Origin of the sequence: Nonomuraea bangladeshensis (genome assembly GCF_039529455.1) — a bacterium.
Lineage (GTDB): Bacteria > Actinomycetota > Actinomycetes > Streptosporangiales > Streptosporangiaceae > Nonomuraea > Nonomuraea bangladeshensis.
The window spans coordinates 328,197-440,620 of sequence record NZ_BAAAMV010000005.1; the positions used below are offsets into that span (position 1 = coordinate 328,197).

The 112,424-nt window shown below is 70.1% G+C and carries 109 protein-coding genes, 1 tRNA gene and 1 pseudogene (2 of these 111 cut by a window edge); 52 read left to right on the plus strand and 59 right to left on the minus strand.

Features of this window, described 5'->3' with window-relative positions; all coding sequences use genetic code 11:
* Positions 1-61 carry the beginning of a proline dehydrogenase family protein gene (locus ABD292_RS17440; RefSeq protein WP_344208304.1) on the minus strand. 821 nt of this gene lie to the left of the window's left edge, so the window shows 61 of its 882 coding nt (coding positions 1-61); it begins with the start codon at positions 59-61; its stop codon lies beyond the left edge, outside the window.
* A 70-nt stretch (positions 62-131) separates the two neighbouring features.
* Here ABD292_RS17440 and ABD292_RS17445 point away from each other — a divergent pair, with 70 nt between their 5' ends.
* The 8 genes and pseudogenes from ABD292_RS17445 to ABD292_RS17480 all read left to right on the plus strand — a co-directional run bounded on the left by ABD292_RS17445 (position 132) and on the right by ABD292_RS17480 (position 12,203).
* A complete protein-coding gene (locus ABD292_RS17445; RefSeq protein ID WP_344208305.1) occupies positions 132-602 on the plus strand; it encodes a hypothetical protein in 471 nt (156 codons plus the stop codon).
* Positions 603-732: 130 nt separating this feature from the next.
* Positions 733-4,542, plus strand: coding sequence for a LamG-like jellyroll fold domain-containing protein (locus ABD292_RS17450; protein ID WP_344208307.1), 3,810 nt, complete (start codon positions 733-735; stop codon positions 4,540-4,542).
* A gap of 160 nt (positions 4,543-4,702) precedes the next feature.
* Complete coding sequence (dnaK, locus tag ABD292_RS17455) at positions 4,703-6,571, plus strand: molecular chaperone DnaK (RefSeq protein WP_344208309.1); 1,869 nt, start codon at positions 4,703-4,705, stop codon at positions 6,569-6,571.
* Positions 6,571-7,197, plus strand: a complete 627-nt coding sequence (gene grpE / locus ABD292_RS17460) for a nucleotide exchange factor GrpE (protein ID WP_344208311.1) — start codon at positions 6,571-6,573, stop codon at positions 7,195-7,197. The genes dnaK and grpE overlap by 1 nt, the downstream gene beginning before the upstream one ends.
* A gap of 19 nt (positions 7,198-7,216) precedes the next feature.
* On the plus strand, positions 7,217-8,395 hold the full coding sequence (dnaJ, locus tag ABD292_RS17465) for a molecular chaperone DnaJ (RefSeq protein WP_344208313.1): 1,179 nt from the start codon (positions 7,217-7,219) through the stop codon (positions 8,393-8,395).
* Positions 8,396-8,399: 4 nt separating this feature from the next.
* A pseudogene (locus ABD292_RS17470) lies at positions 8,400-8,723 on the plus strand (heat shock protein transcriptional repressor HspR); the annotation flags it as partial.
* A 34-nt stretch (positions 8,724-8,757) separates the two neighbouring features.
* Complete coding sequence (gene clpB, locus ABD292_RS17475; protein ID WP_344208315.1) at positions 8,758-11,331, plus strand: ATP-dependent chaperone ClpB; 2,574 nt, start codon at positions 8,758-8,760, stop codon at positions 11,329-11,331.
* A gap of 206 nt (positions 11,332-11,537) precedes the next feature.
* Positions 11,538-12,203 carry a hypothetical protein gene (locus tag ABD292_RS17480; RefSeq protein WP_344208317.1) on the plus strand — a complete coding sequence of 222 codons (666 nt, stop codon included), beginning with the start codon at positions 11,538-11,540 and terminating at the stop codon, positions 12,201-12,203.
* Positions 12,204-12,295: 92 nt separating this feature from the next.
* On the opposite strand, the gene ABD292_RS17485 is transcribed toward ABD292_RS17480, so the two are convergent.
* Entirely contained in the window at positions 12,296-12,826 is a 531-nt protein-coding gene (locus tag ABD292_RS17485; RefSeq protein ID WP_245775283.1) for a tetratricopeptide repeat protein, read from the minus strand.
* A 173-nt stretch (positions 12,827-12,999) separates the two neighbouring features.
* Here ABD292_RS17485 and ABD292_RS17490 point away from each other — a divergent pair, with 173 nt between their 5' ends.
* Complete coding sequence (locus ABD292_RS17490; protein ID WP_344208320.1) at positions 13,000-13,344, plus strand: hypothetical protein; 345 nt, start codon at positions 13,000-13,002, stop codon at positions 13,342-13,344.
* Between the two features lie 7 nt (positions 13,345-13,351).
* Here ABD292_RS17490 and ABD292_RS17495 read toward each other — a convergent pair whose 3' ends face one another.
* The 3 genes from ABD292_RS17495 to ABD292_RS17505 all read right to left on the minus strand — a co-directional run bounded on the left by ABD292_RS17495 (position 13,352) and on the right by ABD292_RS17505 (position 16,595).
* On the minus strand, positions 13,352-13,918 hold the full coding sequence (locus ABD292_RS17495) for a TetR/AcrR family transcriptional regulator (RefSeq protein WP_371251029.1): 567 nt from the start codon (positions 13,916-13,918) through the stop codon (positions 13,352-13,354).
* A gap of 212 nt (positions 13,919-14,130) precedes the next feature.
* A complete protein-coding gene (locus ABD292_RS17500; protein ID WP_344208324.1) occupies positions 14,131-15,468 on the minus strand; it encodes an alpha/beta fold hydrolase in 1,338 nt (445 codons plus the stop codon).
* 41 nt (positions 15,469-15,509) lie between these two features.
* A complete protein-coding gene (locus ABD292_RS17505; protein WP_344208326.1) occupies positions 15,510-16,595 on the minus strand; it encodes a CapA family protein in 1,086 nt (361 codons plus the stop codon).
* A 218-nt stretch (positions 16,596-16,813) separates the two neighbouring features.
* Between ABD292_RS17505 and ABD292_RS17510 the strand changes: the two genes are divergently transcribed.
* On the plus strand, positions 16,814-17,539 hold the full coding sequence (locus ABD292_RS17510; protein ID WP_344208328.1) for a DUF6082 family protein: 726 nt from the start codon (positions 16,814-16,816) through the stop codon (positions 17,537-17,539).
* A gap of 23 nt (positions 17,540-17,562) precedes the next feature.
* Here the strand turns inward: ABD292_RS17510 and ABD292_RS17515 are convergent, their stop codons facing one another.
* Together ABD292_RS17515 and ABD292_RS17520 are read right to left on the minus strand one after the other, a co-directional pair.
* Entirely contained in the window at positions 17,563-17,934 is a 372-nt protein-coding gene (locus ABD292_RS17515) for a DUF397 domain-containing protein (RefSeq protein WP_344208331.1), read from the minus strand.
* Entirely contained in the window at positions 17,840-18,703 is an 864-nt protein-coding gene (locus tag ABD292_RS17520) for a helix-turn-helix domain-containing protein (protein ID WP_344208334.1), read from the minus strand. The genes ABD292_RS17515 and ABD292_RS17520 overlap by 95 nt, the downstream gene beginning before the upstream one ends.
* 606 nt (positions 18,704-19,309) lie before the next feature.
* Here ABD292_RS17520 and ABD292_RS17525 point away from each other — a divergent pair.
* From ABD292_RS17525 to ABD292_RS17550, 6 genes are all read left to right on the plus strand, one after another.
* Positions 19,310-19,468: a hypothetical protein gene (locus ABD292_RS17525; RefSeq protein ID WP_344208337.1), complete on the plus strand. Its 159-nt coding sequence runs from the start codon at positions 19,310-19,312 to the stop codon at positions 19,466-19,468.
* A 1-nt stretch (position 19,469) separates the two neighbouring features.
* On the plus strand, positions 19,470-20,120 hold the full coding sequence (locus tag ABD292_RS17530) for a hypothetical protein (protein WP_344208341.1): 651 nt from the start codon (positions 19,470-19,472) through the stop codon (positions 20,118-20,120).
* A gap of 124 nt (positions 20,121-20,244) precedes the next feature.
* A complete protein-coding gene (locus tag ABD292_RS17535; RefSeq protein WP_344208344.1) occupies positions 20,245-22,428 on the plus strand; it encodes a molybdopterin-dependent oxidoreductase in 2,184 nt (727 codons plus the stop codon).
* Position 22,429: 1 nt separating this feature from the next.
* Positions 22,430-23,044 (plus strand): HD domain-containing protein, encoded by a 615-nt coding sequence (locus ABD292_RS17540; RefSeq protein WP_344208346.1) that lies wholly within the window; start codon positions 22,430-22,432, stop codon positions 23,042-23,044.
* 120 nt (positions 23,045-23,164) lie between these two features.
* Entirely contained in the window at positions 23,165-23,983 is an 819-nt protein-coding gene (locus ABD292_RS17545; protein WP_344208348.1) for a Rieske 2Fe-2S domain-containing protein, read from the plus strand.
* A gap of 44 nt (positions 23,984-24,027) precedes the next feature.
* Positions 24,028-24,846: an NAD(P)H-binding protein gene (locus ABD292_RS17550; RefSeq protein WP_344208350.1), complete on the plus strand. Its 819-nt coding sequence runs from the start codon at positions 24,028-24,030 to the stop codon at positions 24,844-24,846.
* Here ABD292_RS17550 and ABD292_RS17555 read toward each other — a convergent pair.
* From ABD292_RS17555 to ABD292_RS17570, 4 genes are read right to left on the minus strand one after another with little or no spacing between them, the layout of a single operon-like run.
* Complete coding sequence (locus ABD292_RS17555; RefSeq protein ID WP_344208352.1) at positions 24,843-25,082, minus strand: hypothetical protein; 240 nt, start codon at positions 25,080-25,082, stop codon at positions 24,843-24,845. The genes ABD292_RS17550 and ABD292_RS17555 overlap by 4 nt on opposite strands.
* Before the next feature lie 23 nt (positions 25,083-25,105).
* Positions 25,106-25,861 (minus strand): sulfite exporter TauE/SafE family protein, encoded by a 756-nt coding sequence (locus ABD292_RS17560; RefSeq protein ID WP_344208354.1) that lies wholly within the window; start codon positions 25,859-25,861, stop codon positions 25,106-25,108.
* Between the two features lie 9 nt (positions 25,862-25,870).
* The gene (locus ABD292_RS17565) at positions 25,871-26,689 is read right to left on the minus strand and encodes an SPFH domain-containing protein (RefSeq protein WP_425565114.1); all 819 of its coding nucleotides are present in this window, start codon (positions 26,687-26,689) and stop codon (positions 25,871-25,873) included.
* Positions 26,690-26,704: 15 nt separating this feature from the next.
* Positions 26,705-27,493, minus strand: coding sequence for an ABC transporter ATP-binding protein (locus ABD292_RS17570; RefSeq protein WP_344208356.1), 789 nt, complete (start codon positions 27,491-27,493; stop codon positions 26,705-26,707).
* A 69-nt stretch (positions 27,494-27,562) separates the two neighbouring features.
* On the opposite strand from ABD292_RS17570, the gene ABD292_RS17575 reads away from it, so the two are divergent.
* Positions 27,563-28,279: a hypothetical protein gene (locus ABD292_RS17575; RefSeq protein WP_344208358.1), complete on the plus strand. Its 717-nt coding sequence runs from the start codon at positions 27,563-27,565 to the stop codon at positions 28,277-28,279.
* A gap of 9 nt (positions 28,280-28,288) precedes the next feature.
* Here the strand turns inward: ABD292_RS17575 and ABD292_RS17580 are convergent, their stop codons facing one another.
* The 3 genes from ABD292_RS17580 to ABD292_RS17590 all read right to left on the minus strand — a co-directional run bounded on the left by ABD292_RS17580 (position 28,289) and on the right by ABD292_RS17590 (position 30,703).
* Complete coding sequence (locus ABD292_RS17580) at positions 28,289-28,915, minus strand: response regulator (protein WP_344208360.1); 627 nt, start codon at positions 28,913-28,915, stop codon at positions 28,289-28,291.
* Positions 28,912-30,030, minus strand: coding sequence for a GAF domain-containing sensor histidine kinase (locus ABD292_RS17585; RefSeq protein WP_344208361.1), 1,119 nt, complete (start codon positions 30,028-30,030; stop codon positions 28,912-28,914). The genes ABD292_RS17580 and ABD292_RS17585 overlap by 4 nt, the downstream gene beginning before the upstream one ends.
* Positions 30,031-30,112: 82 nt before the next feature.
* Positions 30,113-30,703, minus strand: a complete 591-nt coding sequence (locus tag ABD292_RS17590) for a helix-turn-helix domain-containing protein (protein ID WP_344208363.1) — start codon at positions 30,701-30,703, stop codon at positions 30,113-30,115.
* A gap of 83 nt (positions 30,704-30,786) precedes the next feature.
* On the opposite strand from ABD292_RS17590, the gene ABD292_RS17595 reads away from it, so the two are divergent.
* Both ABD292_RS17595 and ABD292_RS17600 read left to right on the plus strand, forming a co-directional pair.
* Positions 30,787-32,355, plus strand: a complete 1,569-nt coding sequence (locus ABD292_RS17595; RefSeq protein WP_344208365.1) for an MFS transporter — start codon at positions 30,787-30,789, stop codon at positions 32,353-32,355.
* Between the two features lie 103 nt (positions 32,356-32,458).
* Entirely contained in the window at positions 32,459-33,235 is a 777-nt protein-coding gene (locus ABD292_RS17600; RefSeq protein ID WP_344208367.1) for an SDR family oxidoreductase, read from the plus strand.
* 24 nt (positions 33,236-33,259) lie between these two features.
* Here ABD292_RS17600 and ABD292_RS17605 read toward each other — a convergent pair whose 3' ends face one another.
* Positions 33,260-34,126, minus strand: a complete 867-nt coding sequence (locus tag ABD292_RS17605; protein WP_344208369.1) for a LysR family transcriptional regulator — start codon at positions 34,124-34,126, stop codon at positions 33,260-33,262.
* A gap of 96 nt (positions 34,127-34,222) precedes the next feature.
* Here ABD292_RS17605 and ABD292_RS17610 point away from each other — a divergent pair, with 96 nt between their 5' ends.
* The 5 genes from ABD292_RS17610 (at position 34,223) to serB (ending at position 38,846) form a co-directional block, all read left to right on the plus strand.
* A complete protein-coding gene (locus ABD292_RS17610) occupies positions 34,223-35,056 on the plus strand; it encodes a TIGR03620 family F420-dependent LLM class oxidoreductase (RefSeq protein ID WP_344208371.1) in 834 nt (277 codons plus the stop codon).
* Positions 35,057-35,163: 107 nt separating this feature from the next.
* On the plus strand, positions 35,164-35,841 hold the full coding sequence (locus ABD292_RS17615; RefSeq protein WP_344208373.1) for an SDR family NAD(P)-dependent oxidoreductase: 678 nt from the start codon (positions 35,164-35,166) through the stop codon (positions 35,839-35,841).
* Positions 35,838-36,848, plus strand: a complete 1,011-nt coding sequence (locus ABD292_RS17620) for an S-adenosylmethionine:tRNA ribosyltransferase-isomerase (protein ID WP_344208375.1) — start codon at positions 35,838-35,840, stop codon at positions 36,846-36,848. The genes ABD292_RS17615 and ABD292_RS17620 overlap by 4 nt, the downstream gene beginning before the upstream one ends.
* A 103-nt stretch (positions 36,849-36,951) precedes the next feature.
* A complete protein-coding gene (locus tag ABD292_RS17625; RefSeq protein ID WP_344208377.1) occupies positions 36,952-37,536 on the plus strand; it encodes a hypothetical protein in 585 nt (194 codons plus the stop codon).
* A gap of 89 nt (positions 37,537-37,625) precedes the next feature.
* Positions 37,626-38,846: a phosphoserine phosphatase SerB gene (gene serB / locus ABD292_RS17630; protein ID WP_344208379.1), complete on the plus strand. Its 1,221-nt coding sequence runs from the start codon at positions 37,626-37,628 to the stop codon at positions 38,844-38,846.
* On the opposite strand, the gene ABD292_RS17635 is transcribed toward serB, so the two are convergent.
* The 4 genes from ABD292_RS17635 to ABD292_RS17650 form a co-directional block, all read right to left on the minus strand.
* Positions 38,843-39,313 (minus strand): SixA phosphatase family protein, encoded by a 471-nt coding sequence (locus ABD292_RS17635; RefSeq protein WP_344208381.1) that lies wholly within the window; start codon positions 39,311-39,313, stop codon positions 38,843-38,845. The two genes, serB and ABD292_RS17635, sit on opposite strands and share 4 nt — an antisense overlap.
* A gap of 354 nt (positions 39,314-39,667) precedes the next feature.
* On the minus strand, positions 39,668-41,989 hold the full coding sequence (locus ABD292_RS17640) for a sodium-translocating pyrophosphatase (RefSeq protein WP_344208383.1): 2,322 nt from the start codon (positions 41,987-41,989) through the stop codon (positions 39,668-39,670).
* 1,105 nt (positions 41,990-43,094) lie between these two features.
* The gene (locus ABD292_RS17645) at positions 43,095-43,523 is read right to left on the minus strand and encodes an ATP-binding protein (RefSeq protein WP_344208385.1); all 429 of its coding nucleotides are present in this window, start codon (positions 43,521-43,523) and stop codon (positions 43,095-43,097) included.
* A 1-nt stretch (position 43,524) separates the two neighbouring features.
* Entirely contained in the window at positions 43,525-43,875 is a 351-nt protein-coding gene (locus ABD292_RS17650; protein WP_020542579.1) for an STAS domain-containing protein, read from the minus strand.
* A 409-nt stretch (positions 43,876-44,284) separates the two neighbouring features.
* Between ABD292_RS17650 and ABD292_RS17655 the strand changes: the two genes are divergently transcribed.
* Together ABD292_RS17655 and ABD292_RS17660 are read left to right on the plus strand one after the other, a co-directional pair.
* Entirely contained in the window at positions 44,285-46,729 is a 2,445-nt protein-coding gene (locus tag ABD292_RS17655; RefSeq protein WP_344209093.1) for a DEAD/DEAH box helicase, read from the plus strand.
* A 1,934-nt stretch (positions 46,730-48,663) separates the two neighbouring features.
* Positions 48,664-49,020 carry a hypothetical protein gene (locus tag ABD292_RS17660; RefSeq protein WP_344208388.1) on the plus strand — a complete coding sequence of 119 codons (357 nt, stop codon included), beginning with the start codon at positions 48,664-48,666 and terminating at the stop codon, positions 49,018-49,020.
* A gap of 620 nt (positions 49,021-49,640) precedes the next feature.
* Here ABD292_RS17660 and ABD292_RS17665 read toward each other — a convergent pair.
* From ABD292_RS17665 to ABD292_RS17710, 11 genes are all read right to left on the minus strand, one after another.
* Positions 49,641-50,807, minus strand: a complete 1,167-nt coding sequence (locus tag ABD292_RS17665; protein WP_344208390.1) for an FAD-dependent monooxygenase — start codon at positions 50,805-50,807, stop codon at positions 49,641-49,643.
* A complete protein-coding gene (locus ABD292_RS17670; protein WP_344208392.1) occupies positions 50,797-51,270 on the minus strand; it encodes a GbsR/MarR family transcriptional regulator in 474 nt (157 codons plus the stop codon). The genes ABD292_RS17665 and ABD292_RS17670 overlap by 11 nt, the downstream gene beginning before the upstream one ends.
* 211 nt (positions 51,271-51,481) lie before the next feature.
* Positions 51,482-52,189, minus strand: coding sequence for a class I SAM-dependent methyltransferase (locus ABD292_RS48990; RefSeq protein WP_425565115.1), 708 nt, complete (start codon positions 52,187-52,189; stop codon positions 51,482-51,484).
* 18 nt (positions 52,190-52,207) lie between these two features.
* Positions 52,208-52,651 carry an Rv3654c family TadE-like protein gene (locus tag ABD292_RS17675; RefSeq protein ID WP_344208394.1) on the minus strand — a complete coding sequence of 148 codons (444 nt, stop codon included), beginning with the start codon at positions 52,649-52,651 and terminating at the stop codon, positions 52,208-52,210.
* A gap of 235 nt (positions 52,652-52,886) precedes the next feature.
* On the minus strand, positions 52,887-53,261 hold the full coding sequence (locus tag ABD292_RS17680; protein WP_344208396.1) for a TadE family type IV pilus minor pilin: 375 nt from the start codon (positions 53,259-53,261) through the stop codon (positions 52,887-52,889).
* Complete coding sequence (locus ABD292_RS17685) at positions 53,258-53,767, minus strand: DUF4244 domain-containing protein (RefSeq protein ID WP_344208398.1); 510 nt, start codon at positions 53,765-53,767, stop codon at positions 53,258-53,260. Before ABD292_RS17685 ends, ABD292_RS17680 begins: the two co-directional genes overlap by 4 nt.
* A 646-nt stretch (positions 53,768-54,413) precedes the next feature.
* The gene (locus tag ABD292_RS17690) at positions 54,414-55,280 is read right to left on the minus strand and encodes a type II secretion system F family protein (protein ID WP_344208400.1); all 867 of its coding nucleotides are present in this window, start codon (positions 55,278-55,280) and stop codon (positions 54,414-54,416) included.
* Between the two features lie 236 nt (positions 55,281-55,516).
* On the minus strand, positions 55,517-56,230 hold the full coding sequence (locus tag ABD292_RS17695) for a type II secretion system F family protein (RefSeq protein WP_344208402.1): 714 nt from the start codon (positions 56,228-56,230) through the stop codon (positions 55,517-55,519).
* A 38-nt stretch (positions 56,231-56,268) separates the two neighbouring features.
* Positions 56,269-57,504: a TadA family conjugal transfer-associated ATPase gene (locus tag ABD292_RS17700; protein ID WP_344208404.1), complete on the minus strand. Its 1,236-nt coding sequence runs from the start codon at positions 57,502-57,504 to the stop codon at positions 56,269-56,271.
* Positions 57,505-57,596: 92 nt separating this feature from the next.
* Entirely contained in the window at positions 57,597-58,676 is a 1,080-nt protein-coding gene (gene ssd / locus ABD292_RS17705) for a septum site-determining protein Ssd (RefSeq protein WP_344208406.1), read from the minus strand.
* Positions 58,677-59,576: 900 nt separating this feature from the next.
* Positions 59,577-60,356, minus strand: a complete 780-nt coding sequence (locus tag ABD292_RS17710) for a Fic family protein (RefSeq protein ID WP_344208408.1) — start codon at positions 60,354-60,356, stop codon at positions 59,577-59,579.
* Between the two features lie 512 nt (positions 60,357-60,868).
* Between ABD292_RS17710 and acs the strand changes: the two genes are divergently transcribed.
* From acs to ABD292_RS17730, 4 genes are all read left to right on the plus strand, one after another.
* Positions 60,869-62,842 (plus strand): acetate--CoA ligase, encoded by a 1,974-nt coding sequence (gene acs, locus ABD292_RS17715; RefSeq protein WP_344208410.1) that lies wholly within the window; start codon positions 60,869-60,871, stop codon positions 62,840-62,842.
* Positions 62,843-63,025: 183 nt separating this feature from the next.
* The gene (locus tag ABD292_RS17720; protein ID WP_344208412.1) at positions 63,026-63,487 is read left to right on the plus strand and encodes a phage holin family protein; all 462 of its coding nucleotides are present in this window, start codon (positions 63,026-63,028) and stop codon (positions 63,485-63,487) included.
* Positions 63,477-64,397, plus strand: coding sequence for an alpha/beta fold hydrolase (locus ABD292_RS17725; protein WP_344208414.1), 921 nt, complete (start codon positions 63,477-63,479; stop codon positions 64,395-64,397). Before ABD292_RS17720 ends, ABD292_RS17725 begins: the two co-directional genes overlap by 11 nt.
* A gap of 26 nt (positions 64,398-64,423) precedes the next feature.
* Positions 64,424-64,867: a DUF309 domain-containing protein gene (locus ABD292_RS17730; RefSeq protein ID WP_329587120.1), complete on the plus strand. Its 444-nt coding sequence runs from the start codon at positions 64,424-64,426 to the stop codon at positions 64,865-64,867.
* A gap of 4 nt (positions 64,868-64,871) precedes the next feature.
* Here ABD292_RS17730 and ABD292_RS17735 read toward each other — a convergent pair whose 3' ends face one another.
* Positions 64,872-66,062: a MarP family serine protease gene (locus ABD292_RS17735; RefSeq protein ID WP_344208417.1), complete on the minus strand. Its 1,191-nt coding sequence runs from the start codon at positions 66,060-66,062 to the stop codon at positions 64,872-64,874.
* Positions 66,063-66,143: 81 nt separating this feature from the next.
* Between ABD292_RS17735 and ABD292_RS17740 the strand changes: the two genes are divergently transcribed.
* Positions 66,144-66,656: a HEAT repeat domain-containing protein gene (locus ABD292_RS17740; protein WP_344208419.1), complete on the plus strand. Its 513-nt coding sequence runs from the start codon at positions 66,144-66,146 to the stop codon at positions 66,654-66,656.
* Here the strand turns inward: ABD292_RS17740 and ABD292_RS17745 are convergent.
* Positions 66,653-67,297: an NUDIX hydrolase gene (locus ABD292_RS17745; RefSeq protein ID WP_344208421.1), complete on the minus strand. Its 645-nt coding sequence runs from the start codon at positions 67,295-67,297 to the stop codon at positions 66,653-66,655. The genes ABD292_RS17740 and ABD292_RS17745 overlap by 4 nt on opposite strands.
* Before the next feature lie 45 nt (positions 67,298-67,342).
* The gene (gene nth, locus ABD292_RS17750; RefSeq protein ID WP_344208423.1) at positions 67,343-68,065 is read right to left on the minus strand and encodes an endonuclease III; all 723 of its coding nucleotides are present in this window, start codon (positions 68,063-68,065) and stop codon (positions 67,343-67,345) included.
* An 88-nt stretch (positions 68,066-68,153) separates the two neighbouring features.
* Here nth and ABD292_RS17755 point away from each other — a divergent pair, with 88 nt between their 5' ends.
* Together ABD292_RS17755 and ABD292_RS17760 are read left to right on the plus strand one after the other, a co-directional pair.
* A complete protein-coding gene (locus ABD292_RS17755; RefSeq protein WP_344208425.1) occupies positions 68,154-68,600 on the plus strand; it encodes a hypothetical protein in 447 nt (148 codons plus the stop codon).
* 128 nt (positions 68,601-68,728) lie between these two features.
* Positions 68,729-69,409, plus strand: a complete 681-nt coding sequence (locus ABD292_RS17760) for a Crp/Fnr family transcriptional regulator (protein ID WP_329587137.1) — start codon at positions 68,729-68,731, stop codon at positions 69,407-69,409.
* Here the strand turns inward: ABD292_RS17760 and ABD292_RS17765 are convergent.
* The 4 genes from ABD292_RS17765 to sp36 are packed head-to-tail and all read right to left on the minus strand — an operon-like array spanning position 69,391 to position 71,655.
* Positions 69,391-70,185 (minus strand): MBL fold metallo-hydrolase, encoded by a 795-nt coding sequence (locus tag ABD292_RS17765; protein ID WP_344208427.1) that lies wholly within the window; start codon positions 70,183-70,185, stop codon positions 69,391-69,393. The genes ABD292_RS17760 and ABD292_RS17765 overlap by 19 nt on opposite strands.
* Positions 70,182-70,985 carry an NUDIX hydrolase gene (locus tag ABD292_RS17770; RefSeq protein ID WP_344209095.1) on the minus strand — a complete coding sequence of 268 codons (804 nt, stop codon included), beginning with the start codon at positions 70,983-70,985 and terminating at the stop codon, positions 70,182-70,184. Before ABD292_RS17770 ends, ABD292_RS17765 begins: the two co-directional genes overlap by 4 nt.
* 55 nt (positions 70,986-71,040) lie before the next feature.
* Positions 71,041-71,499 carry a RidA family protein gene (locus tag ABD292_RS17775; protein ID WP_344208429.1) on the minus strand — a complete coding sequence of 153 codons (459 nt, stop codon included), beginning with the start codon at positions 71,497-71,499 and terminating at the stop codon, positions 71,041-71,043.
* A complete protein-coding gene (gene sp36, locus ABD292_RS17780) occupies positions 71,500-71,655 on the minus strand; it encodes a Sp36 family protein (protein ID WP_185069889.1) in 156 nt (51 codons plus the stop codon).
* Between the two features lie 77 nt (positions 71,656-71,732).
* Here sp36 and bagA point away from each other — a divergent pair, with 77 nt between their 5' ends.
* A complete protein-coding gene (bagA, locus tag ABD292_RS17785) occupies positions 71,733-72,734 on the plus strand; it encodes an ATPase BagA (RefSeq protein ID WP_344208435.1) in 1,002 nt (333 codons plus the stop codon).
* Complete coding sequence (gene bagB, locus ABD292_RS17790; protein WP_344208437.1) at positions 72,731-73,858, plus strand: ATPase BagB; 1,128 nt, start codon at positions 72,731-72,733, stop codon at positions 73,856-73,858. The genes bagA and bagB overlap by 4 nt, the downstream gene beginning before the upstream one ends.
* 95 nt (positions 73,859-73,953) lie before the next feature.
* Here the strand turns inward: bagB and ABD292_RS17795 are convergent, their stop codons facing one another.
* Positions 73,954-74,250, minus strand: coding sequence for a WhiB family transcriptional regulator (locus ABD292_RS17795; protein WP_020542548.1), 297 nt, complete (start codon positions 74,248-74,250; stop codon positions 73,954-73,956).
* Positions 74,251-74,494: 244 nt separating this feature from the next.
* On the opposite strand from ABD292_RS17795, the gene ABD292_RS17800 reads away from it, so the two are divergent.
* Positions 74,495-76,768: a transglycosylase domain-containing protein gene (locus tag ABD292_RS17800; protein WP_344208439.1), complete on the plus strand. Its 2,274-nt coding sequence runs from the start codon at positions 74,495-74,497 to the stop codon at positions 76,766-76,768.
* Positions 76,769-76,914: 146 nt separating this feature from the next.
* Here the strand turns inward: ABD292_RS17800 and ABD292_RS17805 are convergent, their stop codons facing one another.
* Positions 76,915-77,373 carry a GatB/YqeY domain-containing protein gene (locus tag ABD292_RS17805; RefSeq protein WP_344208441.1) on the minus strand — a complete coding sequence of 153 codons (459 nt, stop codon included), beginning with the start codon at positions 77,371-77,373 and terminating at the stop codon, positions 76,915-76,917.
* Positions 77,374-77,462: 89 nt separating this feature from the next.
* On the opposite strand from ABD292_RS17805, the gene ABD292_RS17810 reads away from it, so the two are divergent.
* The 4 genes from ABD292_RS17810 to ABD292_RS17825 all read left to right on the plus strand — a co-directional run bounded on the left by ABD292_RS17810 (position 77,463) and on the right by ABD292_RS17825 (position 81,159).
* Positions 77,463-78,329, plus strand: a complete 867-nt coding sequence (locus ABD292_RS17810; protein ID WP_344209097.1) for a metallophosphoesterase — start codon at positions 77,463-77,465, stop codon at positions 78,327-78,329.
* A 65-nt stretch (positions 78,330-78,394) separates the two neighbouring features.
* Positions 78,395-78,468: transfer RNA gene (locus ABD292_RS17815), tRNA-Pro, on the plus strand.
* Positions 78,469-78,706: 238 nt separating this feature from the next.
* The gene (locus ABD292_RS17820; RefSeq protein WP_344208443.1) at positions 78,707-79,885 is read left to right on the plus strand and encodes a hypothetical protein; all 1,179 of its coding nucleotides are present in this window, start codon (positions 78,707-78,709) and stop codon (positions 79,883-79,885) included.
* Positions 79,882-81,159, plus strand: coding sequence for a hypothetical protein (locus ABD292_RS17825; RefSeq protein ID WP_344208445.1), 1,278 nt, complete (start codon positions 79,882-79,884; stop codon positions 81,157-81,159). The genes ABD292_RS17820 and ABD292_RS17825 overlap by 4 nt, the downstream gene beginning before the upstream one ends.
* Before the next feature lie 349 nt (positions 81,160-81,508).
* Here the strand turns inward: ABD292_RS17825 and ABD292_RS17830 are convergent, their stop codons facing one another.
* The 10 genes from ABD292_RS17830 to ABD292_RS17875 form a co-directional block, all read right to left on the minus strand.
* Positions 81,509-82,657 (minus strand): tyrosine-type recombinase/integrase, encoded by a 1,149-nt coding sequence (locus ABD292_RS17830; RefSeq protein WP_344208447.1) that lies wholly within the window; start codon positions 82,655-82,657, stop codon positions 81,509-81,511.
* Positions 82,657-82,878, minus strand: coding sequence for a helix-turn-helix domain-containing protein (locus ABD292_RS17835; protein WP_176903345.1), 222 nt, complete (start codon positions 82,876-82,878; stop codon positions 82,657-82,659). The genes ABD292_RS17830 and ABD292_RS17835 overlap by 1 nt, the downstream gene beginning before the upstream one ends.
* A complete protein-coding gene (locus ABD292_RS17840) occupies positions 82,875-84,005 on the minus strand; it encodes an AAA family ATPase (RefSeq protein ID WP_344208450.1) in 1,131 nt (376 codons plus the stop codon). Before ABD292_RS17840 ends, ABD292_RS17835 begins: the two co-directional genes overlap by 4 nt.
* The gene (locus ABD292_RS17845) at positions 84,002-84,889 is read right to left on the minus strand and encodes a bifunctional DNA primase/polymerase (RefSeq protein ID WP_344208452.1); all 888 of its coding nucleotides are present in this window, start codon (positions 84,887-84,889) and stop codon (positions 84,002-84,004) included. Before ABD292_RS17845 ends, ABD292_RS17840 begins: the two co-directional genes overlap by 4 nt.
* An 18-nt stretch (positions 84,890-84,907) precedes the next feature.
* The gene (locus ABD292_RS17850) at positions 84,908-85,159 is read right to left on the minus strand and encodes a hypothetical protein (protein ID WP_344208454.1); all 252 of its coding nucleotides are present in this window, start codon (positions 85,157-85,159) and stop codon (positions 84,908-84,910) included.
* 142 nt (positions 85,160-85,301) lie between these two features.
* A complete protein-coding gene (locus tag ABD292_RS17855; RefSeq protein WP_344208456.1) occupies positions 85,302-87,491 on the minus strand; it encodes a cell division protein FtsK in 2,190 nt (729 codons plus the stop codon).
* A 217-nt stretch (positions 87,492-87,708) separates the two neighbouring features.
* Positions 87,709-88,695 carry a DUF2637 domain-containing protein gene (locus tag ABD292_RS17860; RefSeq protein ID WP_344208458.1) on the minus strand — a complete coding sequence of 329 codons (987 nt, stop codon included), beginning with the start codon at positions 88,693-88,695 and terminating at the stop codon, positions 87,709-87,711.
* Positions 88,696-88,730: 35 nt separating this feature from the next.
* Complete coding sequence (locus ABD292_RS17865; protein WP_344208460.1) at positions 88,731-88,955, minus strand: hypothetical protein; 225 nt, start codon at positions 88,953-88,955, stop codon at positions 88,731-88,733.
* Between the two features lie 175 nt (positions 88,956-89,130).
* On the minus strand, positions 89,131-89,454 hold the full coding sequence (locus tag ABD292_RS17870; protein ID WP_344208462.1) for a WhiB family transcriptional regulator: 324 nt from the start codon (positions 89,452-89,454) through the stop codon (positions 89,131-89,133).
* On the minus strand, positions 89,451-89,639 hold the full coding sequence (locus ABD292_RS17875) for a hypothetical protein (RefSeq protein WP_344208464.1): 189 nt from the start codon (positions 89,637-89,639) through the stop codon (positions 89,451-89,453). Before ABD292_RS17875 ends, ABD292_RS17870 begins: the two co-directional genes overlap by 4 nt.
* Positions 89,640-89,851: 212 nt before the next feature.
* Here ABD292_RS17875 and ABD292_RS17880 point away from each other — a divergent pair, with 212 nt between their 5' ends.
* On the plus strand, positions 89,852-90,613 hold the full coding sequence (locus tag ABD292_RS17880) for a GntR family transcriptional regulator (protein WP_344208466.1): 762 nt from the start codon (positions 89,852-89,854) through the stop codon (positions 90,611-90,613).
* Positions 90,610-91,398 carry a hypothetical protein gene (locus tag ABD292_RS17885; protein WP_344208468.1) on the plus strand — a complete coding sequence of 263 codons (789 nt, stop codon included), beginning with the start codon at positions 90,610-90,612 and terminating at the stop codon, positions 91,396-91,398. Before ABD292_RS17880 ends, ABD292_RS17885 begins: the two co-directional genes overlap by 4 nt.
* 221 nt (positions 91,399-91,619) lie before the next feature.
* Here the strand turns inward: ABD292_RS17885 and ABD292_RS17890 are convergent, their stop codons facing one another.
* Positions 91,620-91,877 (minus strand): hypothetical protein, encoded by a 258-nt coding sequence (locus tag ABD292_RS17890; protein ID WP_344208470.1) that lies wholly within the window; start codon positions 91,875-91,877, stop codon positions 91,620-91,622.
* Positions 91,878-91,981: 104 nt separating this feature from the next.
* Between ABD292_RS17890 and ABD292_RS17895 the strand changes: the two genes are divergently transcribed.
* Positions 91,982-93,205, plus strand: a complete 1,224-nt coding sequence (locus tag ABD292_RS17895) for an NsdA family TPR-like regulatory protein (protein ID WP_344208472.1) — start codon at positions 91,982-91,984, stop codon at positions 93,203-93,205.
* Positions 93,206-93,478: 273 nt separating this feature from the next.
* On the opposite strand, the gene ABD292_RS17900 is transcribed toward ABD292_RS17895, so the two are convergent.
* A complete protein-coding gene (locus tag ABD292_RS17900) occupies positions 93,479-94,510 on the minus strand; it encodes a Shedu anti-phage system protein SduA domain-containing protein (RefSeq protein WP_344208474.1) in 1,032 nt (343 codons plus the stop codon).
* Positions 94,511-94,739: 229 nt separating this feature from the next.
* Between ABD292_RS17900 and ABD292_RS17905 the strand changes: the two genes are divergently transcribed.
* Complete coding sequence (locus ABD292_RS17905; protein WP_344208476.1) at positions 94,740-95,759, plus strand: DUF2726 domain-containing protein; 1,020 nt, start codon at positions 94,740-94,742, stop codon at positions 95,757-95,759.
* A 493-nt stretch (positions 95,760-96,252) separates the two neighbouring features.
* Here ABD292_RS17905 and ABD292_RS17910 read toward each other — a convergent pair whose 3' ends face one another.
* From ABD292_RS17910 to ABD292_RS17925, 4 genes are all read right to left on the minus strand, one after another.
* The gene (locus ABD292_RS17910) at positions 96,253-97,404 is read right to left on the minus strand and encodes a serine hydrolase domain-containing protein (protein WP_344208478.1); all 1,152 of its coding nucleotides are present in this window, start codon (positions 97,402-97,404) and stop codon (positions 96,253-96,255) included.
* A gap of 103 nt (positions 97,405-97,507) precedes the next feature.
* A complete protein-coding gene (locus ABD292_RS17915; protein WP_344208480.1) occupies positions 97,508-98,950 on the minus strand; it encodes a sensor histidine kinase in 1,443 nt (480 codons plus the stop codon).
* A complete protein-coding gene (locus ABD292_RS17920; protein ID WP_344208482.1) occupies positions 98,947-99,639 on the minus strand; it encodes a response regulator transcription factor in 693 nt (230 codons plus the stop codon). The genes ABD292_RS17915 and ABD292_RS17920 overlap by 4 nt, the downstream gene beginning before the upstream one ends.
* Before the next feature lie 143 nt (positions 99,640-99,782).
* Positions 99,783-100,184: a hypothetical protein gene (locus ABD292_RS17925; RefSeq protein ID WP_344208484.1), complete on the minus strand. Its 402-nt coding sequence runs from the start codon at positions 100,182-100,184 to the stop codon at positions 99,783-99,785.
* 122 nt (positions 100,185-100,306) lie between these two features.
* Between ABD292_RS17925 and ABD292_RS17930 the strand changes: the two genes are divergently transcribed.
* Complete coding sequence (locus tag ABD292_RS17930; RefSeq protein WP_344208487.1) at positions 100,307-101,143, plus strand: phosphotransferase enzyme family protein; 837 nt, start codon at positions 100,307-100,309, stop codon at positions 101,141-101,143.
* Here ABD292_RS17930 and ABD292_RS17935 read toward each other — a convergent pair.
* A complete protein-coding gene (locus ABD292_RS17935) occupies positions 101,130-101,768 on the minus strand; it encodes an endonuclease/exonuclease/phosphatase family protein (protein WP_344209099.1) in 639 nt (212 codons plus the stop codon). The genes ABD292_RS17930 and ABD292_RS17935 overlap by 14 nt on opposite strands.
* Positions 101,769-101,900: 132 nt before the next feature.
* Between ABD292_RS17935 and ABD292_RS17940 the strand changes: the two genes are divergently transcribed.
* The 4 genes from ABD292_RS17940 to ABD292_RS17955 all read left to right on the plus strand — a co-directional run bounded on the left by ABD292_RS17940 (position 101,901) and on the right by ABD292_RS17955 (position 107,741).
* Entirely contained in the window at positions 101,901-102,362 is a 462-nt protein-coding gene (locus ABD292_RS17940) for an iron chaperone (RefSeq protein WP_344208489.1), read from the plus strand.
* Positions 102,363-102,383: 21 nt separating this feature from the next.
* The gene (locus ABD292_RS17945) at positions 102,384-102,881 is read left to right on the plus strand and encodes a tetratricopeptide repeat protein (protein WP_344208491.1); all 498 of its coding nucleotides are present in this window, start codon (positions 102,384-102,386) and stop codon (positions 102,879-102,881) included.
* 119 nt (positions 102,882-103,000) lie between these two features.
* Positions 103,001-104,377 carry a PQQ-dependent sugar dehydrogenase gene (locus ABD292_RS17950; protein WP_344208493.1) on the plus strand — a complete coding sequence of 459 codons (1,377 nt, stop codon included), beginning with the start codon at positions 103,001-103,003 and terminating at the stop codon, positions 104,375-104,377.
* A gap of 46 nt (positions 104,378-104,423) precedes the next feature.
* Positions 104,424-107,741: an ATP-binding protein gene (locus ABD292_RS17955; RefSeq protein ID WP_344208495.1), complete on the plus strand. Its 3,318-nt coding sequence runs from the start codon at positions 104,424-104,426 to the stop codon at positions 107,739-107,741.
* On the opposite strand, the gene ABD292_RS17960 is transcribed toward ABD292_RS17955, so the two are convergent.
* The 3 genes from ABD292_RS17960 to ABD292_RS17970 all read right to left on the minus strand — a co-directional run bounded on the left by ABD292_RS17960 (position 107,722) and on the right by ABD292_RS17970 (position 110,007).
* Positions 107,722-108,357: a hemerythrin domain-containing protein gene (locus ABD292_RS17960; protein ID WP_344208497.1), complete on the minus strand. Its 636-nt coding sequence runs from the start codon at positions 108,355-108,357 to the stop codon at positions 107,722-107,724. The genes ABD292_RS17955 and ABD292_RS17960 overlap by 20 nt on opposite strands.
* 79 nt (positions 108,358-108,436) lie before the next feature.
* Positions 108,437-108,868, minus strand: a complete 432-nt coding sequence (locus ABD292_RS17965; RefSeq protein WP_344208499.1) for a GNAT family N-acetyltransferase — start codon at positions 108,866-108,868, stop codon at positions 108,437-108,439.
* A gap of 23 nt (positions 108,869-108,891) precedes the next feature.
* A complete protein-coding gene (locus ABD292_RS17970) occupies positions 108,892-110,007 on the minus strand; it encodes an ROK family protein (RefSeq protein ID WP_344208501.1) in 1,116 nt (371 codons plus the stop codon).
* A 90-nt stretch (positions 110,008-110,097) separates the two neighbouring features.
* Here ABD292_RS17970 and xylA point away from each other — a divergent pair, with 90 nt between their 5' ends.
* The 3 genes in view from xylA to ABD292_RS17985 are tightly spaced (each overlapping or abutting the next) and all read left to right on the plus strand, a layout consistent with a single transcriptional unit that may run on beyond the window.
* Positions 110,098-111,249 (plus strand): xylose isomerase, encoded by a 1,152-nt coding sequence (gene xylA, locus ABD292_RS17975; RefSeq protein ID WP_344208503.1) that lies wholly within the window; start codon positions 110,098-110,100, stop codon positions 111,247-111,249.
* A complete protein-coding gene (locus tag ABD292_RS17980) occupies positions 111,246-111,989 on the plus strand; it encodes a sugar phosphate isomerase/epimerase family protein (RefSeq protein WP_344208505.1) in 744 nt (247 codons plus the stop codon). Before xylA ends, ABD292_RS17980 begins: the two co-directional genes overlap by 4 nt.
* Positions 111,986-112,424 carry the beginning of a Gfo/Idh/MocA family protein gene (locus ABD292_RS17985; protein WP_344208507.1) on the plus strand. The gene runs 665 nt beyond the window's last position, so 439 of the gene's 1,104 nt are visible here — the first part of the coding sequence; it begins with the start codon at positions 111,986-111,988; its stop codon lies off the right edge, out of view. Before ABD292_RS17980 ends, ABD292_RS17985 begins: the two co-directional genes overlap by 4 nt.

Sequence of the window (112,424 nt, forward strand, 5' to 3'; positions counted from 1 at the left end):
AGGAGATGACGCGCTCGGCGCGTTCGCTTCGGGAGACTGCGAGCATGGCCTGACGGAGCACGGGGACCACACTAACCCCGCAGGGCGCTGAACCGCGGGCCGCCGGGATCCGTCGTAGGGGTATGCGCACAATGACGAAAGCGACTCTTCTGGCCGGGTCCCTGGTTCTCGCGACGAGTTGTGCCACCGCGCCGGCCACGCGACCGGCCGCGTCGTCCTCCTCCCGCACCCCTGCCCCGCCGCCGGCGGTCGAGGTGACCCCCGTCACCACCGCTCCGACGGCGCCGTCGGAAGGCCCCCAGCCGGTCAAGCCGACCGGGAACGCGATCAACGTCCACAAGGTCCGCTGGACCAAGGCCAAACCGGTCTCCAAGGGCAAGAAAGTGCAGCTCACCTGGTGGTCGGGCGTCGCGCCGTGCACGGTGCTGGACCGCGTCAAGGTCAAGGAGACGTCGAAGAAGGTCACGATCACCCTGTACGAGGGCACCTCGCCCAAGGCGAAGAACACCTCCTGCATCATGATCGCCATCCAGAAGACCACCACCGTCAAGCTCAAGAAGGCCCTGGGCAAGCGCCTGCTCGTGGACGGCGCCAAGCGCTGAGCCGCGAACGGTTTCCGTGTCCAACAGCGGACACCCCTGCTGACAACTGATCGGTTACTTGCGATACATCGATCAGGCACCGAAGGCGTGGGGGCGTCGAGGGTGACGTCGCTCAGCCCAGGGGGTTCCCGTGAGACGACTCGGCCGCGCGCTCGCCGCACTCCTGCTCCTCCCCGCCGGCTGGCTCGCGCTGTCGAGCCCGCCCGCGCGGGCGCTGCCGCCGGCGTTCCAGCGGCAGACCGTGCTCAGCGGGCTCACCCGGCCGACGAACGTGGAGTTCGCGCCGGACGGGCGGGTGTTCGTGGCGGAGAAGAGCGGGCTGATCAAGGTCTTCGACTCGCTGTCCGACACGACGCCCACGGTCTACGCCGACCTGCGCACGCAGGTGCACAACTTCTGGGACCGCGGCCTGCTCGGCATGGCCCTGCATCCGGATTTTCCCGCCGACCCGCGTCTGTACGTCCTCTACAGCCGCGACGCCGTGCCCGGCGGGACCGCGCCGCGCTGGGGGACCGCGGGCGCGACCGACGACCCGTGCCCGACCCCGCCGGGCGCGACCGGTGACGGCTGCCTGGTCACCGGCCGCCTGTCGGTCATCTCCCCCACGGGGGCCGAGACCCCGCTGATCACCGACTGGTGCCAGCAGCATCCCAGCCACTCGGTCGGCGACCTGCGCTTCGGCCCGGACGGCGCGCTGTACGCCTCGGCCGGCGACGGCGCCAGCTTCAACTTCGCCGACTACGGCCAGGACAACCTGACCGGTTCCGACGTCACGCCGGACAACCCGTGCGGCGACCCGCCCTCGCCGGTCGGCACGGCCCTGTCGCCGCCGTCGGCGGAGGGCGGGGCGCTGCGCTCGCAGGACGTGCGGACGAACGGCGACCCGGCCGGCCTCGACGGCTCACTGATCCGGATAAATCCGGATACGGGGGCGGCGGCCGCCGGCAACCCCAGCGCCGCGAGCCCCGACCCCAACGCCGCCCGCATCGTCGCCCACGGCCTGCGCAACCCGTTCCGCATCACCGTGCGCCCCGGCACCTCGGAGATCTGGCTCGGCGAGGTCGGCTGGAACACCGTCGAGGAGATCAACCGGGTCGTCAGCCCCACCGCCGGCGTCATCAACTTCGGCTGGCCCTGCTACGAGGGCCCCGGCCGCCAGGGCGGCTACGACAACCTCGACCTGACGCTCTGCGAGAACCTGTACGCCGCCGGCGCCTCCGCCCACACCGCGCCGTACTTCGCCTGGAACCACAACGCCCGCCCCGCCCCCAACGACCCCTGCCCGTCGGGCGGCTCCTCGGCCAGCGGCGTCGCCTTCCACACCGGCGGCGGCTACCCGGCCGCCTACGACGGCGCGCTGTTCTTCTCCGACTACAGCCGCCAGTGCGTCTGGGTGATGACCAAGGGCGCGAACGGCCTGCCCGACCCGGCCACGATCCAGACCTTCGACTCCGGCATGCCCACGGTCGAGCTGGAGACGGGCCCCGGCGGCGACCTGTTCGCCGTGGACTACGACCACGGGACGCTGGTCCGCTACCTCTACGCCAACACCCCGCCCACGGCGGTGATCGGCGCGAGCGCCACCTCCGGCGCCGCGCCGCTGGCCGTGACGTTCTCCGGGGCCTCCTCCAGCGACGCCGACGGCGACCCGCTCACCTACGCCTGGGACCTCGACGGCGACGGCGACCTCGACGACTCGACCGCCGCCGCGCCGTCGTTCACGTACGCCCAGCCGGGCTCGTACACCGTGCGCCTGCGCGTCCACGACGGCAGGGGCGGCCAGGGCGACGCCTCGGTCACCGTCAACGTGGACAACACCGCGCCCACGGCGACCATCGCCGCGCCGACGGCCACCACCACCTGGGCCGTCGGCCAGACGATCGCCTTCTCCGGCAGCGGCACCGACGCCCAGGACGGCACGGTCCCCGGCTCGCGCATGCACTGGGCGCTGATCCTGCACCACTGCCCGAGCACCTGCCACGAGCACGAGATCACCGCGTTCACCGGCGCGAGCGGGTCCTTCCAGGCCCCCGACCACGACTACCCGTCCCACCTGGAGCTGCGGCTCACGGTGACCGACGCCCAGGGGCTGAGCGACACCAAGAGCGTGCTGCTCCAGCCGCGCACGGTGAACCTGACCTTCCAGTCGTCGCCGCCCGGCCTGCGGCTCGGCTTCAACAGCGAGCAGACGATCACCCCGTTCACCAGGACCGTGATCGTCGGCTCCGGCAACTCGGTCTCCGCGCCCTCGCCGCAGACCGCGGGCGGCGGCAGCCACACCTTCGCGTCGTGGTCGGACGGGGGCGCGGCGACCCACCAGGTCGTGGCTCCGGCGACCGCGACGACCTATACGGCGACGTACGAGCCGACGGCGGTGGTGCCGGGGCTGGTGGCGGCGTACGCGATGGACGAGGGCTCGGGCTCCGCGGTCGGGGACGCCTCGGGCGGAGGCCACACCGGCACCCTCACCTCGACGGCGTGGACCACCTCCGGCCGCTACGGCAGCGCGCTCTCCTTCAACGGCACCTCAAGCTGGGTCACCATCCCGGACGCCGCGAGCCTCCGCCTGACCACCGGCATGACCGTGGAGGCGTGGGTCCGTCCCACCTCGGTGACCGGCTGGCGGACCGTCGTCATGAAGCAACACGCCAGCGGCGAGGCCTACACGTTGACCGCCGGCAGCGACACCAACCGCCCCCACACGGCGATCTTCACCACCACCCCCGCCGACATCGGCGCCCCCAGCCAACTCCCCCTCAACACCTGGACCCACCTCACCGCCACCTACGACGCAACGACCCTGCGCCTCTACGTCAACGGCACCCAGGTCGCCCAGACCCCCAAGACCGGCGCCATCCGCACCGACAACGGCGTCCTGCGCATCGGCGGCAACAGCCTGTGGGGCGAGTACTTCGCCGGCCTCATCGACGAAGTCCGCCTCTACAACCGCGCCCTCACCCCCACCGAGATCCAGACCGACCTGAACACCCCGGTGGGACAGCCGCTGCCACCCGACACGCAGGCCCCCACCGCCCCCGGCGGGCTCACGGCGGCGGGCGGACCGGGCTCGGCGCAGCTCTCCTGGTCGGCCGCCACGGACAACGTGGGCGTGACGGGCTACCTGGTCCACCGCTCGGCCACGCCCGGGTTCACCCCGTCGGGGGCCAACCAGGTGGGCTCGGCTGACGGCACGTCGTTCACGGACTCCGGGCTCGCGGCGGGCACGTACTACTACCGGGTGCGGGCCTTCGACGGCGCGAACAACGTCGGCCCCGCCTCGGCCGAGGTCTCGGCGACGGTCACGCAGCCGCCGTCCGTGCCGGGGCTGGTGGCGGCGTACGGGATGAACGAGGGCACCGGCTCGACGGTCGCCGACACCTCCGGCGGAGGCCACACCGGCACCCTCACCTCCACCACCTGGACCACCTCCGGCCGCTACGGCAGCGCGCTCTCCTTCAACGGCACCTCAAGCTGGATCACCATCCCCGACGCGCCCAGTCTTCGCCTCACGACCGGCATGACCGTGGAGGCGTGGGTCCGCCCCACCTCGGTGACCGGCTGGCGGACCGTCGTCATGAAGCAGCACGCCAGCGGCGAGGCCTACACCCTGACCGCAGGCAGCGACACCAACCGCCCCCACACGGCGATCTTCACCACCACCCCAGCCGACATCGGCGGGCCCAGCCAACTCCCCCTCAACACCTGGACCCACCTCACCGCGACCTACGACGCAACGACCCTGCGCCTCTACATCAACGGCACCCAGGTCGCCCAAACCGCCGAGACCGGAGCCATCCGCACCGACAACGGCGTCCTGCGCATCGGCGGCAACAGCCTGTGGGGCGAGTACTTCGCCGGCCTCATCGACGAGGTCCGCCTCTACAACCGCGCCCTCACCCCCGCCGAGATCCAGACCGACCTGAACACCCCGGTCAGCTGATCTCCCGCGTCCGCGCCATCCTGCAGAATTCTGGGGCAGGATCGGGAATGCGGGCGCGCTCACAAGGGTTGAGTCGAGTAGGCTCAAGTCGTTTGACAAACACGACCGTCATCCGTAGCTTGAGTCCGACCGACTCAACTTTCACCACAAGGACGTACTCATGGCACGTGCGGTAGGTATCGACCTTGGGACGACCAACTCCGTCGTCTCGATCCTCGAGGGCGGTGAGCCCACCGTCATCGCCAACGCGCAGGGCTCGCGGACCACGCCGTCCGTGGTCGCCTTCGCGAAGAACGGCGAAGTCCTGGTCGGTGAGGTCGCCAAGCGGCAGGCCGTCACCAACGTGGACCGCACCATCCGCTCCGTCAAGCGCGAGATGGGCACCAACTGGTCCCAGGAGATCGACGGCAAGAAGTTCTCCCCGCAGCAGATCAGCGCCTTCGTGCTGCAGAAGCTCAAGCAGGACGCCGAGGCCTACCTGGGCGAGAAGATCACCGACGCGGTGATCACCGTCCCGGCCTACTTCAACGACGCCCAGCGGCAGGCCACCAAGGAGGCCGGCACGATCGCGGGCCTCAACGTGCTCCGCATCATCAACGAGCCGACCGCCGCGGCCCTCGCCTACGGCCTCGACAAGGAGCAGGACCAGACCATCCTGGTCTTCGACCTCGGTGGCGGCACCTTCGACGTGTCGCTGCTCGACGTCGGCTCCGAGGACGGCCACGGCTTCGTCGAGGTCAAGGCCACCTCCGGTGACAACCACCTGGGCGGCGACGACTGGGACCAGCGTGTCGTCGACGAGCTCGTCAAGCGTTTCCAGAACGCCCACGGCGTCGACCTGTCCAAGGACAAGATGGCTCTGCAGCGCCTGCGCGAGGCCGCGGAGAAGGCCAAGATCGAGCTGTCCAGCCAGTCCGAGACCAGCATCAACCTGCCCTACATCACGGCCTCCTCCGAGGGCCCGCTGCACCTCGACGAGAAGCTCACGCGCTCGGAGTTCCAGCGGCTGACGGCCGACCTGCTCGAGCGGACCAAGGGCCCGTTCCACCAGGTCATCAAGGACGCCGGCATCAAGGTCTCCGACATCAGCCACGTGGTGCTGGTCGGCGGCTCGACCCGGATGCCCGCCGTGACCGACCTGGTCAAGGAGCTGACCGGCGGCAAGGAGCCCAACAAGGGCGTCAACCCCGACGAGGTCGTCGCCATCGGCGCCGCCCTGCAGGCCGGCGTGCTCAAGGGTGAGGTCAAGGACGTCCTGCTGCTCGACGTGACCCCGCTGTCGCTGGGCATCGAGACCAAGGGCGGCATCTTCACCAAGATCATCGAGCGCAACACGACGATCCCGACCAAGCGCTCCGAGGTCTTCACCACGGCCGAGGACAACCAGCCGTCGGTGCAGATCCAGGTCTTCCAGGGCGAGCGCGAGATCGCGGCCTACAACAAGAAGCTCGCGACCTTCGAGCTCACCGGCATCGCGCCGGCCCCGCGCGGCATCCCGCAGATCGAGGTCACCTTCGACATCGACGCCAACGGCATCGTCAACGTCTCCGCCAAGGACCTGGGCACGGGCAAGGAGCAGTCGATGACCATCACCGGCGGCTCGGCGCTGCCCAAGGACGACATCGAGCGCATGATGCGCGAGGCCGAGTCCTACGCCGAGGAGGACAAGAAGCGCCGCGAGGAGGCCGAGGTCCGCAACAACGCCGACGGGCTCGCCTACCAGACGGAGAAGTTCCTCCGCGAGAACGACGACAAGGTCCCCGGCGACATCAAGACCGAGGTCAACGACGCCCTGGCCGAGCTGAAGAAGGCTCTGGAGGGCACCGACACCGACGTCATCCGCAACTCTGCGGAGAAGCTCGCCACGGTCAGCCAGAAGATGGGCTCGGCGATCTACGCCGCCGGCCAGGGTCAGCAGGGCGGCCCCGAGGGCGCCCCGCAGGACGCCGCGGCCGGTGCGGGCCAGAAGGCCGACGAGGACGTGGTCGAGGCCGAGATCGTCGACGACGAGCCGAAGAAGGACAAGTGATGCCGCCGCGTGACAACGGGCACGAGGAGCCGGTGATCCGCGACAACCGCAAGATCGACCCGGAGACGGGGCTGCCTCGCGAGCCCGACGCCGCCCAGGAGACGGCCGGCCAGCCCGCCGAGGCCGCGGCCGCCGCCGGTCCCGCCGCCGACGGCGAGCTGGCCATCCAGCTCGCCGAGCGGACCGAGGACCTGAAGCGACTCCAGGCCGAATACGTCAACTACCGCAAGCGCGTCGAGCGCGACCGCGCCGCGGTCAGGGAGCAGGCGGTGGCGAGCGCGCTGACCGAGCTCCTGCCCGTGCTCGACGACATCGGCCGCGCCCGCGAGCACGGCGAGCTCACCGGCGGCTTCGCGAAGGTGGCGGAGTCGCTGGAGGCCACGCTCACCAAGCTCGGCCTCACCGCCTACGGGCAGAAGGGCGACCCCTTCGACCCGACCGTCCACGAGGCGCTGATGCACAGCTACTCCGCGGACGTGACCGAGGCCACCGCGGTCGAGGTGTTCCAGCCCGGCTACCGCATGGGCGAGCGCATCCTGCGGCCGGCGCGGGTGGCCGTGGCCGAGCCCGCCGAGCCCCAGGAGCCCGCCGCGGGCGGCCAGGGTGAAACCGAAGACGAAAGCTGACGAGGACGAAGGGCCGTAGATGAGCACCAAGGACTACTTGGAGAAGGACTACTACGCCGTCCTTGGTGTGCCCAAGACCGCGACCGCCGACGAGATCAAGAAGGCCTACCGCAAGCTGGCCCGCCAGTACCACCCCGACAGCAACCAGGGCGACACCGCCAAAGAGGCCAAGTTCAAAGAGGTCTCCGAGGCGTACGACGTCCTGTCCGACACCAAGCGCCGCAAGGAGTACGACGAGGCGCGGACGTTGTTCGGCTCCGGGGTGGGCGGCCAGCGGCCGGGGGCGGGCGGCTTCTCGTTCGACTTCGGCGACCTGTTCGGCGGCACCGGGCAGGGGCAGCAGGGGGGCGCGGGAGAGCGGCTCGGCGACCTGTTCGGCGGGCTGTTCAACCGCGGCGGTGGTGGTGCGTCCACCCGCACCACCACGACCCGGCCGCGGCGTGGCCAGGACATCGAGTCCGAGGTCACGCTCTCGTTCACCGAGGCCGTCGAGGGCACCACGGTGTCGCTCAGGCTGACCAGCTCGGCCGCCTGCGCCGCTTGCACGGGCACCGGCGCCAAGGCGGGCACGACCCCGAGGGTCTGCCCGACCTGTGAGGGCACCGGCGCGGCCAGCCGCAACCTGGGCAACTTCGCCTTCTCCGAGCCCTGCCGCGACTGCAAGGGCCGCGGGCTGATCGTGGACGACCCCTGCCCCGTGTGCGAGGGCAGCGGCCGGGCCAAGAGCACCCGCACCATCCAGGCCCGCATCCCCGCCGGCGTCGCCGACGGTCAGCGGGTCAAGCTCAAGGCCAAGGGGGCGCCGGGCGAGAACGGCGGCCCCGCGGGAGACCTCTACATCCAGACCCACGTCAAGCCGCACGCGGTGTTCGGCCGCTCGGGCGACAACCTGACCGTCACCGTGCCGGTGACGTTCACGGAGGCCGCCCTGGGGGCCGAGATCAAGGTGCCCATCCTCAAAGGCATGCCGGTCACGCTGCGCATCCCGCCGGGCACGCCCAACGGGCGTACCTTCCGGGTGCGCGGCAGGGGCGTGTCCCGCAAGGACGGCACCAAGGGCGACCTGCTCGCCACGGTCGAGGTGCTCGTGCCGAACACGCTGGACGACAAGTCGCGCGAGCTCCTCAGCGAGTTCCAGACCGCGACCGCGGGCGAGGACCCGCGCGCCGACCTCATTCAGCGAGCCAGAAGCGAGTGAGCCGATGGACGCCAACTATTTCGACCTGTCCGACGACACACCCGTCTATGTGATCTCGGTGGCCGCGCAGTTGTCCGGGCTGCATCCGCAGACCCTGCGCCAGTACGACCGGCTCGGCCTGGTCAGCCCCGGCCGTACGGCCGGGCGCGGCCGCCTCTACTCCACAAGAGACATCATCCAGCTCCGCGAGGTGCAGCGGCTCTCCCAGGAAGAGGGCATCAACCTCGCGGGCATCAAGCGCATTCTCGAGCTCGAGAACGAGACCCTGCGGTTGCGCGAGGAGGTTCACCGCCTGCGCGCCGAGATGCGCATGGTCAGAGCGCTGATCCGCTACGAGCTGCCACCGGGGGCCTGAGAACGACATGGACTACAAGCTCACCCAGAAGAGCCAGGAGGCGCTCTCGGGGGCCATGCGGCGCGCCGCCGCGGAGGGCAACCCCGAGATCGCCCCGGCTCACCTGATGGCCACCCTGCTCGCGCAGACGGGCGGCACCGCCGTGCCGCTGCTGGAAGCCGTCGGCGCCGACTGGCGCGCGTTGCGCACCAGGGTCGAGGAGCTGCTGGCCGGGCTGCCGAAGGCGCAGGGCGCGACGGTGGGGGCGCCGTCGAGCTCACGCCAGCTCCTCACGGTCATGAACACCGCCGCGCACCACGCCAACCGGCTCGAAGACCTCTACGTCTCCACCGAGCACCTGCTGGTGGGCCTCGCGGCCGACGGCGGCCAGGTCGCCGACCTGCTGAAGGCGCAGGGGGCGACCTCGCAGGCGCTGCTCGACGCGTTCGAGAAGGTGCGCGGCAACGCCCGCGTCACCAGTGAGACGCCCGAGGACACCTACCAGGCGCTGGAGAAGTACGGCGTCGACCTGACCGAGCGCGCCCGGGGCGGCAAGCTCGACCCGGTCATCGGCCGCGACGGCGAGATCCGCCGCGTGGTCCAGGTGCTGAGCCGGCGCACCAAGAACAACCCGGTGCTGATCGGCGAGCCCGGCGTCGGCAAGACCGCCGTCGTCGAGGGCCTGGCCCAGCGCATCGTGGCCGGCGACGTGCCGGAGTCGCTGCGCGGCAAGCGGCTCATCTCGCTCGACCTCGGCGCGATGGTCGCGGGGGCGAAATACCGCGGCGAGTTCGAGGAGCGGCTGAAGGCCGTGCTCTCCGAGATCAAGGAGAGCGAAGGCCAGGTCGTGACCTTCATCGACGAGCTGCACACGGTCGTCGGCGCGGGCGCCGCCGAGGGCGCCATGGACGCGGGCAACATGCTCAAGCCCATGCTGGCCCGCGGCGAGCTGCGCATGATCGGCGCGACCACGCTCGACGAATACCGCGAGCGCATCGAGAAGGACCCGGCGCTGGAGCGCCGCTTCCAGCAGGTCTACGTGGGTGAGCCCACGGTCGAGGACTCCATCGCGATCCTGCGCGGGCTGAAGGGCCGCTACGAGGCCCACCACCAGGTGCAGATCTCCGACGGCGCGCTGGTCGCCGCCGCCGCGCTGTCCGACCGCTACATCACCAACCGCTTCCTCCCCGACAAGGCGATCGACCTGGTCGACGAGGCCGCCTCGCGGCTGCGCATGGAGATCGACTCCCGTCCCGTGGAGATCGACCAGCTCCAGCGCTCCGTCGACCGGATGAAGATGGAGGAGCTGGCCCTGTCGAAGGAGACCGACGAGGCCTCCGTCCAGCGGCTGGAGCGGCTCCGCCAGGAGCTGGCCGACCGCCAGGAGGAGCTCAACGCCCTCGTCGGCCGCTGGGAGCAGGAGAAGGCCGGGCTCAACAAGGTCGGTGAGCTGAAGAAGCAGCTCGACGAGGCCAAGAGCGCGGCCGAGCGGGCCCAGCGCGACGGCGACTTCGAGGCCGCCTCGCGGCTGATGTACGCCGAGGTGCCGCGGCTTGAGCAGGCGCTCAAGGCCGCCTCCGAGGCCGAGCAGCCGGAGAACGCCATGGTCAAGGAGGAGGTCGGGGCCGACGACATCGCCGAGGTGATCTCGTCGTGGACCGGCATCCCCGCCGGGCGGCTCCTGGAGGCCGAGACGGCCAAGCTGCTGCGCATGGAGGACGAGCTGGGCCGGCGGCTCATCGGCCAGCAGGAGGCCGTACGCGCGGTCTCCGACGCCGTACGCCGCAGCCGGGCCGGCATCGCCGACCCCGACCGCCCGACGGGCTCGTTCCTCTTCCTCGGCCCGACGGGCGTGGGCAAGACCGAGCTGGCCAAGGCGCTGGCGGAGTTCCTGTTCGACGACGAGCGGGCGATGACCCGCATCGACATGAGCGAATACTCCGAGAAGCACAGCGTGGCCCGGCTCGTCGGCGCGCCTCCCGGCTACGTCGGCTACGAGGAGGGCGGCCAGCTCACCGAGGCCGTACGCCGGCGCCCCTACACCGTGGTGCTGCTGGACGAGGTCGAGAAGGCCCACCCCGAGGTCTTCGACATCCTGCTCCAGGTGCTCGACGACGGGCGGCTGACCGACGGCCAGGGCCGCACGGTCGACTTCCGCAACACGATCCTGATCCTCACCTCCAACCTGGGCTCGCAGTTCCTCATCGATCCCAAGCTGGAGAACGACGCCAAGCGCGAGGCCGTCATGGCGGCCGTGCGCTCGGCCTTCAAGCCGGAGTTCCTCAACCGGCTCGACGACGTCATCCTCTTCGACGCCCTCGGCACGGAGGAGCTGGCCCAGATCGTCGACCTGCAGGTCGAGCGGCTGGCCCGGCGCCTGGCCGACCGCAGGCTGACGCTGGAGGTCACGCCGGCGGCCCGCGAGTGGCTGGCACTGACCGGCTACGACCCGCTCTACGGCGCCCGGCCGCTGCGCCGCCTGGTGCAGTCGTCCATCGGCGACAAGCTGGCCAAGGCCGTCCTGTCGGGCGAGGTCGTGGACGGCGACAAGGTGACCGTGGAGCTCGGCGACGACGAGCTGCTCGTCCAGCGCGCCGCCTGACGCCCGCCCGGAGCCCGGGGCCCCGTCCGTGGGCCCCGGGCTCCGGCGTTCTGTGGGGGCGATCAGGAGGGCTCATGGCACGGTCATGGGCCCGCCCGCTCGGTAAGGTTCGCCCCACCCTTCGGACAAGCCCCGCACGCCCCGCCCCCCGGAGGGCTAGCTTCGGCGTTCGTCAGACGAGCGAACAACGACCAGGGGGCGTGCCAGTGCCATCCCACAAGTTCCGGATCATCGTCGCGACGGCCGCGCTGGCCGCGGGTGTGAGCTGGTTCGCCGCGGGCCCCACGGGCGCGGACACCTGTGGCGGAGCGCGGCACTCGACCAGCCTGCTCGGCTGCGCCGGGCGGGTGGAGGTGCGCCCGGAGGACGTGCCGGGCGGGACCATGATCGCCCCGGAGGCGGGCGACCTGGCCATGGCGGCCGGGCGGCTGGCCCGGCAGCTCGGGCTGACCGGCCTCGCCTCGGGGGGCGCGCTGCCGGGCAAGGTCGATCTCGGGGGTGTGCCGGCCAGCTGGGGCATGCCGCCCCTGTCCTCCGCCTCCCCGCGGGTCCGGCAGGCCGCGGCTGGACCGGCCGGGATGAGGGATCTGGCGACGGCGGCGTACGTCGCGGCCCTGCCGACGCTGCCCCAGGTGCCCGCCCTGCCGGGAACGCCGGCGCGCGCCTCGCGGGAGCCGCACACCGCGATCGCCGGCTCTCCGCACAAGGACCCGCGCGGGGTGCGGAAGCCGGCGGGCGAGGTGGGCTCGCAGGTCGTCGGCGAGCTGCTGCCGCAGGCGCTCGGCGACCTCGGCGACTCGCCGGTGCTGCCGGGACGCGATCCGGGCCTGGCCGGCCTCACCGGCCTCGTCCAGGACCTCGGCCTGCACTGACCCCCTGCCGCGGGGCACGGCGGAATGGCGCGTGCACCTGTGGAACGGTACACGCGCCGATCCCGGCGGTCCGCCCTTCTCAGGGCGGACCGTCAGTGGACGAGCGCGTCCAGTTCGTCCTCGGGCAGCCCGAGATCGACCCTGATGCGGTAGCGCGTACGCAGCGCCGCATCGTGCTCCGGGTCGCTCTCGTCGGATCCCAGCGCGGCCTGGGTCGCCCATTCCAGGCCGCCCCGCAGGTCTCCGTACGCCACCAGCGTCTCGGCGATCGTGTGAGCGGTCGCCGTCGAGACGCCGCCCTCGGCGCGTATCGTCTCGATGACCTCTCTCGCCTCCTCCTGCCGGTCGAGCTCGAACAGCGTGTCGGCGATGCCGGCACGCGGGTCGAAGCCCGTCTCGCCGCCGTCCTCGAGCGCGCGCTGGAAACACTCCATCGCGCGCGCGGGCTGTCCGGCCGCCCGCCACTCCTCGGCGGCGAGAACCAGGATGGACGCCCTGGAGACGTCGCCCGAGGAGTATCCGAGCGCGACGTCGTAGAGCCGACTGGCCAGGGAATCGTGGTCGTCGGCCAGAAGGGCCTGCTCAAGCAGACGATCAAGGTGCTCACGGGTCACATGCGCCACACCGTGAGACTACCGAGCCACGTGCGCCTTTGCCCGGTCATTGCGCATCGCCGGTGGGTCCGGATTTCGGTCACTCCACGGTAAAGACTGGTCACTCTCTGCGTGTTGACACTGCTTGCGGGGGATATACGGATCGCTACGCGTTCTCGCGAGCGGAAGGGGCTGTCATGGGCATGTCCAAGCAGACGACCTTCGCGCTGGCGTGTGTGGTCGTGTTGTCGGCTCTGGTGCCCGGTGTCGCCGGCTATCTGACGGCCCGGATGGAGGCCATCGAGGCCGCCGAGCGCAACCTGCGGGCGCTGGAGGCGCGGCTGCAGCTCCGCGAGGCCAGGGACGCGCGGCCGGTGTCGTACTCGGTGCCCTGCCTGCACCCGCCGTCCACGCCGCAGCTGCAGGAGTTCTCGGCCAGCGCGCTCGGCCGCGAGGAGCACGCCGGGCGCGGGCGGCCGGGCGAGGCCGCCCCCGACTGGCTGCCCGGCCTGGTCCAGGACGTCGAGCGCGCCGTGACGGGCGAGTAGTCGCGGCTCAGACGGCCGGCGACAGGTTCTTGAGCTGGCGCGACAGGAAGCCGCGGATGAGCTGCTTGGCCGCCTCGATCATCTCGGGGTCGCCGTCGGGACGGCGGCGGAAGGCCAGCTTGAGCACCGCGTCACCGGCTTCGACGGCCGCCAGCACCGACACGTCCAGCCTCGGGTCGTCGGCCAGGCCGAACTCGGTCAGGAACAGCCCGCGCAGCCGGCCGGCGATGACCGTGTTGTTCTCGGAGTCGGAGTCGAGCAGGTTGAGGTCGACGGCGTCGCCGAAGTGCAGGCTCTTGAAGCCGGCGACCGAGCGGTGCATGTCGACGTAGACGTCGATGATGGCGTCCACCGCCTCCCACCACCCCCGGTAGTCCTCCTCCAGGAAACGGCGGTCCACCCGGCGGACGAACTCCTCGACGTTGCGCCGGGTGAGCTCCTGGGTGATGGCCCGTTTGTCCGGGAAAAACTGGTAGACCGAACCGATCGCCACGCCCGCCCGCTCCGCGATGCGGGTGGTGGACAGGGCCTCGTAGCCGGACTCGTCGAGCAGCTCGGCGCAGGCGTCGAGCATGCGCTCGACGCGGCGGGCGCTGCGGCGCTGCGCGGGACGCCGCCTCAGGGCGGGAGGCTGGGAGCAATCGTTCTCAATCTGCGGCGAAGACACGGATTCATCTTCTCCCGAAGGCGCGATCGTTAGTTGGAAAATTTCTGGATTTCTCGCTCGTCACCCCAGCCGCGCCAGTGTCCGCATCAGCCGGGGCGAAATCCGGGACAGCGCATAACCTATTTCGGCTTCCGGGTTGACCGGAACGACCGCCTCATTACGGTCCACGGCCCGCGGAATGTGCGCGGCCACCCGCGCGGATGACGCTCAACCCGATGCCGTGTCCCGCCAGTTCGGCCCTCAGACTGTCGCTGAGCGCCTTCACGGCGGCCTTGGACACCGAAGTACGCCGGCAGCAGCCGCGTCGGCGCGGACGCAGCCAGGGACGCGACGTTGACGATGTGCCCGCCCTGTCCGCGCGCCACCATGGCCGCCCCGAACAGCCGGCAGCCGTGAATGACGCCCCAGAGATTGGTGTCGATCGTGCGCCGCCAGTCGTCGACGGTGTGATCGAGAATGGGGCCGGCGACGGTGATCCCGGCATTGTTGAGCACAATGTCCGGCACTCCATATTCCGCAATGACATTTCGCGAAAAATCAGCCATCTGATCGACATTGCCCACATCGACCTGCGGCCGTAACTCCCGCGACGGGGACGCGCCCTCGACGTGCGCGACGAACTCGGCGATCATGCCGGCCACCGTGTCGGGACGGGCGCGCTGCGCCCAGTGGCCGGCGTCGAGCTCGCGCCGCCGGAGCCGCGGCGTCCACCGTTCGCACCAGCCCGCCAGCGCCGAGGTCACGAAGGGGTCGTGCGCGGCGTCGACGAGCTGCACGGGCAGGTCGATCACGGGCGGCCCGGCCGGCTCGGCCCGGCCCCGCCGTCCCCGCAGGTTCGCCCGGTAGAGCCAGAGGCCGTTGCGCGCGTCACGTACCAGGGTCGGGGCGGGATGGCCGTCGCGCGGGGGCGCGCCCTCGCGGCGCAGGCGGCGCGCCAGCAGCCGCGGCACGAGCGAGCGCCAGGCCAGCTCGGGCAGGACCGGGATCAGGAAGAACCCGATGTAGGAGGAGCGTACGAGCTGCACGAGCCGGTCCCGCCGCCCGCCGTGCCGGGCGAAGTCCGCCAGGTGCCGCCCGCCCGGCCCGCCGAGGCTGGTGAACGAGGCCAGCCGCTCGCGCAGCCCGGCCCGCCCGGCCGCCTCCCACCCCTGCACCGACCCCCAGTCGTGCCCGACCAGATGGACCTTCCGCCCGCCGGCCACCGCGTCGAGCACCGCCCGCAGGTCGTCCATCAGGCGGTCGAGGCCGTAGTCGCGGCGGTCACGGGGCCCGGTCGAGGCCCCGGCCCCTCGTACGTCGTAACGCACCACGTGGAAGCGGCCGGAGAGCCGGGCCGCGACCTCGTCCCACACGCGGTGCGTGTCCGGATAGCCGTGGAGGAGCAGCACGGTCGGATCGGCGGGGTCGCCGTCCGTGTAGACCGCCAGCCGCACGTCGCCGGACTCGACCCACCGCATCGCGACCCCCTAGTGGACGCTCCGTCCGCAATATAGATCCGCTAGGGCCGCGCGGAAAGGCCGGTGCAGGACCTCAGCGCCTTCCAGTCCGTCAGCGCCTGGGTCTTCGCCGAGCCCGTCATCGGCACCGGGACGCCGCCCTGGATGGTGGCCGGGGTCCAGCGGTCCTTCAGCACCTTCCTGCCGTTGATGGTGAGCGTCAAGACGCCGGTCCGGCCGGTGGTCGCGGGATTGGAGTTGTAGAAGACGAAGTTGCCCATCCCGTAGTTGACGTAGGCGTTCCCGAGGTAGCCCGAGCCGAGCAGGATGTGCGCGTGGCCGCCGACGATGACGTCCGCGCCCGCTTTGACCAGCTTGGGGGCCAGCGAGAGCTGCGCCTCGTTCGGGCACTTCTGCATCTCGGTGCCCCAGTGGAGGTGGACGATCACGGTGTCGGAGTTCTTGCGCGCCTGCCGCACCGCCCGCAGCAGGGCTGCCTCGTCCTTGGCGGAGGCCAGCCCGCCCTTGTCCGCGGTGGCCGTCCACGCCTGGATGAACTCGGAGTCGAGCACCTGCGTGGCCCCGATGATCGCCACCCGGTTGCCGTTCACGGTCTTCCTGTACGGCTTGTACGCCTCCGCCGCGTCCTTCCCGATCCCCACCACCGGGAACTTGCTGCGCTTGATCGCCGCCAGCGAGTCGGCCAGCCCGCTCTCCATGTAGTCCATGCCGTGGTTGTTGGCCATGGACACGACGTCCACCCCGGCCGACTTGAGCGCGGTGAACGCGCTGGCCGGCGCGCGGAAGGTGAACTGCTTGCCCGGCGCGGGCGTCCCCGCCGTGGTGATCGCCGTCTCCAGGTTGACCATGGTGAGGTCGGCCTGGCGCAGGACGTTCGCGATGGGCCCGAGGGCGGTGCGCGGATTGGCCAGCCGGGGCCGCAGGATGCCCTCGAAGTGCACGTCCCCGCCGAACGAGATCGTGTACGGCCGCCGCTGCGGCGTCGGCTTCTTCGTCGGCGACACCGCCGCCTGCTGGTCGGCCTGCTTGGCCTGCAACTCCTTGTCCGGCGCCGAAGAGGAGCAGGCGGCCAGCGAGGCCACCGACGCGATGGCGGCGAACAACGGGAGGGCACGGGGGAGTCTCATCTGCCGCACTTCCGCTCGAATCCTGACATTCAGGGATTGAGCATGCCATGCGGGGGTCGTTACCCGGCAAATCGCAACAATTTGACCATCTCCGGTCAGGGAGGCCGGCCTGCCGAAGCTCGGCCGCGACTACCGGAGCGCGGCCGGCCGGGCCGTCAGGCCGTGGTGGCGCTCCAGGTTCTCCACCGTGCGACCGGCCGAGATGGCACTGTGGAGGCATGACGTTCCGTCATCGCTCACGCGCGTTGCGTTGGTCGCTGCTCCTCCCGGCTGCGACGCTGTCCTGCCTCATCGCGACCCTGCTCACGCCTCTCCTGCTGGAACGCCTGGTGCCCACAGGGACCCGATGGCAGCAGTTGAGCGCCGTCGGCGAGACGTACGGCGCCGCTTCAGCCGTCATCTCCGCCTTCGCCCTGGTCGCGATCGGGTTCTCGCGCTTCTTACAGGTGCGGGAAATGCGATTCGCCAGGGCGGAGGCCGAACGCGCTCACCATTTTCAACTCATGCAGCTGCAGATAGAGAATCCCGTGCTGAGCGACGCGCTGAGCATCAGATTCCAGCTCGATCCGCGCGTGCACATCTATCTCAATCTGGTCCTCTCCTACTGGGAGATGCTCTTCAGAGTGGGAGAGATGACGGAGGAACAGCTCGCCGAGTACGCGCGGGCGAATTTCTTCGGCACGGAGGCCGGCCACAACTTCTGGCGGGCGACCCGGGACCACAGGCTCCTGGTGGTCAAGGACCGGCGCGGCGAGCGCTTCATCAACGTGATGGATCAGGTTTGGCGGCAGAGCCGAAGCACGCGTACGGACAGGCCGGTCGCCGGCCGGAATTCGGCCGTCGTCATGGCGACGGCGCTCGTCGCCGCGGGAATCATCTGGATCCGTCACACGCGCAGGAAACAGCCCCGGAGTCGATCGACCTCCGGGGCGGATGTGTCATGACGGGCGGCGTTACGCCTTCATTTTCAGGCCGTGACCTGGAGAGCTGTCAGGTCGAACTCTCCCTCACGAACCCCTGCGGTGAAGGCGGCCCATTCTTCGGGAGTGAAGACCAGGACGGGACCATCCTGGTCCTTGGCGTCCCGCAGTGCGACTTTTCCGTCGGCCAGCGGGGCGACCTCCACGCACGTGTCGGCGCCGTTGCAGAAAGTGCTCTTCCGCCAAGCCGTCGTCGCAGTATGGTTGTACATTTTCTCCCCAAATGCGCAAGAGGCACCGTTGCCCCTTTTCTGAGGTTCCGCTCTAGCGACGCCAGAGCATTGCTTTACGCTGGATGAGCACGCGTGACTCGTCCTCGTCCAGTGCTTCCAGCCGTATGTGATCAAAGGCCGTCTCATAGCCCGCCACCCACTCGAGCTCCTCGACGAAATGCGCCGCATACAACTGCTCCAGGTACACGACGTCATCGAAGGACGAGAACCTCAGGTGGATGAATGCACCTGTGTTGACCGGGTGCAGGGATTCCAGCGGCAGAACTCTCACGTTCACGTGCGGCAGCAGCGAGACTTCCAGAAGGTGCTCCATCTGCTCCCGCATGACGGAGGGCTCTCCGAATCGTCGCATCAGCGCCGATTCATCCAGCACCACGGAGAGCGCACACGGGTCACTCCTGTGCAACACTCGCTGTTGCCTCGCGAGACGGGCCTCCACTCGGCTTCGGATGCCACTATGAGTGATCCGAGCGATGCCGCGAGTGGCCAGGATCACTTCCCTCGCGTAATCCTCTGTCTGCAGCAGACCAGGCACGACCTGGGGTTCCCAGGCGCGCTGGTATGTCGCCTCCGCTTCCAGCCCGAGAAACCTCATGTATTCCTCAGGCAGGGCGTCTTGGTAATCCTCCCACCAGCCCCGCCGCTCCGCATCCCGCAGCAGGCCGATGAGTTCGTCAAGTTTGCCCCCGTCGACGCCGTAGAGCTTCACCAGTGCCTTGATGTCGTCGGCGCTGGGCATCGTACGTGCGGCCTCGATGCGGCTGACCTTGCTGGGAGACCAGCCGAGCTCCTTGGCGGCCTTGGCGCCGGTGAGCTTGTTGCGCTCACGCAGCAAACGCAGCTCCTGGCCGAGCCGGAGCCTGCGTACCGTCGGGCTGCCCTGCTGCGATGGCACCGTCCGCTCTCCTTGTCCGGAAGGAAGGTGTAACCGGCGGGGATCGTTTGGGGGACGGCATTCGGGGCCGTTCCCACAATCGTACATGCAAGTTGCACACCCAATGCCAGGTGCCCTTGCCGGAAGGCTGTCACGGAGAGAGCTCAGGAGCAAGGCGAGAGCGCGGATCGGATCGGCCGCGTGCAACTTGCACCGCAAGCTCCGCGCAAGAAAACCAAAACTTCCGGGCGGAAGGTATTGTGCCCCGCTCACCAGCGGAGCACGATCGTAGGGAAAAGGTTTCTCCGACGTGAGGAGGCCGGGCATGACGTCGAGTTCGCCGCACGCACCGGGCCTCCCCCACCGCAACGCGTGCCCGAGCATGCCGGGCCGTACGCACTCCGGCGGCGTCGCCGTCCCCGAATAACAACGAGCCGGGCACAAAAAATGCCGGGCCGCGGCTGTCGGCCTGATCCCCGCATATGGGCTGCCACCCAGCGGGAGGAACGGCCGCCAGCCGACGGACCGGCGCAGAAGCCACCTCTAGAAATGCCGCGAAAGGGGTCTTCTATGTACTCACAAGGTATCAAGGGACCTGGCCGAATCAAGTCCCGTATCCGTGAACTCATGGCCTGGGCCGACCGCGAGGTCTGCATGGAGCCCGATGAGTTCGCCTACCACGTCGGCTGGACGGTGACCAGGACGGGGTTCGGCGCGCGCCGCTACCGTGATCCGCGATTCGACCAGCTCCGCGTGCCCGGCCGGGTGCGCGAGGAGGTGACGTGAGGTGCCCAGGAACCCACGGAACCAGATCTACCCCGGCTACGAGGACCTGCCCGCCGCCGGGCGCGCACGGGTCCTCGTCCGGCTCTGGCGGGCGCGGGCCGAGCTGCTGCTGGCGGCGGCGCTGGGATTGTTCGCGCTGCTCCTGCTGCGGGCCGCGGACGCCGGCCACCTGTTGCCGTTCGCCCTGGTGACCAGCGCGATCTCGGTGCCGGCGGCGGTGACCAGGACCGGCCGCGGCTGGATCGCGGCCCACTGCTGGTGCGTGGTCTCCCGGCACCGCCTGCAGCGGGTCTGCCTGGAGACGACCATGCACACGAGGGCCGGGCGCATCCCGCTGATCCTGTGGATCACGCCGACCGCGACCGGGGAGAAGGCGCTGGTGCTGACGAGGGCCGGCATCTGCGCCGAGGAGTTCGACGCCTACAGCGAGGAGATCGCCGCGGCCTGCTGGGCGCGCGGCGTGAACGTCTACCGGCACCGTATGCGGGCGCAGTTCGTGATCGTGGAGATCGTCCGCAGGGACGAGGCCCCGGGCACGCTGTCGCCGGGGCTCGACCGGCTGTTCGGCCGGCGCGCCTGGATCTCGCTCCGGCCCGACCTGAAGGAGCCGCCTGATCTGCGCAGCCCGATGCAGGCGGTGCGGATCGGCTAGAAGCCTGGGGATGAATGGGGCCTTTCCCCAGGGGGCAAGCCTCGGAGACCGCGGGGGCTCCGGGGCTTCCCCATGCGCGCGACTCGGGCCAAGATGAGTTCATCTGACGAACTCAGGAGTCGTGATGACGTCGACCGTCCACCGGACCTGTCCCCTGTGCGAGGCCGTCTGCGGCCTGACGCTCACCCTCGACGAGGGCGGGCACGTGACCAGCGTCCGCGGTGACAAGAACGATCCCTTCAGCAAGGGCTTCATCTGCCCGAAGGGAGCCAGCCTCGGCCGGCTCGACGAGGACCCCGACCGGCTGCGCAAGCCGCTCGTCCGCGAGGGCGAGCTGTGGCGCGAGGTCGGCTGGGAGGAGGCGTTCGCCGCCGTACGGGCGGGCCTCGACCAGGTGGGCGACCGCAGCTCGGTCGCCGTCTACCTCGGCAACCCCACCGCGCACACCATGGCGGGCGCGCTCTACGCCGGGCCGCTGATCAGGGCGCTCGGCACCCGCAACGTCTTCTCCGCCAGCACCGCCGACCAGATGCCGAAGCACGTGTCGAGCGGCCTGATGTTCGGCTCCCCGATGGCCGTCCCGGTCCCCGACCTGGACCGCACCGACCACCTGCTGATGCTCGGCGCGAACCCGCTGGAGTCCAACGGCTCGCTGTGCACCGCGCCCGACTTCCCCGGCCGGCTGAAGGCGCTGCGCGGGCGCGGCGGCCGGCTGGTGGTCGTGGACCCGCGCCGCACCCGCACCGCCGCGCTCGCCGACGAGCACGTGTTCATCCGGCCGGGCACGGACGCGTACCTGCTGTTCGGCATGGTCCACACGCTGTTCGCCGAGGACCTGGTCACGCTCGGCCGCGAGGTCAACGGCCTGGACGAGGTGCGCGAGGCGGCCAAGCACTTCCCGCCCGAGGCCGTCGCCCGGCGCACCGGCGTGCCCGCGGCGGTGATCGAGCGGCTGGCCAGGGAGCTGGCCGCGGCGCGCACGGCCGCCGTGTACGCCAGGATCGGCACCTGCACGGCCGAGTTCGGCACGCTGGCCCAGTGGCTCGTGGACGTGCTCAACGCGCTCACCGGCAACCTCGACCGGCCGGGCGGGGCGATGTTCGCCAAACCGGCCACCGAGTCCGGCGGGCGGCGGCGGCCGTACGCGACGGGCCGCTGGCGGAGCCGGGTGCGCGGCCTGCCGGAGGCCAATGGCGAGCTGCCGGTGGCCACGCTGGCCGACGAGATCGAGACGCCGGGCGAGGGCCGGATCAGGTTCCTGCTCACGGTGGCGGGCAACCCCGTGCTGTCGGCGCCCCACGGGGCCCGGCTGGACGCGGCCTTCGAGCGGCTCGACTTCATGGTGAGCGTGGACCCGTACCTCAACGAGACCACCCGGCACGCGAACGTCATCCTGCCGCCGCCGCGCGTGCTGCAGTCAGGGCACTACGACTTCGCGCTGCTCGGCTTCGCGGTACGCAACTACGCGCGTTACTCCCCTCCCCTGCTGCCGATGGACGACCGGCCGTCCGAGTCCCAGATCCTGGCCAGGCTCGCGATGATCGCCTCCGGCACGGAGGGCGGCGACCTCGACGCGTTCGTGATCGACGAGACGCTGCGCAAGGCCACGCAGACGCCCGGCTCCGGCGTCGAGGGCCGGGACGTGGCCGAGCTGCGCGCCGCGCTGGACGGCCGCGACGGCGGCGAGCGGCGGCTCGACCTCATGCTCAGGCTCGGCCCGTACGGCGAGTGGTCGGGCAAGGGCGACCTGTCGCTGCGCAAGCTCCTCGACCACCCGCACGGCCTGGACCTGGGCCCGCTGGAGCCCCGGCTGGACGAGGTGCTGCGGACCGCCTCCGGCCTGGTCGAGCTGGCGCCGCCGCAGCTCCTGGAGGACGTCGAGCGGCTGCGCGCGAAGCTGGAGGAGGAGGCGCCGGAGATGGTCCTCATCGGCCGGCGCCATCTGCGCTCCAACAACAGCTGGATGCACAACGTCGGCCCGCTGGTCGGCGGCAGCAACGCCTGCACGCTGCAGATCAACCCGGCGGACGTGGCGCGGCTCGGGCTCGCCGACGAGGCGGTGGTGCGCTCGGCCAAGGGCCGGCTCACGGTGCCGCTGGAGCCGACGGACACGATCATGCCGGGCGTGGTCAGCCTGCCGCACGGCTGGGGTCACGCGGACAGCACGCAGCGCGTGGCCTCCGCGCACGCGGGCGTGAGCGTCAACGACCTCACCGACGAGAGCGCGGTGGACGCCCCAAGTGGTAACGCAGTGTTCAACGGAGTTCCGGTCACGATTTCACCAACCGGGGTGATCACCGCACATTAGGGTGCTGCGCGTGACTATCGCGCCAGAAGAGGACCGTCGCCTGAACGCCCAGATCGCTTTCGCCGTCGAGATCGACAAGTTGAAGCGGATCATCCGCCGCAACCATCTGATCGACGGCTCCCGCCGGGAGAACACCGCCGAGCACTCCTGGTACGTGGGCACGCTGGCGATGGTCCTCGGCGAGCACGCCCCGCCGGGGACCGACCTCCAGCGGGTGGTGGCCATGCTGCTGGTGCACGACCTGGTGGAGATCGACGCCGGCGACACGTTCATCTACGACCCGGTCGAGGTGGCCGCGCAGGCGGACGTCGAGCGGGCCGCCGCCGAGCGCATCTTCGGCCTGCTGCCCGCCGAGCAGGGGGCGGAGCTGCGGGCGCTGTGGGACGAGTTCGAGGAGCGCGCGACGCCGGAGGCGCGCTTCGCCAAGGCGCTCGACCGTTTCGCCCCGATCCTGGCCAACCATCACACCGAGGGCGGCACCTGGCCGCTGTTCAAGGTCCGGGCCTCGCAGGTACGGGAGAAGGTGCGCATCATCGAGGAGGGCTCACCCACGCTCGGCCGGTACGCCCTGGAGCTGGTCGAGCTCTCCGTGGCCAGGGGACACCTCGCCGAGTGATCCCCGTATGCCTGGGGTAGGGGACTTGTCGTGAAAGAGACAGTACGCGCCAAACGTCGGCAATTGAGGGGATTCGCCGGTCCGGTCGCTCTGGCCGATCGGCTTGAGAAGTCCAAGGCCATGGACCGGCCCATCCGTGTGCTGGCGAAGGCCGTACGCACCCGCGTCAAACCGGGCTGGCTCCGCGACCTGCTGCACGGCGTGCCCATAGGCGAACCGCTGCACCCGTCGTTGGCCTCGGTCACGCTGGGCTGCTGGACGTCGGCCGCGTTGCTGGACGCGGCGGGCGGCGACCCGCGGGCGGCGCGGCTGTTGCTGGCCACCGGCGTCGCCTCCGCGCTGCCGACGGCGGCGGCCGGGCTGACCGACTGGTCCTCGCTCCACATCGAGCAGCAGCGGGTGGGCTTCGTCCACATGGTGGGGAATCTTGCCGCGCTCGGGCTGTTCTCCGCCTCGCTGATGCTGCGGCTGAGAGAGCACGAGCGGCCGGGCAAGATGTTGTCCTTCGCCGGGCTCGGCGTCGGCATGCTGAGCGCCTACCTGGGCGGTCACCTGGCCCACCGCCAGGCCGCGGGTGCCAACCACGCCCCGCAGGTGTCCCACCTTGTGCCGCTCGGGTGGCACGACCTGTGCCCGCTCAAGGACCTTCCCGACGGCCGGCCCGTCGCGCGGCGGCTCGGCTACATCCAGCTCTTCGTGCTGCGGAGGGGCGAGGCCGTCACCGTGCTCGCCGACCACTGCCCGCACCTGGCCGGGCCGCTCCACCAGGGGCGGCTGGTCATGGAGAACGGCGAGGCGTGCGTGGTGTGCCCGTGGCACGGCAGCACGTTCCGGCTCGGCGACGGCTCGGTGCGGCACGGACCGGCCACCGCGCCCGCGCCGATGTTCGAGACGCGGATCCGGCGGGACGGCACGATCCAGGTGCGGCCCATGACCTGACGCGAGGTTGACCTGAAGTTAGCTTGAGGTCCTACGGTCGTGCCATGAGCAAGATCCTGGTGACCGGCGCGACCGGAAACGTCGGCAAGCATGTGGTGTCCCAGCTCGCGGAGGCGGGGCTGGACGTGCGGGCGCTCGCCCGCGACCCCGGACGGGTCGTGCTGCCCGTTGAAACGGTACGCGGCGACCTGACCGCGCCGGAGAGCCTGGAGCCGGCGCTGCGCGACGTGGAGAGCGTGTTCCTCCTCTGGCCGAGCTTCACCGCCGACGGCGCCGACGAGACGATCACGGCGATCGCCCGGCACGCCCGCCGCGTGGTGCTCCTGTCGGCCCCCGGGGCCGACCAGCCGGGCAGCCACTACCACGAGGTGGAGCGGCTGGTCAGGCGCTCCGGGCTCGGCTGGACGTTCCTGCGGCCCAGCGGCTTCGCGGTCAACACCCTCGGCTGGGCGGAGCAGGTGCGGCAGGGTGTGGTGCGCTGGCCGTACGGGCGGGCGGCGCGCTCGCTGATCCACGAGAAGGACATCGCGGCGGTGGCGACGCACGTGCTGACCTCGGCGGGGCACAACGGGGCCGCGTACCTGCTGACCGGCCCCGAGCGGCTGACCCAGGCCGAGCAGGTCAGGATGATCGGCGAGGCGGTCGGGCGCGAGGTGCGCTGGGAGGAGCAGTCGCCCGAGCAGGCCCGCGAGCTGCTGACCGCGCTCTGGGGCGCCCCCGAGTTCGTGGAGAGCGCGCTGCGCACCTGGGAGAGCTTCGTGACCGCGCCCGAGGTGGTCACCGACACGGTGGAGCGGCTGCTCGGCCGGCCCGCGCTGACGTTCCGCCAGTGGGCCGCCGACCACGCCGCCGACTTCAGCTAGGCGTCGTCGGCCCGCTGGTCCCGCTCGTCCGCCGGGTGCTCGACCAGGGCGAGGACGCGGCTGGACATGAACCTGGCCGTGCGTACGGGGGTGCCGCCGCGGGTGACCTCGCTCACCTCGACGAGCCCCCGGCGCGTGGCGATCTCGACCCGCCGGCCGGCGCGGGTGGCGCTGATCTCGTACGTGCGGGGCGAGCCGCCCGCGTCGATGACGATCTCCACCCGGTCACCCTTCATGTCCGGGATATACCCATTTTTCGCTATCCGTACACCAGTACGATAATCGCCGTGACCCCCACGGCCACGATGACGCCGCGCAGCACCGGAGCCGGGATCCGCCGCCCCACCCGGGCCCCCACGAAGCCGCCGACGATCGCCCCCAGCGCCACCCCGAGCACCGCCTGCCAGTCCACCTTCGCGACCACCACGAACAGCACCGCCGCCACCCCGTTGACGATCAGCGCGAGCACGTTCTTGGCGGCGTTGACCCGCTGCAGGCCGTCGGCGAGGAAGCTGCCGAGCAGGCCGATGAGCAGCACGCCCTGGGCCGCGCCGAAATAGCCGCCGTAGACGCCGGCGGCCAGCACGGCCAACCAGAGCACCGGCCCGCCGTCCGGGTGCGCGTGCTCGCGCCGCTCGGCCAGCAGAGCGTTGAGCCGGGGCTGGATCACGACCAGCACGCAGGCCAGCGCGATCAGCACCACCACCACGATCTCGAACACGCCGGGATCGAGGACCAGCAGCAGGAGCCCGCCGATCAGCGCCCCCAGCGCCGAGGCGAGGCCGAGCCTGAGCAGCCGGTCGCGCTGCCCGCTCAGCTCGGCGCGGTAGCCGTAGGCGCCGGTGAACGAGCCCGGCACCAGGCCGATGGTGTTGGAGACGTTGGCCGTCACGGGGTCGACGCCCATCGCCACCAGCGTCGGGAACGTGATCAGCGAGCCGGAGCCGACCACCGCGTTGATGGCGCCCGCCACCACGCCGGCCGCGCCGACCGCGACCAGTTCCCACCCCGTCACGAGCGCTCCTTACGTGTCTGGGCTCTTGGGGGGCGTGAACAGGCCGCCAAGGCTCTCCAGGACCTTTCCCATCTCCGACGGGACGATCCAGATCTTATTTGCCTCGCCTTTGGCGATCTCCGGCAGGGTCTGGAGGTACTGGTAGGCGAGCAGGTGCTGGTCCGGCCTGCCGTCGTGGATCGCGCGGAAGACCATGCCGATCGCGTCCGCCTGGCCCTTGGCCCGCATCGCCTGCGCCTCGGCCTCGGCCTGCGCGCGCAGCACCGCCGCCTCCGCCTCGCCGCGCGCCCGCAGCACCGCCGCCTGCTTCTCGCCCTCGGCCTGGAGGATCGCCGCCTGCCGCTGGCCCTCGGCGGTCAGCACCGCAGCCCGCTTGTCGCGGTCGGCGCGCATCTGCTTCTCCATCGAGTCCTGGATGGAGGCCGGCGGGTCGATGGCCTTCAGCTCGACCCGGTTGACCCGGATGCCCCATTTGCCGGTGGCCTCGTCGAGGACGCCGCGCAGGGCCGTGTTGATGTCCTCGCGGGAGGTCAGCGTGCGTTCGAGATCCATGCCGCCGACCACGTTGCGGAGGGTGGTGACGGTCAGCTGCTCGACGCCGGTGAGGAAGTTGGCGATCTCGTACGTGGCCGCCTTCGGGTTCGTGACCTGGAAGTAGATCACGGTGTCGATGGAGACCACGAGGTTGTCGGAGGTGATGACCCGCTGCGGCGGGAACGACACCACCTGCTCGCGCAGGTCGATCAGGTCCTTGATGCGGTCGATGAACGGCACCACCAGGTTGAGCCCCGGCCGCAGCGTCCGGTGGTAGCGGCCCAGCCGCTCCACGATGGCCGCCGTGGCCTAGTACGCCCGCGCGTACCAGCGGCCCTCCGCACTCCGATCCAGCGTCAGCGGCACCCCGAACGTCTGCGACAGGTGGTCGGCCGTCATCACGTGCTCCAGCGGCCCCTGGGCCACCACCGAGCCGTGCCGCAGCAGCAGCCCGTGGGTGAACCCGATCGGCACCTCCTCCACGTGGTGCGTCACGAGGACCAGCGTCGGCGAGCGGTAGTCGCCGGCCAGCGTCGACAGCCGGCGCACCAGGTCCTCGCGCCCGCCCAGGTCGAGCCCGGCGGCCGGCTCGTCGAGCAGCAGCAGCTCCGGGTCGGGCATGAGGGCGCGGGCGATCTGCACCCGCTTGCGCTCGCCCTCCGACAGCGTGCCGAACCTGCGCCTGATCAGGTGGGCCGCCCCCATCATGTCGATCAGCTCGACGGCCCGGGTCACGTCGTCGGAGTCGTACTCCTCGGTGTAGCGGCCCATGATGCCGTACGACGCCGTCAGGACGAGGTCGATGACCTTCTCCTCCGGCGGGATCCGCTCGGCGAGCGCCGCGCTCGCCAGGCCGATGCGCGGCCGCAGGTCGAACACGTCGGTCTGCCCCAGCCGCTCGCCCAGCACCTCGATCACGCCCTCGCTCGGATAGAGCAACGTGGACGCCACCTGCAGCAACGTCGTCTTCCCCGCGCCGTTGGCACCGATGACGACCCAGCGTTCGTCCGCGTTGACCTCCCAGTCGATGCCGCGCAGCAGGGCCGCTCCGTCCCGCCTGACGGCGACGTCCTGGAGCCGCAGCACCTGACCACCCATCCCCGTTACCTCCTTCAGGAGTCACCCTCGGGACAAACCTATTGCAGGGCGAGCGCATATCGTGGATCGGTGCGCCCTGAATCACCTGTCTGTCCGTCCCTGGTCGCCTGGGGCAACGCGTGGCTCGCCGGTCACGTGGGGCTCGACGAGGCGGCCGACCACGTGGAAACCGCCGGTGGGCCCGCCGTCGCGGGCGAGGTGCCGCTGCGCGCGTACCTCGCGAACCTGCGCGCGAGCGGCCTACGGGAGCTGCGCCTCGCCCTGCCCGCGCCCGGCGACCCGCTCGGGCTGTCGGGGCCGCCGGCGTTCAACGCGGCCGCGGTCGACGCAGGCCAGGCCGCGATCGCCGTGCTCGACGACCGCAACCTCGGCCTGGTGCCCGCGCCCGACCGGCGCGGCTCGTCGTACGACGGCGTGCGGTTCGGCGTGCACGAGTCGGGCCCGGTCCGGCACGACCTGCCGTCGCTGGCGGAGGCCGAGCGGGAGCTGTCCGACGCCATGCGCGCGGCCACCGACGCGCTGTCGTCGGCGGAAGGACCCGCCCAGGGCCGGCCCGAGCTGGGCCGGCACGGCGGTGAGCTGGCCCCCGGCTACCCCGCCCGCGCCCACCGCGTCAGCACCCTCGCCACCCGGCTGGCCGCCGTGCTCCGCCTGGCCGACGAGCGCGGGCTCACCGCCGCCCAGGTCGCCCGGCGCGGGAGCGCGCTGCGCGACCTCGACCGGGCGGTGCGCCGCGCCCTGGTGGCCGCGCACCACGCCATCTTCGAGCCGCTCCGCAGCCCCTGAGCCCGGGAATCAGGCCAGGCCGTGGCGGACCGCGTACAGCGCGGCCTGGGTGCGGTCCTGGACGCCCAGCTTCATGAGCACGTTCGACACGTGCGTCTTGACCGTCTTCTCCGCCACCGTGAGCGCCTTGGCGATCTCCTTGTTCGATCGGCCGGCCGCGATGAGCCGCAGCACCTCGCGCTCGCGGTCGGTCAGCGGCACCGGCGCGTCCGGCGGCCCGGCGGGCGACGACTCCCCGGCCAGCATCGCCTCGGCGGCCTCGGGGGCGAGCAGCACCTGGCCGCCGTGGACCGTACGGACCGCCTGGACGAGGGCGTCGGGAGCGACGTCCTTGTAGAGGAAGCCGGCCGCGCCGGCCCGCATGGCCGGCCCCACGTCGCCGGGGTCGCTCACGGACGTCAGCACCACCACGCGGGTCGGCCCGCCCGTCAGCCGCTCCAGCGCGCCGAGGCCGTCCAGCACCGGCATCCTGAGATCCAGCAGCAGCACGTCGGGGGCGAGCCGCCCGACCAGCTCGACGGCCTGCTCGCCGTCGCCCGCCTCGCCGACGACCGTGATGTCGTCCTGGAGGTCCAGGAACGTCCGCAGCCCCTGCCGCACCACCGGATGATCGTCGGCGATCAGCACCCGGATCACCCGCTCACCTCCACGCGCACCGTCGTTCCCCGTCCCGGGGCCGACTCGACCGTCAGCACGCCGCCGACGGCCTCGGCCCTGTCCCTCATGGAAACCAGCCCGAGTCCGCGTGATTCCCCGGGCTCGAAACCGGCGCCGTCGTCGCGTACGGTCAGCGCCGGCGTGCCGCCCTCGTACGTCAGGCGGACGGCGACCTCGCCGGCTCCCGAGTGCCGCAGCGCGTTGTGCAGCGCCTCCTGGGCCACCCGCAACAGCGCCACCTCGACCTCCGGCCGCAGCGGCGGCAGCTCGGCGCAGGCGAACGTCACGACCGGCGGGTGCAGCCGGTCCAGCAGGCGTACGTGCTTGCGCAGCGTCTCGGCCAGCCCGTGCCGGTCGAGCTCGGCCGGGCGCAGCTCCACGATGACCGCGCGCAGCTCGGCGAGGGCCTCGCCGGCCAGGCGCTGGACGTTCGCGAGCTCCGCCGCCGCCCGGTCGGGGGCCTTCTCCAGCATCGTGCCGGCCGCCTGGGCGCTCAGCCGCAGCGAGAACAGCTTCTGCGTGACCGCGTCGTGCAGCTCCCTCGCCATGCGGTTGCGCTCCTCCAGCATGGCGAGCTCGCGGCCGCTCTCGTAGAGGCGGGCGTTGGCCAGCGCGATCGCCGCGTGCGCGGCGAACAGCGTCAGCAGCTCCTGGTCGGCCTGCGTGAACTCCGCGCCCGGCGTGCGCTTGTTGGCGAGGAAGATGATGCCGAGCACCTCGTCGCCGTCGCGGATGGGGACGCCGAGGAAGTCCTTCATGACCGGGTGCGCCTTCGGCCACCACTCGAACCTCGGGTCCTCGCGCAGGTCGGGCAGCCGTACGGGGGCGCCTTCGCGCAGCATCGCGCCCAGCATGCCGTGCTGGCGCGGCAGCGGCCCGATCGCGTCCCACTGCTTGTCGGTCAGGCCCTCGGCGACGAACTCGGCGAACGAGCCGTCGTCGTCGGGCACGCCGAGCGCGGCGTAACGGGCGTCGAGCAGGCGCTGCGCCGAGCGCACGATCACCTGCAGCACCTCGCGCACGGACAGGTGCCGGGTGACCGCGAGCACGGCGGAGCTCACCGCATGCAGGATCTCGTCTCGTTCGGACGTCACGGCCCCCACTCTAGGGACCGGCGCGCCGGACGGTCCCGGGCGGTGCGGCAGTGACCCGCCGTCGACAGGGGCCCTGGGCGCCTCAGCGGCCGGTGTCGGAGACGTCGGCGCCGGCGTCCTTCTGGTGGCCGCGGCGGGCGTCGCGGTCGAAGATGCCCAGGATCTCGCACGGTCTGCCCTCGGCGCCGATGGCGTGCGGCATCATCGTGGGGAACTCCGCGGCCTGGTTGGTCTCGATGCGAAAGCGCCGGTGGCCGAGCATGAGGACGGCGGTGCCGGACAGCACCACCAGCCATTCGCGGCCGGGATGGGCACGCATGCGGGCCGGGTTGTCGGGCGGCGGGTCGGTCATCCGCTGACGCATCACGCTCATGCCGGGGTCGCTCTTCACGGGCCAGCGCATCAGGCCGTGCGCGCCGTCGATCATCGGGCTGATGACGACGTCGTCGGCGGCGTTCTCCACGAGCTGGTCCAAGGTGGTGTCCAGCGCGCGGGCGAGAGTGACCAGCTGGTCGAGGGCGAGGCGGCGCCGGCCGTTCTCGATGCGGCTCAGTGACGACTGGCTGAGGTTGGCCCGCGTGGCCAGCTCCTCCAGCGACCAGCCCTGAGCGACGCGCAGTGCGCGGATGCGTTTGCGTACGAGGCTTTCCAGCTGCCCATCTTCTTGCGTCATAGGCAACATCCTATGCCCAAGATGCAAGAGGGGCTTAACGTCGCATACCGAGAGCGAACACGCCCGTGCAAGAGAGGAAACCCATGAGTGTCGACCAGCCTCCCCAGGTGGTGACCGCGCCGGACGCGCGTCAGCTGCGCGCGATCCTGATCGCCGTCTCGATCGCGTTGATGGCCGTCATCGCCTCGGTGTCCGGGCTGAACGTCGCCCAGACTCACCTGGCCGTCGAGTTCGGCGCCTCACAGACCACCGTGCTGTGGATCATCAACGTCTACACCCTCACCCTGGCCGCACTGCTGCTGCCACTCGGCGCGATCGGTGACCGGCTCGGCCGCAAGCCCATGCTGGTCACCGGACTGATCGTCTTCGGCGCCGCCAGCGCCGTCGCGGGGCTCGCCCCGTCGGCCGCGGTGATGATCGGCGCCCGCGTGGCCGCCGGCGTCAGCGCCGCGATGATCATGCCGATCACCCTGGCCGTGATCACCTCCACCTTCCCCGAGGAGGAACGGGGCAAGGCCATCGGCGTGTGGACCGGTGTCGCCGGAGGCGGCGGCATCCTGGGCATGTTCCTGTCCGCCGTGCTGGTCGACGTCGCCGACTGGCGCCTGCTGTTCGTCCTGCCCGTGGTCCTGGTCGTCGTCGCGCTGGCGATGACGCTGCGATCGGTGCCCGACTCCCGCGAACGCTCCGCCCACCCCTTCGACACCGTCGGCGCGCTGGTCTCCGCCGTCGCCGTGATCGGCCTGATCTTCGTCCTCCAGGACGGCCCCGAGCACGGCTGGACCGCCCCCACCACGCTGATCGGCCTGGCCGTCGGCGTCATCGCCGCGATCACCTTCGTGGCCTGGGAGCTGCACCGCCGCGACGCGTCTCTCCTGGACGTACGCCTCTTCCGTGAGCGGGGCCTGGCCTCCGGCTCGATCACCCTGCTGGTCGTCTTCGGCGTCCAGGCCGGGATCGCCGTCGTCCTCTTCCCGTTCTTCCAGGCCGTGCTCGGCTGGTCCGGGCTGCTGTCCACGGTGGCGATGATGCCGATGGCCGTCATGATGATGATGACCTCGGGCCTGGCCCCGAAGCTGGCCTCCAGGATCGGCGCCCGCTCCACCATGGCCGTCGGCGTCGCCCTGTCCGCCCTCGGCCTGGTCCTGATGGCCCTGTTCGTGTCCGTCGACGGCGGCTACCTGTCCATCTTGGCCGGCATGCTCGCCATGGGGATCGGCATGGGCCTGTCGATGACGCCCTCCACCGAGGCCATCACCGGCTCACTGCCCCGCGCCAAGCAGGGCGTCGCCTCCGCGCTCAACGATGTCACCCGCGAGTTCGGCGCCGCTCTCGGCGTCGCCATGCTCGGCGCGCTCCTGGCCAACGGCTACCGCAGCGCCATGGACGGCAGGCTCGACGGCGTCCCCGCGGGCGTCGCGGAGACCGCCCGCGAAGGCATCGCCAACGCCGTCGCGGCCGCACCCCGGACCGGCGGCCAGGCCCAGGACCTGATCCACGCGGCACAGCAGTCCTTCGTCGACGGCTGGCAGCAGGCCATGTGGGTCGGCGCGGCCGTCATGGCCGCCCTGCTCCTCCACGTCGCCCTGCGCGGCCCGAAGAACACCGCGCCGCTCCGGCCCGAGGTCGAAGAGAGCGTCGCCGCCCGCTGACCGGTTTGGGCTCATGGTCACGGGTAGGTCGGTTCCGACCCCAAACGGATCTTCGTCTGCGGCTGTTCCGCGGACACGATCACGAAGAGAAAGGTCATGCACGATGTCCGCAGTTCTTGGTGGTAAGCCGCTGGCTGACCGGGTGGCCGTGGTCACCGGCGCGTCGAGCGGCATTGGACAGGCCACGGCCGAGCGCCTGGCGGCGCTGGGCGCCGATGTCGCGCTGCTGGCCCGGCGCGCGGACCGGCTGGAGGCCACCGCCGAGCGCATCACCCAGCGCGGAGGAAAGGCGCTGGCGATGCCCACCGACGTGACCGACCGCGACGCGCTCGCCCGGGCCGCCGCCGCCGTGCACGAGCGGTTCGGGAAGGTGGACTTGGTGTTCGCGAACGCCGGTGTCCAGCTCATCTCCCCCATCGGGGATCTGGCGGTCGACGATTGGGACAGACAGATCGACCTGAACGTCAAGGGCGTCATGTACACCATCGAGGCGTTCGTACGTGATCTGGAGTCCGTGGCCGCCGAAGGAAAACCCGCCGATCTGATCATCACGTCGTCGATCGCGGCCACCCGCGTCCTGGAGAAGTTCCAGGTCTACTCCGGTACGAAGGCCTACCTCAGCCAGCTGACCCGGCTGCTGCGCACCGAGCTCGGCCGCAAGAAGGTGCGGGTCTCGGCGGTGGAGCCCGGCATGGTCGACACGGAACTGCCCGACCACGTCACCGACGCCGACGCGAGCCGGTTGATGGCCGACCTGATCAAGGAGATCGACGTGCTGCAGTCGGACGACATCGCCGAGACGGTGGCGTTCATCGCGGCGGTGCCCAAGCACGTCAACCTCACCGAGATCACCATTCTGCCCACCGAACAGATCATCTGAGCGCGGTACCGCGCCGCGTCGGGTTCAGTCTCCGAAAGCGGCCTGATGGGCGGCGGCGCAGGCGGCCGGGAGGTCCATCGGCACCACGACGCTGCCGGTGATCGTGGTCCGCGGCGCGAACGGGATCGCCCGCACCCGGGTGGAGCGGATCTCCGCCACCTGGTCGCCCGGCAGCACGGTCCAGCTCCGCGGATTGAGACCGACTTCGACGATCGTGTCCTGGACCGTCCCGGCGAGCCGCCCGACCCGGGTGTCGATCCCGGCCTTCCGCATCGCGGCCGTCAAAGCCCCCGGCAGGAGCAGGCCGTGGTCCCGCGACGGGATCCGCAGTCCGCCGACGTCGAGATCGGTCACGTCGACTGCCGGGCGACCGGCGGCGAGGTGCCGCACGGACACGATCGCGAACAGCTGCTCCGTCCACGCCGGCAGCACCCTCAGCCCGGGCGCCGAACGCACCCCCCGAGCCAGTGCCAGATCGATCTCCCCCCGTCGCACGCCGTCCAGCCGGGCCGTCAGCGGGAGGTCGACCAGCTCGACGTCGACGCCGAGCGCCGAGGGGTGCTCGCGCAGCGCGTCGACCCCTCGCTCCAGGCGGGCGCCGAACCCGGCGGCCGTGCCGATGCGCATGGTGCCCGCCGGCGCACCGGCGGCGGCCTGGACCCGGTCCACGGCCGCGAGCGCCTCCCGCGCCGCGGCGAGCACCCGGTGCCCCGCGGCGGTGAGCCGGACCCGGCGCGGTGAACGGTCCAGCAGCCGGACTCCCAGCTCCCGTTCCAGCTGGGCGATCCGCCTGCTGACCGCGGGCTGGGCGATGTGCAGCCGCTCGGCGGCCCGCCCGAAGTGCAGTTCGTCGGCCACCGCGACGAAGTAGCGCAGTGCGCGCAGTTCCACCGAGCCGCCCCCTGTCCTGCGACGATGCCTCCAGGTTATCGAGCGCGTCGGAACTGGTCCTGGTTCCCGGTGGTGGCGTGATGCTGGGATCGGATCATGGATATCGACCTGGGTCTGCTCGGCGCCCATCTGCGCGAGCACGAGGTGAGCCCGGAGAGCGCGGTGGAGGTGGAGCGGGCCGGATACGGAACGCTCTGGCTGGACGCGTCGCCACCGGCCGACCTCGCCTTCGCGGAGAAGCTTCTCGACGCGACCACCCGGCTGGTGGTGGGCACGAGCGTGATCAACGTGTGGACCGCCGACGCCGGGATCGTCGCCGCCTCCTATCACCGCATCGCCGCCAGGCACCCCGGCCGGTTCATCCTCGGCGTCGGGGTCGGGCACCGCGAGGTCCACGCCGAGTGGGCCTCGCCGTACGACACGCTGGCGTCCTACCTGGGGCAGCTGGCGCTGGCCGGCGTCCCGTCCGAGCGGGTGGTGCTGGCCGCCCTCGGTCCGAGAATGACGCGGCTGGCCCGCGACCGCACCGCGGGCGTCATCCCCTGCATGGTCACGCCCGAGCACACCCGGCGGGCCAGGGAGATCCTGGGCGCCGGCAAGCTGCTCCTTCCCGGCCACTTCGCGCTCGCGGAGCCCGACGCCGAGCGGGCCCGCGCCGTCGCCAGGGCCGCACCGCCCGGGAAGGCGCTGCAGGTCACCAACTACGCGAGCAACCTCCGGCGGCTGGGCTTCACCGACGAGGACCTCTCCGGCGCCGGCAGCGACCGCGTCATCGACGCGCTGCTCGCCTACGGCGATCCGGCCGGCCTCGCGCGCGGCCTGACCGCGCACCTCGATGCCGGCGCGGACCAGGTCGGCGTCTACCCGCTCGGCGACGACCCCATCGCCACCCTCCGGGCGGTCGCCGACGCCGTGCTGGCGCGCCTGTGACCTGACCGGGTCTTCACGACTACGAGCAGGCCCTAGGACGAAGTACCCAGGCCGGACCAGACCTCGGCCCGATGCCCGCGCCGCCCGGCGTTTCTAGCGTCGAAGGCATGACGGACACCACATCCACCCGGAACCGCACCGCTCTCGTCACGGGGGCCTCGCGCGGGCTCGGTCTCGCCCTCGCGCGCGTCCTGGCCGGCGCGGGCTGGCACCTCGTGCTCACCGCCCGCGGCGCGGCCGACCTGGAACGGGCCGCCGCCGAGCTGGGGGCCACCGCGATCCCCGGCGACGTGGCCGACCCCGCGCACGTACGCCGGCTGGCCGACGCGGCCCCCACGCTGGACCTGCTGGTCAACAACGCCAGCGACCTCGGGCCGACGCCGCTGCCCCGGCTCGCGGACTATCCGCTGGAGGCGTTCGGCGCGCTGCTGGCCACGAACGTGACCGCGCCGCTCGCCCTCGTCCAGGCCACGCTGCCGGCGCTGCGGGCGGCGGGCGGCGCGATCGTGAACGTGACCTCCGACGCCGCCACCGGCGCCTACGAGGGCTGGGGCGGCTACGGGGCGAGCAAGGCCGCGCTGGAGCAGCTGTCCAACGTGCTGGCCGCCGAGGAGCCGGACGTACGGGTCTGGTGGGTCGATCCGGGCGAGATGAACACCCGCATGCTGGCCGACGCCGTCGGCGCCGAGGAGGCGGCGGGGGCCACGGACCCGGCCAAGGTCGCCGCCGCGCTGTACGACCTCGTCTCGGCCCGCCCGGCCGGCGGCAGGGTGAGCCTGCAATGACCGCCCAGGCCCTCGACTTCGAGCTGCCGCCCGGACTGTCGGCGCAGGAGCCGCCCGAGGTGCGCGGCCGGTCCCGTGACGACGTGCGCCTGCTGGTCTCGCGCGGCGAGCGGGCCCCCGAGCACCGCCGCTTCCGCGACCTGCCCGACCTGCTCGGGCCCGGCGACCTCATCGTGGTCAACAACTCCGCGACCCTGCCCGCGGCCGTCCGGCTGGACCGGCTGGCGGTGCACTTCTCCACCGCCTGCGAGGACGGGACGTGGCTGGTCGAGCTGCGGCGGCGGACCGGCCGGGCGAGCGAGCCCTACGCGGGGGGTGAGCCCGGCGAGTGGCTGCCGCTGCCCGGCCGGGCCACGCTGCGGCTGATCGGGCGGGAGACGCCCCGGCTGTGGCGGGCCGAGCTGGACCGGGACGTGGAGGCGTACCTGCGGGCGTACGGGGTGCCGATCCGCTACTCGTACGTGGTGGGCGAGTGGCCGATCGAGACGTACCAGACCGTGTTCGCGACCGTGCCGGGCAGCGCGGAGATGCCGAGCGCGGCGCGGCCGTTCACCGAGGCCCTGGTGACGGCACTGGTGGCGCGCGGGGTCGGGATCGCGCCGATCACCCTGCACACCGGCGTGGCCTCGCCGGAGAAGGACGAGCCGCCCTACGCGGAGCGGTACGAGGTGCCGGCCGCGACCGCGCGCCTGGTCGAGCTGACCCGCGAGAGCGGCGGCCAGGTGGTCGCGGCGGGGACGACCGTCGTACGGGCCCTGGAGAGCGCCGTGGGCGCCGACGGCCGGGTGCGCGCGGCCTCGGGCTGGACCCGGCACCTGGTGACCCCCGAGCGGGGCGTACGGGCGGTGACCGGGCTGCTCACGGGGCTGCACGAGCCCCGCTCCAGCCACCTGCTCATGCTGACGGCCGTCGCCGGCGAGAAGGCGCTGGCCCGGGCGTACGAGGAGGCGTTGCGCGAGGGGTATCTGTGGCACGAGTTCGGCGACACGCACCTGATACTGAAGTAACCGGCTTTACATAAATTTTAATAACTGATATACACAGCGGGCATTTACGGGGGGCTTGTTGTATTACACGGCCCCGAGTCCAATTCCCTTACCCGGAGAGGTAATGCACAAGTCCCTTACCAAGGGCATGCTGGCCACGCTCGCGGCCGGTGCTCTGCTCGTTCCCGCCGTTCCCGCTTCCGCGGCCGTTCCCACGACCGCTTCCACCGCCACGACCAGCGCGGTGACCACGAAGGCGGCCAAGCCCTACTCCTCCTTCGCCGTGAAGGTGACGGCGACCAAGAAGGCCAAGGCCGGCAGCTACATCAAGTACAAGATCTCCGCGGTCAACGTGGGCCCGCACTTCGCCTCCGCCGAGGCCTGGTACGTCGGCGGCGCGTTCCCCAAGGGCATCGACCCGAGGAACATCCGCTACTCCACCAGCGGCAAGAAGATGGAGTGCATCCTGCTGACCGCTCGCGGCTTCTTCTGCTTTGCGAATAAGGACATCGCGGTCGGAAGTTCCTTCTCCGTTACTTTCTACGCAAAGACCAAGAAGAGCACTCGCGGTACGCAGAAGGCGACGCTCGGCGTCATCTCCTACAACCTCGACCAGGGCATGGAGGACATGGACCTGCGCGAGCTCGACCGGCTCGGGGTGCCCGGTTACCTGTTCGCCAAGTCCGTGAAGACCACGGTCGTGCGTTAACGACGAAAGACGAACCACGACATGCGCCCGTGTCCGAATGGCGAGCCTGCTGCGCGAGCATCGGACCGGGCGCAGTACCGTGGCTGGATGTGGACCAGCGCACCCTCCTGATCACCCTGACCGGCCCCGACCGGCCCGGCGTCACCTCGCGCCTCTTCTCCGTCCTGTCCGGCTTCCCGGTGACCGTCGCCGACATCGAGCAGGTCGTCATCCGCGGCCGGCTGACGCTCGGCGTGCTCGTCGCCTACGCGGGCGGACCGTCCACCGGCACCGGCACGACGCTCGGCGCCCTGTGGACCGCCGTCGAGCGGGTGGCCGAGGACCTCGGCATGGAGGTCGAGCTCTCCACCGGCTCCCAGACCAAGGAGCAGCGCCGCCGCGGCCGGCTCTCCGTCAGCGTGCTCGGCGAGACGCTGCAGCCCGCCGCGATCGCCGGCATCGCCGGCCGCATCGCCGCCGCGGGCGCCAACATCGACCGCATCGAGCGCCTCGCCCAGTGGCCCGTCACCTGCATCGAGCTGTCCGTCTCCGGCGCCAACCCCGCCGCGCTCCGCGTCGAGCTGGCCGCCGAGGCCGCCGCCCAGGAGGTGGACGTGGCCGTGCAGCGCACGGGCCTGTCCCGCCGGGCCAAGCGGCTCATCGTCATGGACGTCGACTCCACCCTCATCCAGGGCGAGGTCATCGAGCTGCTCGCGGCCCACGCCGGCTGCCTCGACGAGGTCGCCAGGGTCACCGAGCAGGCCATGCGCGGCGAGCTGGACTTCGCCGAGTCCCTGCGCAAGCGGGTGGCGCTGCTGGAGGGCCTGCCCGAGGAGGTGTTCGCCGAGGTGCGCAAGGAGGTCGTGCTGACGCCGGGCGCCCGCACCCTCGTCCGCACGCTCAAGCGGCTCGACTACCGCTTCGCCATCGTCAGCGGCGGCTTCACCCAGATCACCGACGCGCTGGTCGAGGAGCTGGGCATCGACTACTCCGCGGCGAACGTCCTCGAAGTCGCGGACGGGCGGCTGACCGGCCGCGTCGTCGGCGACATCGTCGACCGGCCCGGCAAGGCGCGGGCGCTCGAACGCTTCGCGGCCGCCGCCGGCCTGCCCATCTCCCAGACCGTGGCCATCGGCGACGGCGCCAACGACCTCGACATGATCGCGGCGGCCGGGCTCGGCATCGCGTTCAACGCCAAGCCCGTCGTGCGCCAGGCCGCCGACACCGCGGTCAACACGCCCTACCTCGACTCGATCCTCTACCTGCTCGGCATCTCGCGCGACGAGGTGGAGGCCGCCGACGCCGAGGACGGCGTCCTCACGCCCCGCTAGGGTTCCCCGCTGGGGTCCCAGCGGGCGACCAGGCGGCCCTCCCCCATGTGGAGGTCCGCCCACGGCGCGCCGATCTCGATCACCGCGAACGCTCCCGGGCGGAAGCCGTAGTCGCCGCCCGCCAGCCCCAGCGCCAGCTCGTGCACGCCAGGATTGTGGCCGCACAGCACCACCGTGCCGAGCTCGGGGTCGGCGCGGCGCAGCACGTCCAGCAGCTCCTCGGGGTGCGCCTCGTAGATCTCGCGCTCGTAGCTGATCTCCAGCTCGGGGAAGGCCAGCTCGGCGGTGCGCCTGGTCCGGACCGCCGGGGAGCAGAACACCGCCTCCGGCCTCAGCCCGGCCCCCCTGATCTCGTCGCCCGCCCGCGCGGCGTCCCGCTCCCCGCGGCCGGTCAGCGGCCGCTCCCGGTCCGCCAGGCCCGCCACGTGGGCGGCCTTGGCGTGCCTCAACACGATTAACGTCCGCACCGGATCACCCTGTCCTCGAGGCCCAGACGGACAGCCCGATCAGTACGGCCAGAATGACGAACATGGCCAGCAGGATGTAGCCGAGGGTTTTTGCGCCGTTCGGCCGCTTGTCGCTCTCCACGCGGACAGTGTCCCATCGAGCACCCGGGGTGCCGCGACCACCTGCCCCACCGCTCACCCATCCCGCCTCCCCTTCCCCTCGGCACCCCCTTCCCCCGCCCGCTCCCGCAAACGCCCGGGACAGTTCCCGCAACCGCCCGAGACAGCTCCCGCAACCGCCCCGGGACAGCGGAACGCCCGCTCCCCCGGCCAGGGGAAGCGGGCGTCCGCGGAAAGTCGGGCGGCCGGCCGTCGTCAGGACGCGACCGGCTCCTCCTCCCGGTGGTTGTCGTTGTCGCTGGCCGGCTCGGACGTCACCGAACGGCGCTTGGAGACCACGATGGCCGCCACCACCACGGCCACCGCCACCACCGTGATGCCGATCCGCAGCACCGGGTTGCCCGCGTACAGCACCACCGCGGGCGCCACCAGCAGCGCCACCAGGTTCATCACCTTGATCAGCGGGTTGATGGCAGGACCGGCGGTGTCCTTGAACGGGTCGCCGACGGTGTCGCCGATGACGGTCGCGGCGTGCGCCTCGGAGCCCTTGCCGCCGTGGTGCCCGTCCTCGACGAGCTTCTTGGCGTTGTCCCAGGCGCCGCCGGAGTTGGCCAGGAACACCGCCATGAGCGTGCCGCAGGCGATCGCGCCCGCGAGGAAGGCGCCCAGCGGGGCGTATCCGAGCGCGAAGCCCACGGCGATCGGCGTCATGACCGCGAGCAGGCCGGGCGTGGCCAGCTCGCGCAGCGAGTCGCGGGTGCAGATGTCCACGACGCGGCCGTACTCGGGCTTCTGGGTGCCGTCCATGATGCCCGGGTTGTTGCGGAACTGGTCGCGCACCTCGAAGACCACCCGCATCGCGGCCCGTCCGACGGCCATGATCGCCAGGCCGGAGAACAGGAACACCACCGCCGCGCCGATGATCAGGCCGACCAGGACGTTGGGGTTGTCGATGCTGAGGTTGAAGTTCTGGAAGATGCCGAGCGCGTCCTTGATCGCCGTGTCGGCCTGCGCGAGCTCGCCCTCCACTGCCGTGCGGAAGGCGCCGAACAGCGCGGTGGCCGCCAGGACGGCCGTGGCGATCGCGATGCCCTTGGTGATGGCCTTGGTGGTGTTGCCGACCGCGTCGAGGCTGGTCAGCACGCGGGCGCCCTCGCCCTCGACGTCGCCCGACATCTCGGCGATGCCCTGGGCGTTGTCGGAGACCGGGCCGAAGGTGTCCATGGAGACGATGACGCCCACCGTGGTCAGCAGACCGGTGCCGGCCAGGGCCACCGCGAACAGCGCGAGCGTCACGTTCCCGAAGCCCAGCAGGAACGCGCCGTAGACCGCGCCGCCGATGATCAGGGCCGAGTAGACGGCCGACTCCAGGCCGACGCTGATGCCGGACAGGATGACGGTGGCGGGGCCGGTGCGCGAGCTCTCGCCGATCTCCCGTACGGGGCGGCGCGTGGTCTCGGTGAAGTAGCCCGTCAGCAGCTGGATGGCGCTGGCCAGCACCAGGCCGATGAGGACCGCGCCGATCGCGATGAGCCGCGGGTCGGCGTCGGACTCCACACGCGAGCCGGTCAGGCCGGAGAAGCTGGCCGGCAGGTACCAGAACGCGGCCGCGGTCACCAGCACCGCCGAGATGGCGGCGGAGATGAAGAAGCTGCGGTTGATGGCCGCCATGCCGTTGCGGTCGCGGTCGCGCATGCCGGTGACGAAGATGCCGATGATCGCCGTGATCACGCCGATCATCGGCACGATCAGCGGGAAGACGAGCCCTTCCTCACCGAACGCCGCCCGGCCCAGGATGAGGCTGGCGACCAGCATGACCGCGTACGACTCGAACAGGTCGGCCGCCATGCCGGCGCAGTCGCCGACGTTGTCGCCCACGTTGTCGGCGATGGTGGCGGCGTTGCGCGGGTCGTCCTCGGGGATGCCCTGCTCGACCTTGCCCACCAGGTCGGCGCCGACGTCGGCGGCCTTGGTGAAGATGCCGCCGCCGACGCGCATGAACATCGCCAGCAGCGCCGCGCCGAAGCCGAACCCTTCGAGCACGCCAGGGGCGTCACCCTGGTAGAGGAGCACGACCACGGCCGCGCCCAGCAGGCCGAGGCCCACGGTGAACATGCCGGCCACGCCGCCAGTGCGGAACGCGATCCGCATGGCGCGCTTCTCGCCCGCCTCGTTGGCCGCGGCGGCGACGCGCACGTTCCCGCGCACGGCCAGCCACATGCCCATGAACCCGGTCAGCGCGGAGAAGACCGCCCCGACCACGAAGAAGATCGACCGCCCGATCCGGACGTCGGTCTCCCCTGGTAGCAGGAGCAACAGGAACGGGATCACGACGACGAAGATCGCCAACGTGCGGAACTGCCGCGCGAGATAGGCGGCGGCGCCTTCCTGTACGGCACGGGCGATGTTCTGCATGCGTTCGGTGCCTTGGCCCGCGCCCAGCACCTCGCGCACTAGACCACCTGCCACGGCCAGCGCGATCAACGCGACCGCGGCGACCACGACCACGATGGTGAGATTGTTTCCGCTCAGGGCCAGATTTGACGCTGGCTCCGCTGCCAGCATGTGCCTGCTCATCGTTCTCCTCGGCAAGACCGGTCGTCCTGCCCGGGCGGTGCTGCGCCCCCTCCTCGGCGGGTGTTGCGGCACCATCCGGGTTGTGGGTGCCGCTTCCGGTTGAATCCGCGTTCCGCCGGATCACCTTGGCCGGTGCCGGGAGTCTACGCAGGCAGTGAACGGATATGAAGGCTCCGAAGGTCACTAATTATCCGCGAGTCCAGTAAGAGCCGGTCAGCAGCCCGGTTTGCGGGCTGACAAGGGAAATTTCCTGGGGGTTAAGGTCATGACAAGGAAACGATATGGGCTGACCGAAACCAAGCTCCATCGAACGCTCGGGCGGGGGTGTTGCGGCCCGCGAACGCCTGGCGGCAGGGGCTGGGGCGGGGGGTTCGCGTGGTGGGCGCGTCAATGGGGGGTTGCACAAAGGCAAAAAGATCGTCTCATGGCTGAACGGTAAGCATGCCTTTACTGCAGTTTTGATGATCTTAGGTGGAGGCGCACATAACACCGCCCCGAATGCCGCATTGGTGCTCTGGACACTGCTGGCATGTGTCTCGAACAGGGCGCTTGCCCCAGGTGAGCGCATTCAAATGCGGGCCGGGTCGACGGTCGACGCCCTGCCGCACAAGTCAGGCGGCCCACGGAGCGACCACCCATCCCGCACCTTGCTCTCTCGTGCGCGCACCCGGCCTCGTGCCTGCACCCATGCCAGTCCCGCTGGCGCACCCGCTCTGGCGGCCACACGGTGCGAGTGCACAGCGGGGCCTCGTGGTCAAGACGCTGAGGGCCCGCAGGGAGCCCGCACGGCTACAGGGGGTATCTGGGATGGCGCAGAACCCTTACCGGGCGGCTAGGGGCACTACAGAGGCCGCCAGGCGCACATCTCCAGCCGGCAGGACCCACCTCGCGCCCGGCGAAGACAATGGTCAACGCCTTGTCATGGTGGTCGGGGTTGGGGCGCCGTGACGGCGGCCGGCCACGTGCGGGTCAGCGGGCGTCACCCTGGAGGCCCCCGGCGGGGGTCGGCGGGTGGGGCCGGGGTGGCTTGCCGTAAACAGAAAAAGTGGGGGATGCCAGGCGCCCGGGGAGGGCGCCTGAAGCACTCATCGGAGGACGGCGACCCTCACGGCGCGGGAATCCCGTTCGCCGCGGGCCAGCTCATCCGGATGTCGGTCCCCTTGGGGGTGGGAAAGACCTCGACGTCGTCGGCCAGCCCGGTGATGACCGCGAGGCCGAAGCCCGTCATGAACGAGTCGGACAGCGTGCCCAGGTCGAGCGGCTGCTCCAGATGGAGCTCGTCGCTGGGGGCATGGTCGCTGACCGTGACCTCGAACCGTCCGGAATCATCTCGGAGCTCGATGCGGATGGGCTCGCCCGGGCAGTGGGCGCGGTGCGCCTCCACGGCCCGGGAACATGCCTCACCCACAGCGAGCCTGACCTCGTCCAGCAGGGACTCCTCCACACCTGTGCGCCGGGCGATGGCCGTGGCCACCAGCCGTGCGGTGCGCACGTGCGCGGGGAGGGCGCTGAACGTCAGCTCGACGGTAGCCATGCTACTTGTCTTTGCCGTGAGCTTCCTTGGCCTCGTCGACCGAAGCGTAGATCCCGAAGACCTTGGTCAGGCCGGTGATCCGGAAGATCTTCAGGATGCGCTCCTGGGTGCAGACCAGTTCCAGGGAGCCGTCGTGCGCACGGACCCGCTTGAGCCCTCCGACCAGGACACCAAGACCCGTCGAGTCCAGGAAGTCGACCTTCTCCATGTTGACGAGAAGGTGGAAGTTGCCCTTGTTCACCAGGTCGATGAGGAGTTCACGCAATCTCGGCGCAGTGTAGACATCGATCTCACCCTCGACCTCGACGATGGTGAGTCGGTCCTCGTTGTGGTGATCCAACTTCAGATCCACAGATCCTCCAGCGCCTCGCCTGCGAAAGTACTCTTGCCGGCCTGGCAATCTGGAGCGTGGCCCCAGACTGTCCGACCCTGACGCGCGGCATTCAACCACGCGCCTGGCTTGTGTCTATACGAAATCACGATTCCCGGCGACTTTGCCCACTGATGCAAGACTGGAAACAGTGACTTCCTCCGCATCCTCCCCAGAACAGGCAGGTCCACTCCTCCGCCACCTGCTCGGTGTTCCCGCACGTCATGAGCGCGTCACCCATGTGGAGCATGTTCCAGCACGTCAGGCGGGTCAAGTCGGTTGGCCCGATTGGGCGCCGGACGTGCTGGTTACGCGCTTGGCGAACCGCGGAGTGACGGGGCTCTGGCCGCACCAGTACGAGGCCGCCGACCTGGCATTCCGTGGCCGAAACGTGATCGTCTCCACGGGCACGGCGTCCGGGAAGTCCCTCGCGTACCTCACTCCGGCGGTCGCGTCCTGCCTCGACGGCGGGACGGTGCTTTACCTCACGCCGACCAAGGCCCTGGCCGCCGACCAGCTGCGCGGGCTCCGCGAACTGCACATCACGCAGATGCGGGCGGCCACGTACGACGGCGACACGCCGTTCGAGGAACGCACCTGGATACGCCGGCACGCCAACTACGTCCTGACCAATCCCGACATGCTCCACCGGAGCATCCTGCCCAGGCACGCGAGCTGGACGTCGTTCTTCCGGCGGCTGCGCCTGGTCGTGGTGGACGAGTGCCATGGCTACCGGGGTGTGTTCGGCTCCCACGTCGCCCAGATCCTGCGCCGGCTCCGCCGGGTGTGCGCACGGTACGGCTCGGCGCCCACGTTCCTGCTCGCCTCGGCGACGGCGAGCGAGCCGGGAGCGTTCGCGATGAGGCTGACGGGGCTTGAGATGGACGAGGTGACCGTGGACGCCTCTCCCAAGGGTTCCACCACCATCGCGCTGTGGGAGCCGCCGCTGACCGAGCTACGGGGCGAGGGAGGGGCGCCGGTGCGGCGTACGGCCACGGCGGAGGCCGCCGACCTGCTCGCCGATCTCGTGCTGGCCGACGTCCGCACCTTGGCCTTCGTACGCTCCCGGCGCGGCGCCGAGACGGTCGCGCTGAGCGCCCGCGCGAAACTGGCCGACGTGGCCTTCTCCATGCCGTACACGGGCGCCCCGCTCCCCCCGGCCACCCCCCACCCTGAGACCGCAGACACGGCCACGCCCTCAACCCCTCGGGCCACCCACCCACCCTCTGACACGCCCCTCAACGACACCCTCGACCAAAACCCTCACACCGACCCCACCGCTGGTCCCAACCGCGGCCCGCTCAACGACCCCAGCCGCAGCCCCGGCGAGAGCCTCAGCAGCAGGCCCGACGACCCGGCCAATGGCCCGGCAGACGGAAGGCCCAGCAGTGCTCCCACCCGCGCTCCCGGCAGCGCCCCCTCTCACAGCACCCCCGGCCGTATCCCCTCCCACAGCGCGCCCGAGAACCCCCTTTCCTGGGCCTTGCCCGACATTTCCGACCTGTCCAACCTCCCTGACAAGATCGCCGCCTACCGCGCCGGCTACCTCGCCGAAGACCGCCGCGTCCTGGAGAAGGCCCTCCGCGACGGCACCATCATGGGTCTGGCCACCACGAACGCCCTCGAACTCGGCGTCGACGTCTCCGGCCTCGACGCCGTCCTCATCGCCGGCTGGCCCGGCACCAGGGCCAGCCTCTGGCAGCAGGCTGGCCGCGCGGGCCGCGACGGCCAGGACGCCCTGGCCGTCCTGATCGCCAGGGACGACCCTCTGGACACCTACCTCGTCCACCACCCGCAGGCCCTGTTCGGCCAGCCGGTGGAGGCGATCGTCCTGGACCCCGACAACCCGTACGTCCTGGGCCCCCACCTGTGCGCCGCAGCCGCCGAGATCCCGCTGACCGAGGCCGATCTGCCCATCTTCGGCCCGACCACCAGCGACGTCCTGGACGACCTGGTGAACCAGGGCATGCTCCGCGCCCGCCCGACCGGCTGGTTCTGGACCAGGCGCGAACGCCCCACCGACCTCGCCGACATCCGGGGCGGCGGCGGGTCCCTCATCCACGTCGTGGAGGCGAACACCGGCCGCCTCCTCGGCAGCGTGGACGAGCCCTCCGCCCACACCACCGTCCACACGGGCGCGGTCTACATCCACCAAGGCGAGACGTTCCTCGTGGAGGCGCTCGACCTGGAGGCCGACGTGGCCCTGGTCACGGCCGCCGATCCCGACTACTCGACGTTCGCCCGCGACATCACCGACATCTCCATCCTTTCCACCCAGCGCTCCCACCCCTTGGGGCAAGGCACGCTGCACTTCGGCGAGGTCGAGGTGACCAGGCAGGTGGTCTCGTACCTCAAGAGGCGCTTCCAGTCGGGCGAGATGCTCGGCGACGAGCCCCTTGACCTGCCACCTCGTACCCTCCGCACCCGCGCCGTCTGGTGGACTCTTCCTGCGTCGGCCGTGGCCCCTCTCGCGGAGGCGGGCATCGACCTCGGCGGCGCGGCCCACGCCGCCGAGCACGCCTCCATCGGCCTCCTCCCCCTGTTCGCCACCTGCGACCGCTGGGACATCGGCGGCGTCTCCACCGAACTGCACGCCGACACGGGCCTGCTGACGGTCTTCGTGTACGACGGCCACGAGGGCGGCGCCGGTTTCGCCGAACGCGGCTACGGCCGGGCGAACGACTGGCTGACGGCCACCCGCGAGGCGATCACCTCCTGCGAGTGCGAACGCGGCTGCCCGTCCTGCATCCAGTCACCCAAGTGCGGCAACGGCAACGAACCCCTGGACAAACGGGGCGCCGTCCTCCTCCTGAACACCCTGCTCACCACCGACTGACCCACCCCGCCGCACCCCGCCAAGCCCGTCCGCAGAGCGCTACCCGGCGGTTCGGACCGCCGTGCCCACCCCCCAGGCAGAATCCCTAACTGAGACCGCCCTCGTGCCGACGCCTCGGATAGGCGGACGTACCGGCACCACCAGAACCACCCGCCCCGCCACCGGCACCAGCGGGCCTGTTCACAGCACCACCGCCAGCACCACGATCATCAACATCACCGCCAGCACCACCGTTGCCAGCACCACCGCCGCCCCCGCCAGCCCTGCCCCTGGCAGCATCCGCGCCAACGCCAGAAGCACCTGTCACAGCACTGGCAGCACCACCGGCGTCGATGGTCCTGCCACCACCGGCGGCAAGGCTCCTCCCGCCCTCCGCGCCCTCATCATCCGGCGCCCAGAAATCCAGCGCCCCAGGCTGCGGCCGCTCCCAGAACCCGCTGTCCTCCATGGACCGGGGCGAAGGCGGCAGATAGTCATCCCACCGCTCCTCGATCGGCACAGCAGGCCGCTGCGCCGCCGCTGCGGCCGGCTCCGACACCTCGATCACCGCCGAACTGGGCAGCGCGATCCGTACCGGCTCCTGCCGCCCACCACGTCCCCCGTGATCAGCCGCGCCCCCTTCGCGGCCCTGACCACCTGCATGGCCAGGGCCGCCCTCGCTCAAGCCACCGCCATGCCTCTGACCACCACCGGGACTCTGCACACCTTTGTAGCCCTGACCGCCCCGCTCATCTGGACGCCCGACAGTCTGCGGAACCAGATGCGCCGAACCAGCCTCTGCCGGGAGCACCCCTCGAACAGGAGCAGCATCCGCAACAGAGGCGATGTTCGCCCCACCAGCCTCTAACCCAGGCATCGCAGACACCTGCCGCAAAACCTGACCGCCACCCGCGCCCGCCCCCTGCCAATCAGCAGGCAAAGGCGACGAATCACCATGACTGGAAGCCCCGCCGGAAGCCGAAGCCTGCCCATCAGCCGTCTGCGACCCCGGCGACATTCGCGTCTTCGCCACCGCAAGGATCACTGTGGGCCTACGCCGAGGCGTCACCCCAGCCGCCCCTTCTCCACGGGAGACGCCCGCCCCCGAAAGGCCAACTTCGGCCTCGGTGGGCGAAACACCGACACCTGCTGCCGCCCTCGCAGCAGAAGCAGAAGCAGCAGAAGTGCCCCTCGCCATCGACGCCGGGCCCGTTCTCAGAGCCTGCGAACTCCCGCCCCGTCCTCCCTCAGCAGCCAGCGCCCGCCGCCGAGCCCAAGCTCCGGCATGCGCGCCGAGCAACAGCAGAAGCAGCCCACCCGCGACATACAGCCCGTACTGCCCGACGTCCCCCAACACGGACTCACTCGACTGCGCCTTCACACCATTCACTTGCACTGACGCGGTGTCCGAAGCACTCTCGCCCTGGTCGCTCCGCCCCTCACCGTTCCCGCCTGATGGCGTCAGGGCGTCATTTTTCTCTTCTCCCTGCCGTACATCAGCAGTCGGAATAGGCAGATTGCCCTTCGTGTCCGTGTCAGGGATCGCGGGTATCTTGGCCGTCACCTTCGGGCGGTGAGTCGTCGCCTTGCGCGAGGGCTGAGTCTGCTTCTTGGCGGGCAGGGTCGGCAGCGGATCGACCCTCTCAGATGTCCTGGGCGCCTGCCGCGTCTTGCTGACTTCCTTCTTCGGCTGAGCGGCAGGCGGTGCCGGAACGCTGACGTAGGCGGTGCCTGACTCGCCCGACCCGACCGTCCCTCCGTTCCCGTCACTCCGGAACGCCCTGACCGTGAACCCGACCTTCTGCCCCGCCGCCTTGGCCGGCACCGCGAGCACCGCCTTGCACGACCCGCCGCTGCACGCGCTGTCCGCCGCCAGCCGCCCCACAACCCCCGACTGCGTGTTGGACACCTGGTACGTCTCCAGATCGGGCTCAGCGCCCTTGCTCCAGGTCACGATGACCTTCGTGGTGCCCTGGAGCTCGGCGCTCACATTGCTAGGTGTCTCGGCGGGCCGCCGCAGCTTGAAAGTGCTGCTGTCGTACCTGGTGCCGGTGATCTCCCCCTTGAGGGTCACGGTGAAGGTCCCGTTCGGGGCGCTGCCGGCGTCGAACGTCCCGGAGATGGTCTGGTTGGCGCCCCCGCCGGCCACCTTCACCGAGCCTGTGGACGGCCCGTCGACGTACAGCCCCATGCGGAGTTGCATGAGCCCTGTATGTGCGGAAACAGTGACGGACGACCCGGAGACGACCTGTCCGTCCGACGGCGAGGTGATTTGCCCAGAGGAGCCGCTTCCCGCCGTCACGGCCGCATGAGCGGATCCACCGAACATCATGGACCCCACCGCGACGATCCCCGCGGCCACCACTCTGCCAACTACCGTCACGACGCTTCCCTCCATCGAGAGACTCGCGCCACCCGGCCCACTCGCGAGGAGCGAGTCAAGCGACGACCGGAAGTGCAGTTCGCCCGGCGAAACGGTCACCGACCGCCCCCGGCCCCGCACCCTGGCGACACCGTTCCGGCTTTCCCAGACCCTTCATCAAGAACGGCATGGACCGCGGGTAAGCGGAACGTTACGTGAGCAAGCAGACTCTTGGACACCAAGTCCAAGAAGTCGTGACTTGATTGCGACCTAGCCCCACAAACCCCAAAAACCACCGTTCTTCACCACATCCGCTACCACCAGCAAACCCTCCTTACAGGCACACCGACCACCACCGACTACGCCACCATCCAGCAGCCCGCAAAATGCCATATAAGCGTGTCCTATATCTCCGCACCTCACCCCACAGCCCTCGTCCACCGAAACCGACACTGCGCCGATCTCCTGGACGAGACGCCACGCCGGGCACCGGCCCGTCGGCTTCCCGCGGCAGGTGGAGGTCGGCCGCGCAGCGTACGTCGCCGCTGCGGAACGTGATGTGCTCGATCGTCATCGTGTCACTTCCGTGGAGAGTGGAGGGGTCCAGTCCCAGAGCCGGGAGCTCTTGCGGCGGGCCACGCCGGAGGAGGCCAGACGGGTCATCGTGGTCATGAGCCGGTAGGTGGCGCCGTTGGTGGAAAGGCTGAGCCTGGGGTCGGTCCTCGCCATGCGCTGCACCTGCTGGGTGCGCGGGCGGCGGGCCTGGTCGTAGCGGTCGAGAGCCTGCGGGACGGAGGTCGCCCGGGCCGTCTCGGCCGCGAGCACGACCGCGTCCTCCAGTGCCTGGCAGGCGCCTTGCGCCAGGAAAGGAGTCATCGCGTGGGCGGCATCGCCCAGCAGCGCGATGCGGCCCTTCACGTAGGAGGGCAGGGGGTCCAGGTCGTAGATGTCGTGACACAGCACCGCTTCGGGCGGCGTGGCCGCCAGCAGCGCCGGGATCGGGTCGTGCCAGCCGCGGGTCCTGGCCGACACCTCCCGCAGATCGTCATCGAAACGCAGCCCCGGCTCCTCCTGGCGCACGGTGAGGAACCAGAACACCCGCTCACCTACCAGGGGATGCGCGCCGAACCGGGCACCGCGCCCCCAGGTCTGAAACCCGCTCACCGGCCAGACCGCGCCCGGCTCTGTCACCCCGCGCCAGCACAGAATGCGCTGGAAGACAGGCTCGGGCGCGTCGGGCCAGACGCTGCGGCGTACCGTGCTGTGAATGCCGTCGGCCCCGACCAGCAGATCGGCCCGCAGCTCGACGCCGTCCCGGCAGGTGACCGTGACGCCGCCGCCGTCCTGGCGGACGCCGGTCACCTCGGCGCCGGTACGGATCCGCTCGGCCGGCACGTGCCGGGCCAGCACGCGCTGCAGATCGGCGCGGTGATTGGCGAGCAGCGCCTGGTCAGCGTCCGGCTGGAACCTCACCAGGTAGGTCCCGTCCGGCAGCCGCATCGTGGCGCCCGCCTCGGTGGGCACCGAACAAGCCCGGAACTCCTCGCCGACGCCCAGGGCGTCGGCCGCGCGCAACGCGTTCGGCGCAAACGACCAGCCGGCGCCCACCTCGCCCAGTTCCCGCGCCCGCTCCAGCACGGTCACGTCCCATCCGCCGCGCAGCAGGCCGACGGCCGCGGCCAGCCCTCCGATCCCGGCCCCGGCCACGATCGCGGTGCGACCCCGCTCAGCGTTCATCAACCTCTCCCTCGTGCTGCGGCCCGGGCATGCTCGCGAAGGCCTTGTCCATCCAGTCGAAGACGTTGTGCGCCGCGCGCAGCCGTCCGGTGCGCGCAGGATCGGAGCCGGCCAGCTCCATGCCCGCCGCGGTGATCTCGCGGAACGCGGCCAGACCCGCCACCCTGCGCCGGATGACCCGTTCCCAGGCGTCATCGTCCACCTGGTAGTAGTGGGTCTTCTGTCCGGGGCGGGTGCGGCGGCGCACGAACCCGGCGTCGATGAGCAGGCGCATGCTGGTGGCCAGTGATGCCCTGCTCGCCCCGATCGCCTCGGCGATCTGACCCGCCGACTGCTCCGGGGGATCACAGATCATCAACCAGGCCAGCACACGGCCGGCTATGGGCGGGACGGCATATTCGTCGATGCAGAAGGCTGCCGCCTGCTCGACCCACTCAAGGATCCGCTCCCGGTCTTCTGCCATCCGTTCACCTCCACAATCTTCTATTAAGTTCAGTATGTACTGAATATTCTGTGGAGACAAGAGATCGTGAGGGGGTGTTCTGTCTCGTCGGGCTTGAGGAGTTCCTTGCTGCCGGTCCGGTCGGCTCAACCGCCCCTCCGAGCCGACGGGCTCACCGACCGTCTGGTCTGAGCGGCAAGAGCAGGCAAGAAGAGCGTTCACCGGACCGGCGTCAGAGTCGCTCCACCGCAGAAGCAGTGGCCGCCGCCCCACCACGTGTCACTGATCGCGTTCGGCGATGCTGAGCAGGTGACCGCTGACCCCGAGCAGCGACGGCACCAATCCCATCGAGCGCTGCGCGTCGAGCAGGAGGGCTCGGCGCTCCGGGTCTTCCAGCCAGTCGCCGATGTCGCCGCACAGCCAGAAGCCGCCTTCCAGGCCGTACCGCTCGACATCGGAAAGCCCGCGTCGGCGAATGCTCCGGCACCTCGTCGGGGTCGTGGAGGTAGGCCGGGAATCCTCGCCCAGGAGAAAGCGTGATCCCGTTCGTCGCCGCTGCGCGTGCGGCCTCCCGTTGCCGTTCCTGGAGGTGGTGCCCCAGGTAGATGGCGTCGTGCACGGCCGCGTGACGGTTGATCGTCGCAGCCGCGATCACGCCGCCGGGTCTCAGGGCGCGCCGGGCCTCTGTCAGGGTCCGCACTCGATCGGCCCGGTTCGGCAGGTGGTAGAGGTGGCCCAGGAGGAGGACCGCGTCCTGGCTCGCGTCCGCGACGGGCAGTGGGCGTGCGTCGCCGAGCCGCGCGCTCACCCCGGCCAGTCGCGCGGCACGCTGGACGTGGCGCGGAACGGGATCCAGCAGTTCGACCGCGTAGCCGTCGGCGCTCAGCCACTCGGCGTGCACGCCGGTGCCGCCGCCCGCGTCCAGCACGCGCGCCGGCATGCTGGTGATGCTGTCCGGTTATGGGGCCGGGCCTGCTCGGGCTCTGCCTCTGACAGTTGCGGTGCCTACGACCGGTAGCGAGATCGACAGAGCGGTCCAGACATCGGCCACCTCGCCGCTGATCTCGCATCGGGTCATCTCGACGCCGTTGCCGGCTGCCAGCGCGCCGGCTCGAGCGCACGCTTCCTGCGGATCGAGCAGCGCGAGCCGGGCGGCCGCCAAAGCGCTGAGGTCGGCCGCGTCGTTCACGCGGTGGCGGGCCACGCGCGCGGTGCCCGCCGTGGCGAAAGCCGTGGCCATAGCCATCAGAAGCCCCATCAGGGCCACACCCCACAAGGTGGCGGATCCGCGTTCGCCGGCATCGGCATCGTCCCTTCGCGTGACGGCCCGCAGCCCCCGACGCGCATCGAACCGCGCGCGTCTTCGCTGGTAGGACTGCGGCGGACGTCGTCCGTCATGCATGCGTTCTCGAACCACTCCTTGCACCTGGCTTCCCTTCATCCGCCGCTTGTGCGGAATGTCTTTCGACGGAGGTGATGACGTCCTCCTCGGCTTGACTGGCTTGAGCCGCAGCGTGGACCACGGGGCCGTGGCGGCGCGCGTCACGATCCGGCGCGGCCATGAGGTGGGCACATGCCAGCTGGCCCCGTGGTCGCGACGATGCGGCAATGCTTGCGACAGATGTGATGGATCTCGACTACGGCTCTGTGTCGGCGAAGGCGGAGGCGGATACGCGTACTGGCGGGAATGCCGAACCCCATGCTGGTCTCACTTGAACGGCGATCTGAACTTTCGTCGTCTCCGGGTCGCGGATGATGTCTACTTGCGCGTCCGCGCTCGTGGCCGTGATGGCGACCGCGCGGACCTCCTCCAATGGCTCGCCTCTCGCTGCGGCCCGGGCCGCGGCGCGAGCCGCGTCCACGCATTCGAGCTGGACGGCGACGGACTGGATGGCCCATAGACCGGCTGCCAGGACGATCATCAATGCCGGAAGCACGGCGGCAGTCTCAGCGGTCACAGAGCCTCGCGCTGCCAAAGCGCCTCGGGGCAGCCGCCTCGGGCGAAAGCTCACTCGCCCGTTTTGAGTGCTCGGCTGATGATGCCGGTGAGCAGATCCGCGACTTCTGTGCCACTGACGATCTTCATGAGGAGCGCCGCGAACGCGCAGGCCGCGATGGTTCCTACGGCATATTCGGCGGTGGACATGCCGCGCTCGCGGTTTGTGGTCGCGTAGTGCAGCCACTTGTTGGAGCGAGGGTGAAGGCTCGGGCGCCTCGGGGTTCTCGCGTGGGTCCTGTGGCCGTCAGTGTCGGAGCTGTCGACTGAAGGCTTCTGGGGGTCGTCCGTCTTGGGTGCCGTGTGTTCGGGCGCCGGGGCTTCCCATACAGGGGATGTCGGGGCTGTGGTGGTGTTGTCGTGGGCGGCGAGTGCGCGGCTTGTCCGTGAGGTGGGGCGGCTGGTCGGAGGCTGAGGGATGCTCTCGTGGTTTCGCTTCAGAGCGGTGGTGGGCGGCGGTGGAGGAGCGGCAGCTTCTGATGTGGACGTGGTGGCGTCCGGTGTGGGGGCGGGGCTGTGCATCTTGCCTCCAGGTGCTTGGTGGAGCCGGTTGTGCCCGGCGGGTTACAGGTTCGTCGAGATCGAGCCGGCGGAAGTGGCCGAGCGGCGTTCTGTGGATAACTGTGCGCCGAGTGTGTCTGGGGTGATCGGGAGGCGGTGCGCGTAGGGGCAGCTGGGCGAGGATCGGACGACGGGGTGTGGCGTGCTGAGGCCTGAGCTGGCGCAGTTGTCCTTTGCGGAGCTGACGGTGCCCAGCGGCGGGGGGCATGGGCGACATGTGGCGCGGACTGGTGCTGGTGCTAAGCGATGTGCCGAGTTGCCGCTCAGCGCTGCGCGGCTGCGGGAGACGGCGCAACTGCGGGAGACCGCGCAACTGCGGGAGACCGCGCAGCTGATGGCGTGGCTACGAAAGGCGGCGTGATCATGGGAAGGCTGTGCTGAGACCTGAGCTGACACGGCTGTCCCATGTGGCGCTGCCGGTCCCCAGCCATGGTGGCCTTGTGTGCGGCGTGGTCCCCAGTGGTGCTGGCGTGAGCGGTGACCCTTCTCTGCTGGTGTGAGGCGTGGTCGCGCTGGTGTTGTGTGAGGCGTGGTCCGACCCGGTGCTAGCGGAAGGCGCAGCGCCGGATTGTCGGTCATCGTTGCGGGGCTATGGGAGGTGGCGTGGCTACGGGAGGATGAGGGCGGAGGCGAGGTCGGCCACTACCGGGACTATGCCCAGGAGGACGAACGCCGGGAGGAAGCACAGGCCCAGAGGGGCCACTGCCTTGACCCCGACGCGCCTCGCTGCCGCCGCTGCGGCGGCCCTGGACGCGTCGCGGGCGTCGTCCGCCAGGCGGGTCAGGGCATCGGCTACGGGGGTGCCGCTTTGGGTGGCTCTGATCATGGTTCGGGAGAGCTGTCCTAATGCTGGGTCCTTCGCCAGGAGGGCCCAGGTGGGTTCTGCGTCCGCGCCGAGGCGCAGTTGAGTGCTCACCCAGCCGAGGCGCCGGCCGAGAGGGCCGCCTATCGCGTCGGCGGCGATCTCGGTGGCGGCGCTGACCGGGCAGCCTGCCAGGAGGCCGGCGGTCATCAGGTCGGCGGCGAAAGGGAGGTCGGTCAGGATCTGCTGCTGGTCCTGTTGTGACCGTGTGGGTTGTCTCTTGTGCAGGTAGATGCCGGTAGCGGGAGTTATGAGAAGTCCTACCATCACGCCGACGGCGCCTCCGATCAGGGCTGTTATCGCCAGGCCTGCCGGGATTGCGATGAAGATGGTCTTTCGGGTGACACCCGGACTAGAGCCCTTGCCGAGTTGGTCCAGCCATGTCGGGGGCGGTTCGGTGTCGGCAGGGTGTGTGGTGGTGGTTGCGGGGTCGAGCGCTGCGGCGTGCGGCTGGGATTTGGGGGTCGGACGTCGGCGGCGGTAAAGGCCGGAGGGCAGGTTCGGGCTTTGCTGGTCGCCTGGGCTCGTGGGTGGCTTCAGGCGGGGCACGCGGGTCAGGCGGGTCAGGCGGTCCTTGGGCGTGTGCGAGGGGAGCCAGAACCAAATGGCCATGGCGGCGAATAGTGCGGACAGCAAAGGGAGCAATGGGGGTCCCGTTGGTTGAGGTGGTAGGCACGACTGGTCGGTGCAGGTGATGGCGTGGAGGTCCGAGTTGCGCTGGGCGCGGGATCGCTGGTGGTGGTGCCGATCGGAGCCCCGCACCCCGCGCGGTCAGCACAGCAGCACCCGCACCCCCCAGTCAGCACAGCAGGCCCGGCGCCCCGCCAGTCAGCACAGCAGCGCCGTTGTCAGAGTTCGGCCTTGGTGGACATGTGGTGGGTCCACCACAGGCCGCAGGCGTTCAGGGTGATGCCGGTTGTCAGGCAGGCGATGCCGGGGAGGCTGCCGAGCAGGAAACGCAGGGGATTCATGTTCAGCGTGGCGGCCATGAGGAGGCCCAGTACGGGGAGGACGGCGAGCATTTTGGCCGTGGTTCGTGGGCCTGCGAGCTGAGCGGTCACGTCCTGGCTGTGGAGTTGGGCTGTGCGTAACGTGGCGGCGACGCGGTCCGTCAAGGCGGCGAGGCCGGCTCCTGTGGTGATGCTCACCTGCCAGCAGGCCGCCAGTTGGCGTAGGCCCTCGCCGCCCTGCGGCGGGGCCGCGTTCGTGAGGGCCGTCGGGACGTCGCCGCCGTCTCTCGCCGCGGCGAGGACCGGGCGCAGGAGGTCGGGGTCGGGGACGGTGATTGCGGACATCGCCCTGGTCAGGGCTTCGCCCGGGGTGCGGCCTGTGGATAGTTCGGCGGAGAGGGCCTGGCAGAGCTCGATGGAGGCCAGTCGCCAGGCTTCGGTACGGCGTTTCGGGCTCTGTGGAGCGCGGAGGAGCGTCCGGAAAGGGCGGGATTGGTGTGATTTGGCGGGCGCTGTGAGCTTGGCCAGGCGCGTTGTGGCGGTGGCGGGAGTTGTCCACAGCCATACGGCGAAGCCTGTGGACAACGCGGCCAGCCAGACTGCGGTCGGCACGGTTTCTTCCCTTCGCGGGTCAGGGGCGGCGGGTGCGTCTATGCGCTCGCCGGCCCATGGGGAGGGAGACAGGGGTGAGGGCGTACGGCATTCGAGAAGGCTTCGTAGCCGGGGCCGAGGTGGGTGTTGCCGGACGGGTCGAAGGTCACGGCGGGCAGGGACTCGACGAAGCCTGTGGATGTCCGGGTGAGCAGGCAGATCTCGGCGATGCGTCTTCGGCCGTTGTGGCGGTCGCGGGTCAGATGGATGACGGCGTCCAGGGCGGCGGCCAGTTGACTGTGGACGGCCTCGCGGCTCAGTCCGGCCGCGCAGCCCAGAGCTTCCAGCCGGGGTGGCACGTCGGCGGCGGTGTTCGCGTGAAGCGTGCCGCAGCCGCCCTCGTGGCCCGTGTTGAGGGCGGCGAGCAAGTCCACGACCTCGGACCCCCTGACCTCGCCCACCACGAGGCGGTCGGGGCGCATGCGCAGGGCCTGGCGTACCAGGTCGCGGAGGTTCACGCCGCCGGCGCCCTCCAGGTTGGGTGGACGGGTTTCGAGGCGGACCACGTGAGGGTGGAAGGGGCGGAGTTCGGCCGAGTCCTCCACGAGGAGGAGGCGTTCGCCCGGGTCGGCCAGGGAGAGGAGCCCCGAGAGCAGGGTCGTCTTGCCTGTGCCGGTGCCGCCGGTCACCAGGAAGGCCAGTCTGGCGGAGACCATCGCCGTGAGCATCGCGACGGCCGGCTGTGTGATCGTGCCCGCCTTGACGAGGTCGTGCAGGGTGAACGTACGGCGTGGCGGCAGGCGTAGGGACAGGCAGGTGCCTTCGGGGGTGATGGGCGGAAGCACGGCGTGGAGGCGTACGCCGCCCGCGAGTCGCGCGTCCACGTAAGGCGAGGCGTCGTCCAGTCGTCGTCCCGCGGCGGCGGCGAGGCGCTGGGCGAGGCGGCGTACGGCGGCGTCGTCGGTGAAGCGGATGGGGGTGCGGCTGAGGCCGGTGCCGTCGTCCAGCCATACCTCGTCCGGGCCGTTGACCAGGACGTCTGTGACGTCAGGGCGGGCGAGGAGCGGCTCCAGGGGGCCGGCTCCGATCAGGTCCGCGCAGAGGGCGCGGGCGACGGCGAGGATCTCGGCGTCGCCGTAGACCGCCTTCTCCGCTCGCAGGGCTACGGCGACCTGGGCGGCGCTGGGTTCGGCGCCGGTGCGGGCGAGGCGTACGCGGACGGCCTCGACGAGTTCGGAGGACACCGATGGCGGGGGCGCCGTGGGCGGAGGCGTGGCCGGCCAGGTGGTGGCCATCCTGGGTGAGGTTCTGCCGGGTGGGGGCTGGGTGGTGGTGAGCGGTGTTTTGGTGGGTTGTGCCGACTCGTCGAGGTGGGCGTGGGGCGGTGTCATGTGAGCTGCCTGTCCGCTCGGGGGGAAGCGTTCTCAGGAGTGAGGAGGTCTTGGAGGAGGGAGGCGCAGAGGGTGCCCAGGGCGGTGCGGGGGCCCAGTTTGGGGAGCTCGCCGCGGTTGAGGGTGGCGGTGAGCCGGGGCAGGTCGGGGAGGGTGCCCGCGTAGGGGATGCCGAGGGAGGCGGCGGCGGTGTCGGCGTCCACGATGCCCGGGCGGAGGATCGTGCGGAGGTCGGTCGTGTGCTTGCCGGCTTCGCCCAGCACCTGGCGCGCGGAGAGGACGCCGCGTACGTCCGCCGCGGCCACCAGCAGGGTGGTCTTCGCCCTGGTGAGGGCTTCGGCGGTGGCCGGGTCGAAGTGGCGTGGGAGGTCCACGACCACCAGGTCGAAGCCTCGCTGACCGGCGTCGAGGACCGATCGCATGGCCTGGGCGGGGATCGGGGCCGCCTCGCCCCTGTGGAAGGAGAGGATCGCGAGGTCGCCGAACGCGGGCAGGGCCTTCTGCAGGGCGCTGCTGCTGATGCGCCCCTCTCTGGCGACGAGATCGCCCCAGCGGGCTCCCGGCGCTTCCTCGTGGCCCAGCAGCGCGTCGATGCCGCCGCCCAGCGGGTCCGCGTCCACGAGGAGGGTGTGGAGTCGGGCGCCGCCGGAGGCGTGAAGGGCGAGGCAGGCCGACAGGACGCTTGCGCCCGCCCCGCCTCGGCCGCCCAGTACGCAGATCACCGGGCCTGAGCGGGGCTCCGGCTCCATGGCGTCGGCGAAGCGGTCGACGAGGTGGCGTTCGTCGCCGGGGAGGGTGACGACGGCCTGGGCGCCTGCTGCGACGCACCTTCGCCAGGTGTCGGGGTCGTCGGTGGTGCGGGTGACGAGGAGGACCTGGTCGCGGGGTGGGGGTGCGGTCGCGGCCACGGCGTCCGCCTGGTCCGCGCCGATCGCCACGAGTGGGGCGAGGTTCCAGTGCGGGCGGGCGTGGGCGGGGAGCTGGGCCACGTCGAGCTGGGCGCCGGCTGCCGCCGCTATGCGGACCAGGTCGTCGAGGAGGGCGGGGTCGTCGGTGATGACCAAGGGACGGTGCAATCGGGGCCTCCCGTTCGTGGGTGGTGGGAGGTCCAGGGTGGGGCGGAGGGCAGGTGCCGCGAGGGGCCGAACGGGGTTCTGTGGATGAGGGGGTTTCCACGTACGCGGGCCTGTGGATGAGGGGGTTCCACGTACGCGGGCCTGTGGATGAGCTCCACCAGTGCCTGCTGCGGGTCAGCTCACGAGGGCGCGCGAGTGCCAGTGGGCGAGCGTACGGAGACCGGTCCCATGACCGGGAGGCGGGGAAAAGGGGCGACCCCCGCCGGGGGGGAGAGCGGGGGTCGCCTGATCGGTCCGGCTCCGGGGGGGTAGAGCCGGTCCCGTTTCAGAAGAAAGCTTTCATCACTTCACCACAGCCTGGCAAGGGACCCGCAAAGCCATCCCGCGCAAGTGCGCTCCAGTTCCTGGGCGATACCAACGTATGCTGCCCGATCCGATCGAGTTTCGTCGAGCAGTAATCTCGCATTTTCGCCAAGTTTTTTCGTGAATTGATAACGATCACATAAAGAAGATCACGGAGAGTGATCGGCGAGGCCGGCTCGCCCGGCGGCGGGAAGGCTCCGGCGCGGGCGGGACAGGGCGGCGGCGCGGGTGCGAACGCGCACAGGTAAAGGTCTTGCCCCGAGGGGTTCCCAGCAGGGCGAATCCGACGTAGAAAGGTCTTACGGACCAATGGTCCGGGTGCATCGAGTCGGGCACCCACGTGCGACCAGCCGCGGGAGGCGCGTCGTGACGGGCTTGACCCGCTCCGACGGATACAGGTGCACGCTTGGTAACCCGGCGTGATGCACTGGCAGACGGCGTCTCGGTATTGAGACGCCGTCAGCTATGTCGGTAGGACGTCTTACCAGGTCCTTCGCAGGCAGAGCGCGTTACGGTCGGCCGCCGGACGAGCACCGGTCAGCCTCTTTGCATGGCCTCGCAGATGGCGGTGGTCTCGCGGACGCCGAGGCTTACCGCGGAGGCACAATGCTGTACCCACTGGGCGACGCCGTCGGGAGTGCCGCTCAGGTACGACCGCAGCGCCTCCGCGTACGGCAGCTCGTGATGCCCCACCTCCACCGCCACCAGCGACTTCGGGTCCAGCCCGTACTCGACCAGGGTCAGCCGCTCGGCCGAGCGCGCCACCACGCCGTCCGCCACGCCGAACGGCCGCAACACCGCCAGCTCGGCGTGCACCACGGCCGCCAGCACGATCGCAGGAGCCTTCGTGGGGCGTCCGAGGAGGTCCATGAGGCCGTCCACGCGTACGGCCGTCTCCTTGGCGTCCGGGGCCGGGCCGAGGCCGAACGGGTCGGGGGCGTCGTCCCCCGACCTGGGACGACCCAGGGCGTCCTCCGGGGCGAGGCCGGCGGCGGCGACCGTGTGCAGGCGGGCGAGGACCTGCCGGGGCGCGCGGCGCCAGGTCGGGCCCAGCCTGCCCATTTCCGCCGACGCGCGCAGGGCGCCCTGCACCAGCGGGTCGTGGATCTCGTCGCGGCGCAGGGCGTCCAAGGGGACGTCCGCACCCTCGATGGCGGCCGAGGCGCGGGCGCCGCGCAGCGACGACTCCGTGGAGACGGCCGGGCTGGCGCGGCGGAGCACACGGTGGCGGTAGAGCCGGTCGACGGACTGACGGGCCTCGTCCACGGCCTCCTGCACGCCGGGGAAGGTCGCGATGACGGCCAAAGGGTCACTCACGAGGACTGACCCTACCGGGCCGGTACGGTCCACCTGCGACAAGGCAGGAGGAGGCAGAGGGAACCGGCGGACAGGGGTGGGACCCCGAAGCGGGAGTCACGCAGAGGCAGCCGGCGGACGGGGGCGGGACCCCGAGACGGAGAGTCATGCAGAGGCAGCCGACAGACAGGGGCGGGACCCCGAGGCGGGGTCACACAGAGGGAGCCTGCAGACGAGGGCGGAGCCCCGTGGCGCGGGGTCACGCAGGGCGTCCGGGAGGGCCGTCAACCCCCCTTTACCGTACGCCCCCAAACCGCCACCCCGGGGGGCCCATAAAACCGCCACTCCCCGCTCGCATATTCTCTGGATTTCAGGATGACAACATTTCAATTGCGAAGATAACCCCACTCGATAACCAAGCCCCCGCTCCCCGCCACCGAGGTACAGACCTGTCTAGACCTCTTGTGTGCGAGGGCCGTGAGCTGGTGAAGTGGGACACGACCTATCCAACCTGGCCATAGAAGGAGCACGAGGTGGCCCCGGAGACCCCTGGCAACGAGACCCAGGCGCTGTCCAATCTGCTGCAGGAGAACCGCCGGTTCGCACCTCCGGCCGACCTCGCGGCGTCCGCGAACGTGACCGCCGCCGCGTACGACGAGGCCGCCGCCGACCGACTCGCCTTCTGGGAGCATGCGGCCGAGCGGCTGACGTGGGCCAAGCGGTGGGACAGGACCCTGGAGTGGAACCCTCCCTTCGCCAAGTGGTTCATCGGCGGGGAGCTCAACGTGGCCTACAACTGCGTGGACCGCCACGTCGAGGAGGGCCGGGGCGACAAGGTCGCCTACTACTGGGAGGGCGAGCCGGAGGACGACACCCGCGTCCTCACCTACAACGACCTGAAGTCCGAGGTCAGCAAGGCCGCCAACGCGCTGGCCGAGCTGGGCGTGGGCAAGGGCGACCGGGTCGCGATCTACATGCCGATGATCCCCGAGCTGCCGATCGCGATGCTGGCCTGCGCCCGCATCGGCGCGGTCCACTCGGTGGTGTTCGGCGGCTTCTCCGCCACGGCGCTGAAGAGCCGCATCGACGACGCCGACGCCAAGCTGGTGATCACGGCCGACGGCGGCTACCGCCGGGGCAAGCCGAGCGCGCTCAAGCCGACCGTGGACGAGGCCGTCGCCGAGTGCCCGCAGGTCGAGAACGTCCTCGTGGTCCGGCGCACCGGCCAGGACGTCGCGTTCGGTGAGAAGGACCTGTGGTGGCACGACGTGGTCGACCGCCAGAGCGACCAGCACACCCCGCAGCCGAACGACGCCGAGGACCCGCTGTACATCCTCTACACCAGCGGCACCACCGGTAAGCCCAAGGGCATCCTGCACACGACCGGCGGCTACCTGACGCAGACGGCCTGGACGCACCACGCGGTCTTCGACCTCAAGCCCGAGACCGACATCTACTGGTGCACGGCGGACATCGGCTGGGTCACCGGCCACTCCTACATCGTCTACGGCCCGCTGGCCAACGGCGCGACCAGCGTCATCTACGAGGGCACCCCCGACACGCCGCACCGCGGCCGGTTCTGGGAGATCGTGCAGAAGTACAAGGTCACGATCCTCTACACGGCGCCGACGGCGATCCGTACGTTCATGAAGTGGGGAGACGACATCCCCGCCAAGTACGACATGTCCAGCCTGCGGGTCCTGGGCTCGGTCGGCGAGCCGATCAACCCGGAGGCGTACGTCTGGTACCGCGAGCACATCGGCGGCGACCGCTGCCCGGTCGTCGACACGTGGTGGCAGACCGAGACCGGCGCCATCATGATCAGCCCGCTGCCCGGCATCACCGCCGCCAAGCCGGGCGCCGCGATGCGCCCGCTGCCGGGCGTCGCCGCCGACGTGGTGGACGACCAGGGCAACAGCGTCCCCAACGGCGGGGGCGGCTTCCTCGTCGTACGCGAGCCGTGGCCCTCCATGCTGCGTACGATCTGGGGCGACGACCAGCGCTACATCGACACCTACTGGAGCCGTTTCGAGGGGATGTACTTCCCCGGCGACGGCGCCAAGAAGGACGAGGACGGCGACCTCTGGCTGCTCGGCCGGGTCGACGACGTCATGCTGGTCTCCGGGCACAACATCTCCACCACGGAGGTGGAGAGCGCGCTGGTCAGCCACCCGAAGGTGGCCGAGGCGGCGGTCGTGGGCGCGACGGACCCGGTGACGGGCCAGGCCATCGTGTCGTTCGTGATCCTGCGCGGCAGCGTCGAGGAGAGCGACGACATCGCCTCCGAGCTGCGCAACCACGTGGCCAAGACGCTCGGCCCGATCGCCAAGCCGCGGCAGATCCTGGTGGTGCCCGAGCTGCCCAAGACCCGTTCCGGCAAGATCATGCGCCGCCTCCTGCGCGACGTGGCCGAGAACCGCAGCATCGGCGACGTCACCACGCTCGCCGACAGCACGGTGATGAACCTCATCGCGGAGAAGCTCCCGTCCGCCAAGTCCGACGACTGACCCTTCGCACATAAGGGGCGCATGTCACACACCGTGGACGTGCGCCCCTTCTGCGTCGGCGCTATGTTCTCCGATCGGGTAGTTCTGGGAGTGATAGCGCGGCTCGTCCTTGGGAAGTAAGCGGCCGTCGCGCTGCGCTGGATGATGATTGACACGGCCCCCGGGCCTCGATAGGAGACGTTCATGCCGCAGACTCCCGAGGAAGAATCCCTGGGCTCCCTGGTCGCCCAGGCGAGCAGTCAGATCTCGACCCTGGTCCGCTCGGAGATCGAGCTGGCCAAGGCCGAGTTCAGGTTCGACGCCAAGCGGGTGGGCATGGCGGGCGGGCTGTTCGCCGCCGCGGCCTTCATGGCGCACCTGTGCCTGATCCTCGCCTCGGTCACGATCGCGTTCGTGCTGGACCAGTGGCTGCCCACCTGGGCGGCCTTCCTCATCGTGACCGTGTTCTACCTGCTGGTCGCGGGTCTGCTGGTGTTCGTCGGGATCCGGCGGCTGAAGGGCCTCGCCGGGATGAAGCGCACCGCCGCCTCGCTCAGGGGGCTCAAGGAGATCGCCACCCCCGAGGACGAGGCGCTTCCCGCCACCGCCCCCGACGCCCGGCCGGCGGCCCGGGATCGCGAGCCGGTGGCCCGAGATGCGACCTGACGAGTCGGTCGTCCAGATCGAGGGCCCCTGGACGCACCGCGCGGTGCACGCGGGCGGCACCCGCTTCCACGTCGTGGAGGCCGGTGACGGCCCGCTGGTCCTGCTGCTGCACGGGTTCCCGCAGTTCTGGTGGACCTGGCGGCACCAGCTCGTCTCCCTGCCGAAGGCGGGCTACCGGGCGGTCGCGGCCGACCTTCGCGGCTACGGCGGCAGCGACAAGCCGCCGCGCGGCTACGACCTGCCCACGCTGGCCGCCGACGCGGCCGGGCTGATCCGCGCGCTGGGCGAGACCGGGGCGATCGTGGTCGGGCACGACTGGGGCGGGCTGCTGGCCTGGACGATGGCCGTGCTCGACCCCAAGTGCGTGCACCGGCTGGTCGCCGTGTCCGCCCCCCACCCGCTGCGGCTGCGCAACGCGCTGCTCACCAACCCGATGGGGCAGCTCAAGGCCAGCAGGCAGGCGCTCGGCTTCCAGGTGCCGCTGCTGCCGGAGCACCGGCTCACCCGCAAGGGCGGCGCGCTGGTCGGCCGGTTCCTGCGCGACTGGTCGGGGCCGGGCTGGCCGGAGGACGAGGAGGCTCAGGTCTACCGCGAGGCGTTCCGCATCCCGACGGTGGCGCACTGCGCGCTGGAGTACCACCGCTGGTTCGGCCGCTCCCAGCTCCGGCCCGACGGGCGGCGCTTCGCCCGCGCCATGCGCACGGAGATCGAGGCGCCCACGCTGCACCTGCACGGGGCGCTCGACCCGCGCGTGCTGCCCCGCACGGCCCAGGGTTCGAGCCGGTACGTCGCCGCCCCCTACCGATGGCGGCTGTTCGAGGGCGCCGGCCACTTCCCGCACGAGGAGATCCCCGACGCGTTCGACACCGAGCTGCTCGGCTGGCTGACCGACCCAGAGCCCGACCGGTGAGCGAGCCCGACGAGAAAGCCTGAGAGATGAGAGACCGCGACCCCGAGGGCCGGCCGCGCAACGCCCGGCCGCGCGACGCGTACGGCAGGCCGCTCCCCTACGGCTCCCCCGGCGTGCCGAGGGTTCCCGACGACTACGCGCCCACCGCCGAGCAGGCGCTCGCCGACGGGCGGCGGTTCCTCGCCGAGGGGATGCCGTTCCACGCCCACGAGGTGTTCGAGGGCCGGTGGAAGTGCGCCCCGGAGGAGGAGCGCGAGCTGTGGCAGGGCCTCGCGCAGATCTGCGTCGGGCTCACGCACCTGCAGCGCGGCAACGGGCGCGGCGCGCTCACGCTGTTCGCGCGGGGCGCGGCCCGGGTGCAGGCGTCCGGCGGCGCGTACGACGCCGTCGGCAAGGTCGCCTCCGGCCTGGGCCAGGACAGCGACCCCGGCGAGGCGATCGCCCTGATCCTGGAGAAGCTGCCGGACTAGCCGGTCAGTCGCACTTCTGCGTGCTGGCCGGCGAGGTGTCGGTGCGGCCGAGCGAGGCGTCGGAGGCGACCTCCTCGGCCGTCAGGACGTAGCCGGTCTCCTGCTCGTTGACGGCCGCCGCGAAGATCACGCCGAACACACGGCCGTCCACGGTCAGCAGCGGGCCGCCGGAGTTGCCGGGGAGCACGAGGCCGCGGATCTGGTAGACCTTCCGGGTCACCGTCGTGTCGCGGTAGATGTCGGGGCCCTCGGCGTCGAGCTTGCCGCCGATGCGGGCGGGCTCGGCGGTGAAGCCCTTGCCCTTGGGGAACCCGGCGATGATCGCGTTGTCGCCGCGCCTGCCCTCGCCGTCGAAGGTGAGCTGCGGCAGGTCGAGGCCGGGGACGTGGAGGATGGCGATGTCGCGGCGCGGGTTGTAGCGCACGACCGTGGCCCGGTGGCGGGCGTTGTTGTAGTCGACGACCTCCAGGTCGCGGGTGACGCCGGCGACGACGTGCGCGTTGGTCATGATGCGGCCGGGGGCGTAGACGAAGCCGGTGCCCTCGATGTGCTTGTTGCAGCTCTGCGCGTCGCCCTGCACCTTGACGATGGCGCGGCGGGCCCGGGAGAGCCGGTTGCCCTGCAGCACGCTCTGGTCGGGCGGCGGCACGTCGAAGAGCTGCCCCGCCCCTATGTCGTCGAAGACCGGCGGGAACTCCGAGCGGTCGATGAACCTCTTGAACGGCGCCTGCCAGTTGCGCGCCGCCTGCGGGATCGCGTCGTCCACGGTGGTGAGCAGCGCGGAGTTCTTGACCTGGTCGACCAGCGGCGTGAACGACGTGGAGACGATCAGCGACCCGATCAGCCAGGCGATGACCAGCACCGACAGTGCGCTGGCGAACGTGCCGCCGACCGCGTCGGCCACCTTCGCGGGCTCCCACGTGACGTGGCTGCGCACGACCGCGCCGATCGTCGAGGAGGCGAACTGCCCGATCGTGGCCGACAGGAACACGATCACGATGGCCAGCAGTGCCTGCGGCGTGTCGCCGTCGACCACGGCACGGGAGACGGGGGGCGCGATGAAGACCCCGAGCACGGCGCCGCCGACGAACCCCACGAAGCTCATCGCCCCGATGATGAAGCCCTGACGGTAACCCGAGATGCCGAAGGCGACCACGAGGCCGATCAGGATGAGGTCAAGCAGATCACCGCGCACGCTTCAAAGGTATCCAGGGATAAGGTCAAGCGTGCACGTCTTCGGCCAGGACCGCGTCACCCTCCTGGCTACCTTGGCGCTATGCCGCAGGCCGAGGGAACAGTTCGCGATCTCATCGAGGCCGCGCTGCGTGACAGCGATCCCGACGGCCCGCTGCGCTGGCACGTGATCTCCGTGCTGCGTCAGCGCGGCGACCTGGAGTCCTTCATCGAGGCCCGCCGGTTGTGCGCGGCCGACACCGTCACCGAGCGGCTGCTCGGGGTGGACATCATGGGGATGCTGCGGCCGTTCGCCGACCGCACGCTGCCGGTGCTGCGCTACCTGGCGGCCAGCGAGGACGACGTCATGGTGCTCTACTCGGTGCTGATCGCCTTCGGGCACCTGGCCGACCCGCGCTCGCTGCCGACCGTGATCGAGCTGGCCGCGCACCGCGACCCCCGGGTGCGCTACGGGGCCGCGTACGCGCTCCAGCACGTGCTCGGCGACCCGCCGGACCCGTCGGGGTTGCGGACGCTGCGGACACTGGCCGCCGACAGCGACGCCGACGTGGCCGGATGGGCCTCGCTCGGGGTCGCCCTCTGGTCCGGCCGTTAGACGCGGCGGGCGGTCAGGGACTCCAGCGGCAGCTCCGTCACCCGCGAGGTGTCCCACGGCTGGTCGAGCCCGGCCGCGCCCAGCGTGCGGTCGAGCACCATCGCGGTGAAGCCCCACACGAGCATGCCCCGCACCTGGAACGCCGGCCCCGCGATGCCCGTGGGCAGCCGCAGCGTGAACCGGTTGGCCGGATCGACCAGCTCGGCGATCGGCACCCGTTCGACCGAGTCGACCTCGTCGGGTGAGGCCGCGTGCACCGCCGACGGCTCCCGCCACCAGGCGACGACGGGCGTGACCCGGTTGTCGCTGTGGTGCAGGTAGAGCTCGGGCAGGGTGCCGAGCACGTGCACCCCGCGCGGGTCGGCCCCGGTCTCCTCCTCGGCCTCGCGCAGCGCCGCCTCGACGGGGCCGCCGTCCTCGGGGTCCACGCCGCCGCCGGGGAACGCGGGCTGGCCCGGGTGCCTGCGCCCGCGCCTGCTGCGCTGGATGAGCAGCACGTCGGGACCGTACGGCCCCTCGCCGAACAGCATGAGCACCGCCGCGCGCCGGCCGCGTCCGTCGGGCGGCCGCAGGTATCGGGGGACGCTGAGCCGCTGGGACTGGTCCGCCAGGCGGATCAGCCAATGGGGGACTTGGGTCACGCATCCTCCAACACGCCGGGGCTCCTGCTGCTTCCCCGCCTGCCGTCAGGAGAAGGGGCCGGACCTGACGAGCTTGCGCGCCTCGGCCTCGGACGTCGGCCCCGTGCCGAACGACGGGCAGAGCGCGGCGAGCGGGCAGACGCCGCAGGCCGGGCGGCGGGCGTGGCAGATGCGCCGGCCGTGCCAGATGACCCGGTGCGAGAAGATCGTCCACTCGCGGCGCGGCAGCAGCTCGCCCACCACGTGCTCGATCTTGACGGGGTCGGTCTCCTCGGTCCAGCCGAACCGCCGCACCAGGCGCTGGAAGTGGGTGTCCACGGTGAGCCCGGGGACGTCGAAGGCGTTGCCGAGCACCACGTTGGCGGTCTTGCGGCCGACGCCGGGCAGGGTCACCAGGTCCTTCAGCCGGCCGGGCACCTCGCCGCCGTAGCGCTCGCACACGGCCTGGGCCATGCCGATGATGCTGTTGGTCTTGGCCCGGAAGAAGCCGGTCGAGCGGATGATGTCCTCCATCTCCGACCGGTCGGCGGCGGCGTAGTCCTCCACTGTCGGATATTTCGCGAAGAGGACGGGGGTCACCATGTTGACCCGCTTGTCCGTGCACTGCGCGGACAGGATGGTCGCGACCAGCAGCTCCAGGGGGTTGCGGAAGTCGAGCTCGCAGTGGGCGTCCGGGTAGGTCTCCGCCAGAACGCGGTTCATCCTGCGCGCCCGCCGTACGAGTGCGAGCTGGGTCTCCGGCTTGCGCCCCGCCGCTTTCGTCGCCATGACCGCAAGGGTAGAAGGTTCCGCCGGTGCTTGAACCCCGGACGCCGGGGCGTCGTACAACCTGGCGACGCGAGAGGGGTGGACGGCGATGGGCGGTCAGGGCGCGACGGTGGCGGAGTTCGTCAGGAGCGCGGGGCCGCTGCGCGGGCCGGCACTGGACCGGCTGGCGCTGGCCTGCGCCGCGACGATGGCGCGGCTGCACGCGCGCGGCGTCGCGGGGCTGCGGCTGAGCGAGGACAGCGTGGCGCTCGGGGCGCACGGTCAGGTGTTCATCGGCTGGACGCCGTCGGCGGCGGCGTACGAGGGGGCGGTGGCCGACGACGTACGGGCCTGGGCCGACCTGATGGTCTTCGCGGCGACCGGCGTCCGCGACGGCGACCCGTACGCCCTCCCACCGGCGCTGCGCCTCGCGGTCGCGCAGTGCCGCCGTCCCGACTGGGTGGCCCGCCCGCGCGCCGCCGACGTCCTGCGCGTTCTCCTCGGCCGGTCGGTGGCGAGCGCCATGGCCTCCGTGGACGACCTGCTGGCCTGCTGAACCGGAGCTTCCGGTAACTTTCCCCCTGGACTCGACGTACCCGGACGAGCCAGAACACTCCGGCATTCCCATAACCTGTGTGTGCCGCCTTGAGTGGGGTGAGTCACAATGGCAGCAGAGGAGGCAGAGTGAACACCGACGATGTGCTGGGCAAGGCCCCCCTGTTCGCCGCGCTCGACCGCGAGAGCGCCGCGGCGCTGCGGACGAGCATCACCGAGGTCCAGCTCTCCAAGGGGCAGACGCTCTTCCACGAGAACGAGACGGGCGACCGCCTCTACGTCGTGCTCGAAGGCAAGATCAAGCTCTCCCGCACGTCTCCGGACGGCCGGGAGAACCTGCTGAGCGTGCTGGGGCCGAGCGAGATGTTCGGCGAGCTGTCGCTGTTCGACCCGCGGCCGCGCACGGCCACGGCGACAGCGCTGACCGAGGTGCGGCTGGCGGGCCTCGGCCACGACGACCTGCGCCCCTGGCTCACCGGCCGTCCCGAGGTGGCTCTGCACCTGCTGCGCGCGCTCGCGCAGCGCCTGCGCCGCACCAACGACGTGCTGGCCGACCTGGTCTTCACCGACGTGCCGGGCCGGGTGGCCAAGCAGCTGCTCGACCTCGCCGAGCGGTTCGGCACCAAGACCGACGACGGCCTGCGGGTCCACCACGACCTCACCCAGGAGGAGCTGGCCCAGCTCGTCGGCGCCTCCCGCGAGACGGTCAACAAGGCGCTGGCCGACTTCGCCCAGCGCGGCTGGCTGCGCATCGAGGCCAAGGCCGTGGTGATCCTCGACACCGACCGGCTCTACAACCGCTCCAGATAGTCGAGCTGGGCCCGCACCGACATCTCGGCGGCGGGCCAGAGCGAACGGTCCACGTCGGCGTAGACGACGCGGACGATCTCGCGCGGGGTGCGCGCCCCCTGCGCCTGCGCCGCCCTGATCTGGTCCAGCCGCTCGCGCCGGTGCGCGAGATAGCCGTCGAGCGCCGCGATGGGGTCGGTCAGCACCGGGCCGTGCCCCGGCAGCAGCACCTTCGCCTCCAGGCGCTCGGCCGCCTCCCTCAGCCGGTCGAGGCTGCGCAGGTAGTCGGCGAGGCCGCCGTCGCCCGCGATGATCGTGGTGCCGCGGCCGAGCACGGTGTCGCCGGTCAGCATCGCGCGGTCCTGTGGCAGCCAGAAGCACAGCGAGTCGAACGAGTGGCCGGGCGTGCCGTGGACGTGCACCTCCAGCCCGCCGACCGTGACCACGTCGCCGTCGGCCAGCCCCTCGCCGCCGAGCCGGTGCCGCGGGTCGAGGGCGCGGACGGGGGCGTTCACCAGCGCGGCGAAGGAGCGGGCTCCCCCGCTGTGGTCGAAGTGGCCGTGGGTCAGCAGGATCTCGGTGACCCGGCGGCCGTCGAGGTGGGCGCGCACCCGTTCGAGGTGATCGGCGTCGTCCGGGCCCGGGTCGACGACGATCGTCTCCTCGCCGTCGCCGATGAGCCACGTGTTGGTGCCGTCGAGCGTCATGATCCCGGGGTTGGGGGCGAGGACGTTGACGGCGTGGTCGGTACGGGTGCCGTCGGGCCCGCCGCCGAGCGGGATGTGCAGGCCGCTCACGTGTTCACCAGCCGCATCTCGCCCTCGACCTCCACGGCCCTCGGCAGGATGGTCACGATGTCGCGGGGGACGGCCAGCACTTCGGCCACGCTCCCGTACGCCGACAGCTCGCTCAGCGTGCGGTGGGTGGGCGGCATGAGGAAGATCTCCCCCTGGCGCGCCCGCTCGACGGCCTGCGCGGGCCGCGTCCAGACCACCTGGTCGGCCTCGCCGCCCACGTCGCGGGTGCGCTGGCCCTCGGGCAGCACGGCCACGAAGAAGCGGGTGTCGAAGCGGCGCTGCTCGATCTCCGGCGTGATCCAGTGGGCCCACGGCTTGAGCAGGTCGGAGCGGAGCACCAGCCCCCTCCGCGCGAGGAAGTCGGCGAAGGCGAGGCTGCGGTCGATCAGCGCCAGCCGGTCGGCCTCCCAGTCGTCGCCGGTGGTGTCGGCCACCACCGAGCCGGCGTCGGGGCCGGCCAGGAGCACCCCCGACTCCTCGAACGTCTCGCGCACGGCCGCGCACACCAGGCCCCTGGCCAGCTGCTCGCCCGCGCGGAAGGCCGCGCCCCACTCGGCGGGCGACGGCCCGGCCCACGCCACGGCCTGGTCGGTGTCGCGGGCGTCCACCGACCCGCCGGGGAAGACGTACGCGCCGGCCGCGAAGGCCATGGTGGCCTTGCGCCGGAGCAGGTAGGTCTGCGGCCCGCCGGGGCCGTCCCGCAGGATCACCACCGTGGCGGCGTCCCGCGGGGTCACCGGCTCGATCCTCCCGGCGATGAGGTCCCTGGCCCGCGTGGCGAGCTCGGCTGGAAGCGGCAATCCGGTCACATGACCTCCTCTAGAACATCACTCGGTCATGGTGACATATCTCCGCTCAGGCGACCTCGGCGATCAGCTCCACCTCGACCGGCACGTTCAGCGGGAGCGCGGCCACGCCCACCGCGCTGCGCGCGTGCTTGCCCGCCTCGCCCAGCACCTCACCCAGCAGGTCGCTGGCGCCGTTGCCGACCTTGGGCTGGTCGGTGAACGACGGCTCGCTCGCCACGAACACGACGACCTTGACGATCCGTACGATCTTCGTGAGGTCGCCCACCTCGGCCTTCAGCGCGGCGAGGGCGTTGAGCGCGCAGATGCGGGCCATCTCGTAGCCCTGCTCCAGGCTGACCTCGGCGCCCAGCTTGCCGGTGCCCGCCGGCTTGCCGTCGACGATCGGCACCTGGCCCGAGGTGTAGACGAGGTTGCCCGTACGCACCGCGGGCACGTACGCCGCCACCGGCTTGACCACCTCGGGCAGCGTCAGCCCCAGCTCCGTCAGCTTCTCCTCCGGCGTCATCTACTGCTTCTCCCTCTTGAAGTAGGCGACGAGCTGCTCCGGCGTGGCGCCCTGCACGATCTGGACCAGCTCCCAGCCGTCGGAGCCGAAGTTGTCCAGGATCATCTTGGTGTTGTGGATGAGCAAGGGGGCTGTGAGGTACTCCCATTTCTTCATGAGGGCCAGAGTAGTGTGAGCAATCTCAAAGGGTGGTCACCGGCGTTCGGCAAGTGACCGTTCGGTAGCCTCGAAGCGTGGATTCTCCGCGCACGGATTGGGCGGACGTGCACCTGCACGTCGTCACCGGCAAGGGCGGCACGGGCAAGACGACCGTCGCCGCCGCCCTCGCGCTCGCCCTGGCCTCGGGCGGCAAGAAGGTGCTGCTCGTCGAGGTGGAGGCCAGGCAGGGCATCGCGCAGATCTTCGATCTGCCGCCGTTGCCCTACGAGGAGCGCCGCATCGCGGTCGCGCCCTCCGGCGGGGACGTGTACGCGCTGGCGATCGACCCCGAAGACGCCATGCTCGAATACCTGGAGATGTTCTACGGCATGCGGCGGGCCGGCCGCGCCCTGAGCAAGATGGGCATCGTCGACTTCGCCACCACCATCGCCCCCGGCTTCCGCGACGTGCTGGTCACCGGCAAGACCACGGAGGCCGTACGCAGGCGCAACCGCAACGGCCGCCGGGTCTACGACGCGGTCGTGCTGGACGCGCCGCCCACCGGCCGCATCACCCGCTTCCTCAACGTCACGCAGGAGGTCGCCGGGCTCGCCAGGGTGGGGCCGATCAAGAACCACTCCGAGCTGGTCAGCAGCGTCGTGAAGAGCCCGGAGACCGCCGTGCACTTCGTGACCCTGCTGGAGGAGATGCCGGTCCAGGAGACCCTGGACGGCGTCGCCGAGCTGCGCTCCGCGGGCCTGCCGCCGGGCGGGATCTTCGTCAACATGGTGCGCGAGTCCCAGCTCCCGCAGGCGGCGCTCGACCAGGCCGCCACGGGCCGCTTCGACGCCGCCGAGCTCGTGCTCGGGCTGAAGGCGGCCGGCGTGGCCGACGGCGCGGAGGCCACGGCGCTCGCCGAGGCCCTGGCCGAGGAGGTCGTCGAGCACGCCCACCGCACCGAGCTGGAGCGCGCCGAGCGCGAGTCGCTGGCCGAGGCCGGGCTGCCGAGCTTCGAGCTGCCGCTCCTCACCGACGGCGTCGACCTGGCCGGCCTGTACGAGCTGGCCGAGACCATCCGCACCCAGGGAGCAGCGTGAAGAAGCCCGCCCGGCTCGACATCGACGCCATCCTCGACGACCCCGGCACCCGGATCATCGTCTGCTGCGGCGCGGGCGGCGTGGGCAAGACCACGACCGCCGCGGCCCTCGGGCTGCGGGCCGCCGAGCGCGGCCGGTGCGCGGTCGTGCTGACCGTCGACCCCGCGCGGCGCCTGGCGCAGTCGATGGGGCTCACCGAGCTCGACAACACCCCGCGCCTCATCCACGAGTCGGAGGACGGCGGGCAGCTGTTCGCGATGATGCTCGACATGAAGCGCACGTTCGACGAGATCATCGAGGCGCACGCCGACCCCGAACGGGCCAGGCAGATCCTGTCGAACCCCTTCTACCAGTCGCTGTCCTCCAGCTTCGCCGGCACCCAGGAGTACATGGCGATGGAGAAGCTGGGCCAGCTCCGCCGCTCCGACGAGTGGGACCTCATCGTGGTCGACACGCCGCCGTCGCGCTCGGCGCTGGACTTCCTGGACGCGCCAGAACGGCTCGGGAGGTTCTTGGACGGCCGGTTCATCCGGCTGCTGACGGCGCCGGCCAAGGCCGGGGGCCGCAGCGCGTTCAAGCTGCTCAACGCCGGGTTCGGGCTGATGGCCGGGGCGCTGACCAAGCTGCTCGGCGCTCAGGTCATCAAGGACCTGCAGACGTTCGTCTCCGCGCTCGACGCCGTCTTCGGCGGGTTCAGGCAGCGGGCCGAGATGACGTACCAGCTGCTCCAGGCGCCAGGGACGGCGTTCCTCGTGGTCGCCGCGCCGGAGCGCGACGCCATGCGTGAGGCTTCCTACTTCGTCGAGCGGCTGGCCGAGGAACGCATGCCCCTGGCCGGCCTGGTGGTCAACCGGGTGCACACGTCCCCCGCCGCCGCGCTCTCAGCGACGCGGAGCGCCGCCGCGGCCGAGGACCTGGAGTCCAGGGGCGAGCACGAGCTGACCGCCGCCGTGCTGCGGCTGCACGCCGGTCGGATGCAGCTCGCCGCTCGCGAGAACCGCGAACGGGAGCACTTCGTCACGGCACATCCCACGGTGCCGATGGCGAAGGTTCGCGCCATGTCGGAGGACGTCCACGATCTGACCGGTCTGCGGCAGATCGGGGAGCTGCTGGCGAGCGCGTAGCCGCTCTTCCCGGGGAATCTCCCGGGACTCTCATGGGAGTACGGCCGGCGGACGGCGCCGGCCGTACGTCAACGCTCTCGGCTCGCCGGGCCGGATCAGCCCGCGATCAGCTCGTTGGTTCGCTCGTACTCTTCTTTCGCCGACTCGAGCAGCTCTCGCCACGAGTCGACGTCTGGACGCCGCCGCAGCAGCGCACGTCGTTCGCGTTCGGTCATACCGCCCCACACCCCGAACTCGATGCGGTTGTCCAGCGCATCGGCGAGGCATTCGGTACGGACCGGGCAACCCCGGCAGATGAGCTTCGCCCTGTTCTGCGCGGCGCCCTGCACGAACAGGGCATCCGGATCCGCACCTTTACAGGCGGCACGGGAGGTCCAATCCGTGATCCACATTTTTCGACCCCACTCCCCTTAGGTGGTCAGTCGTCATTTGGGGCCGACGGGCGCGGGCGCCGAGCCTCCGTTATTCAGTTGCCGCAGAGAGAACGTACGCAACGAGACGTTCGGGCCGACAGACCCCCAGAGGACCAAATTCTCGCGGCCCTGTTGACCGGGAATGACTAGTCACCTGGCCCAGTCAAGGTGAAATGTGGCGCGGCTACCGATTCGGTCAGCCTTTGGACGTACCCTTGGTACCGTGCAAGCGCAGCGCAAAGATCGGCCCAATCCCGTCCTGACCCTGGTGCGACTGATCACCGCCGCGACCGCGGCCGGGGTGCTCGCGGCCGCCGTCGCCCTGCCCGCGGTCGGCGGAGCCGGGATGTCGACCAAGAGCGCGCTTGAGGGGCTCAACCTCAAGCCGGAAGAGCTGGACGAGCCGCCTCTTCCCGAACGCACGAAGATCCTGGACGCCAACGGCAAGCAGATCGCGCTCTTCTACTACGAGAACCGCCAGTCGGTGACCCTCGACCAGGTGGCGCCGATCATGCGTGAGGCGCTGATCGCGATCGAGGACTTCCGTTTCTACCAGCACGGGCCGATCGATGTGGAGGGAACCGCCAGAGCGCTGGTGAAGAACCTCACCAACGGCGGCGTGACGCAGGGCGGCTCCTCGATCACCCAGCAGTACGTCAAGCAGGTGCTGGTCAACGCGGCCGAGACCCCGGAGGAGCAGGCGGCGGCCATCGCCCCCACGGTCTCCCGCAAGCTGTCCGAGCTGCGCTACGCGATGGCGATCGAGAAGAAATACTCCAAGGACCAGATCCTGGAGAAATACCTCAACATCGCCTACTTCGGCGCCGGAGCCCACGGCATCCAGGCCGCCGCCAGGCGTTTCTTCGACAAGCCCGCGTCCAAGCTCAGCCTCGCCGAGGCCGCCACGCTGGCCGGCGCCGTCCAGAACCCGGCGCGCACCGACCCCAACGTCGGCCCCGAGGCCCGCGAGCGGCTGCTGCAGCGGCGCAACACCGTGCTCGACCGGATGGTCGAGATCGGCAAGATCTCGGCGCAGGACGCCGCCGCGGCCAAGGAGAAGAAGCTCGGCTACAAGGACATCGAGTTCCCGGGCGGCTGCGAAGAGAGCAAATACCCGTACTTCTGCCTCTACGTGCAGTACGAGATCCTCAACAACGACGAGTTCGGCAAGAACCCCGACGAGCGCAGGAAGCTGCTCCAGCGGGGCGGCCTGACGATCAAGACCACGATCGACCCCAAGATGCAGGCCGCCTCCGAGAAGGCGATCAAGAAGTACGTGTCCACCAAGGACAAGCCCGTGGCCTCGCAGGCCATGGTCGTTCCCGGCACCGGCGAGATCAAGGCGATGGCCGCCTCGCGGAAGTTCGGCGGGAGCAAGAAGAAGAACGAGATGAGCTACAACATCGTGGCCGACGCCGCGCACGGCGGCGGCCGCGGGTTCCAGCAGGGCTCGACGGCCAAGGTCTACACGCTGGCCGCGGCCCTGGAGGAGGGGCTGAAGTACGGCGACGGCTTCCCCGCCCCCGCCGGCTACAAGGCCGACGCCTACAGCACGTTCAAGAACTGCAAGGGCGAGAACGTCGGCGACCCCTCCCACACCGTCACGAACTCCAGCGAGGGCGGCGGCGGCTTCAAGACCCTGGAGAGCGGCACCTGGGGCTCGGTCAACACCTTCTTCCTGCGGCTGGAGCAGAAGGTCGGGCTCTGCGACACGGTCAAGATGGCCAAGAAGCTCGGCGTCAAGCGGGCCGACGGCAACAAGCTGTCGGAGGTGGAGACGTTCACGCTGGGGGTCAACGAGGTCGACCCGGTGACGATCGCCAGCTCGTACGCGGTGTTCGGCTCGCGCGGCAAGTACTGCAAGCCGCTCGCGATCACCGAGATCACCGACCGCAACGGCAAGGTCAAGCAGTACAAGCCGAAGTGCTCCCAGGTGCTGGAGGAGAAGGTCGCCGACGCGGTCAGCGGCATCCTGTCCGGGGTGTTCACCAAGGGCACGATGACCGAGGTCGGCGGCATCGGACGCGACGCGGCCGGCAAGACCGGCACGACGGACAACTACATGTCCGCGTGGTTCGCCGGCTACACCCCCAACCTGGCCTCCGCAGTCTCGCTCGGCGACCCGCGCGGCGCCGCGAACCACGAGCTCATCGGCATCACCATCGGCGGGCGCTACTACTCGTACGTGTACGGCGCGTCGATCTCCGGGCGCATCTGGAAGGACTCCATGATCGGGGCGCTGAAGGGGGTCGAACCGGTCGACTTCACGCCGGTGGACCGCTCGCGCTTCGGCGGGTGCACCGACCACTGCGCGCCCAAGCCCAAGAAGGAGAAGGACGACAGGAAGCCGGGCGACCGCGGCAACCCGTTCGACATCTTCAACCCGCCGGGCAACGACGACCGCGGGTGGGGCGGCGGGCGCGGCCGCGACGACAACGGGCGAAACCGGGGCGGCGACGCCGGGCCGATCATCCAGCCGGGCTTCGGCGGCAACTGACCCCTCGGGTTCCCGAGCCTGGGCCTCCTGTCATCGCCAGGAGGCCCTGTGGCCGCCGCAACGCCTCTCCTGGGCCCGAAGCCGCTCCGGCCACCGCCGAAGCCTCTCCGATCCGCCTGGGGCTATCGAGCTATTGGGCTATCGCGCTATTGGGCGGCGAGGCGGGCGCGTACGGTGGCGGCCACCCGCCCGCCCTCGGCCCTGCCCGCGACCTTCGGGTTCACGGCCTTCATGACCTGCCCCATGGCCTGCGGCCCGGACGCGCCCGTCTCCGCGATCGCCGCGTCCACGAGCACCACCAGCTCCTCGTCGGACAGCTGCGCGGGAAGGTACTCCTCCAGCACCGCCTGCTCGTCCAGCTCCGCCTGCGCCTGCTCGGCGCGCCCGGCGTTGCCGAACGCCTCGGCCGCCTCCTTGCGCTTCTTCGCCTCCTTCGTGAGGACCTTGATGACCTCGTCGTCGGAAAGCTCCCTGGCCTCCTTGCCGGAGACCTCCTCGACGTTGATCGCCGCCAAAGCCATCCGGATCGTACGCAGACGTAGCTCGTCGCGGCTCTTCATCGAGGCCGTGAGGTCGGCCTTCAGCTTGTCCTTCAATGCGCTCATGCGGTCCATCTTGCCGTCTGCGCGGACACCTCGTGCCCGATGTCAGGCATCATGAGTGGGTGAGGAAAGCCGTCGCAGTGCCCCTGTCCATGTTCGGTCTCGGCCTGGCCGGGCTGGGTTACGCGTCCGTGGTCGAGCGCAACTGGTTCCGGTTGCGCCGCTTCGACGTGCCCGTCCTGGAGCGCGGCCAGCGCCCGGTGCGCATCCTCCACCTGTCCGACCTGCATCTGACGCCACGCCGCTCGATGCTCATCACGTGGGTCCGCTCGCTCGGCGAGCTCAAGCCCGACCTCGTCGTCAACACCGGCGACTCCATCGCGCACCCGGACGCCGTCCCCTCGCTCCTGCACGCCCTGGAGCCCCTGCTCTCCCGCCCCGGCCTGTTCGTCTACGGCTCCAACGACCTCTACGCCCCCAAGCCGAAGAACCCGGCCCGCTACCTCTGGCGCACCTCCAAGAACGAGCGCCGCCAGCACGTCCCCAGCCTCCCCTGGGAGGAGCTGGGCGCCGGGATGGCCGCCGAGGGCTGGCTCGACATGAACAACACCACGGCCCGCATCAAGGTCGGCGACCTCGACGTGGCCGTGGCCGGCATCCACGACTCCCACATCTCCCGCGACCGCTACGACCTGGTCGCCGGCCCGGCCCCGGCCGACGCCGACCTCCGCCTCGGCGTCATGCACTCCCCCGAGCCGCGCAACATGAGCCTCTTCGCCGCCGACGGCTACCAGCTCCTGCTGGCCGGCCACACGCACGGCGGCCAGCTCTGCGTCCCCTTCTACGGCGCCCTGGTCACCAACTGCGGCATCGACCGGGCCAGGGTGAAGGGCCTGAGCCGCCACGACGGCGCCTGGCTGCACGTCTCGGCCGGCCTCGGCACCTCGCCGTACGCCCCGGCCCGCTTCGCCTGCTTCCCGGAGGCGTCCCTCCTCACCCTCGTCCCGCGCCGCGCCTAAAGGCGGTCACAACCACCTTGGGAGTCCGCTAGACTTTTCCAGGTACGCACCGATCGGCGCGTGCACGGGGTGTAGCGCAGCTTGGCAGCGCGCTTCGTTCGGGACGAAGAGGTCGTGGGTTCAAATCCCGCCACCCCGACATAGCTGAACTGGCCTTCCTGATGAATCAGGGAGGCCAGTTCGCGTACTGAGTGACTAACTGAGTGACTAAGCCCATGCACTCGGGCTAGTGGCTCCCTAGGTCTCCTCGATCAAGATGCCCGTGAGGAGCGGTCATGGAGATTCTTCGTCAGGGACTCCGATGCCAGGACGTTCATTCTGGCCTTAGGAACGTGGACCCCAACTCCCCCCTCATCGCACCCCTCACAGACACACGCGTGGTCGGCATGGCGGCAACTCTGGCCGGTCTGATCCGTGGCCGTGACGTGATTCAAGATGCGCAAGCCCTGGCGACCGTCGCGGCAGCCCAGCTGGACGTATCCCCCCTGGCTTTCAACAACGTCGTCGGCGTCCTCGAAGACGCCGGCTTCGTAGCTGGAGTGCAGCACAAGGGAAGCAAGATCGTCTCCTTTACAGAGACGGTGCCCTTCTACGACAACCTTTATGAGCGCCTCGGCACCGTCTGGAACGACCGCCAACCCAGCATCCTTGAGCAGCAGATGCTGACCGTCGTGGAGGCGCTGGCCGCGAAGCCCATACCGAAAGAAGAACTCGAAGATCGCCTTAGCCTGGACCACTCAGATGTTCCGCGTCTCCTGGAGATCGGTGAAGGCTCCGGTCTCGTCCAAGTGGTGCGAACCATAGACGGGGATCTGGCCTACTCCCCCTTCTTCGGCTTTGAGAATCCCGAGCTGTTCGGGGACCTGGTTCGTGATCACGGTCCAGAGAAACTCGCGGTCGAGTTCGAAGCCCTGCGATCGGAGCAAGGGCTCCCGATTGGCAATGACCAGTTCCCGTTCCTGACCGACGCGGTCGCACGCGGTCTGGTGATGGCTCCTGCTGTACGACGGCCGAACGGCAAGATGCAGCCGTTCGCCGCTCTGCCGTACAGCGCCGATCAATCTCTGCTCGTAGCACGCAAGCCGGTCGTGGATAAGGCTCTCGCGGTACTCGCATGCCTGCGATGCGCCCAGCACTATGGCGGCTACAACAGCCTCACGCCAGAAGGACTCGTGTCCGTGATCGACAAGCTTCTCGATCGTAACCGCGGCTTCCTCAAGCCTCATAGTGCGCATCGGCGTCAGTACGAACTCATGGTGCGTGCAGGGCTGATCTACTTTGCCGACGACACCCTGCCCGGCGGAACGTGGGTGGTACCCACATTTGTCGATAGCGTTGACAACCGTGAGGCCCTCACCCTTGCGCGCGATCTGATCACTCATGGCGAGGCGATCCGCAACCGGGTGGACGACTCTGAGGCGCGGAGCGCACTGGATGTGCCCGGCAGTTACGTAGCCCCCCTTCAGACCATGCATCGGTCTAGAGAACTGGCTATGCCAAGCAGCAGCCACTTCGAAAAAGTGTTCGAAGTTGCAATGGGTAGGGCAGAGAAGTGACTGAACTGGATCTTGACCTGAAGGTCGCGACGCGACGCCTTTTCTGGAGCATGGGGTACAGCACCCGTCTCGACGTTCCACTCAGAGGCTTCAGTCCGATCGGGGAATTTTCAGGCCGCAGCAGATCTCCCGAAACGTTCACAGACCTGGACGTTCTGGGTTTTTCTGTTGTCGGAGGCCACCGGCTCTCGGCAGAGATCGCCGACTGCAAGACGAGCCGGAAAGAAAGCACTGCGCGCATGTTTTGGCTGAGAGGCATTGCGGACCTCTTCGGCGCCGACCATGCCTATCTAGTTCGGCAACACGAAGTCACGGACGCAGCAAGGCAGCTCTCAGCACGCCTTGGCATTACCGTACTCCCCGGGATCGAACTGAAAAACATTCAAGACCAATATGGGCCACCGATTCCCGATGGCGAGCACCCTCTAGCGATGCTGTTCGACACGTCCGCCGCAGCTTCACATCTAGCCGCCTTCACAAAACTTGACAGGCAACTCAATGACCTAATCGAATATCGAAACTTCGATTATTGGGTGTACGAAGATTATCGCAATCTAGTACAGATGGTCGCTCATCTAAGTGGCGCCAATAGGGTGCTTGATCCAAGAAACCCGATTCATGTCGCACTCCTGATAGATCTTAGCTGGCTCTATTTGCTGACTCTGATACGAGCTATCACTCATATTCGAGGAGCATTTCTCAGCAATCTCGACCGAGGATTGCAGGAGTACATGTTCGGCGGCGTACTCAACCTACAAGAAAAGCAAGAGGTTGCGCGACTCCTTGTCACGCTCCGGCCTAGCAAAAGCTCGAAGAAACTGGATCATCTGCCCCCGTACTACAAACTGCTTCTGGATCTAGTCTTCCGGCTTTTGCGGCGACCCGGACAGATGCAGACGGCTCTACGCTACGCCGAAGTGGCCACAGCCTTCGCGGCAGCAAAAGCGCGCGTCACCCTTCCGGATGCATTCGCATTTTCGAGCAGTTTCGATGCCGTAGCAGCGAAACTTGTAGCCGATGTCTGCGGCTTCCTCGTAGCTACTGCTCAGCTTGACTCCGGCTTTAGATGGCGAGTTCGCGCGTACCTGCTCGCAGAAGAACCTCCAGCATCAACGCATCATGCAGCCGCTAGCAATTCCTCACCGACTCCCGGAATTCAGAGGCAAGCTACTGGGGGCGAACCTTCCCAGCTAGAGCAGCTATCGCTTGATCATACGGATTCCAAAGAGGACAAAAAAAGCGCAGAAGAACCACCTAGTAACAGCTCTTCGTAGGGGATCAGCGTAACACGCGCTCAATCTACTCATTAGAATGATCGAACGAATACAGGTGAAGATGAGGAGTGTTCGTGATCCTTGAATGAGGGGAGTCTCGGTTCGAGTCCGCGACTATCGCTGGTCGGCCCCATCGTCGCGTCTCTATTGCTGGTTCCGGAAATCCGTGAACTCTGGAAGGGATGCAGGCAAATGGTCTCAAAACTAATGAAGGCTAAGAAGTTTTCATCTCTGCGAGTTCTCCTAGCGGTAGTTGGTGTAATCGGCAGCACGCCCCTTGCTCAGGGATCACGAGCGCAGTGATAACAAGGCCCCATCCGATAATCGGAAGGGGCCTCGCGTGTCGCACCTACTCGCTGTGAAAGATTCGGTCCATTGCTTTAGCGCCACCTTGAAGCACAGGGCGAATTTGTTTGCGGTACACGGCCTCGGTGACGGCGGTACTGCTGTGTCCGACGAGCCGAGAGATCTCTTCCAGCGGAATGCCGTTGTCCGACAGCAGCGAGACGAAGCTGTGCCGCAGTTCTCGCGGTGTCCATTCCCGCGAGTCCACACCGCGCGCATTGTGTATGGCCTTGCGGAAGTCGCGGCGCACGTTGGCTGCGTCCAAGGGCGCGCCTGTGGCCGATGTGAATACCAAATCGCTCCTTGACCATTCATCCTCTCGGTCTCGCTGCTGTTCTTCTCGCCTTTGAGACAGCACGTCAACGCAGCGTTGAGGTAGGGCGAGCGTGCGACGGGACTTTTGGGTCTTGGTGTCTCCCCCGGCCCGTACCGAGCGCCATACCGCTACGTGCGGTGGGATTGGCGGGCTTGCATCCGGATCGCCATCCAGGTCCACGTGATCCCATGTGAGCGCTCGCAACTCCTCCGTACGCGCGCCGGTGAGCAGGGACAGCACGATGTAGGCGTACATCTTTGAGCCCTTGGCGGCCACGAGTACGGCTTCAGCCTGAGCCAAGGTTAGGGCCTTGGAGGGGCGTCCCGACTTGCCTTTCGGGACCGAGCACAGCGCCACCACGTTGCGCTTGACCTTGTCCCGCGCCATCGCTCGTTTGATCGCCCGATTCAGGCACCCGTGGAGACCCTGAAGAGTCCGTGTGCTGAGTTCCTTCGCCTTGGTGGCGAGCCACTTATCCACATCTTCCGCACTGAGGTCCCGGAGCTTCCGAGCGCCCAAGGCAGGGATGATGTGGGTCCTGCACAGGATCGTGCAGGTCTTCACCGTGGCGGGGTCCCGACCGTTCAGGCCGTAGGCCAGCCAGTCGTTCACCGCGCGCTCCACGGTGTAGTCGGCCGGAGCGATGGCCAGGCCGTCTTCGTAGTCGCGGAGGACTTCCTTGAGCTTGTTCTTGGCTTCGGTCTTGGTCTTGCCGCTGCCCCGCTTGACAATGCGCTTGCCGCTGGGGTCGTAGCCGAGGCTGGCGGTGGCGATCCAGCGTTGGCGCTTGTCGTCCCAGTGGAGGCCGCCGTCTCCCCTGCTGCGTCGCTTGGTCATCAGGCTGCTTCCTCTGCTTCCTTTTCCAGGAGGGCAATGTAGTCGCGGATGGCGCTGGCGGTGATGAGGCGGGCGCGGCCCTGCTTGACGGAGCGCAGGCGGCCGGTGCGGATCTGGTCGTAAATGACGGTGCGGCTCATGCGGAGCAGGCGCATGACGTCGGTGACGCGGTAGAGCTGGGTGTCGGCGAGCCGGACACTGTCCGGCGTCGAGGTGGTCACTGGTGGGTCTCCTCGTCGGCGTGGACAGCGGGGACGGGCAGCAGGGCCGGTTGTCCCTCGTGGGTGTGGGCGTTGGTGCTGGTCGTGGTGTGTGCAGGGACAGGCGGTACGCCGGGGACGTCTCCCGGCGGTGTGCCGGGCAGGCGGTAGTGGCCGGTGGCGTTGACGCAGAGCTGGCCGTCGGCGTTCATGCGCTGGCAGGTCTTGCGGACGTTCTCGTAGGACAGGCCGGTGCCCTCGGCGATGGCCTTGGGTGTGCTGCCTGGGTGCTGACGTACGTGGCGGATGATGGTGGCGCGGGTGTCGGACAGGGTGTGGTCTTCGGGTGGGCCGTCCAGGAGGTGCCAGAGGCCGGCGGCCGGTTGGAAGGCCATCGCGTGCTCGGCCTCTTCGACGTCGCGGCCGGTGACGTGCAGGACGCCGTCAGCAGTGCCACGGGCGCGTTTGAGGACGAGGGTGGCGTCCGCTGCACCGGCCAGGCCGTTGGTGCCGGAGACCTCGCTGAGGAAGTCTTCGGAGGCCATCTTGCGGACGTGGTGGACCAGGACGACGGCGACGCCGTAGGTGTCGGCCAGGCGCTTGGCACGGCTCATGGCGGCGTAGTCGGCGTCGTAGGCGGACAGCCCGGGAGGCGTGTTGCCCCGGATCTTAGCGAACACGTCGATGACGACCAGGCGGGCGTTGCCGTGGCGGTCGAGCCAGCGGCCGATGGCCTCTTCCCCGCCCTGCGGCAGGGTGGGGCAGGTGGTGGCCAGGGTCAGGTCCTTAGGCGCGGGCTGGCCGCCCAGGATCTTGCCCATGCGGTTCTGGAGACGGCGTGCGGTGTCCTCCAGGGCGAGGTAGAGCACCGGGCCGGGCTCCACCTCGATGGCTTCCAGGGCCTTGGCGCCGCTGGCGACGGCGACGCCCAGGCCGAGGCTGAGCCAGGACTTGCCGACCTTGGGCGGGCCTGCCAGGAGGCTGAGTCCTTTGGCGATGATGCCGGGGACGGCCCAGCGGGGCTCCGGGAAGGTCATGGCCATGAGTTCGTCGGCGGTCCACGAGGTGCGGAATGGGACGGCCTGGGCGGGTGCTTGGACGGCATCACCGTTGACCAGGTGCAGGTGAGTGGTGCGGTCGTTGGTCATGCGGCCACCGTCCGGGGACGGCGGGCTCCGGCGCGCAGGCCGGAGGCGATGGTGCGCTGGGCCTCGCCGTAGGGCTGGCCGATCTGCGTGGCTGCCTCGGTTAGCCACGACGTGACGGCGGCGGCGTTCAGCTCACCTCCGGCGACGAGCTGGCCGAGGGCGACGGCGGCGAGATAGAGAGCGTTGTTGTGGCCGTGCGGTGGTGAGCTGGTCACCCGGCTCAGCTCGCCGAGGACGGCGGCGCGGATGTAGGAGCCGCGCCGGTCGGCGGCGAGCGGCACCGTGACCGGCTTCTGGGGCGGCAGCGGGGCCGGGCGTAGACGTTCGACCAGCCAGGCCGGGAGCGGAGCCGGTGTGATTGGGTGCAGGACTGCGTAGGTGCCGCTGCCATTCTCGTCGGTGACGCGGCTGCCGGGGCCGACGACGTAGCCGCCATTGGCGCGGGTGTCGATGAGCCAGCCGAGGCTGCCTCGGGTGTTGGTCAGGGTGGCTCCTTCCGGTGCGGTGAAGTACAGGTGCAGGCCGCCGCGTCGGGTGCGGACCTGGAAGGTCTCCAGCGGGAGCGGCTGTCCGGCCTGCTCGCAGAGCGCGGCGAAGACGTCCGCGCCGTCGTTGATGCCGGGTCGGTTCCACTCCGGTGGCGGCTGCTCGCCGAGCTTGGGCCGGTCCAGGTCGATGACGACCAAGCCGGACGGGCCGGTCGCGATGGCGAGGTTGTACCGGTGCTGCCAGATGCGGTGGATGGTGGCCGGTTCGGTGGTGGTGCGGTTCTGCCAGGCGGTGAAGCCGCGGGGCGGGGTCTTGCCGTTCGGGGCGAGCGGGAAGACGTGCCAGCCTCGGGCGGCGGCCGCGAGGGCGTAGCGGGTCAGGTTCGCAGTGGTCATAGGCGCTCCGTTCGGCGTTCAGCGGGTGGCGTCGCGGTGCAGGGCGCGGGCGTGGTTCCAGAGGTGGCGGCCGATCCGCAGGCGTAGGCCGGTGCCACGGCAGCGGCGGCAGTCGTGGGTGCCGCGTCCAATGCGGTTGGGCTTGCGGCCCTTGCCGTGGCATGCGCGGCAGCGGCGAAAGGGCCGGATGTAGCACTGGGCGATGTAACGGACGGTGACGAGCAGGACAGTGACGATCACGGCGCTAGCGATGAAGTGGGCAGGGGTCATGACGGGCCTCCTGAGCCGTTTTTGGGTGTCGTCAAGCGAGGGCGCTAGCGTGCTAACGCCCTGGCCAGGGCTGATTTCGGGTGCTAGCGGGGCTGCTAGCGATAGCAGGGTCAGCCGCTAGCGCTAGCAGCCCTCGGGCGGGTTACTCGGTGCCGGTTCGGCGGTTACGTTCCGCGATGGCGCCGGTGAGGTCGTCCAGGCGGATGCCTCGCCGAGTGATGGCCTTGCCGTCGATGCGGCGGCCGATGGCCTGGACGGGTACGCCGTGCGGTTTGAGTGCGGTGGTGAGCTGTTCGGAGGCCCAGCCGGTGTAGAAGTCGGGCCGGAGTTCGGCCAGGCGGGCGCACAGGGCCTCGTTCCAGGCGGCCGTCTCGCCTGCGGGCCAGATCTGGGCGAGGTCGGTCAGCAGGTCGAAGGTGGGTGCGTCGGTGCGGGTCTGGGTGCCTGCCTCGGGCAGGGTGCCGGCCAACCCGCGCAGCTGCATGGCGCGGGCCACGACGTGCTTGGCCTTGTCGGTGTCCACCTCGAAGGAGCGGCGGGCGGCGGGCTTGCCGAGGCCGGACAGGATGCCCCAACCGGCCTCCTTGACCGGCTCGAAGATGGTGGCGCGGTAGCCCTGCTTGTACATCGAGGTGCCGAGGATCATGTCGTTGGCGACCTGGTCGGCGACGCTCATGCAGTAGCGGGTGTTGACGTTGCGGGTGATGCCGGTCGGCAGGCTGTCCTTGTCCGGGATCTGGGTGCCGATCAGCAGGATCACGCCTAGGGCACGGCCCAGCTTGATGACCTTCTCCAGGATCTCTCCGGCTTCCTTGCCGTACTTGGGGTGCAGGAACAGCTCTTGGATCTCGTCGATGGCGACGATCAGCGGGTGCAGGCCGGAGCCCTTGAACGAAGCGAGTTCCGGGGTGACCTTGTTCTCCGGGGCCTTGCCGAGCTGGGCGTAGTGGGCGATGCGCTTGGAGCGGTGTTCGCACTCCTTGTAGAGCCAGCGGATCATCCCGGCGCAGCGGGCTATGGTCTCGTCATCGAAGCCGTTGCCGTACTCGGTGCAGACCGGCTCCAGGACCTTGAAGTCGCCGACGCCCTTGAGTTCGTAGATGCGCAGTTCGGCACGCGGGTCCAGGCTGGCGGCGAGGACGGCCAGGCGCAGGGCGAAGGTCTTGCCGGAGCCGGGCTGGCCTCCGACGAGCCAGTTACGGAACATCAGGGCGGCGTTGACCGTGTCCATGCGCGGCGTGGTGGCGAACGGGAACGGCTTGAAGACGTCCACCTTGCCGTCCTTGAGCAGCGGCCAGGCGGGCTGCTTCATCTGGGACGCGGGCTCGTAGCCGACCCAGAGCGACAGTCGTCCGGGGTGGCCGTCGCCCGGCTCGGGCCAGACCTGGTCGAGCGGGAGCCGCATGCCGGAGGCCAGCCGGCCTCTGCGGGCCACCACGTCGGCGGCCTCCACGCCGAAGGGCAGGTCCACGACGGCCAGGTGGCCGGGGCCGTCGCGGTGGATCTCGGTCGGGAAGCTGATGGCGTTCGGGTCCTTGCTGACGGCCTGGTTGATGCCGGAGATGCCGCAGGACAGCAGCGCGCGGCGGACCAGCTCGGCGGTGAGCTTGCGGTAGCGAGGTCCCTCGGATACGCGGTCGGTGATGGGCTTGTCCGTGGGCCTACCGGCGCGAGCCAGCACCGGCATGGCCACGGCGACGGTCAGCAGGCGGCCCCACGTCGGGATGTCGGCGAGCAGGAAGACGAGCAGGCCTATCAGGGCCGTCACGGCGAGAGTGGCCACGATCGACCAGCGCCAGCGGGACTGGCGCTGGCGTTGCCGATCGAGCTTGAGCCACATCTCCGGGTCGTTGCGGTCGGCGGCGTACTGGCGTAGCGCCCAGTTGCCCTCCTCGGCGGTGGCCCAGTGCAGCAGCTTGCCCGTGGCGCGGAAGAACCCGATCGGGGCGTACATGGTGGCCTTGGCGGCGTACTTGGGCGCGCGCACGGCGTGGTAGCCGACGACGTACCCGGCGTCCTTGGCCGCCCAGACCAGCATGGAGCGTGTGCCTCGCCAGGACCGCAGCGTGGCCGGGATGATCGGGGCACGGTGCCGGTCGTTGCCAGGCCGGTAGGGCAGGTCCTCGTCGGGCGGGTCGACCGGAGGTCCGAGGACCGTGCCCTCGACGGCGATCGTCTCGCGGTCGAAGAACTCGTCCTCGTCGCGGTCGGGCTCCTGCTCGTCCGCGTGGCGGGCGCGGCGGCGTGGGTCCAGCGGGACGACCTCGCCACCGAGAGCGGTCGGCTCGTCCTCCTCGGAGTGGTCTTCGTGGTCGTGCGGGTGATGCGTCATGATGTGTGCACCTCGTGTGCCTTGGCGGTTGCGGGGTTGCGGGGCGCGGCCGGAGTCTTGGCGGATGAGGCCGCGTCCCGTACTGGCTTGATCAGGGACGATGCGCGGTCGGACCGCGTCTCGTCAGCGCGGGCTGTCGTGGTGGTGTTGGCGGTCGGTCCGTGCGGTCCGACCGGTGGCGGGTCGCCGGTCGATGGGTGGGCGAGGGCGAGGTCCATCAAGCTGCCTCCTGTGCTGTCGGACGGGTCTCGGTGCGCAGGCGGGCAAGCAATGCGCCCGCGCGGTCGGTGGAGATGGATCGGCCGGTCTGGCGGACTGCGTCGCGCAGTCGGTCCCGCGTGAGCGTGATGCCGCGCGTCTCGTGGTCGGCGGCGATCTGCCAGCCCAGCGGCATCAACTCGTCCACCTCGGACGGGGCGACAGCCGGACGAGTGCTCTTCCGTGCCTTGGGCCTGCGGGACGACGGCTTCCGGACAGGCGCGGCGGCCAGGGCCGGGCGCACCGGAGACGGCGGCGGAAGCGGGGCCGTCTGCGCGCCGACCGGGGCCAACTCGCCGAGCTTGTACATGGCTCGCTCGCGGCGAGTGGCCTTGAACTGCCACAGGCGGCCGTACCGGTCTTGCAGGTCGGTCTTGGCCAGGATGCGTTCCCGCTCGCGGTGCAGGGCCTCGGGGTAGGAGCGCACCTCCCACAGCACCATGCGCCGCCACAGCGCGAACGTGGGCAGCGGGGACAGCAGCCAGCGCGACACGCGGATGCTGTCGAGTCGGCGGGACGGGCTGGCCAGGTGGGCGCGCTTGCGTACGGCGTGTGTGCCGATCTCGACGGCCACCACCCACAGGCCGGGCAGGATTGCGTGGGCGACGACGGCGAACCAGTCAGGCCCGCCAGGTGCGTCGGCGTAGGCGGCGATGTTGAGGTAGACGGTGGCGGCCGTCAGCGTCCACGGGATGAAGCGGAGCCAGCGCACCCGCATGTCGAGCCGGGCCAGGACGATGTCCAGAGCGGAGAACACCGCGATGCCCAGGTCCACCCCCAGGGGCAGCATGAAGGCGAGCGGGCCGAAGGTGGGTTTGGCCGCCTCCATGACGGTGGCGAACGAGATGATGAACCCGATCAGGCCCAGCACACCGACAGCAGCGGCGGTGACGGAGATCAGGGTCCGCTCTCCTTCCGAGAGCGGGCGCGGGCTGGCGGTAGGCATGGCAGATGCTCCGTCCGATGAGTTGTGGATGGGGGTCATCGGCCCCACCGCCGTCCCCAGCAGCGCGGGCAGCCGGGCTTGTTGCACCAGTTGCGTGGGGATGCGGCCCAGCCTCGGGCGACGACCTCCAGGGAGCCGCCCTGGCGGATGGTGGCGCGCGAGACCTGCCACTGCCGGTAGCGCTCCTGGCTCATGCGTACGAGTTCGATGAACAGTCCTCCGGCGAGGAAGACCAGCAGGTAGACGAGGACGGAGATCATGGTCAGCTCCACTGGGAACGGGTGAGCAGGCGACAGACGCGGCAGCCGGGCGTGCAGCGCACGCCGTGAGCGGCGCAGCGCTGGAGTTGGCGTCCGGCAGAGGCACCGCAGCGGCGGCAGCCGTAGGGGCTGGCCGATCGGGTGCCGCAGTCGAGGCACTGGAAGCGGCAGCTCATCAGGCCACCTCCCGCCTGGTCGGCGGGACGAAGGCGAGCAGCCGGTTCAGGCCCTCCAGTTCGGTGGCGGTGTAGCCAGCCCAGACGCCTTCGTCCGGGTTGAGCGCCAGGGCGTAGGCCAGACACGCGGCACGTGCCGGGCAGCCGAGGCAGATGGCCTTGGCCTGGACTTCGCGCCGCTGCCGCTCCTCGTCGGGCTCGTCTACGGGACCGATGAAGAGATCGGCCTGGCCGGCGTCACAGGCCGGGGCGACGTTGATGAGGTCGTCCAGCAGGTCGGTCAGCTTGTCGGCGCGGATCGGCGCGCTCTCGTGGGCCGTCACAGCTTCACGCCCAGGGCGCGCAGCGACTCGGCCAGGGCGAGCCGGATGCACGACGGGCACAGGAGCGGCGACGGCGGCTCATAGCCGTGCGCGGTCTCCTCGATGCCCTCGCACACCAGGCACATCCACTGGACGACTTCGGCCGGGATGGTGACGTACTGCAGGTTCTTGGACCCGTAGGTCATGATGAAGACACCTCTCTTGAAGGGGCGCCGGGGTGCGGATCTCGTTTGGCGACCAGGACCGCACTCCGGCTTTTCTGTTGGCACACGAAGCCCGTCGAGCTAAGTACGTACTCTCCGTACTCCGTGCTGTGTACGTACTCTCCGTGATTGCTCGCTCACTGTCAAGCGTCTTGGTACGGTGAGTACGTACAAGTCGCCCAAGGAGGACTCCCGTGCCAACCGGATCTGACTCCCGCGCGCTCTACGAACGCGTCGCGGATGCCCTGCGTACGTCGATAGAGCGGGGTGAACTGGCACCGGGCGACACGGTGCCGCCAGAACAGGAACTCGCAGAGACGCACGGCGTGTCGCGGCAGACTGTCCGGCAAGCGCTGCAACAGCTCACCAACGAAGGGCTGCTCAGCAGCGGGCGAGGCCGCGGCCGTACCGTTCGCTCACAGACACGCCTGCGCTGGCACCTCTCCCACTTCGAGAACCAGAGCAACCACAGCGCCGACGCGGACGCCTGGGCCACCGAGGTCCAGGAGCAAGGCCGCGTCCCTCTCCAGGAAGTCAGCGTCGGCCTGGAGATTCCACCACCAGCGGTCGCCGAACGCCTCAACCTCGACGCCGAGAAGGACATCGTGGTGGTTCGGCGTCGAGTCCGGTACGTGGACGACGTGCCCTTCCAGACGGCCGACAGCTACTTCCCCGAGGACATCGCCAGGGGCACCCCGCTGATGCAGCCGAAGGACGTGAGCGCCCCTGGCGGTCTACTGGCGTCCATCGGGCGAGGGCAGACGCGGCTGGTGGACGAGATCCAGATCCGAATGCCAACCAAGGACGAGTCCGCCCGGCTCGGGCTGCCCGCCGGCACCCCTGTGGCCGAGCACATGCGCACCGGCTACGACGCCGAAGGCCGCCCCGTACGTGTCATGATCACGGTCGCACCGGGAGACCGGCACACCCTCGTCTACGAGCTGGACGCCTCGTGACCGAGGCAGATCTCTTTCACGACGATCCCATGGCGCGCCCCCTCACCTATCCGGGCCGCATCCCCACCACCTCCGGCGTCCTGGTGGACGACGAGTACCTGCCGCTGCTCCCCGTTGGCGGGACTCCGACCGAGGAGTGGCAGGCCGGGGACGAGACACTGGGCAAGCTCTTGGTGCGGCTTGGCTGTTCCCCCATGTCGGATCGCTATCCGGTGGTGGCAGTGGGCTCCAACGCCTCGCCCAGCCAGATGCGGCGCAAGTTCGTGAGCCACTCGATCCGGCCGGTCATACCCATGACCCTGGCCGACGTCGAGGGCATCGCGCCTGGTGTTTCAGCCCATGTGAACCGATGGGGGTACGTGCCCGCGGTGCCGGTGGAGACACCGGGCGAGACCTCGCGGCTGTTCGTGCTCTGGCTCGACGAACGCGAGCTGGCAACGCTGGACGTCACCGAACCCAACTACTGGCGTCGGCTCCTGTCCGCCGACCGCCACGCCGTGACCCTGGAATCCGGCGTCCGGCTGCCGCCGTGCTTCGTTTACGTGGGTCGCCACGGCTGCTTGTCGGACGGGGACGGGCAGGCTCGACGCTTGGTCGATCAACCGACGTTGATTCAGAGCCTTCTGGACGACTCCCCCGAACTGCGCCGTCTGTGCGGCGGCACTCCCGAGGAGTTCGTCGCACGCGTACGAGACGAGGCGATCCGTGAGGCGGTCTATCGGCTCTTGCCCGCAGAGGGGCGTGTCCTGTCGCAGTCCGAACTGGTGGGCCTGCCGTCGCTCTAACGCCGGGACGTGTGCCGATGATTACGGATGAGGGCTTCCCAGACAGGCCATGCCTCGGCATGGCGTCGCCGGCGCGTAGCCTCGTAGCCTTCGCCGCTGCGGCGCAGGACGAAGTACAGGCCGCTCTCACAGCACCACTCGTACTCCCCGCAGCACGAGGTCTGCTGCACCCGCAGCGTGCCGCCGCGCTGCACGTACGGCTCCCACTCCTCCACGGAGGTTCACTCACCTGGGGCGATCACGGCCTGCTTAGCGCGCCGCAAGCGCAGCATGGTAGGGCCGTAGACGTAGGAAGGCTGCCGGGCCAGGCGGTCCAGCCGTACCACGCGGACCACGCCCGTGGCCCCGGGAGCCAGCGAAGCAAGCGACTGCCTCAACATGGCGACTGCCCGTTCATGCTCACCCGTGACACCGCACGCGCCCCGGCCGAACGCGTCGCTGGCCGCCCACTCGTAGAAACCGTCGCTGTCGCCGAACATGCATACATCCCAGCTACAGGCGGTAACAGCTCAACAGAGGACACCGAGCGGCGACTTGGGATGTCCGCCCCGTGTCCGTTCCTCTCCCCTCGGAGGTGTGCCGGATGAACGAGCCCGCCCCGCTCTGGGCCGCCCGCCTGCTCGCAGCCCGCAAAACGCGCGGCTGGTCACAGCGCGATCTGGCCCGCGAACTCGCCCGCCTGTCAGACAAGCCTCTGCCGGAGGTGGACAGCCTCATCCGGCGCATCCGGGGCCACGAGACCGGCGAGCACAGGCCGGACGCCTTCTACACCCGGCTCTACTGCGCCGCCTTCGATCTGGCCGAGGAACAGCTCTTCGGCACGACCACCACCCCAGTTCCCGCGCTCGCCCTGCCTTCCCTGGCTCCGGACCCAGATCTGTACGAGCGCATCACCCGCGCCATCGAGCAGCCGCGCCGCGTCGACCTGGCCACCGTGCAATGGCTGGAACACTGCCTGGCCGAGCATCGCCGCATTGAGGACACCATCGGCAGCCGCCCTCTGCTGCCCCTCGTCCACGCTCAACTGTCCACCGTCGCCGACCTGGCCCGAGGCGCCCGAGGCCAGCTCGCCGACCGAGCCATCGCCGTGCTGGCCCAGTACGCCCAGTTCATCGCCTGGATGTGCCACGATTCCCGCCAGCACGCCAGCGCCCTGGCCTGGTACGACCGCTCCCACGCCTGGGCCATCGAGGCCGGCGACTCCCGCCTAGCCGCCACCACCCTCAACATGCGCGCCCACCAGGCATGGAGCCTCGGCGATCCGCACCGCTGCGTGCGCCTGGCCGAAGCCGCCCGTTGGCACGACGGCCGCACCACATCCGGCGTTCAAGGCATGGCCGCCCAGATGGCCGGACGCGGCCACGCCCAGATGGGCGAGGCCAACGCCGCACGCACCATGCTCGGAAAGGCCGAAGACCTCATCCGGCGCGCGGCCGAGCACGCCGAAGACGAGCCCCCGTGGATGTATTTCTACGATGAGGGGTGGTTTCTCATGCAACGCGGCATGGCCGAGCTGGAGCTTGGCGACGGCCGCCGCGCCGCCGACTATCTCGAACGAGGCCTGTCCACCCTGCCCGGCCACTACCGTCGCGACCGAGCCTGGTACGAAGCCTGCCTCGCCCGTGCCCAGGCCATCCAAGGCGACGCTGAAGCCGCAGTGGCCACAGCTCTAAAGGTCATCCCAGACGCCACGACGCTCAACGCCTACGCCGTGGCCGAACTCCAATGCACCGCCTACGAGCTGGCCTCGGCCGGTGCTCTCGGCGCGGAGGCGATCCAAGACTCCTTGCGAGAGCCGAAGCCTTAGCCAGTGTCCCTGCTGTCCCTGCCGTCCCTCATCCGCTTCCGACATGCGGATGGGCGCGCCACGGGAGAGGACACTTCAGGGACAGTGACATCTACCGCTGTCTCTGAGTAACGGAACGACCGAATACCCTAGGGCTGAAACAGCAAGAACTCGCCAGGTCCCCCAGTGTTTCAGCTACATCCTGTGTCTCAGGAGATGTAGCGTCTTCTCTCGCGATCAGCCATGCATGACCAAAGCCGGAAGAAGCGCTCACTTCTGCCAAAGCTCTCTGTGTCAGCCCTCATTGCTATTTGGGATCTCTTGTTCGGTTAGAGCGAGAACCTGCTTCGCCTGACGTAGAAGCTGATCATATGTGATTATTTGAATACCATGAAGACGAGCGTTAAGGCCGTGGAGGCCCCACAACTCTTCGTTGCCCCAAGATTCTGAACGACCCATCACGATAGTCGCCCTAGGGTGATACGCCACGATCTCTGGGTGATCCCTCAGCAATGTACGCGTCGAACTCTCATGAAGGACATCCAGGTAGCGGTGACATTGACCGATGGCCTTAGAGGCTTCCGAGGACCAATACCACGACCGATGACTCTTGTCCCATAGGAGAGGATTATGATTGGCCCTTTTGAGCTCAAAGACATCACGCAAACCATTGACGGTACACTCCATCAGGATATCGACTATATCTCCCGGCCCAAGTTCGCGGACGTCGTCGCGCATGACATAGACATTCCCGAAAGCCCAGCTGTTAGCTTCACACCAGTCTTGATATACGTCCTCGTCACACACCTCAGACTGCAGGTTCTGTTCGAGCTCAACGACCGCGGCCTGCAGCTCCATAATCCGGGCGGAGGCTTGCATCCCACGAAGTATGGAGAGTCCATCCGGTGAATCGATAAGCATCTGCAGAACGGCTCGATCTTGCACCAGCTCGGCAAATGCCTGATGCACTGAGAATGAATTTTGATTTTGCGATAGAAGACTTTCACGGTCAACCCGCAGAACCAGAAACTCGCCGTCGTCGCCCTGTTCCGCAACCTTGAGACCTTGCTGAAGCGCCTCGTAAAGGTGTACGACCTCACTGTGATTGAGTGTAAATTCCGCAGGAAAGCCGACTCTCATTCCGGCTTTTTTGGTCTTCCAGTACCTAAGCTTAACGGATACTTCTTCACCCTGACTCCGGGGAATGAAAAGCAGCATAAGCTCAAAATGCGTGTCCCGACCGTCCCTTATCACGATCGGACTGGAAAAGGAAGTCGGCGACGTCTGAGCTTTACGCCGACTGATTGGCCTTCCGATCTCTGCCATACCGCTCTCCCTACCCTCCAGCGACCCGTACGCGCCGGCCCGTTAATAGTCATACATCGAGCAGCAGCATTCGTTACATGCTCGCAGCGATGTCGAACACAAGTACCACAAGAGGGGGCGAAACTAGTGTCTTCTGAGCCCTCCTGTGACGGCACCTGGCGAGATGGGTGATACTGACATCCCTCCTGCGACATATCCGGCAGGCAATCGATTGTGGTAGAGATAGATCGTGCACCTGAAGGAGTTTTCTGATTATTCTGAGCGTCGCACTCATCGCATATTAGAAGCCACGCTCGCGGGAAGTGGCTATTGGGTAAACAGCAAAACGAGCCTTGAAGACGTCATAGCCGTTGACAGCACCGACTCCCCCACTGCACGCAGATTCGTGCGCGATGCCCACTTCGACTTCACCATTCACACAGTTGGAAGCGACTCCGTCGTGTGGGTTGTTGAGTTTGATGGACCACATCATCGTATCGATACGGAACAGATCCGTCGTGACATAGCTAAGAACAGAATCTGCGCCCTTGTGGGACTTCCTATCCTGCGAGTTGAGGACGACCTTCTGGACGGAGTGGAGAGGGAGGCAACCCTTTCCTGGCTAGTCCGGCGCTGGCTGATGTACAAAGCCGAGATGCCAGGACTACTCAAGGACAGGAATCGCCAGATCGACGAAATGACGCCCGAAGAGTGGGAGAAAAACGAAGGCGACGCAGGATTTCTGTTTGCCCACAGGCCCGACTTGGACGTCGAATTCGTCTTCGATCTCATGAATCCGTTCCCAGCCTTGGTGAGTATTGCCAAGCGCCTACTGATAAAATATGGCGCCCTTGACCCTGAGATCATGATGCGACCTTCAGTGGGGCTCACTGAGTCGATGACGGAAAAAACTCGCTGGATCGTCAGAGGGATATCGCTGCCAGAGCTAACGAGTCATCCGCGCTCAAATTTCCACACCAGGTATGTATGCGAGATGGACTTGACCCCATCACCATCCGGAGTGATTCATGTGGAAGGAGAGCCAGAGACGGATCCCATAGCCGAATTTCGGGCCGTGCATGAGGTGCCAGTGTTCTATCCCGTACGACTAGGCCAGAAGGATCCGTTCGATAGTGAAACACCTCTGCTTAGTGGTCCTCCATATGAAAGTTCGCCGTGGGCAATAGGAAAAGATCTTGCCTACTACAAGGCGCTTTCAAAAGTGGAGAAGTGGATCGCCCGACATCGCGTATCAGGCAGACACTATTGATATTTAGGGAGGTAGTGAAGTCAGTTCCGCCCGCCCATGAGATGGCTGCCCACGCTGCATTTCGAAAGGTGCCTAGTCGCAGCAGAGCAGGAGATTCTACGTTCTCGGCTGATACTGGACGATTGGCGGTGGATGACGCAGGATCTCGTCAGCTGCTCCTTAGGGCAGGCGCGGACTGCCACGACTGTTCCATCATGAGGATTGTGATGTTGAACCACGCCGCGCCCGAAGCGACGTTATAAGCGATACAGCGTTCCTGGGGAGCGACTGAGTGACAGACTGCGTTACAATCGCAGTGGTCGATCACGAACATCGGCGGACGATCCCGCACCTTCAAAGCAGGTCGCAGAACCGGCGCGGCCCAACGGAATGGGTGTTCGAATTGCTTCGGGACGAAGAGGTCGTGGGTTCAAATCCCGCCACCCCGACACATTGCCACAGACAGAAGGCCGCTTCCGAAGATCGGAAGCGGCCTCTTTCGTCTGTCCTTCGATCAGTCGGTACGAGTGCGCGCCACCTCCGCGGCCACGGCGCGGAAGGCGGTGAACGCCTCGTCCAGGTCGATCTGGCCGCCGGGTGTCGAGATGACCGACTTGACGATGACCACACCGTGCTTAGGCGAGACGTAGATGTGCTGGCCGCCGAACCCGGCCGCCATGTAGTCCTTCTCTCCGCCGCCGCCCAGCCACCAGTGCAGGCCGTACCGTTCGTTGAAGGAGGCGGACGGCTTGGTCGAGCGCCGCACCCAGGAAGCGGGCACGACCTGCTTGCCGTGCACCTTGCCGCCCCGCAGGTAGAGCAGGCCGAAGCGGGCGAAGTCGCGGTCGGTGGCATGGAAGCAGCAGTAGCCGAGACTGTCGCCGGAGGAGTCGTTGCCGATCAGGACGGACGACTCCATCCCCGCCGGCTTCCAGATCTTCTCCTGGACGTACCGGTGGTACGGCATGCCCGTCGTCTGGCCGATGAGCCGGGCGAGCACGAAGGAGTTGACGCTGGTGTACTCGAACCGGCTGCCCGGCTTCCAGCCGCGCTGCTGCCGCGCCGCGAAAGTCTTCAGCGGCCGCCCGCGCTGCGCGAGGGCCTGCAGTTGCGGGGCTCCCTTGGTCTCCTCCCACTCGATGCCCGAGGACATGCGCAGCAGGTTCCTGATGCTCACGCCGTCGAAACCGGAGCCCTTCAACTCGGGCAGATACCGGGTCACCGGGTCGTCGATCGAGCGGATGTGCCCCTCGCTCAGGGCTATGCCGATCGCCGCCGAGGTGAAGGACTTCGCCATCGACCAGGACTGGAAGCGCATGTCACGGTTGGCGCCGACGTAGCGTTCGAGGACGATTTCCTGGCCGTCCAGGACGACGAAGCCGTTGGTCCTGGTTGCCTTGAGGAAGTCGTCGAGCGTATGTTCCTCTCCCTTGTGGGTGTAGGTCACCGCGAGCTTTCTCGGCGCGCTGCGCAACACGACCGGGTTGCCGGACGGGTGCACCAGGTCGGTGCCGATCAGCGCGGACGCCGTCTCCGCGCTGACCGGGGCGGCTGAGGCCGGTTCAAGGGCGCTCACGGGGAGCACGGCGGTGACCGCCGCCAGGGCGGCGACCGCCAGCCTCCCTGTGCGTCTCGGCCGGCGGCGGACGGTGCTGGGGTGGGACACGTTCCCTCCTGTGAACGGTCGCGGGCCGCATGCCCGCGTGTCGCCACGGAAGGGTGCCGGGTCTTCTTGGCATATTTCTGGGAACGGCGCTGGGCGGCTCCGTTCAACTCCGGGACACCGCCAGCCAGGCGCCGAGATGCGCCCTCCTCCCAGGCTCTTGCTCGCCGCCCGCCGCCGGCAGGCGTACCACGAAGCGGGTGCCGGGTCCTTCCTCGGGATCCGCCACCTCGACCTCGCCTCCGTGCAGCCTCGCCTGCTGGCGTACCAGCGTGAGCCCGAGTCCGGAGCCCGGGCTGGTCGCCCCGCGGTGGAACCGGTCGAAGATCTTCTCCCGTTCGGCGGGTGCGATCCCTCTCCCGTGATCCCGTACGGACAGCACCACGATCGAGGCGTCGACCGTCAGCGTGATCTCGACGTGGCCCGCTTCGTCCGCCCCGTGGATGGCCGCGTTGTCGAGCAGGTTGTCCACGATCACGCGCAGTCCTTCCTCCCAGCCCCGCACCCGTGCCGGGCCGGAGTCCGCCAGGATGATCGTCGCTCGCGGATGGCGCCGGCGCGCGTCGCCGACCGCGTCCGCCACGATGTCGGCCAGATCGAGGTCGGTGAACGTCTCGGTGTCCACGAGCTCGCCACGGGCGAGCCCGCGCAGCAGAGTGATCAGCCGTTGCAGGCGCAGGTGCTCCCCCTCCAGGTCGGCGATGACCTCGGCCCGGTCGTCCGGCTCCAGGCCAGGATGACGCAGCAGGCCGAGGTTGGTTCCCATGCTGGTCAGCGGGGTGCGCAGCTCGTGCGCCACGGTCGCGGCGAAGGCGCGGGCGATCTCCAGCGCCTCCCCGGTACGGCTGACGGCCTCCTCGCGCCGGGCCAGCGACTCGTTGAGCAGGGCGGCCAGTTCGTCGATCTCGGTGACCCGGGAGGCGGTGTCCAGCCGCACCGTTCCCGGTGCCGACCGGCCGAGCTCGCGGGCCTGCCGCCGCAGCACCACCAGGGGATGCACCGCGAACCGCCCGAGCACGAGCCCGGCCCCCACCCCGGCCGGCGCCGCGATCAGCGTCACGGCGGCCAGACGGCGCCGGAGCAGCGCGATCTGCCGCTCAAGGAGCTGTTCCGGTTCGAAGACGTAGACGCGGGCGAGGTTCCCGGCAGGGCCGAGATCTGCGGCGACGTACCGCCACCGGCGCTCCCCCTCCGTGTAGCCGCCGGGGCCGTCGGCCGTGGGGACGGGCCGGCCGCGCGGCGTGTCCCCGATGACGAGTGCCTCGGCGCCGGACACGTCCACCACCACTCCACCCGGATCGTCGGCGCCCAGCGCGGCGCCGGTCAGTCGCTGGGCGAGAAAGTCCGGGCGCGTCCACGGTTTGAGCCGATAGGTCAAGGCGTACGTCGTGGCCATCGGGGTCAGCGCGCTGAGCCGCGCCTCCAGTCTCCGGTCGCGTTCGGCACGCAGATCGGCGCTCACCAGGCCCAGCACCAGCACCCCCGCGAGCAGCACCAGCAGCGGCACGATCGCCGCCAGCAACACCACGAACCGGGTGGACAGCCTCACGCGGGGTCGTCCCGCAGCACGAAGCCGACCCCGCGTACGGTGTGCACCATCCGCGGTTCGCCCGCCGCCTCCAGCTTGCGCCGCAGGTACCCGACGAAGGTGTCCACGGCGTTGCCGGTCACCTCGAAGTCGTAGCCCCAGACCCGCTCCAGCAGCACCTGCCGGGTCAGGACGATGCCGGCGTTGAGCGCGAGCACCTCCAGCAGCTCGAACTCGCGCCGGGTCAGCTCGACCCGCCGGCCGTTCATGGTCACGCGGCGGGTGGCGGGATCGACGGACAACGGCCCTACCCGGACCGTCTCGTCGCCGGCCGCCACGCGGGCCGTACGCCGCAGCAGGGCCCGTAACCGCAGCACCAGTTCCCTGAGGTCATAGGGCTTGACCACGTAGTCGTCGGCGCCCGCCGCCAGGCCGGCCACGCGGTCGGCGACCTCGTCCAGCGCGGACAGCATGAGCACCGGCACCTCCGCCCGCCGCTGCCGTAACCGCGCGCACACCTCGATGCCCGACATGCCGGGCATCGACACATCCAGCACGATCGCGTCCGGCGGCTCGCTCTCCGCGATCTCCAGCGCCGCCGGCCCGGACCCGGCCGTCCGGACCTCGAAACCTTCCAGCCGAAGCCCCCGCCGCAGCGAGCGCAGGATCGCGGGATCGTCGTCAACCGCGAGAATGCGATACTCCCCCATCGACGTCTCCCCGTGAGGCCGCCGCCCCGTAGCCCCCACCGAGGTGCCCAGGCAGCAGCGGGCACGGCTCGATCGTAACTCCGTACACCGGTGTCGCGTTCGTCCTACTGGTCCGCTTCCCGTAGCGCGTCGAGCTCTGGCGCTCAGGCGTCCTCGCGCTGAGGGTTCTCCAGCCGGAAGAAGTTGCTCGGGCTGCCGTCACTCCTGCGCTCCTGGTAGATGAAGTTCAGGCCACGCTCGTCGAACGTGGCGAACCACTCATCCCAGCTCACGTGCCGGAGCTTGTCGCCGCCGTATCCCGGGAAGTCGAGGCGCAGCACGCCCAGGTGGTCACCGTGCTCAGTGCCCTCGACGGTGGCTGGTTGCGCCTCTCGCTCCTCGGCCCACTGCCGGATCACCTCATGACTCGTGGTCACCAGGCTGCGGCCGGCACGTTCCGGCTCCTCCTCCGGCGAGTGGATCTCCTGGGCGTACTTCAGGCTCTTGGAGCTGTCCGGCCCGCGGCGCGCTCCCCCGTCACCTGCTGGATCCTTACGTTCAGCCATCCCCGTCTCACCTCCACTCCCCCCATACCCGGACTTATCGGACAAAACGACATAAACCATGACGGTCTCCGGCTTGGTACCGTGCCTGGGTCGCACCGTTTGGAGAGGATGGCACAGCGAGGATGCAGGCTTCAGAGGTCCGCCGCGCGGTGGCGGCGGCCATGGCGATCGCCTCGTCGCTCGGGCTGGCGGCCGACGACGCGGTCGTTCTTCATGACTCGAACAAGCTCACCCTGCGGCTGCTGCCGTGTGACGTCGTGGCCCGGGTGGCGCCCGTGGCGCAGCAGGTCGCGCGGTTCGAGGTGGAGCTTGCTCAGAGGCTGGCGGAGTCCGGTTGTCCTGTGGCTGCTCTCGACCCCCGTGTGGAGCCGCGCGTTCATGAGCGGGACGGGTTCGTGGTCACGCTGTGGACCTACTACGCGCCCGCGTCGTCTCGGGAGGTCTCGCCGGCCGAGTACGCCAAGGCGCTCGAACGGCTGCACGCGGGCATGCGTGAGGTCGATGTCCCGGTGCCGCACTTCATGGATCGTGTTGAGCAGGCTCAGCGGCTCGTGGCGAGCCGTGATCTCACGCCGGAGCTCGCCGACGCGGATCGGGAGCTGCTCGGGGACACGTTGCGGAGTCTGAGGCGGGTGATCGGCGAGCGGGGCGGCGGCGAGCAGTTGCTGCACGGCGAGCCGCGCCCGGGCAACGTGCTCAGCACCGAGAACGGGTTGCTGTTCATCGATCTGGAGACGTGTTGCCGTGGGCCGGTCGAGTTCGATCTCGCTCATGCGCCCGAAGACGTCGGCCATCATTATGCGGGGGTCAGTCCGGACCTGCTGCGTGAGTGCCGGACCCTTGTGCTCGCGATCATCGCGACCTGGCGGTGGGAGCCAGGCGATCAGCTTCCGGACGGGCGGCGGCTGGGCGCGGAGTGGATCGACCGGATTCGGGCGCTCGGGTTCACCGCCGGCTGATCCAGGCGTGCAGGGGGACGTGGTCGGACCACGTGCTGCGGGCGTGGTCGAGGAAGCAGCGGCGGACGCGGCCGTCGGCGGCGAACAGGTAGTCGATCTTGCGTTTGCGGGTGATGTACGTCCAGCGGTTGCGGGGGTCGCATTCGTCGCGGCCCCGGTAGGCGGTGGCGGCGGCGCGTGGCATCAGGTTGAGGTCGCCGCCGACGACGTCCGCGCCGAGTTTCAGCAGTTCGCGGAGCTGGGCGTGCCGGTAGGGTGCGCCCTTCTGGCGGTCGTCGTTCGCCATGCCGGAGGAGAGGTGTGTGGTGCAGAACGTGCGGTCGGCCGTGCAGACCGCGAAGCGGCGCGGGCCCCACGGGGGTGAGGTGAGCGGGTGTATCTCGAAGCGGGTGTCGTCGCCGGTCACGGCCAGGGTGGCGCTCTGGGTTCCGCGTGGTCTGCCGGTTCGGTCGGGGTGGCACTGGTACGGGGAGCCGTCCGGGTGGGTGAGCGGGGCCGACTTGACGGTCCACGCCCGGCCGGTGCGGGCTTCCAGCTCGCGTTCGAGCTCGGCGTCAGCCCCGGTGCAGAACTCCTGGAGGAAGATCGCGTCGGTCTCGGGACAGCAGGGCGGTGATGAGGATATGTCCGATCATCGTGGCAAATTTCAGCACATGTGACGCGGGTGCGCTTCAGGTCAGTTTTCAAGAAGCCTGACGCCCAGCCTCCTCCCTAGCATGGGAACCGCCCAGCAAGCAGCACCACAGGAGGAACCGGTATGAGCGCCGCGAAGAACACCAAAGCCACCACCTTCGAGGGATTCTCGGAGGAGGAGCGTGCCGCGATGAAGGAGCACGCCCAGGAGCTGAAGAAGACGGCGCGGCGTGGCTCCAAGCAGGTCGACCTGGAGCCGGACGTACTCGCGAAGATCGCCGAGATGGAGGGGCCTGACCGGGAGATGGCCGAGCGCATCCACGCCATCATCAAGGCCAGCGCGCCCGAGCTCGCGCCGAAGCTCTGGTACGGCATGCCGGCGTGCGCCAAGAACGGCAAGGTCCTCTGCTTCTTCCAGCCCGCCACGAAGTTCAAGACCCGCTACGCGACGCTCGGCTTCAACGACGTCGCGAACATCGACGAGGGCACCATGTGGCCGTCCGCCTACGCCCTCACCGACCTGGGCCCCGACGAGGAGGCGCGGATCGCCGCCCTCATGAAGAAGGCCGTGTCCGAGGGGGAGTGACCCGTTTTGTCCGCTGAGCTGTTGCGCGAGATCGATCGGCTGGTCGCCTATGACGAGCGGCAGCGGATGGTCCCGCGCGACCGTGAGCGGCTGGCGGCCGTCGTCGAGTCGGTACGGGCGCAGGCCCCCGCCGACTACGCGACGCTGCGGGCGTTCGGGATCGGGCTGCTGGTCCTCGGCGAGCACGGCGAGGCGATCCGGCACCTCCACCGGGCGCTCGACCTGGCGGACAGCGGCGGCAGGAGGATCGCCGCGTCCATCAACCTGGCGGACGCCCATCGCTATTCGGGCGACGCGGCGACCGCGGAGAGCCTGTGCCGGGAGGCGCTCGCCGTCGCGCGGCGGGAGGCGCCCGAGCTGACGGGCTTCGCACTGCAGCATCTCGGGAAGACGCTCGCCGAGCTGGGACGCGTGCGGGAGGCACGGCGAACCCTGGAGGAGGCGCTGGCGCTGCGGGAGAGGGAGGGCGATCCCGAGCTGATCGCGCGCAGCCGGGCGGCCCTGCGGCTCCTCGAGTGAAAGTTTCAGCGAGGCCGCGCAGGTGGGCGGGTTTTCCCGGGCCGGCGCGTTGATGCGGGGCATGAGGGCTGCCTACGGTATTGACGGCGGTTTGCCCCCATCCGGTCAAGGAGTCCGTCATGCGGCGCGGTCGCGTCATCCCGGCTCTGGTCCTGGCCCTGCTCGCGTTCCTGGTCACCGTGCCCGAGGCGCGGGCGCAGGCGGCAGGCGGGTTCGACTTCAACCGGGCGGAGGTCGCGGCCACAGGGCTGCAGGTGCCGTGGGCGATCGCGTTCCTGCCGGACGGCAGCGCGCTCGTGTCGGAGCGGGGCACCGGCCGGATCATGCAGGTACGCCCCGGGCAGCCGGCCACGGCGGTCGCCACGATCAGCGGGGTGAGCGCGTCGGGCGAGAGCGGCCTGCTGGGGATCGCCGTCTCGCCGACGTACGCGCAGGACGGCTGGGTGTACGCCTACTTCACCAGCACGGCCGGGGACAACCGGCTGGTCAGGCTGCGGCTCACCGCGCCCCAGACGCAGCCGGTGCTGCTGTCCGGCGTGCCGAGCGCGACGATCCATGACGGCGGGCGGCTGGCGTTCGGGCCGGACGGCATGCTGTACGTCTCCACCGGCGACGCCAACACCACCGCGAACGCGCAGAACCTCAACAGCCTGGCGGGCAAGATCCTGCGCCTGACGCCCGACGGCGGCGTGCCGGCGGGCAACCCGTTCCCCGGCTCGCTCGTCTACAGCTACGGCCACCGCAACGTGCAGGGCCTCGCGTGGGACGCGCAGGGCCGCATGTACGCCGCCGAGTTCGGCCAGAACACCTGGGACGAGATCAACCAGATCGTGGCGGGCGGCAACTACGGCTGGCCGACCTGCGAGGGCGTCTGCTCCGGCTCCTCCTTCCGCAACCCGATCGTCACCTGGGCGACGGCGGAGGCGTCGCCGAGCGGCCTGGCGTACGCGAACGGCACGCTCTTCGCGGCGGCGCTGCGCGGGCAGCGGGTGTGGACCGTGCCGCTCACCCCGAACGGCACGGCGGGCACGCCGACAGCCGAGCTGCAGGGCGCGTACGGGCGGCTGCGGGCCGCCGCCGTGGGCCCGGACGGCTGGCTGTGGCTCTCGACCAGCAACCGGGACGGCCGTGGCACTCCGGTCGCCGCCGACGACCGCATCATCCGGGTCCCGCCGACCGGCGTCGGCCAGCCGGAGACCTGCACCGTGACCGCCACCACCCAGACCCAGTGGAGCAACGGGTACGTGATCCAGCCCGTGACGGTCACCAACACGAGCACCGCCACGCTCAACGGCTGGTCGGTCACGTTCACGCTGCCGGCCGGCCACACCATCACCAGCTCGTGGAACGCCGTCCTGACGGTGAACGGCCAGACCGTGACGGCGCGGAACGCCGCGCACAACGGCACGCTGGCCCCGGGGCAGAGCACGACGTTCGGGTTCCAGGCGATCCGGTCCGGCGGCGCGCAGTTCCCGTCCGGCTACCGCTGCGCCTGACGGCTGCGGATTGCCAGGAGCTCACTTTTTGCCCCACTCTGTGCGGGTGACACATGGACCGTTCCCGGAGGAATCGCCCGCGCTCACGCTCCGGGTGCTCGGTCCGCTCCAGGCCGAGGCGCACGGGCGGGACGTGGACCTCGGGCCCGCCAGGCAGCGGGCGGTGCTCGCGCGGCTGGCCGTGGCCGGCGGGCAGGTCGTGTCCACCGACCGGTTCATCGACGACCTGTGGCGAGGGCAGCCGCCGCCGAAGGCGCTGGCCGCGCTCCAGGTGTACGTCTCCAACCTGCGCCGCGTCCTGGAGCCCGACCGGCCGCCGCGCGCGCCGGCCCGGGTCGTCGTGAGCGCCCCGCCCGGCTACCGGCTGCGGCTGCCGGACGACGCCGTGGACGCCTGGCGGCTGCCCCGGATGGTCGAGGAGGCGGGGGCGGCGCTGCGTCAGGGGGCGGGGGCGGTCGCGTACGAGCTGCTGGACCGGGCGCTCGGGCTGTGGACGGGGGCGGCGTACGAGGAGTTCGCCGACGAGGAGTGGGCCGTTCCGGAGGTCGAGCGGCTGGCCGAGCTGCGGCTGCTCGCCGTGGAGCACCGGGCGGAGGCCGCGCTGCTGCTGGGCAGGCACGCGGCGGTCGTGGCGGAGCTGCGCGGGCACGTGGAGCGGCACCCGCTGCGGGAGAGCGGCGTACGGCTGCTGGCGCTGGCCTGCTACCGGGCGGGCGGGCAGGCGGAGGCGCTGACCGTGCTGCGGCGGGCCAGGGAGCGGCTGGCGGACGAGCTGGGCGTGGACCCCGGCCCGGAGCTGCGGGCCCTGGAACAGGACATCCTCCGGCACGCCGCCACGCTGAACGCCCCGGAGATGCCCAGGCCCACCACCGCCCAGCCCCAGCCGACCGCCCGACCAAGCCACCCCGGCCGCCCTGCCCAGCCAAGCCACCCCGCCCAGCCCGCCAGCCACCTGGAGCACACGGCGGCCCCCGTGCTCGTCGGCCGCGCCCGCGAGCTCGCGATCCTGCACGAGGAGGCCGCCCAGCCCACCCACCGCACCGTCTGGCTGGGCGGCGAGCCGGGCGCGGGCAAGAGCACGCTGGCCGAGGCGTTCGCCGCCGAGCTGGCCGGGCGCGGCTGGCGGGTGGCGTTCGGCCGCTGCCCGGAGACCGACGGCGGGGCCCCGCCCGCGTGGGCGTGGAGCGAGATCGTCCGCACGCTCGCCGCAGAGCACCCGCCGGAGGACCCGGCCGGCCTGGCCCCGCTGCTGCACGACGGCGTCCCCATCCCCAACCAGTTCCTGCTCGCCAGGGCGGTCGCCGGCTACCTCGCCTCCTGCGCGCCCCTGCTGGTGGTGCTGGAGGACGTCCACCGCGCCGACGGCGAGACCCTGCACCTGCTGCGCCACCTGCCGCAGACCGCCCGGCTGCTGGTGGTGGCCACCTTCCGCCCCGCCGAGACCACCGAGGACCTGGGCACGACGCTGGCCGCGCTCGCGGCCGGCAGCCGGCACGTGGAGCTGTCAGGGCTGGGCGAGGACGCGGTCGCCGAGCTGCTGGAACGCCACACCGAGCGGGCCCCCGACGCGGCGACCGTGCGCGCGGTGTGCGAGCGCACGCTGGGCAATCCGCTGTTCGTGTGCGAGATCGCCCGGCTGCTGGCCTCCGAGGGTCCGGGGGCCACGCGGGCGCTGCCGCCGGGCGTCCGCGACCTGATCAGGCGCAGGATCGCCCGCCTGCCCGCCACGGCGCAGACCGTGCTGCGCAACGCCGCCGTCGTCGGCCGCGACGCGGACGTGGACGTGCTGGTCGCCCTGCAGGACGGCGACGAGGACACAGTGCTCGACGGCCTGGAGGCCGGCGTCATGACCGGCCTGCTGTCCGAGCCGGGCCCGGGACGGGTGCGGTTCACGCACGTCCTGGTGCGGGAGGTGCTGTACGAGGACACGGCCCGGATCCGGCGCACCCGCCTGCACGGCCGCGTGGTGGCGGCCCTGGAGCGGCTGCGACCGGGCGAGGTGGCGGCGCTGGCACACCACGCGCTGGAGGCCGGGACGCCGGGCGCGGTCGGCCACGCGAGGGCGGCGGCGGCGCAGGCGTCGGGGTTGCACGCGCACCGGGAGGCGGCGGCGCTGTACCGGGCGGCGCTGCCGTACGCGGGCGACGACGGCACCCGGCTGGAGCTGCTGTGCGGCCTGGTGTCGGCGCTCGGCCACGCGGGCGACGTGGCCGGGGCGGTCGAGGCGCGGGCCGAGGCGGTCCTGCTGTCGCCGGGGGTGCGGGCGCTGACCTCGTACGACGCCCCGGTGATCTGGACCATCCAGCCCGACACCCGCTACGACGCGGAGTTCGTCGCGGCCGTGGAGCGGGAGCTGGCCGCCGGGCACGGGCCGGAGGCGCGCTGCCGGCTGCTCGCCGCGCTGGTCTTCGCCGTGGAGGGCCACGACGACGAGCGGGTGGAGGCCGCCGGGGCCGAGGCGGTGGCGCTGGCCCGCGAGCTGGGCCGCCCCGACCTGCTGTGCCTGGCGCTCAACGCCCGCTACTTCTCGTTGCTCTCCCCCGAGCGGCGCGAGGAGCTGGCCGCGCTGGGCGAGGAGCTGCTGGAGCTGGGCCGGGCGCACCGGCTGGTCGGCTACCTGACGCTGGCCCACTTCGCGCTGCTCATGATCGCGCTCGGCCGGGGCGACCTGGAGGCGGCGGGCCGGCACGCCGACGCCGGCCTGGAGTCCTCCACGAGCGGCCAGCTCGGCCTGTCGCTGGTCGTCCTGTCGCTGTTCGGGGCGCTGCGCAAGCTCGTCGAGGGCGACTTCGACGCGGCCGAGGAGGCGTACACCGCGATCACCGGGCAGATGGCCGAGCGCGGCGTGGTGAACGCCGCGGCCATGGGCATGCTCAGCAGGTTCACGGTGCGCCTGGCGCGCGGCGACGTACGGGACTCGCTCCCCGAGCTGTCCGCCCTGCACGCGCGCCTGCCGAACCCCGAGACCCGCGAGCTGTACGCCCGCGCCCTGACCACGGTCGGCGAGCCGGACGCGGCCCGCCGGGTCTGGCGGCCCGGCGAGCGGCACTCGCGCGACTACTACTGGCTGCTGTGGGAGACGATGCACGCGCAGACCGCGGTGGCGCTCGGCGACCGGGAGACGGCCGCGCGCTGCTACGACACCCTGCTGCCCTGGGAGGACCGGGTGGCCGGGCTGAGCAGCGGCTCGGTCACGCTCGGTCCGGTCGCGCAGGTGCTGGGCGACCTGGCCCGGCTGCTGGAGCTGCCCGTGGCGGGCGCGCACTACGCGCGGGCGGCGCAGGTCGCCGAGCGGATCGGCTCGCCGCACTGGGCGGCGGCCGCCCGCGAAAGCCTCGAAGACGTCACAGGCTCCCGAAGATGAGCCGCTGGCGGCGGCGGTGCCCGCGGCTGAACACCGCGATCAGCGCGGCGAGCACCGGCCCCGCAGCCTTGCGCAGCTCGGCCAGCTCCTCGGGCCGCGCGTACTCCGCGATGCGCGGCAGGTCGAAGGCCGTGTCGCCGCCCTTGCGCACCTCGGTCTCGACCTTGTGCCAGTCGGACTCGGAGACGTACTTCTCGATGATCGGGAACAGCAGCCGCTCCTCCTCCTCGATGTGCTCGTCGAGCAGGTCGGCGAGGACGCCGAGGGTCTTGGCCAGGCGCCTGGCGGCGGCCGGGTCCTTGCCGAGCCCCCGGGCCGCCTGGGTGATCTCGTCCAGCAGCGGGTCGAGCTGGGTGTGGTCGTCGGTGAGGTCGGTCAGGTCCACCTCGGCCCCGGCCGAGCGGACGATCACCGGCCAGAGCACGTCGTCCTCGGCCTTGTGGTGGTGGTGGATGCCGGCGCACAGCTTCGTGGCGAACGTGGCGATGGCCTTGTACCGGGCGGCGTCGGCCCGCTCGTCGCCGGCGGCGATGCCGTCCATCGTGCGGGCCAGGCGGCGCGTGTCGCCGCGCATGGCCCGGTGGGTGATGCGGAAGCCGATCGTGTTGGGCGCCATGGGGTCGCTCCTCTGCTAGGGGATGCCACCAGGGTGCGCCGCCGCTCTTAGGCCCTTCTTGGTGTGGACTTGGCGACCGCTAGAGCGCCTTGGCGTAGCAGCGCATCAGCGGCGCGCCGACGTAGCTGCCGTAGGGCTCGGTCAGCGTGTACGCGCACCGCTCGTACAGCGCGATGGCCTCCGGCTGCCGCAGGCCGGTGGCCAGGCGCAGCCGCCGGTGCCCCATGGCGAGTGCCAGCTCCTCCAGCGCGCCGAGCAGCGCCGTCGCGATCCCGCGGCCCCGGTGGGCGGGGGCGACGTACATGCGCTTGAGCTCGCCGGTCAGCGCGTCGGCGTCCTGCACCGCCCCGCAGCCGACCGCGCCGCCGTCCACGACCGCCACCAGGTACCGGGCTCCCGGCTTCACCTGCGAGCGCCCCTGGGGGCCGTAGCGGGCCACCAGCTCGGCGTAGGCCGCGTCGAGCAGCGTGCCGAGCTCCGCGTCGCCCAGCTCCCTTTCTTCGATCACCATGCCCGTCATCGTAGGGACGGCGATCAGAGGCCGAGCGCCTGGGCCGGGTCGGCGAGGATGCGCTGGATGACCAGCCCTGCCGCGCCGAGCACGGCCGCGTCCGCGCCGATCCCCGACACGACGAGCGGGGGCGGGGCGCCGCGCATCTGGGCGAGCCGGCCGCCGAGCCCGTCCCGCACGGGCCCGTCGAGCCAGGGGAAGAGCGGGGCGAAGACGCCGCCGAGCACGATCCTGCCGGGGTCCAGCAGGTGCACGGCGGAGGTGAGCGCCACCCCGAGCGCGTGCCCGGCCCGCGCGCACGCCTCCAGCGCCCGCGGCTCGCCCGCCTCCAGCTGCTCGACCAGCGCGGTCACCGACTCCAGGGGGCCGAGGAGTGCGTCCTGTCCCGCGTAGACCTCCAGGCAGCCCCGCCCGCCGCACCGGCAGGCGGGGCCGTCGGGCACGACGACGACGTGGCCCAGCTCGCCGGCCAGCCCGTACGTCCCCCGGAACAGCGCCCCGCCCACGACGAGCCCGGCGCCGATGCCGATCTCGCCGGAGACGTACAGGAAGTCGGCCTCCCGCGAGCCGAACCACAGCTCGCCGAGCGCCGCCAGGTTGGCCTCGTTGTCGATGGCGAGCGGCAGGTCGCCGGCGAGGTCCGCGACCCGTACGTCCCGCCAGCCGAGGTGCGGCGCGCTCCGCAGCACGCCGTCCTCCACGGTGCCGGGCACGGCCAGCGCGGCGCCCATGACGCGCAGCCCGCCGGCCTCGGCGGCTTCGATGGTCTCGCGGGCGAGGGCGCGCAGCAGGCCCAGGATCTCGGCGGGGTCGGAGTTGCGGTTGTCGGCGGGGCGGGTGCGGCGCAGGCGTACGGCGCGGGTCAGATCGACCACGCAGGCGGCCAGGTAGTCGATGTTGACCTCCAGCCCGAGCGTGGCCACGCGCTGCCCGCTCAGGCTGACGGCCACTCCCGGCCGGCCCCGCTCGCCGCCGCGCACGGCCCCGCGCTCGCTGACCACGCCGGCCTCCAGCAGGTCGGCGACCAGGCTGGAGACGGTGGTCTTGGTGAGCCCGGTCCGTTCGGCGAGCGCCGCGCGAGTATGGGGTCCGGTGCGGTGGATGGCGTCGAGCACTACGGCCAGGTTACGGGCGCGCATGGAATCATGCCGCACTCCTCTTGACGACACCCCGTCCACCTCCTCAGGATTATGTACAGATTATGGACTAAAGAACCGGAGCGCAGGGAAATGACCGCATTCACCCCGACCCCCGACGACCGCTTCACCTTCGGCCTCTGGACCGTCGGCTGGCAGGCCCGCGACCCGTTCGGCGACGCCTCCCGGGCCCCGCTCGACCCGGTCGAGACCGTCCACAAGCTCCACGAGCTCGGCGCGTACGGCGTCACCTTCCACGACGACGACCTGCTCGCCGTCGAGCCCGACCGCGACAAGGCCATCGCCGCCTTCAGGAAGGCCCTGGACGAGACCGGCATGAAGGTCCCCATGGCCACCACCAACCTCTTCACGCACCCCGTCTTCAAGGACGGCGCGTTCACCAGCAACGACCGCGACGTGCGCCGCTACGCCCTCCGCAAGGTCATGCGCAACGTCGACCTCGCCGCCTCGCTCGGCGCGCGGACGTACGTGTGCTGGGGCGGCCGCGAGGGCGCCGAGTCCGACGCCGCCAAGGACGTCAAGGCCGCGCTCGACCGCTACAAGGAGGGCCTGGACCTCCTCTGCCAGTACGTCATCGACAAGGGCTACGACATCCGCTTCGCCCTGGAGCCCAAGCCCAACGAGCCGCGCGGCGACATCCTGCTGCCCACGATCGGCCACGCCCTCGGCCTGATCGGCGAGCTGGAGCACCCCGAGATGGTCGGGCTCAACCCGGAGGTCGGCCACGAGCAGATGGCCGGGCTCAACTTCGTCCACGGCATCGCCCAGGCGCTCTGGCACGGCAAGCTCTTCCACATCGACCTCAACGGCCAGCACGGCCCCAAGTACGACCAGGACCTGATCTTCGGCCACGGCGACCTCAAGAGCGCGTTCTTCCTGGTCGACCTGCTGGAGAACGGCGGCTACGACGGCCCGCGCCACTTCGACTACAAGCCGCTGCGCACCGAGGACGCACAGGACGTGTGGGACTCCGCCGCCGCCAACATGCGCACCTACCTCATCCTGCGCGAGAAGTCCCGCGCCTTCCGCGCCGACCCCGAGGTCCAGGAGGCCCTGGCCGCCTCCCGCGTGACCGAGCTGGCCCAGCCCACCCTCGCCGCCGGCGAGACCTGGCAGGACCTCGCCAAGGACGACTTCGACGTCGAGGAGGCCGCCGCCCGCGGCTTCCACTTCACCCGGCTCAACCAGCTCGCGCTCGAACACCTCATGGGGGTACGCGGATGAGCACACCGATCAGCGTCCAGCTCTACACCGTCAGGGATGCGCTGGCCGCCGATCGCGACGCCGTGCTGCGGCGGCTCGCCGGGATCGGTTACGCGGCGGTCGAGCCGTACGACCCGACCGCCGACCCGGAGGGCTTCCGCAGGGTGGCCGACGAGCTCGGGTTACAGGTGTCGGCGACGCACGCGTACGCGCTGCTCACCGAGGACACCAACGCCGTGCTCGACGCGATCGCCACGATCGGCACCGATCTGGCGATCGTGCCGGGCGGCGTCCCGCACGAGGAGTTCACCACCTCCGACGGCCTGCGGCGCACGGCCGACCTGCTCAACGGCCTGGCCGAGCGGGCGGCCGGGCACGGCGTGCGGATCGGCTACCACAACCACTGGTGGGAGATCGAGCCGCGGATCGACGGCAGGCACGCACTGGAGGCGCTGGCCGACCTGCTCGCGCCCGAGGTGTTCCTGGAGATCGACACCTACTGGGCGGCGGTCGGCGGCGCCGACGTGCCCGCCCTGCTCGGCCGCCTGGCAGGGCGCGTGCTCGCGCTGCACGTGAAGGACGGCCCGGTGGTCAAGGGCGAGCCGCACACCGCCGTGGGGGCGGGCGCGATGCCCGTGCCCGCCGTCCTGGCCGCCGCGCCGGACGCCTGGCGCGTCGTGGAGCTCGACGAGTGCGCCACCGACGTCTTCGCCGCGCTGGCCGACAGCCACGCCTACCTCACCTCACTGGAGGCCCGTTGACCGCAGGCCCCGTCGGCGTCGCCCTGGTCGGCGCCGGTGTCATCAGTGGCCAGTACCTCCGCAACCTCACCTCGTTCCCCGACGTGCGCGTGCTCGCCGTCGCCGACCTCGACGGCGGGCGGGCCGCCGCGGTGGCCCGCGAGCACGGCGTGCCCGTCTCGGGCTCGCTCGCCGACGTGCTCGCGCTGCCCGAGGTCGAGCTCGTCGTCAACCTCACCGTGCCGGCCGCGCACGCGGCCGTCGCGCTGGAGTCGCTGCGCGCCGGCAAGCACGTGTACGGCGAGAAGCCGTTCGCCATGGACCCCGTCGAGGGCGCCGCCATCCTCGCCGAGGCCGCCGCGCGCGGCCTGCGGGCGGGCGGCGCGCCCGACACCTTCTTAGGCGCCGGGCTGCAGTCCGCGCTGCACGCCCTGCGCTCCGGCCTCATCGGCGAGC

What these genes read in the sequence shown, in the direction of transcription:
- ABD292_RS17445 (WP_344208305.1), top strand. Translation starts at nt 132, where the DNA reads ATGACGAAAGCGACTCTTCTGGCCGGGTCCCTGGTTCTCGCGACGAGT.
- dnaK (WP_344208309.1), top strand. Translation starts at nt 4,703, where the DNA reads ATGGCACGTGCGGTAGGTATCGACCTTGGGACGACCAACTCCGTCGTC.
- grpE (WP_344208311.1), top strand. Translation starts at nt 6,571, where the DNA reads ATGCCGCCGCGTGACAACGGGCACGAGGAGCCGGTGATCCGCGACAAC.
- dnaJ (WP_344208313.1), top strand. Translation starts at nt 7,217, where the DNA reads ATGAGCACCAAGGACTACTTGGAGAAGGACTACTACGCCGTCCTTGGT.
- clpB (WP_344208315.1), top strand. Translation starts at nt 8,758, where the DNA reads ATGGACTACAAGCTCACCCAGAAGAGCCAGGAGGCGCTCTCGGGGGCC.
- ABD292_RS17490 (WP_344208320.1), top strand. Translation starts at nt 13,000, where the DNA reads ATGTCCAAGCAGACGACCTTCGCGCTGGCGTGTGTGGTCGTGTTGTCG.
- ABD292_RS17495 (WP_371251029.1), bottom strand. Translation starts at nt 13,918, where the DNA reads ATGCTCGACGCCTGCGCCGAGCTGCTCGACGAGTCCGGCTACGAGGCC.
- ABD292_RS17500 (WP_344208324.1), bottom strand. Translation starts at nt 15,468, where the DNA reads ATGCGGTGGGTCGAGTCCGGCGACGTGCGGCTGGCGGTCTACACGGAC.
- ABD292_RS17505 (WP_344208326.1), bottom strand. Translation starts at nt 16,595, where the DNA reads ATGAGACTCCCCCGTGCCCTCCCGTTGTTCGCCGCCATCGCGTCGGTG.
- ABD292_RS17510 (WP_344208328.1), top strand. Translation starts at nt 16,814, where the DNA reads ATGACGTTCCGTCATCGCTCACGCGCGTTGCGTTGGTCGCTGCTCCTC.
- ABD292_RS17515 (WP_344208331.1), bottom strand. Translation starts at nt 17,934, where the DNA reads ATGAGACGGCCTTTGATCACATACGGCTGGAAGCACTGGACGAGGACG.
- ABD292_RS17525 (WP_344208337.1), top strand. Translation starts at nt 19,310, where the DNA reads ATGGCCTGGGCCGACCGCGAGGTCTGCATGGAGCCCGATGAGTTCGCC.
- ABD292_RS17535 (WP_344208344.1), top strand. Translation starts at nt 20,245, where the DNA reads ATGACGTCGACCGTCCACCGGACCTGTCCCCTGTGCGAGGCCGTCTGC.
- ABD292_RS17545 (WP_344208348.1), top strand. Translation starts at nt 23,165, where the DNA reads ATGGACCGGCCCATCCGTGTGCTGGCGAAGGCCGTACGCACCCGCGTC.
- ABD292_RS17550 (WP_344208350.1), top strand. Translation starts at nt 24,028, where the DNA reads ATGAGCAAGATCCTGGTGACCGGCGCGACCGGAAACGTCGGCAAGCAT.
- ABD292_RS17555 (WP_344208352.1), bottom strand. Translation starts at nt 25,082, where the DNA reads ATGAAGGGTGACCGGGTGGAGATCGTCATCGACGCGGGCGGCTCGCCC.
- ABD292_RS17570 (WP_344208356.1), bottom strand. Translation starts at nt 27,493, where the DNA reads ATGGGTGGTCAGGTGCTGCGGCTCCAGGACGTCGCCGTCAGGCGGGAC.
- ABD292_RS17590 (WP_344208363.1), bottom strand. Translation starts at nt 30,703, where the DNA reads ATGACGCAAGAAGATGGGCAGCTGGAAAGCCTCGTACGCAAACGCATC.
- ABD292_RS17595 (WP_344208365.1), top strand. Translation starts at nt 30,787, where the DNA reads ATGAGTGTCGACCAGCCTCCCCAGGTGGTGACCGCGCCGGACGCGCGT.
- ABD292_RS17600 (WP_344208367.1), top strand. Translation starts at nt 32,459, where the DNA reads ATGTCCGCAGTTCTTGGTGGTAAGCCGCTGGCTGACCGGGTGGCCGTG.
- ABD292_RS17610 (WP_344208371.1), top strand. Translation starts at nt 34,223, where the DNA reads ATGGATATCGACCTGGGTCTGCTCGGCGCCCATCTGCGCGAGCACGAG.
- ABD292_RS17615 (WP_344208373.1), top strand. Translation starts at nt 35,164, where the DNA reads ATGACGGACACCACATCCACCCGGAACCGCACCGCTCTCGTCACGGGG.
- ABD292_RS17620 (WP_344208375.1), top strand. Translation starts at nt 35,838, where the DNA reads ATGACCGCCCAGGCCCTCGACTTCGAGCTGCCGCCCGGACTGTCGGCG.
- ABD292_RS17625 (WP_344208377.1), top strand. Translation starts at nt 36,952, where the DNA reads ATGCACAAGTCCCTTACCAAGGGCATGCTGGCCACGCTCGCGGCCGGT.
- ABD292_RS17640 (WP_344208383.1), bottom strand. Translation starts at nt 41,989, where the DNA reads ATGAGCAGGCACATGCTGGCAGCGGAGCCAGCGTCAAATCTGGCCCTG.
- ABD292_RS17645 (WP_344208385.1), bottom strand. Translation starts at nt 43,523, where the DNA reads ATGGCTACCGTCGAGCTGACGTTCAGCGCCCTCCCCGCGCACGTGCGC.
- ABD292_RS17660 (WP_344208388.1), top strand. Translation starts at nt 48,664, where the DNA reads ATGACCTTCGTGGTGCCCTGGAGCTCGGCGCTCACATTGCTAGGTGTC.
- ABD292_RS17665 (WP_344208390.1), bottom strand. Translation starts at nt 50,807, where the DNA reads ATGAACGCTGAGCGGGGTCGCACCGCGATCGTGGCCGGGGCCGGGATC.
- ABD292_RS17670 (WP_344208392.1), bottom strand. Translation starts at nt 51,270, where the DNA reads ATGGCAGAAGACCGGGAGCGGATCCTTGAGTGGGTCGAGCAGGCGGCA.
- ABD292_RS48990 (WP_425565115.1), bottom strand. Translation starts at nt 52,189, where the DNA reads ATGCCGGCGCGCGTGCTGGACGCGGGCGGCGGCACCGGCGTGCACGCC.
- ABD292_RS17675 (WP_344208394.1), bottom strand. Translation starts at nt 52,651, where the DNA reads ATGCATGACGGACGACGTCCGCCGCAGTCCTACCAGCGAAGACGCGCG.
- ABD292_RS17685 (WP_344208398.1), bottom strand. Translation starts at nt 53,767, where the DNA reads ATGCACAGCCCCGCCCCCACACCGGACGCCACCACGTCCACATCAGAA.
- ABD292_RS17690 (WP_344208400.1), bottom strand. Translation starts at nt 55,280, where the DNA reads ATGGCCATTTGGTTCTGGCTCCCCTCGCACACGCCCAAGGACCGCCTG.
- ABD292_RS17700 (WP_344208404.1), bottom strand. Translation starts at nt 57,504, where the DNA reads ATGGCCACCACCTGGCCGGCCACGCCTCCGCCCACGGCGCCCCCGCCA.
- ABD292_RS17720 (WP_344208412.1), top strand. Translation starts at nt 63,026, where the DNA reads ATGCCGCAGACTCCCGAGGAAGAATCCCTGGGCTCCCTGGTCGCCCAG.
- ABD292_RS17725 (WP_344208414.1), top strand. Translation starts at nt 63,477, where the DNA reads ATGCGACCTGACGAGTCGGTCGTCCAGATCGAGGGCCCCTGGACGCAC.
- ABD292_RS17730 (WP_329587120.1), top strand. Translation starts at nt 64,424, where the DNA reads ATGAGAGACCGCGACCCCGAGGGCCGGCCGCGCAACGCCCGGCCGCGC.
- ABD292_RS17740 (WP_344208419.1), top strand. Translation starts at nt 66,144, where the DNA reads ATGCCGCAGGCCGAGGGAACAGTTCGCGATCTCATCGAGGCCGCGCTG.
- nth (WP_344208423.1), bottom strand. Translation starts at nt 68,065, where the DNA reads ATGGCGACGAAAGCGGCGGGGCGCAAGCCGGAGACCCAGCTCGCACTC.
- ABD292_RS17755 (WP_344208425.1), top strand. Translation starts at nt 68,154, where the DNA reads ATGGGCGGTCAGGGCGCGACGGTGGCGGAGTTCGTCAGGAGCGCGGGG.
- ABD292_RS17775 (WP_344208429.1), bottom strand. Translation starts at nt 71,499, where the DNA reads ATGACGCCGGAGGAGAAGCTGACGGAGCTGGGGCTGACGCTGCCCGAG.
- sp36 (WP_185069889.1), bottom strand. Translation starts at nt 71,655, where the DNA reads ATGAAGAAATGGGAGTACCTCACAGCCCCCTTGCTCATCCACAACACC.
- ABD292_RS17795 (WP_020542548.1), bottom strand. Translation starts at nt 74,250, where the DNA reads ATGTGGATCACGGATTGGACCTCCCGTGCCGCCTGTAAAGGTGCGGAT.
- ABD292_RS17805 (WP_344208441.1), bottom strand. Translation starts at nt 77,373, where the DNA reads ATGAGCGCATTGAAGGACAAGCTGAAGGCCGACCTCACGGCCTCGATG.
- ABD292_RS17810 (WP_344209097.1), top strand. Translation starts at nt 77,463, where the DNA reads ATGTTCGGTCTCGGCCTGGCCGGGCTGGGTTACGCGTCCGTGGTCGAG.
- ABD292_RS17830 (WP_344208447.1), bottom strand. Translation starts at nt 82,657, where the DNA reads ATGACCAAGCGACGCAGCAGGGGAGACGGCGGCCTCCACTGGGACGAC.
- ABD292_RS17840 (WP_344208450.1), bottom strand. Translation starts at nt 84,005, where the DNA reads ATGACCAACGACCGCACCACTCACCTGCACCTGGTCAACGGTGATGCC.
- ABD292_RS17845 (WP_344208452.1), bottom strand. Translation starts at nt 84,889, where the DNA reads ATGACCACTGCGAACCTGACCCGCTACGCCCTCGCGGCCGCCGCCCGA.
- ABD292_RS17850 (WP_344208454.1), bottom strand. Translation starts at nt 85,159, where the DNA reads ATGACCCCTGCCCACTTCATCGCTAGCGCCGTGATCGTCACTGTCCTG.
- ABD292_RS17855 (WP_344208456.1), bottom strand. Translation starts at nt 87,491, where the DNA reads ATGACGCATCACCCGCACGACCACGAAGACCACTCCGAGGAGGACGAG.
- ABD292_RS17860 (WP_344208458.1), bottom strand. Translation starts at nt 88,695, where the DNA reads ATGCCTACCGCCAGCCCGCGCCCGCTCTCGGAAGGAGAGCGGACCCTG.
- ABD292_RS17865 (WP_344208460.1), bottom strand. Translation starts at nt 88,955, where the DNA reads ATGATCTCCGTCCTCGTCTACCTGCTGGTCTTCCTCGCCGGAGGACTG.
- ABD292_RS17875 (WP_344208464.1), bottom strand. Translation starts at nt 89,639, where the DNA reads ATGACCTACGGGTCCAAGAACCTGCAGTACGTCACCATCCCGGCCGAA.
- ABD292_RS17890 (WP_344208470.1), bottom strand. Translation starts at nt 91,877, where the DNA reads ATGTTCGGCGACAGCGACGGTTTCTACGAGTGGGCGGCCAGCGACGCG.
- ABD292_RS17895 (WP_344208472.1), top strand. Translation starts at nt 91,982, where the DNA reads ATGAACGAGCCCGCCCCGCTCTGGGCCGCCCGCCTGCTCGCAGCCCGC.
- ABD292_RS17900 (WP_344208474.1), bottom strand. Translation starts at nt 94,510, where the DNA reads ATGGCAGAGATCGGAAGGCCAATCAGTCGGCGTAAAGCTCAGACGTCG.
- ABD292_RS17920 (WP_344208482.1), bottom strand. Translation starts at nt 99,639, where the DNA reads ATGGGGGAGTATCGCATTCTCGCGGTTGACGACGATCCCGCGATCCTG.
- ABD292_RS17925 (WP_344208484.1), bottom strand. Translation starts at nt 100,184, where the DNA reads ATGGCTGAACGTAAGGATCCAGCAGGTGACGGGGGAGCGCGCCGCGGG.
- ABD292_RS17930 (WP_344208487.1), top strand. Translation starts at nt 100,307, where the DNA reads ATGCAGGCTTCAGAGGTCCGCCGCGCGGTGGCGGCGGCCATGGCGATC.
- ABD292_RS17940 (WP_344208489.1), top strand. Translation starts at nt 101,901, where the DNA reads ATGAGCGCCGCGAAGAACACCAAAGCCACCACCTTCGAGGGATTCTCG.
- ABD292_RS17950 (WP_344208493.1), top strand. Translation starts at nt 103,001, where the DNA reads ATGCGGCGCGGTCGCGTCATCCCGGCTCTGGTCCTGGCCCTGCTCGCG.
- ABD292_RS17960 (WP_344208497.1), bottom strand. Translation starts at nt 108,357, where the DNA reads ATGGCGCCCAACACGATCGGCTTCCGCATCACCCACCGGGCCATGCGC.
- ABD292_RS17965 (WP_344208499.1), bottom strand. Translation starts at nt 108,868, where the DNA reads ATGGTGATCGAAGAAAGGGAGCTGGGCGACGCGGAGCTCGGCACGCTG.
- ABD292_RS17970 (WP_344208501.1), bottom strand. Translation starts at nt 110,007, where the DNA reads ATGCGCGCCCGTAACCTGGCCGTAGTGCTCGACGCCATCCACCGCACC.
- xylA (WP_344208503.1), top strand. Translation starts at nt 110,098, where the DNA reads ATGACCGCATTCACCCCGACCCCCGACGACCGCTTCACCTTCGGCCTC.
- ABD292_RS17980 (WP_344208505.1), top strand. Translation starts at nt 111,246, where the DNA reads ATGAGCACACCGATCAGCGTCCAGCTCTACACCGTCAGGGATGCGCTG.